The following is a 115,343-nucleotide window of genomic DNA, read 5'->3' as shown; positions in this document are numbered from 1 at the left end:
GACGCCACCCGGCAGGCGACCGCCTTCCCGCCGGCCGTCCGCCCGGCGTTGGCCACCTCGCCCGAGGTGCTGGTCAAGCGCATCGAGTGGCTGCGCGACCAGGAGGCCGCACTCCGCGAGCAGGCACCGCCGAAGACGGCTCGGCCGGAGCGGATCCGCACCCGGATCAAGAAGGCGGTCCCCGGCTCGGTGCGCCGCATGCTCAACCGTTAACCCGAAGCCGCTCGGCTGTTCAAAAACTCCACCACCGCCGGCCACGTCGGGTTCCAGGGCCGTCCATCCGGGCGGCCGATGGTTGCCGCGTGGTCATTGCGCCGACGCACGCGCCGCTGTTGAGCATCGTGGTACCCGTCTACGGCGTCGAGGCGTACCTGCAACAGTGCCTCGACTCGATCCGCGGCGACGTCCCGGCCGACCGGGCCGCCGAGGTGGAGCTGGTCGCGGTGGACGACGCCTCGCCGGACGGGTGCGGTGAGCTGCTGCGCGCGTACGCGGCCGAGCACCCGGGCGTACGCGTGCGGCACCTGGAGACCAACGTCGGCCTCGGCCCGGCGCGCAACGCCGGGCTGGACGTGGCCACCGGCCGGTACGTGTGGTTCGTCGACAGCGACGACTGGCTGCCGCCGGGCACGATCCCGGTGGTGCTGGACCGGCTGCGGGCCGACCGCCCCGACGTGATGATGATCGACCATCTGCGGGTGCACGACTGCGGTCGCCAGGAGGAGGACCCCAGCAGCCGGTTGCTGCGGGACACTCCCGGCGTGCTGCGGCTGGCCGACCGGCCCCGGCTGCTGCGGGTGCAGCACACCGCCTGGAACAAGGTGGTGCGCCGGGCGTTCCTGGCCGAGCTGGGCTTGCGTTTCCACCCCGGCTGGTACGAGGACATCCCGTTCAGCCACCCGCTGCTGATCGGTGCGGAGCGCATCTCGGTGCTGGACCGGGTCTGCTACCTGTACCGCCAGGGGCGGCAGGGCGCCATCACCTCGACCCGCAGCGGCCGACACTTCGACGCCTTCGACCAGTACGACCGCCTCTTCGCCTGGCGGCACGAGCGGTACCCGGACGGGCGCTGGCACAGCGAACTGTTCGACCTGATGGTGAACCATTTCCTGGTGGTGGTGGGCAACGACGACCGACTGCACCCGCACCTGCGGCGCGACTTCTTCCGGCGGGTCGCCGAGCACTACCACCGGTACCTGCCGGAGCGCGGGTATCCCCGGCCCGGCGGGGTGGCCGGGTTCAAGCACCGCCTCGTCAGCCGGGACAGCTACCTGGCGTACGCCGCGCTGCGCCGGGCCCACCGAATGGCCACCCGGTTGCGTGCTGCGACGCCCGCCGCCCCGTCCGCGTCCGCCGCATCGACCTCGACCGCCGCGGCGTCCGCCGCGTCCCCGGCCCCGCCCGACGGCACGCCGGACCCCACGTCGCCCCGCCCGTTGGTGCGGACTCGCCAGAACGGATCACGATGACCACCTTGAAGATCGGCCCGCACCTGGTCGGCGCCGGGGAGCGCCCCTTCGTGGTGGCCGAGATGTCCGGCAACCACGACGGTGACCTGGGCCGGGCGTTGTCCATCGTGGACGCCGTCGCGGCGGCCGGCGCACACGCGCTCAAGCTCCAGACGTACCGACCCGACACGATCACCATCGACGTCGACACCCCGGCGTTCCGCATCTCCGGCGGGCACGAGCTGTGGGGCGGACAGAACCTCTACCGGCTCTACGAGCGGGCACACACCCCGTACGAGTGGCACCGGCCGATCTTCGCACGGGCCCGCGAGCACGGCCTGACGGTCTTCTCCTCCCCGTTCGATGCCTCGGCCGTGGAGCTGCTGGAGGAGTTGGACGCGCCCGCGTACAAGATCGCCTCGTCAGAGCTGGTCGACCTGCCGCTGATCCGGCTCGTCGCGGCCACCGGCAAGCCGATGGTCATCTCCACCGGGATGGCCACGCTGGCCGAGATCGACGCCGCGGTCCGCACCGCGCGCGACGGCGGTGCCGGCGGGATCGTGCTGCTGGCCTGCACCGCCTCGTACCCGGCGCCGCCCGCCGACAGCAACCTGCGCCGCATCCCGGTGCTCGCCGAGGCGTTCGGGGTACCCGTCGGCCTCTCCGACCACACGCCCGGCATCGGCGTGCCGGTCGCGTCGGTGGCCCTCGGGGCGTGTTTCATCGAGAAGCACGTCACGCTGGACCGCGCCGACGGCGGCGTGGACTCCGACTTCTCGCTGGACCCGTCCGAGCTGGCCGCGCTGGTGGTCGAGTCGGCGCGGGCGTACGCGGCGCTCGGCGGCACCGCCGTCGGCCCCACCCCCGCCGAGCGGGAGGGCCTGCGTTTCCGCCGTTCGCTCTATGTGGTGGCGGACGTGCGGGCCGGGGACGAGGTCACCGCCGCCACCGTACGCTCGATCCGGCCCGCCGGCGGGCTGCACCCGGCGGAGATCGACCGGGTCCTCGGCCGTCGCTTCACCACCGACGTCGCCCGGGGTACCCCGCTGAGCTGGGACCTGATCTGACCGTTGGGCCTGGCGTCTCCCACAGCGGCCTGGCCGCCGACCCGCCGACGTCCTCGCCGAGGGCTACCGCCCGGCGCTCTTGCCGCGACCGTCCGGCATCGGGGTCGACCGCGCGGTGCTCGTCGGCGGTGGCACGGTGCTCGTCGACCGCGCGGTGCTCGTCGGCGGTGGCGTGGTGCTGGCCGCCAGCTATCGGGCCAAGGCCCGGGGTGTCCGCTGAGGGACTTCCGACAGCGCCCGAAGCCCGGTGGGTAGATCTGTTGTCGCTGGGGCGACAACAGATCTACCCACCCCCGGAACGGCAGTCGACAACATCCCGCAACTCGGCAGCCCGCCCTGACCTCGATCAGGTGGGGCGAGGCGGTCGGTGACACGACGGCACAGACGGTTCAGCTCGAAAGGCCCCGACCGGGAGGTCCGAGGCGCGGGGCGGGAGCGGCAAGGCCCGGGGCGAAGGCGACGGTGACCACCAGGTCGGAGAGCCCGGCCGGGTCCACCGGGCCGACCTCTCCCGCACGGCCCGAAGGGCTGAGGATCAGGGTGCGCCACAGCCGGACGGTGCCGGTCGGCGCACTCAGGCCGTGCTGTCGCCACAGGGCGACCATCGGCACGTCGGCGAGCTTGGCCACGCACTCGGTCCGGGTCCACCGGGCCCAGAAGTTCGCGGTGCCGAAGCGGTGTGCCAGCATCGGCGGCACCGGGGCACCGGCGTACTCGGCGTCGATCGCGACTCGCCAGCCCGGGATCGACGGCGCGTACCACCCGATGCAGCGTCCGTCGGCCAGGTGGCTGCGCGTGACGGCGTCGCCCGACTCGGTGGCCGACGCGACGCGCAGGTGTCGCGGCGCGGCGGCGAGGAGCGCGGCCACCGACGGTCCTGGCGTGCCGACGGCGACGCGGGAGGACACGGTGCCCGGGTCAGATCGAGGCCGCACCGTCGACCACGATGACCTGGCCGTTGATGTTGGTCTGGTCGCGGAGCAGCATCCGCACCACCGGCACCACCTCGTGCGGCTCGGTCAGGTGGCCGGTCGGGGTGCGGCGCACGATCTGGTCCAGTTGGGTCGGCCCGAGCACCGCCGACATCTCCGAGGCGAAGAAGCCCGGCGCGACGGCGTTGACCAGGACCCGGCCGCCCAGCTCCCGGGCCAGCGAGCGGGTGGCGGCGTCCATCCCGCCCTTGGTGGCGGAGTACGCGACCAGCCCGGGGAAGCCGCGCTGGGCGCAGATCGAGGTGACGTTGACGATCCGCCCGCGCCGTCCCTGCGCCAGCATCCGTCGCACGGTGAGCCGGGTGAGCTGCAACGGCGCGGTCAGGTTGGTCTCGACGATCCGGGCGATGTCGGCGTCGGCGGTGTGTACGTGCAGCGAGTCCTGCCCGACCGCCGCGTTGTTCACCACACCGTCGACCGGACCGAGCCGGTCCTCCACCGCCCGCACGAACGCCTGCGTGGCGGCCCGATCGGTGACGTCGACCGAGTCGACGTGAACCCGGTCCGGATGGGTCTCGGCGAGCTTCGCCAACTCCGGGGTGACGGTACGCGCGAAGGCGGCCACCTTCAGCCCCGCGTCGAGCAGGTCGGTGACGATGGCCAGCCCCAACCCCCGGGAGCCGCCGGAGACGAGCACCACGGTGGACGGTGGGACGGGAACGGGCGTGTCAGACATCGCTCTTCAACGTCTCCTTGACGGGGATCTCGGCGTGCAGCCGGATCCGACGGGGCACGGCGTACTCGGGCAGCCGATCGGTGCACCAGCGCACCAACGCCGCCTCGTCCAGGTCCGGGCCGGTCGCGCCGGACACCGGAGGGGCGGGTACGACCTCGGCGACGACCATGTGACCGAGCAGCGGAGCGCGTCGGCCGTTCACCCGGGCCCAGGCCACCCGAGGGTGGGCGGTGAGCACGTCACGGACCAGACCGGCGGAGACCTTGCTGCCGCCCACGTTGATCTCGTCGGTGTCGAGCCGGCCGGTGATCAGCACCCGACCGTCGACGATCCGTGCCCGGTCCCCGGTGCGGACCGGGCCGGCCAGACCGACCCCGTGGTACGGCGAGGTGACCACGAGTTCGGAGTCCCGCAGGCCGATCGTGGGGCGTCCGGGGACGGTGCGGTCCAGCCACTCGACCGGGAACCCGGCCCGCCCGTCGTGCACCACGATCGCCGCGCCGACCTCGGAGGAGGCGTAGATCCAGGAGATCCGGGCGGCCGGGAAGACCTCCCGCAGCCGGTCCAGGACCGCCTGGTCGACCGGCTCACCGCCGAGGGTGAGCTGCCGCAGCGGCACCCGCGCCAACGCCTCCGGATCGCGATGCAGCGCCCGACGCCAGAAGGTGGGCGTACCGGAGGCGGCGTCGACACCGTGTGCGGCGGCCAGCACCGGCCAGTCGTCGAGCTGCTCCGGCTCCACCACCACGAGGTGCTGCCCCGGCTGGGTCAACGCCAGCGTCACCACCTGCCACCAGGCGTACGTGCCGGGGGCGTACGGGCAGAGCCAGGTGCGGCCCGGCTGCGCGCCCCGAACGGTGGTCAGCGACTCCAGCGTGTGCCCGACGCGCTTCGGACGTCCGGTGGTGCCGGAGGTCAACAACCAGAGTCGACCGGGCTCGGCCGGTCGGGGCCGGGTCGGAGCGAGGGCGACGGCCCCGTCGCCCAGCACGGTCGGGTCGGCGGCGGTCAGGGTGAAGCCGGCGGCCCGCAGCTCGTCCCGCAGCCCGGCGTCGACCCGGGCGGCGCCGGCGAGCAGCAACTCGGTGCCGTGCACGGCGTGGTGCCGGGCGGCGGCGAGCGCGTCGCGGGCGGAGTACGCGAGCACCGCCACCGGGTCCGGCAGGGCCGACTCGGGCAGATCCCGCCAGGTCAGCGCGCTGCCGCCGACCACGACGCGGTTGTCCACACCGGCCGGGTACGCCCCGAGGCGCGCGGTGGTCCGCACGCTCACTGCCGCTGGAGGTCGGCGAGGAAGTCGAGGACGTCGCCGACGGTGGCGATACGCCGCAACCCGGGGGCGTCGAAGTTCAACTCCTCACCCGTGACGTCCTCGACCCGCAGGGCCAGCTCGGAGAAGTCCAGTGACCGGAAACCGATCTCCCGCAGATCCGCCGCGTCGTCGTCCGGCAGCGCCTTGCCCTGGTTGGCCAGCACCTGCCCCATGAGGTCGCGAATCTGCGCGCGACTCAATTCCGTCATGCTGCGGAGTGTACAGCCACAGGAATCGTGATTAGGGTGCCCGAAGACCCTGGAAATACGAACAGAAAGTGAGCGGTACGTGCTGCGAGACGCCACCGGGGACGACGTTAACCTGATGTTGTCCTGGCGTAATCAGGACGTCAATCGACAGGTCAGCAAGACCAGTCACCTGATCGGCCCGGAGGAGCACCGACGGTGGTGGGACGCGGTCCGCACCGACCCCACCCGTCGGGTGCTGACCTACCTGCACGACGGGGTGCCCTGCGGCGCGGTCACCTTCTTCGACCTGCGGTTCGACGGTCCGCGTACCGGGTCGTGGGGGTTCTATCTGGACGCCGAGGGGCTGGCCGCGCGGGGTGAGACGCTGCCTGTCTGGCTGGCCGTGATGCGGGCGGCGGTCGGGTACGCCTTCGACGTGCTGACGCTGGACCGCCTCGACGGCGAGGTGCTCGCCGACAACACCGTGGTACGTCAGATGAACCGTCGTTTCCGGTTCGTCGAGGGCGTCGGTCGTACCGAGGTCCACGACGGCCGGGAAATCACCGTCGTCCCCATTTCGCTGGAGCGCGACAATCGTCGTCGACACTGATGGGGAGAGCCGTCCACGTCGCGTTCACGAAACGTTCGGAAATTGTTTCCGGCACCGCCGGAATCGTGCCCGACGGTGCCGGTCATTCACGGCCCCAGCGGCCCGGGTTAACCGCAGGGCGTCGGCGCGTTAACCCACCGCCCTTAGCGTTCCCACCCGGCCGGCTGTGGCGTCGCCGGCTCACCGACGACCACGGGAGCACCACATTGAGCGAGCTGAACGGATCGTCCATCCTCGTCACCGGGGGCACGGGTTCCTTCGGCCGGACCTTCCTCCGGCACCTCCTGCGCGAGGTCGACCCGGCCCGGGTGGTGGTCTTCTCCCGTGACGAGCTGAAGCAGTACGAGCTGCGCCAGCAACTCGGCGACGACCCGCGACTGCGCTGGTTCATCGGCGACATCCGGGACCGGCACCGGCTGACCCGGGCCATGCACGGGGTGGACCACGTGGTGCACGCCGCCGCGCTCAAGCAGGTCGACACCGCCGAGTACAACCCGTCGGAGTTCATCGCCACCAACATCACCGGGTCGCAGCACGTCGTCGACGCGGCGATCGAGGCCGGCGTACGCAAGGTCATCGCGCTCTCCACCGACAAGGCGTCCAGCCCGATCAACCTGTACGGCGCGACCAAGCTGGTCGGCGACAAGCTCTTCGTCTCCGCCAACCACTACGCCGCCCAGCACCCCACCCGCTTCTCGGTGGTGCGCTACGGCAACGTGGTCGGCAGCCGGGGCTCGGTGGTGCCGCTGTTCCGCCGCCTCGCCGCCGAGGGACGCAGCCTGCCGATCACCGACAAGCGGATGACCCGGTTCTGGATCACGCTGGACCAGGCGGTGCAGTTCGTCCTGGACTCGTTCGACCAGATGCAGGGCGGCGAGCTGTTCGTGCCACGGATCCCCAGCATGCGCATCCTCGACCTGGTCGAGGCCGTCGCACCGGACGCCACCACGCACGAGATCGGCATCCGTCCGGGCGAGAAGCTGCACGAGGAGATGATCGCGCCGGACGACAGCCGCCGGACGCTGATCGCCAAGGACCGCTTCATCGTGCAGCCGACCATCGCCACCTGGGGCTACCAGCCGCCGGTCGACTGCGAGCCGGTGTCGGACGGCTTCGCGTACCAGTCGGACACCAACAACGAGTGGCTCACCGTCCCGCAGTTGCGCGCCATGCTCGGCCTCACCGCCCTCGCCGCATGAGCATGCTGCCGTACGGCCGGCAGTCGGTGACCGAGGAGGACGTGGCCGCCGTGGTCGCCGCGCTGCGCAGCGACTGGCTCACCACCGGTCCCGAGGTCGCCGCGTTCGAGGCGGAGCTGTCCCGGTGGGCCGGTGACGCCGGGGTGGCGACGGTCTCCAACGGCACGGCGGCGCTGCACGTGGCGTTCGCGGCGGCCGGTGTCGGTCCCGGTGACGAGGTGATCGTGCCGCCGACGACGTTCGTGGCGACCGCGAGCAGCGCGCTGGCGCTGGGCGCGCGGATCGTCTTCGCCGACGTCGAGGAGGAGACGTACACGCTGGACCCGGCCGCGGTGGCCGCCGCCGTCACCGAGCGGACGAAGGTCGTCGCCGCCGTGGACTACGCCGGACACCCGGCCGACTACGACGCGCTGCGCGCCGCGATCGACGGTACGGGCGTCACGCTGCTCGCCGACGCGGCGCACTCGATCGGTGCCACCTACCGGGGTCGGCCGGTCGGCACGCTCGCCGACCTGACCACGTTCTCGTTCTTCCCCACCAAGAACATGACCACCGCCGAGGGCGGCGCGGTCGTCACCGGCGATCCGGAGCTGCTCACCCGGGTCCGTCGGTTCCGCAACATCGGGCTGGTCCGGGAACGCGACGAGCAGCGGTGGCCGGACGAGGGCGGCTGGCACCAGGAGGTCCACTCGTACGGGCTGAACTACCGGCTGCCCGACGTGCTCTGCGCGCTCGGCCGCAGCCAACTGCGCCGCCTCGACGCGTTCCTGGCCCGCCGGGCCGAGTTGGTCGCCCGCTACGACGAGGCCCTGGCCGACCTGCCCGGCGTGCTGACCCCGGGTCGGCGGGACTGGGCCGCACCGGCCTGGCACCTGTACCCGATCCGGGTGCGCGACGGCCGCCGTCGACAGGTGTACGAGCGGATGCGCGCCGCCGGCATCGGCGTGCAGGTCAACTACATCCCGGTGCACTGGCACCCGCTCTTCGCCGACCTCGGCCACCGGCGCGGCGCCCACCCGGTGGCGGAGGCGTTCTACGCCCAGCAACTGTCGCTGCCGCTCTATCCCGGCCTGCGCGACGTCGACCAGGACCGGGTCGTGGAGGCGCTCGCCACGGCACTGCGCGGCACGCGGGTCCGGTCGGCCGCCTGAGAGGACCCGATGCACCACGCGAACCACTTCTACGGGCACGCGCACGTGCTGGCCCGCTACGCCGGGCTGGGCGACGGGCATCCGCCCCGGATCGACGGGTACGTCCAGCACGGCTGGAACATCGGCGACGGGCTGGCGCCCGGCCACCCGTACGCGGACCGCGCTCCCAGCCTGCTCTGGTCGGAGCAGACCCGGCGACGGGCCTGGTCGGTGGGACGGCGCAACGTCACCGTGATCGGGGCGCCCTTCGCGTACCTGCTGGCGATGCGGGCCGCCGAGCCCGCGCCCGAACGGGAGGGCACCATCTGGTACCCGTTCCACGGGTGGGAGGGGCAGCACGTCACCGGTGACCACCGGGAGCTGATCGCCCGGATCCGGGACACCGAGCCCGGCCCGGTCACGGTCTGCCTCTACTGGCACGAGCACCGGATGCGTCGGGTCCGCCGGCTCTACGAGAACGCCGGGTTCCGGGTCGTCTGCCACGGCTACCGGGGGCACTGGTGGAAAGACACCGACCCGCTGTTCCTGGACCGGCAGCTCGACGAGCTGCGCCGCCACCGGCGCGTGGCGTCGAACCGGCTGACCAGCGCCATCTTCTACGGCATCGCGGCCGGATGCGAACCGGCCGTGTACGGCGACCCGATGACGCTGGCCGACGAGGACCCCACCTTCGGCGGCACCGCCCGGATCCGCCGCCAGTGGCCGGAGTTGCACGGCGAACGGGTGCACCTGGCCACCGCTGTAGAGATCACCCGCGCCGAGCTGGGCACCGACCACCGCTACCCGCCCGCCGCCCTCCGCGAACTGCTGGGCTGGGCGAACCCGGACGAGGAGACGACGTGACGACCGAGACGGCCGTGACGCTGCCCGGCGGCGAGATGCCGGCCTGGTCCGACGGGGCGGCCGACGCCGGCCCGCTCGCCACGCTGGTGGCCCGGCTCGTGCCCGACGGCGCCCGGGTGCTGCTGGCCGGGCCGCACGACCCGGCGGTACGGAAGGCGTTGACGCACACCCGGATCACCGCGCTGCTGCGCGGCTACCCCGACGCGGCGGCGCTCGCCGGTCAGGTCGACCGGGTGGTGGTGGCCGGTGTGGCGGGGCTGCCCGCCGACGAGGAGTACGACCTGGTGCTCGCCGCCGCCGGGCTGGACGCGATCGAGTCGGTCGAGGGCCCCCGGCTCGGGTGGGACGCCCGGCTGCGACGGCTGGCGGCGGCCGTACGCCCCGGCGGGACGCTGCTGCTGCGGCTGGACAACCCGCTCGGCGTCCACCGGTTAGTGGCCGACTCCCCCTGGTACGCCGACCGCGCCGACGCGGCGTGGAGCGTCGGCGGGGCGCTCGACGCGGACCGACCGGCCAGTCTGGACCAGCTCCACGTCCGGCTGACCGACGCCGGGCTGCGGGCGGGCGGCTGCTATGCCGGATATCCCCGGCCGGACCTGACCACCGCGCTGCTGGCGACCGACCGGCTCACCCGGCACACCGACTCGGGACTGTTCGACGCGCTGGTGCAACACAGCTGCGCCGAGGGATTCGACGGCCGGTTCGTGCTGGCCGATCCGGCCCGGCTGGCCGTGGACGCGCTGCACGCCGGCAAGGCGGCCGAGCTGGCCCCGTGCTGGCTGGTGCTCGCCCAGCGGGGCACCGACACACCCGGCCCGGTTGTCGACGGGCTGCCGGTGGCGCTGGTCCGCTCCGGCGGCACCGACGGTCCGGTCCTGGAGGTGGTCGACGGTCCGCAGGGCTGGCGGTGGCGCGGCACGGCGCCGACCGGACCGACCACGCCCGCCACCGCACCGTACGCGAGCCGACAGGCCGCCCACCGCGACCCGGCGGCACCGGACTGGCCGGTCCCGGCGGGTCGGCTGCTGCGGACCCTGCTGCTCGACGGTTGTCTGCGCCGCGACACCGCCCTGCTGCGCCGCCTGCTGCGCGGGTACGCCGACTGGCTCTCCGGGCAGGCCGAGCAGGGTCGGCTCGGCGGGGCGGCGGCGCTGGCCGGGGCGGAGAACCTGGTCGTCGCCGGTGACCGCTTCGCGGTGCTCGATCCGAGCTGGCGGGCCGGCGACCCGTTGCCGGTCGACGTGGTGCTCGCCCGGACGCTGTGGCGCTTCGCCACCGACCTGGTCACCGGCGGGTACGCCCACCCGTGGACGTCCACGTTGGACGTGGCGGGGCTGACCGTGGTGCTCGGTGGGGTGGCCGGGCGGGACTTCGACCGCGCGGTGGTGGACGCGGCGGTGGAGACCGAGGCCGCCGTCGGCGCCGCGCAACGGGGGCTGGACGCCGCCGGACGCGCCGACCTCGACGCCCACCTGCGCGCGGTCACCCCGACCGACCCGCCGTCCGGCCCGCGCAGCTATCAGCAGCTCCACGAGGCGTGGCGACGCCAACGCGAGGAGAACACCCGGATGGCGGCGCTGCTGACCTGGACCGAGGAACTGCTCACCTCGCGGGAACGCGCGCTGCGCCGGGCCGAGGCGACGATCAACCTGCTCAGCGGCTCGCTCAGCTACAAGGTCGGTCGGCTCGCCGTCACCCCGGCCCGGCTGGCCCGCCGGGGCGCACGGGCCGCCAAGCGCCGGGCCCGCGCCGCGCTCACGCCCAGACAGCCGGACCCGAAGCGGACGGAGCGGTCGTGACCGAACGGATCGTGGGTGTGGTGCAGGCCCGGATGGGCTCCTCGCGGCTGCCCGGCAAGGTGCTGCGCCCACTGGCCGGACGCAGCGTGCTGGGCCGGGTGGTCCGCGCCGCGCAGGACAGCGGCGTCCTCACCGACCTGGTGGTGGCCACCAGCACCGACCCCGGCGACGACGCGGTGGTCGCCGAGTGCCGGCGGCTCGGGGTGGCCTGGCACCGGGGACCGGTCGACGACGTGCTGACCCGATTCGTCGGCGCGCTCGACGCCCACCCGGGCGACGCCGTGATGCGGTTCACCGCCGACTGCCCGCTGCTGGACCCGGAGATCGTCGCGCTGGTCGCCTCGGTGTACCGGGCGGTGCCCGGGCTGGACTACGCCAGCACGTCGATCACCCGTACACTGCCGCGCGGCCTGGACGTGGAGATCATCCGCGCCGAGGCGCTGCGGACCGTGGACAAGCTCGCCACCGGCCACGACCGGGTGCACGTCACCTCGTACGCGTACGCTCACCCGGAGCGCTTCCGGGTGCTCGGGGTCACTCTCACGCCGGACCGGTCCCGGCTGCGGCTCACCCTCGACACCGAGCCGGACTGGCAGCTGGTCGACGCCGTGGCCGCACACTTCGGCGATGTCGCCGTGCCGCTGGCCACGCTCGCCGACTGGCTCGACGGGCGACCGGAGGTGCGGGCGCTCAACGCCGACGTGCGGCAGAAGCGGTTGGAGGAATGCTGAGCACGGTACGGGTCGGTCTGCGCTGCGACGCGGACCCGCAACGCGGCGTCGGGCACCTGGTGCGTTGTCTCGCCCTCGGCGAGGAGTTGCTCTCCCGGGGCGCCACCGTCGAGGTGCTCGGCACGGTGACCGGCGTCGACTGGGCGGTCGGTCACCTCACCGCCCGGGGCATTCCGCTGCGCCCCGGCCCGGACACCCCGGACGGGCTGGTCCGCGCGGCCCGCCAGCACGACCTGGACGTGCTGGTGCTCGACTCGTACGACCTCGATCCGGCCGGTGCCGGCGCGCTGCGGGAGGCCGGGGTGCTGACCCTGGCCGTCGTCGACGGCGACACCCGGGGACAGGACGCCGACCTGTTCCTGGACCAGAACTTCGGCGCCGACATGGTGACCTCCGGCCGGTTGCTGGCCGGCAGCGCGTACGCCCTGCTGCGCGACTCGGTGCTGGCCGCCCGGCCGGCGACGCCGCGCCCGGTGGCGCAGGTGGACCGGCCTTCGGTGCTGGCCTTCTTCGGCGGCACCGACGCGGCCGGAGCGGCACCGGTGCTGGCCGAACTGCTGCTGGCCACCGGGCGGCCGATGACGCTCACCGTCGTCGTGGGTCGGCCCGGGGCCGCCGGGCGACTCACCGCGCTGACCACCGGACCGGGCCAGTCGCTGCGGCCGGTGCCGCCCACCGGCGCCCTGCCGGAGATGATCGCCGCCGCCGACCTGGTGGTCAGCGCGGCCGGCACCTCAACCTGGGAACTCTGCTGCCTGGGTGCGCCGTCGGCGCTGGTCTGCGTGGTGGACAACCAACGCGAGTCGTACCGCCGGGTGGCCGCCGCCGGGCTGGCCGCCGGACTCGGCGAGCTGCCGGACCTCATCGCCGACGACACCGCCCGGACCGCCGCCGTCCGGCTCCTGGACGAGCTGCTCGAAAGCGGCGTACGCCGGGCCGCCCTCTCCACCCGGGCGCACGCGGCGGTGGACGGACGCGGGCGGGGCCGGGTGGTCGACGCGATACTCGACGCCCTCGACCACCAATGGATCGCACAGGCGTACTAATGCCCTGCTAGGGTGGCCTCATGTCGCAGGCCGCGTACCAACCGTCGATGCTCGACGTCACCGACGCGCCCCCGACACTCGGGCCACTGGCCGGCCAGATGCGCCGGCACCCGCTGAGCCACGGCGCCTGGGTCGACCACCAGCCCGGCTGGGTGCACGGCTCCGACCAGGTCCTCGACGTGCTCCTGCGGGACGTGCCGTGGCGGGCCGAACGCCGCACCATGTACGACACCGAGGTCGACGTGCCCCGCCTGCTCTGCTGGTACGCCGCCGGCCGGGCACTGCCGCACCCGGTGCTGACCACCGCCCGGGAGACGCTGACCCGGCACTACGCCGACGAACTGGGCGAGCCCTTCGTCACCGCCGGCATGTGCCTCTACCGCGACGGCCGCGACAGCGTGGCCTGGCACGGCGACACCCTGGGCCGCTCCGCGCACACCGACACCCTGGTCGCCATCGTCTCGTTCGGCTCGCCCCGCCAACTCCTGCTGCGCCCACGCGGCGGCGGCACGGCCCTGCGCTTCCCACTCGGGCACGGTGACCTGGTGGTGATGGGCGGCTCCTGCCAACGCACCTGGGAACACGCCGTGCCGAAGACCGCCCGCCCGGTCGGCCCCCGGGTCAGCGTCCAGTTCCGCCCGGCCGGCGTCGCCTGAGCGACACCCGGCCGGGCCGGAGCCACGTCAGTCGCGGTCGATCTGGTGACCGACCACCGTCGGGCCGAGCATCACGGCGAAACCGGAGCCGTCCCGGCGCGGATCGGCGGCCGGCAACTCGACCGGCTCACCGTTCGCGGTGGAGCCCACCGGACGCGGACCGATCCAGGCGACGACCACGTCGGTCTCCCCCTTGAGGAACCGCTGCGCCCGCACCCCGCCGGTCGCCCGCCCCTTCACCGGGTACGCCGCGAACGGCGTCACCTTCACCGTCCCCCCGGTGGAGGTGACCACCATCGGCTCGCCGTGCTCCGGATCGTCGGTGCGCACCGCACCGAAGTACACCACCTGCGCGTCACCCGGCAGCGCGATCCCCGCCATGCCGCCACCCTTGAGCCCCTGCGGACGCACCGTGCCCGCCGGGAAGCGCAACAACGACGCCGCGCTGGTCAGGAACGCCAACGTCTCGGCACCGTCGGTCAGCCAGGTCGCCCCGACCACCTCGTCACCCGCACGCAGCCCGATCACCTCGAACTCGTCGGAACGCACCGGCCAGTCGGGGGCACAGACCTTGACCACACCCTGCCGGGTGCCCAACGCCAGACCGGGCGAGCCCTCGGCGGTCGCACCGAGCGGCGCCAGCCCCACCACCGTCTCCCCCGGCTCCAGCGGCACCAGCTCGGCCGCGGACATCCCGCCGCGCAACGACACGGTGCCCGCCTGCTCCGGCAACACCGGCAACGGCAGCACGTCGACCTTGAACGCCCGTCCCGCGCTGGTCACCAGCAGCACCCGGCCCCGGGCGGTGGAGTGCACCACCGCGCGTACCGCGTCGTGCTTGACCCGGCCGTGCCGACGCCGCCCCTCGGCGGCCTCCTCCGACTCCGCGGCGGTCCGCGCCACCAAGCCGGTGGCGGAGAGGATCACCTGACACGGGTCGTCGGCCACCTCCAGCGGCCCGGCCGGCACGGACGCCGCCAGCACCTCCTTGAGGTCACCGTCGACCAGGGTCGTCCGACGCGGCGCGGCGAACTGCTTCACCACCGCCGCCAGCTCGTCGGAGACGACCTTCTTGAGCACGTTCTCGTCGTCCAGGATGGTGGACAGCTCGGCGATCTCGCTGCGCAGCTTCTCCTGCTCGGCCTCCAGTTCCAGCCGGTCGTACTTGGTCAACCGGCGCAGCGGAGTGTCCAGGATGTAGGTCGCCTGGATCTCGGAGAGCTTGAACTGCCGCATCAGGCCGCTCTTGGCCGCCGGGGCGTCCTCACTGGCCCGGATCAGCTTGACCACCTTGTCGATGTCGAGCAGCGCGATCAGCAGGCCGTCGACCAGGTGCAGCCGCTCCTCCCGCTTGCGCTTGCGGTAGGCGCTGCGCCGGGTCACCACCTCGTAGCGGTGCGCCAGGAACACCTCCAGCAGTTCCTTGAGCCCCAGGGTGCGCGGCTGGCCGTCGACCAGCACCAGGTTGTTCACGCCGAAGGACTGCTCCAGCGGGGTGAGGCGGTAGAGGTCGGCGAGCAGCGCCTGCGGGTTGACCCCGACCTTGCACTCCACCACCAGGCGGGTGCCGCTCTCCCGGTCGGTCAGGTCCTTGACGTCGGCGATGCCGGTCAGCCGCTTGGTCTTGTTCACCTCGTTGGTGATCGCCGCGATGACCTTCTCGGCACCGACGCCGTACGGCAGCTCGACCACGGTGATCGCCTGCCGTCCCCGGCTGCCCTCCAGCGGGCCGATCTCCACCTTGCCGCGCATCCGCACCACGCCCCGCCCGGTCTCGTACGCCCGGCGCACCTCGTCGAGGCCGAGCAGCAGACCACCGGTGGGCAGGTCGGGACCGGGCACGAACTCCATCAGCTTGTCGAGGGTGGCGTTCGGGTGCCGGATCAGCCAGCGGGCCGCCGAGACGACCTCGCCGAGGTTGTGCGGGATCATGTTCGTCGCCATCCCGACCGCGATCCCGGAGGCGCCGTTGACCAGCAGGTTCGGGAAGGCGGCCGGCAACACGGTGGGCTGGGTCAGCGAGCCGTCGTAGTTGGGCTCGACGTCGACGGTGTCCTCACCCAGCTCGCCGACGAGCAGCATCGCCTCCCGCGACATCCGAGCCTCGGTATAACGCGCCGCTGCCGGTCCATCGTCTGGGCTCCCAAAGTTTCCATGCCCGTCGATGAGTGGCGTGTTCAGCGAGAAGTCCTGCGCCAACCGCACCATCGCGTCGTAGATGGCACTGTCGCCGTGCGGATGGTATTTACCCATCGTGTCACCGACGATGCGGGCCGACTTCACGTGCGCCCGGTCCGGCCGGTAGCCCTGCTCGTACATCGACCAGAGGATGCGTCGGTGCACCGGCTTGAGGCCGTCCCGCGCGTCCGGCAGGGCGCGCGAGTGGATGACCGAGAAGGCGTACTCCAGGTAGGAGTCGGAGACCTCGGTGACCAGCGGGTTGTCGACGATCCGCGCGCCGGCCCGGTCGAACGCGGAGTGGTCGACCTTGGTGTCCTTGCGGCGTGCCATGGCTCAGCTTTCCTTCCAGAACCCGGTGGTCAGGCGTCGATGGCGTCGCGGTCGACGCGGTCGGCGGAGTCGATCAACCAGTTGCGGCGCGGCTCGACCTTCTCCCCCATCAGCAGGTCGAGGATCCGCTCGGCGGCGTCGACGTCGTCGATGGTGATCCGGCGTACCGATCGGGTGGCCGGGTTCATCGTGGTCTCCCACAACTCGTCGGCGTCCATCTCACCGAGACCCTTGAAGCGCGGCACCGGGGTGACGATCTGCTTGCCGGCCGAGGCGAGCTTGCGGACCGTCGCCTCCATCTCCGCCTGGGTGTAGGTGTAGATGGTCTCGGGGTTGCGCCCCTTCGTGGTGATCTTGTGCAGGGGCGGCATCGCGGCGTAGAGCCGCCCTGACTCGATCAGCGGTCGCATGTAGCGGGCGAAGAGGGTGATCAGCAGCGTCCGGATGTGCGCGCCGTCGACGTCCGCGTCGGCCATGATGAGCACCCGGCCATAGCGCAGCGAGGACAGGTCGAAGGTACGCCCCGACCCCGCGCCGAGGACCTGCACGATCGCCGCGCACTCGGCGTTGTCCAGCACCTGCTGGAGGTTGGCCTTCTGCACGTTCAGGATCTTGCCCCGGATCGGCAGAAGCGCCTGATACTCCGCAGAGCGGGCAAGTCGCCCGGTGCCCAATGCGCTGTCGCCTTCTACAATGAAAAGCTCACTTCTGTCAATACCTGCGGCGCGGCAGTCGACCAGTTTGGGCGGCATGGACGCGCCCTCCAGGGCGGTCTTGCGCCGGGCGGCGTCCTTCTGCTGCTTCTGGGTCAGCCGCACCCGGGCCGCGTCGACGATCTTCTGCAGGACCGTCCGGGCCTCGGTCTTGGTCTTACGGTCGTCCAGCCAGGACTTGACGTGCTGCTCGATCAGGCCCTGCACCACCTTGACCACACCGGCGGTGGAGAGCTCGTCCTTGGTCTGCGAGGTGAACTGCGGCTCGGGCACCCGCACGTGCACCACCGCGGTCATGCCCTCCAGGACGTCGTCCAGCGTGGGCGCGTCCTCCTTGGCCTTGAGCAGGCCCCGGGTGTTGCGGACGGCGTCGGCGAGCGTACGCGCCAGCGCCCGCTCGAAGCCCTTACGGTGCGTGCCGCCGTGCGCGTTGCGGATGGTGTTGGTGAAGCACTCGACGGTGCGCTCGTATCCGGTGCCCCAGCGGAAGGCCACCTCGATCTCGGCGCGCCGCTGCACGTTGGACTGCATCACGCCGTTGGCGTCGGCGGCGTTCTCCCGATAGGTCCCCTCGCCGTTGACCAGCAGGGTGCCGGAGACCGGCCGGTCACCGGCCGGGGCGAGGAACTCCACCATGTCGGTGAGCCCGTTCGGGTAGTGGAACCGCTCCTCGGTCGACTGCTCGCCGGTGTGGTCGCGCAGGGTGTAGCTGACTCCGGGGACCAGGAACGCGGTGTGGCGCAGCTTGGCCCGGACCGCGTCGTGGTCGAGGGCGGCGCCGGTCTCGAAGTAGCGCGGGTCGTACCAGTAGCGGATCGAGGTGCCGGTGCGCTGGCCGCGCTTGACCGCGCCGGCGACCTGGAGCCCCGGGCCGGGGGTGAAGGAGGCGTCCGGGCCGTCGCCGTCGAAGATGCCCGGCACGCCGTGCCGGAACGACATGGTGTGCACCTTGCCGCCCCGGCGGACGGTGACGTCGAAGCGGCGGGACAGCGCGTTGACCGCCGAGGCGCCGACGCCGTGCAGACCGCCGGAGGTCTTGTAGCCGGAGCCGCCGAACTTGCCGCCGGCGTGCAGCCGGGTGAGGACCAGTTCGACGCCGGAGATGCCGGAGCGGGCGTGCACGTCGGTGGGGATGCCGCGCCCGTCGTCGTCGACCTGCACCGAGCCGTCGGCGTGCAGGATCACCTCGATCTTCGTGGCGTGACCGGCCACGCCCTCGTCGGTGGAGTTGTCGAGGATCTCGTTGACGAGGTGGCCCACGCCACGGCTGTCGGTGGACCCGATGTACATGCCGGGACGCTTGCGGACGGCGTCCAGCCCCTCGAGGTGGGTGAGGTCGTCGGCCCCGTACAGGGTCTCAGGCTCTGCGGTCAACTGGTCGTACTCCCCGGTCTCGGCGATGTGCTGCACCGCACCGTCGGCGGTCGGCCCGGCGCGGGCACGCCGCAGCGAGCGTAGCCGCACGCCCCGACAAGCCGAGCGGACACCCACGCGGCACGCCGCGTGGCGGCGCTGCTGGTGGACCTTGCCGCGGTCAACGTCCGGGTCTCCGGTGTTATGCCCGGGCCGCCGGTGCGGGTGGTCCGGGGGTACGCCCACGCCGTCCCTGGCGTCCCGGTGCCACTCATGTTTCCCATGGTTGACGTGCGTCACACCCGCGTGATGTCATCACCGCTCTAGAGGATCTTTCATATTTCCATGAACGGATGGGGAAGCCATGTCCGGGTTGCGTCGTACCGCCGCGTTGGCCCTGGCCATCGCCACAGCGGCCGTCACCACCTCCGTCGCCGCGTCTGCCCCCGCCGCGGCGGCTCTACCCACTGCGGCGGTCGCCCTCGGCGACAGCTTCATCAGCGGCGAAGGCGCCGGGGCCTACCAGCCGGTGGTCGACTCGACCGGCGTCGCGCGGGGCTTCCCGGGGTGGACAGCGTCGAACAGTGACGCCTTCTTCTGCCACCGGTCCGGCAACGCCTCGCTGCATCAGGCGTCGCTGCCCGGCATCCAGGCCCGGTTCAACCTGGCCTGCTCCGGCGGCCAGCCGCACGACATCGCCGCCGCCTCGTCGGCCCGCGCCAACGGGCGTCAGGTCGCCGCGCAGCTCGACCAGCTCCGCACGGTCGCCCAGACCCACGACATCGACCTGGTGCTGATCGGCCTCGGCTCCAACAACAGCTCCTTCACCTTCGGCGGGGTCGCCGAGAAGTGCGCCAACCGGTTCATCGCGGACGCGTGGACGGGCTGGTGGGAGTTCTGGGCGTACCTGAACGGGCCGGTGGAGCAGAAGCCGTGCACCGACGCCGACCTGGCGACCCCGGCGCAGATCAGCGCCGCCACGGCGGAGACCACGGCGGCCGTGCGGCAGATCCTGACCACGCTGCGCGAGGTGGACGCCGACGGCCAGCACCGGGTGGTGTTGCAGGACTACACCAATCCGCTTCCGCTGGAGTTGGAGGCTGGATACCACTCCGAGGACAGCCGGGACGACACCCGGGACAAGTTCCGCGCCCTGGGTGCCGAGCGGTACGCGGCCGGCTGCCCGATCCACCGCGCCAGCCTGGCTCCCGGGCACCGGTTCTCGCAGGGCCTCGGCACCATCGTCAGCTCCACCCGGAGCACGCTGGCCGCCGAGTTCCCCGGCGCGGACCTGGTCTACCTCAACGTGCAGCGGGCCTTCGACGGCGCCCGGCTCTGCGAGCGGACCAACAGTCCGACCGGCACTCTGGCCACTCCGATCCGGTTGCAGGACAACCCGCCCAACGGCACCTTCGTCACCAGCCTCTCCGGCAAGGACAAGATCGCCATCCAGCGGATCGCCAACACCTGCGTGACCTACTTCCAGACCTGCCAGGAGTCGTGGCACCCGAACGCCGCTGGACACCAGGTGCTCGGCCAGTGCCTGACCGGTGCGGCCGCCACCGCCGTCCGCTCGGTGGCCTGCGTACGCGCCTCGAACGGCACGATCAGCGTCTCCTGAGTCACCACCAGGGCCGTCCCGACGCGACCACCCGCGCGTCGGGGCGGCCCCGCCCCGTTGGCTACTCGCCGGTAGCCTGGCGTGGTGAGCGCGACGGTGGAATACCTCCAGGAGTACGTCCAGGTCGACGGGGCCCGCCTCGGCATCCAGGTCTATCCGGAGCCGGTGGGCGTGACCGGCGCACCGGTGGTGCTGATCGCCCCGGCGATGGGCGTCCGGGCCCGGTACTACCGGCCGTTCGCCGCCGCGCTGCGCGACGCCGGGCTGGCCGTCGTCGTGGCCGACCTGCGCGGCACCGGCGAGAGCACGCCCCGACCGAGTCGCGCCTGCCGCTACGGCTACCCCGAGCTGGCCGCCGACATCGGCGCGGTGCGGGACGCGCTCAAGGAACGGCTGGACGGGCGGCGCACGCTGCTGCTCGGGCACTCCCTGGGTGGCCAGGCCGCCGTGCTGCATCTGGCCCTGCACGGCGAGCAGGAGGTGGACGGGCTGGCGCTGGTGGCCGTCGGCATCCCGTACTGGCGGGACTTCGCCGGGCCGCGTCGCTACGGGGTGCTGCCGTACACCCAGGGCATCGGCGTCACCGCCCGGCTGCTCGGCGTCTGGCCCGGCTGGGGGTTCGGCGGCCGGCAGGCCCGGGGCGTGATCCGGGACTGGGCGCACACCGCCCGCACCGGCCGGTTCCCCGACCTCGACGGGGTGGACACCGAGGCGGCCGTGGGCCTGATCCGCACGCCGGTGCTGGCGGTCAGCGTCGAGGGTGACCAGTACACCCCGCACCCGACCGTGGACCGTCTCTGCGCCAAGCTCACCGCGGCGCCGGTGACCCGCGAGCGCTACCGGGTGCCGGACGCCCGCCTGGACCACTTCACCTGGGTACGCGCCGCCGGGCCACTGGCCACGCGGATGGCCGACTTCGCCGCCACTCTGCCGCCCCGCCGCTGACCGCCCCCGCCCTGCCGCACCACTCTGCCGACCGGCCGCACCGCCACTGACCGTCGGTGGCCGGGCGGGGTCGGGTCTGCGGCGATTAGCCGGTGCGGACCGGGGTAAGCCGCTGCGCCCGACACGGCGGAGGGGGACCTGATGTCTGACAGCCACACCGCACTGCGTTCGATGCACGACCTGGGCCTGGCGGCCTGGTTCGGCGGCTCCCTGATGGGAGCGTTCGGCGTCAACGGCGCCGCGGCCCGCATCGACGACTCGACCAAACGACTTCCGACGGCCTCGACCGGCTGGACCCGGTGGACGCCGGTCAACGCGGCCGCGATCGGCGCGCACCTGGCCGGCGCGGTCGGTGAGTTGGTCACCGAGAGCCCGCGGATGGCCGCCCAGCGGGGCGTCGGCCGGGCCAGCACGGTGAAGACCGCGCTGACCGTCGGCGCGCTCGCGGTGACCGGCTACAGCCGGCTGCTCGGCATGCGTCTGGCCAAGGCCGGCACGCCGTCGGTGCAGGGCGTGACCGAGCCCAACGGGCAGACCCCGGCGCACGTGGCCGCCAGCCAGCGCCAGTTGAAGATGCTCCAGTGGGCCATTCCGGCGCTGACCGGGGCGCTGATCGTGGTCACCGCGTACATGGGTGAGCAGCAGAAGCCCGGGCAGGTGCTGCGCGGGATCCTCGGCCGGGCGAACGGTCTGGCCCACACGCCGGGTCGGATGGGCAAGGGTGCCGGCGGGATGGCGGCGATGCACGCGGTCCGGCGGCACATGGCCATGAACGGCCGCTGACCGCCGACCGGCACGACGCGCACCGACCGCGACCGCCGGGCGTACCGACAGGCGAGGTGGCCATGAGCGACAGGGACAGGCAGGACCGGGGACCGGGGAGCGTCGCACCCTGGGGCACCACGGACGGCTTCGACGCCGATCCGCCGTGGGGTGCCGGCGAGCACTCGCCGATGGACGAGGGCAGCGAGGAGACCGCGGTGCCCGAGGGACGGCGGGGCGAACGGCGGGCGGCGGACGGGTCACGGCAGTGGCCCGACGGCCGGCACGGGTTCGGGTCGGTGGAGCCGACCCGTACGCCCGAGGCCGGACCGGGCGCACCACCGGACCCGGCGCCGCCGGGACGACCGTTCCCGGACGACGTGGCCGGCGAGGACCTGCCGGACAACGCGCTGGAAGAGGCGACCGGCATGCACACCGAAGGGTCCTGGCACGGCTGAGGCCCGCCGGCGACCGCATCCCGGTGCCCGCCGCCGACGCGGCGGGCACCGGAGCGTCCGGTCAGGACGGCACGGACCGGGCCGCCGGTACGCCGAGCAGCCCGGCCATCCGTTCCGCGTCGCGCTGGGCCTGGCCGGCACAGCAGTTGTTGAACAGCACATGCAGTTCGTCGGCCTGGTCGGCGAGGTCGACCAGCACCTCGGACCAGCGGCGCAGCTCCTCGTCGCCGTAGGCGTAGCGGAAGCGTTCCTCCTTGTCGCCGCCGTCCCAGGCGGTGCTGTGCCCGTGGAACCGGATCATCGCCAGTCCGGCGGTGGCCAGCGGGATCGGCGGCACCGAGCTGGGATGGCCCTGCGGCATGTCGACGGCGCAGTGGGTCAGGTCGTGCTCGCGGAGGAAGGCCAGCGTCTCCAGCGCCGCCGTACCGTCGAACCAGGACCCGTGCCGGAGTTCGACGGCGACCCGCCAGGGTCGGCACCGGGACGCCAGCTCGGCGATCCGGCGGCGGGCCGCGTCGCCCCGGGTCAGCCACGGCGGGAACTGCAACAGCACGGCACCGAGCCGGTCGGCCGCCACGAGCGGTGTCAGCGCCGTGCGGAACCGGCGCCACAGCTCGTCGTACGCCTCGGCCGGCAGGTCGCGTCGACGGACCCGGGCCGGTCCGCCCACCGGGCGCAGGTCGGCCGGGAGGGTGGCGACCGGGGTCGGGTGGCCGGTGAAGAGGCTGAACGCCTTGACGTCGAAGGTGAAGCCGTCGGGGGTGGCGTCGACCCAGCCGTGCACGGTCTCCGGCGCCGGGATGGCGTAGTACGACGTGTCCACCTCGACCAGTGCGAACCGCTCGGCGTAGTGACCCAGCCGGCCGGCGGGGGTGTTCACCTCGCGCGGGTACCACCCGGAGCGCACCAGCGTCCGGTCGGCCCAGGAGGACGTGCCCACCTTGATGACACTCATGTAGTTCAGTGCACCGCCGCCGGGGCGGATCGGCAACCGGTGGGCGGGACGGTCCGGTCGGGTTTGTCCCGGCATCCGGCGGGGAGGCAGCCGGTGGACGAAGGAGGCGACACATGCGCGCGCTACGACTGCCCGCCTGGAAGAGCGACCCGGAGCTGGTCGAGATCGACGAGCCGACGCCCGGCCCCGGTCAGGTGGTGGTGAAGATCGGTGGTGCCGGGGCCTGCCACTCCGACCTGCACCTGATGCACGACTTCGACTCGGACACCCTGCCGTGGGGGCCGCCGTTCGTGCTGGGGCACGAGAACGCCGGCTGGGTGCACGCCCTCGGTGCCGGGGTGAGCGGGTTGGAGGTGGGCCAACCGGTCGCCGTCTACGGGCCGTGGGGCTGCGGCGTGTGTGCCCGCTGCCGGGTCGGCGCCGACAACTACTGCGAGAACCCGGCCGCCGCGCCGGTGCCCGGAGGCGGCGGTGGTCTGGGCCTGGACGGCGGCATGGCCGAGTACGAGCTGGTGCCGGCCGCCCGGCACGTGGTGCCGCTGCCGGACGGGCTGGACCCGGTGCAGGCGGCGCCGCTGACCGACGCGGGGCTGACGCCGTACCACGCGATCCGCCGGTCCTGGCCGAAGCTGGTGCCGGGCAGTACGGCGGTGGTGATCGGCGTCGGTGGTCTGGGGCACGTGGGGGTGCAGATCCTCAAGGCCACCACCGCCACCCGGGTCGTCGCGGTGGACACCCGGGACGAGGCGTTGCGGCTGGCACAGGAGTGCGGCGCGGACCTGACGCTGCGGTCCGGCGCGGGAACCGCCGACGAGATCCGGACGCTCACCGGCGGCCGGGGCGCCGACGTGGTGCTCGACTTCGTCGGCGCGGACCCCACCCTGAAGCTCGCCGTCTCGGTGGTGCGGACGGTCGGCGACCTGACCATCGTGGGAATCGGCGGCGGCTCGCTGACGATGAGCTACTTCACCGTCCCCTACGAGGCCAGCGTGCAGACCACGTACTGGGGCAGCCGGCCGGAACTGATCGAGGTGCTCGACCTGGGGGCACGGGGGCTGGTCCGCCCGAAGATCACCACGTTCGGCCTGGACGACGCGATGGACGCGTACCGCCGAATGCAGGACGGCACGCTGGAGGGCCGGGCGGTCATCGTGCCGTGAGGGGCGACCCGCCTACAGTGATCATGTGGTCGCCGCGCTGGAACTCTATCTGGACACCGTCGCCACCCGCCGGATCCGGGTGCTCTGGGACGCCCTGGAGGCCGAGGGGGTGCAGAGCCTGCGGTCCCTGCTGGAGCAGCGGCACCGACCGCACGTCTCGCTGGCGGTCGCGCCGCGCCTCGATCCGGAGCAGGTGGCGGCGGCGCTGGCCGGCACCACCGTGGCGGCACCGCTGCGGCTGACGTTCCAGCACGCCGGCCAGTTCGTCGGCCGGGTGCTCTGGCTGGGCCCGGCACCCACCACCGAGCTGCTGACGCACCACCGACTGGTCCACGACCGGCTCACCGCCGCCGGGATCGAGCTGGTCGAGCACTACCGACCGGGCCACTGGGTGCCGCACTGCACGCTGTCCATGCGGGTGCCGAACACGCTGATGGCGATCGCGGTCCGCCGCTGCCTGGAGATCCTGCCGCTGGAGGCCACCGTGGTCGGTGCGGCGCTGACCGACCACGCCCGCGGCATCTCGCACCCGCTGCCCTGACCGTCGCGCGGCCAAGGGCTCAGCTCGAAGGGTCGGCGCGGCCGTGCCGCCAGTAGCCCATGAAGGCCACCGCCCGCCGGTCCAGGCCGCACTCGACGACCAGGTGCCGGCGCAGGGTACGGATGACACCCGCCTCCCCCGCCAGCCACGCGTACAGCGGCGCGGACGGCAGGGCGTCGGGCACCTCCCAGAGGATCGCGCGGTCCACGTCCACGTCGTCGACGAACTGACCGCCCGACGCGTACGCCCCCGACACACCCGCCCCGACCGGCAACGCCCGGGCCAGCAGTTCCTCGGCGGCGGCGGCCACGGCGGGGACCAGCCGGGCACCGTGCGACGCACCGTCGCGCGACAGCCAGGTCACCTCGACACCGGGCGGCGCCACCAACGGCAGCACGTCCGCCGCCGACGGCACCTCCAGCAGCACCCGGCCCCGGGCGTCGGACGGCAGCCGCTCGCAGATCCCGCCGATCGCCGGCACCGCCGTCTCGTCCCCGGCGAGCAGCAGACGACCCGTCGACGGCGGCCGGAACTCCCGTCCACCCTGGTCGCCGTCGAATCCGGCGTCCGGGCCGGCGATGGCGATCTCGTCGCCGGGGCGTACCCGCCGCGCCCACCGGGTCGCCGGGCCGGAGTCGCCGTGCAGCACCAGGTCGACGTCCACCTCGTTGAGGTGGGGCCGGACCGCCCGCGCGGTGTAGGTGCGGATCGGGTTGCGCAGGTGCTCCGGCAGAGCCCGCCACTGCGCGTACCAGTCCGGTCCCTGCGGCAGGTCCGCCCCACACTGGCCGGGCAGCGGCAACGCCAGCTTGATCCGCTGGTCGTAGCCGTTGTCGGCGAAGCGGTCCAGGTCCGGGCCGGTGAAGGTGACCCGGACGAAGGAGGGGCTGAGCCGGCGTACCGCCCGGACTTCGACGGCGAACAGCCGCCAGGGCGTGATCGGCAGGGTGTTGGTCATGGTGCCTCTCTGGTGCGGACCGGTGGCGCGGCGACGCGTCACCGGGATCGGGGCGCGGCGGCGCGGGAACGCCACAGCAGCCAGACGAAGTACGGGGTACCGATCATGGCGGTGACCAGGCCGGCGGGGATCTGCGCCGGGGCGATCACGGTGCGGCCGAGGGTGTCGGCGAGGCTGACCAGAGCCGCGCCGAGCAGCGCGGCGACCGGGAGCACCCGGCTGTGCCGGCCGCCGACGAGCGCGCGGGCCGCGTGCGGGGCGACCAGGCCGACGAAGCCGATCACACCGACGGCCGAGACGGCGGTCGAGGTGAGCAGCGCCGCCGCGCCGAGCGCGATCAGCCGGGTGCGTTCCAGCCGGACGCCGAGCACCCGGGGGGTGTCGTCGTCCAACGTCATCAGGTCCAGCTCGCGCCGGGCGGCGACCACCGCCGGGGTGAGCACCAGCAGCGCGATCACCACCGGCAGCACTTGCGTGGCGGTACGCCCGTAGGTGGAGCCGGAGAGCCAGGTGAGCGCCTTGCCGGTGTTCCACGGGTCGAAGGCCACGATCATGAAGGTGATCAGCGCCATGCCGCCCTGCCAGGCCCCGAATCCGATCAGGACCAGCCGGTCGGAGCTGAGCCCCCCGCGCCACGCCGCACCGTAGACCAGGGCGAAGGCGAGCATCGCGCCCAGCCCGGCCACCCCGGAGACGGCCCACACCCCGGCCAGCGGCACGAAGGTGAGCAGCGAGACCGCGCCCAGCCCGGCGCCGGCGGTGATGCCGAGGATGCCGGGCTCGGCCAGCGGGTTGCGACAGACCGCCTGCACGGTGGTGCCGGCCACGGCCAGTGCCGCACCGGCCAGCATCGCCGCGGCGACCCGGGGCCAGCGCTGGTCCAACACGAACGTGTACCCCGGACCGGTGTTGCCGTTGATCCAGTTGACGATGTCGCCGAACAGCACCCAGGTGTCCCCGGCGAGCATGCCGAGCAGCACCGCGGCAGCGGTGACGGTGGCCGCCACGACGACCACCGTGCGGTGGAAGCCGGCGGAGCGTACGGCCGCGTGACCGCCCGGCGGGCGACGGGTCGGGCCGGCGTCGCGGTGCCGTCGGGCCAGCCAGATCAGCACGGCCGCGCCGAGCAGGGTGGTCACCACGCCGGTGGGGATGTCCACCCCGGCCTGACCGCCCATGACGGCCCGCAGCAGCACGTCGGAGCCGAGCACGATGATCACTCCGGCGATGCCGGAGAGCGGCAGCAGCACCCGGTGCCGGTGCACGCCGGGCACCACCGAGCCGAGCAGCCGGACGATCACCGGCGCGCAGAGTCCGACGAAGCCGACCGGCCCGGTGAGGGTCACCGCCGAGGCGGCGAGCAGGACGGCCAGCACCGTGACGATCAGTCGGGTACGGCGTACGTCGAGGCCGAGCACGGTGGCGGTGTCGTCGCCGAGGGCGAGGATGTCGAGACGGTGCCCGAGCAGCATCAGTGCCACGACGGCGATGCCGAGCACCGGGGCGAGTTGGGTGAGCGCGTTCAGGTCGCTCTGCACCAGGGAGCCGTTGCCCCAGGCGAACAGACCGATGGTGGCCTGCTCGAAGAGCAGGAGCAGCAGCATGGTCACCGAGCTGAGCGCCATGGCGGTGGCCGAACCGGCGAGGATCAGCCGGGTGGTGCCGGCCTGCCCACCGGAGGACATCGCCATCACCAGGCCGGCGGCGGCGAGCCCGCCGCAGAAGGCGAGGCCACCGGCGGGAAGGGCGGGCAGCGCGATGCCGAACGCGGAGACCGAGACGATGGCCAGGTGGGCGCCCGCGTTGACGGCGAGCGTGTCGGGCGAGGCCAGCGGGTTGCGGGCGATCGACTGGAGGGCCGCACCGGCGAAGCCGAGGGCGACACCGATGGCCAGCCCGGCGAGCAGCCGGGGCACCCGGGAGGCGACGAGCACCCGGGCCGTCTCGTCGTCGCCGCCGGTGAGTAGCCGCAGCAGGTCGAGCGCGCCGACGGCGGAGGTGCCCTGGGTGAGGTGGACACCGGCGACCACCAGCAACAGCGCGATGGCGGCGACGAAGGCCCCGACGACGCGGGGGGCCGAGACGCGCCCGGCCGGAGCCGGCCCGAGGGCCGGCTCCGAACGCGGGGGTGCGGACAGGGTGGTCACACCGCGTAGGTGTTGACGAACTGGTCGATGTACTGCTTGCCGGAGAGCGGCCCGCCGAAGGTCCAGATGCCGTCCGGCATCCGGTGCAGGTTGCCCTGCGCGACGAAGGGCAGCGCCTTCCAGATGGCGTTGTCGGCGAGGCCGTCGGCGAAGACGTCGTCGCCGTCCGAGGCGTTGTAGAAGAAGTGCAGGTCCGGGCTCTTGAGCACGGTCATGCCCTCGACGTCGGTCTGGCCCAGGCCCCACGCCTCGTCGACCTCGCCCTGCCAGGCGTTGGTGAGGCCGAGCTGGATGCCGATCTGGGAGACGAGCGCGCCCTGACCGAACATCCGGATGCTGACCGTGCTGCCTTCCTTCCAGCCGTCGGCGATGGCGAACGGCTTGCCGGCGGCTCCGGCGTCGGCGATCTTCTTCTTGCCGTCGGCGATCGCGGTGTCGAAGTCGGCGAGCAGCTTCTCCGCCTCGGCGGTCTTGCCGACCGCTGCGGCGATCATGTTCAGGTCGGCGCGCATCCGGCCGATGTTGTCCGTGGCGTCGCTGCCCTTGGTGACGACGACCGGGACGTACTTCTCCAGCTGCGCGATCGTGCCGGCGCCGCGGTCGTCCGTCATCACCACGAGGTCCGGCTCCAGCGCGACGATGGAGTCGACGCTCGGTTCGCCCCGGGTGCCGACGTCCTTGACGTCTCCGTCGAGCTTGGCGGCGGTGACCCAGGTGGCGTAGCCCTTGGGGTCGGCGACACCGACCGGCATGACACCGAGGCTGACGAGCATCTCGACCTCGCCCCACTCCAGGCCGACGACCTTGGTGGCGGGCTTGTCGAGCGTGATCTCCTTGCCCCGGCTGTCGGTCAGGGTGACCGGTCCGCCGGCGGCGGAGGGGGTGGAGTCGGGTGCGGAGGTGTTCTCGGTGGTGCCGCAGGCGGCCAGCACCAGAGCGGTGGCGGCGGCGACCAGGGCCGTGACACGGGTACGGGACATGATGTTCTTTCTCGGGATGGGTGGTCCGGGCCGGTCCGGGATCAGACCGGGATGCGGGTGAGGTGGCGGCCCACCGGGCGGGTGGTGACCAGACCGCTGAGCGGATCGACGACGACCTCGATCCGGATCCCGTAGGTCTCGGTCAGGTCGTGCTCGGTGAAGACCTCGGCCGGGGTGCCGGTGGCCCGGACCCGGCCGCTGTGCAGCAGCACCACCTCGTCGGCCACCGCGGCGGCCTGGTTGAGGTCGTGCAGCACCACGCCGACCGCGACACCGTGGTCGTCGGCGAGGTCACGCATCAGGTCGAGGATCTCGACCTGGTAGCGCAGATCGAGGAAGGTGGTCGGCTCGTCGAGCAGCAGCACCGGGGTGTCCTGGGCCAGGCAGGTGGCCAGCCAGACCCGCTGCAACTCGCCGCCGGACAGCTCGTCGACCGGCCGGTCGGCCATCGCGGTGACCCCGGTGACCTCCATCGCACGGCCGATCGCGGCGGGGCCGTCCGGGTCGTCGGCGCGCCAGCGCCCCCGGTACGGGTGCCGACCGTAGCCGACTACGTCACGGACAGTGACCCCATTGGGGACCGGCCGGCTCTGCGCGAGCAGGGTCACCCGGCGGGCGTACTCCTTGGCGGGCAGGCCGGCGGCGGCACAACCGTCGGCGAAGAGCACCGTGCCACTGTCGATCGGGTGCAGTCGGGCCAGCGCCCGCAACAGGGTGGACTTACCACTGCCGTTCGGCCCGACCAGGGCCGTGACCGCGCCGGGGCGGAGCGTGATCCCGGCACCGTGCACCACCGGCGTGCCGTGGTAGCCCAGGTGGAGGTCGGCTCCACGCAGGCTCTGCTCGACGCCGTCCGACGCCAGTACGCTCGACATGCGGTTAGGCTAACCTAACCTAACTCGCTGTCAAGATGGGGTCCCCGACATCGGTCGACGCTAGGAACCAAGTCGACGCGACTCGATGGAACGCTGGTGGGGTACCGCCGGAACAGGCCACTCGGACGCCCCGTCGACCGCCCGCGCGGGCGGGCACCGTGGTCACCCCGTCAGCCGGTGCGGAATCGGTACCGGGGTGGGAGGACAGACGAACGCGAGCAGCGGTAGCGTTGCGCGTCATCGCAGCCGGGCGGCCGGTGTGGCGCTCGCGATCGTACGGAGGATGGGGCATGTCCATCGGCGAGGAACCGTTCGCAGCCCGCGACGACCTGGCCTCGCGGCCGAACTTCGAGGTCACCCTGCGGGGGTACGACAAACGGCAGGTCGACCGCTACGTCGAACAGGCCGACGCCCGCATCGCCGCAGTCGCCGCCGACCGGGACCGGGCCACGTCGCACGTGCGGGACCTGACCGGCAAGCTCCAGGCGTTCCAGGTCGAGGTGACCGAGCTGCGCCAGCGGCCGACCCAGATGGACCGGGCGTCCTTCCGTGAGCTGGGTCCGATGGTCGACCAGATCCTGGACCTGGCCGAGAAGCAGGCGACGGCCATCGTGGACACCCACACCCAGCGGGCCACCAAGCTTCAGGCGGAGGCCGAGAAGACGCTCGCCAACGCGCGCGAACGGACCGTCAAGGCGCTGGCCGACCTCGACGAGGAGCTGGCCGGCCGACGGGCCGAGCACGAGAAGACGTACGAGGAGAAGCGCACCACCGCCGAGGCGGAGCTGGCCGAGATCCGCGAACGCGCCGAGAAGCTGCGGGCCGAGGGTGAGGCCGCACACGAGCGCGCCCAGCAGGAGGCGCAGCGCATCGGCGAGCAGTGCCGCCAGCAGGTCGAGCAGACCCGCGCGGCGGCCGAGGCGCTGACCACGTCCGCGCGTACCCAGATCCACCAGGAGATCCAGGCGGCCCGGACCAAGAGCCAGCAGGAACTGGCCCAGTGGCGGACCACGGTGGAGGAGGAGCTCGCAGAGCGGCGGTCCAACGCCGAGGAGGACCTGGCCGAGCAGCGGGCGTCGGTCGAGCGCGAGTTGGCCGCCCAGCGTTCCACCGCCGAGCAGCGGGTCAGCTCGATGATCGCGGACGCGCAGCAGTACTCCGCCGAGATCCGCAAGCGCGCCGACGAGCAGGCGGCCGAGACCCGCAAGTTCAGCGACGAGCAGGCCGCCGCCGCCGAGGAGCAGTTGCACACCGTCCAGCTCCAGGTCGGTGAGCAGCAGGAGGCGCTGGCCCGGTTGCAGGAGGAGTTGGACGGCGCCCGCCGGCAGCTCGACGAGACCCGGCGGGACAAGGACGCCACCGACGCCGAGCTGACCCGGCTGCGCCGGCAGTTGGAGGAGACCGGCCGCGACCTCGCGGCGGAGAGTCAGCGGCTGGACGAGGTGCGCCGGGCCGTCGAGGCGGCCGAGCGGCACGCCAAGGAGACCCGGGCCCGGGTGCAGCGGGAGGCCAAGCGGGTCGCCGACCTGGCGGCGGCGGCGGTGATGGCCGCGGCGGCCGGCGGCACCGAGACCGCCGAGTACCCGATGGTGGGCGCACGCCCGGCCGCCCGGGTCAACGGCGAGCCGACCCCGACGACCGGCCCGCACCAGCCCACGGCCGACGGCGACGCGCGCGCCGAGGTGGCCGGTGCCGAGCGCGGCGGTCCGCAGCGGTCGGTGGTCAACGGCGCCGCATCGAGCCCGGACGCTCTCCGTTCCGGACCGGGTTCGGACGGTGCCCGTGCCGAGAACGGCGCGGCGGGCACCGCCTCCGGCGACGCGGAGGGCAGCGGTGGCGCGACGGGCACCTCCCGTGGCCCGGACGGCGCTGTTTCCCCGGCGGGCTCCGGGGGCGTCGCCTCCGGGGGTGGTCCGGATGCCGGCCGCTCCGGCCACGGGCCGGCACAGTCCGCTTCGGCGGCGTTGACCGACCCGGCGTCGCTGACGGACCCGGTGGCGCGGGCGGCGGCGGTCGTCGCGGCCGGCGGGAAGGCCGGCATCGACTGGTTCGCCGGCCCGCCGGCCACCGAGGACGAAGCCGGGCACCCGGTCGCCGCGGCCAACGGCACCGCGCCCGAGCCCACCGCGCGCTGAGAGACCCGGTCGAGCCGGTGCGGGAATGTCCCCGCACCGGTGACCGGACTCAGAACGGCCGGCGCGGCAACCAGCCGAGAAACCGGTTCCGGGCGTGGGCCAGCGGTAACCCGGGCAGATCCCGGGTGGCGGCGAGCAGACACGACCCCAGATAGACCGCGAGCGCGGCCCGCGCTGTCCCAAACTCCGCCAGCAACTGGCTCTGCTTGACCGCGCACGGCCATTCCTGACCGCATCCGGTGCAGGTCCAGGCCGGCGGCGAGGGCAGGTGCTCCGGCGGTTTCGTCGAGCGGTAGCGGGCGCTCGCGCTGTTGCCGCGCCCGGTGTGCGGACGGACCACCCGGGCCGGATCGTCCGGCTCCGGACGGCGGGGGGCGAACAGTTCCCGCCGCGCCAACCCCAGCGCGCCGCCGGTGCGTACCAGTGCGTCCGGGCCGGGCCGGTGCCCGACCAGCGCCCCCAGCAGATGGTGTCCCAGCAGGTCGAACGCGTCGGGCCCGAGGTCGAGTTCCCGACACAGCCCGATCAGTCGCCGCGGCGCCGCCACCCGCTGCGTCACCAACGCCGCGCGCAGTACGTCCCGTAGGCCGTCCCCCAGTGCCCCCAGTCGGCTGCCCACGATGCTGGCCAGGATCGCCTCCCCGGCGATCCGCCGAAGCGCTTCAGCCGTCGCCCGGCGGACGATGTCAGTCGGATCCCTACCCTCCAACACCCCACCCCCGTCTTCGGCAACGATCGACCACCGGCCGACGCGACGCATACACGAGGAAGAATCTGCGGGATTTCTTCCTATGTGGATTTCGAAGGCGGGATTCCTGCCCTTCGGAAGTGCCGTCCACGTCGGTACCACGCCGCCTACCGCGCAGCCCCGAGCCGGCCGCTGCACGCCTGAGCGCGTTCCGGCCGACCGACCACCACGGCGCGCCGACCGCCTGATGCCCATCGACTCCGGCCGGTGCCAGAATCGCCACATGCCGCGTTCGCTCGTCGGCCGGGACGCCCTGTTCGACCTGGCCTGGCGCGCGCTGGGCGAGCCCGGCCCGGTGCTGTTGGAAGGCCCGGCCGGGATCGGCAAGACGACCCTGCTCCGGGCCCTCGTCGCCGAGGCGACCCGGGCCGGCTGGTCGGTACTCGCCTGCGCGCCGACCGAGTGCGAGACCGACCTGCCGTTCGCCGCTCTCGCCGACCTGCTCCGCCCGCTGGCGGACCTGGTGGTGGACCTGCCGCGTCCCCAGCGGGTCGCCGCCGAGGTGGTGCTGCTCACCGGCGACAGCGACGAGACGTTCGACGAACGGGTGGTCGGCGCCGCGACCCGGACACTGCTGGAGGCGGCGCTCGCCGCCGGCCGGCCGCTGCTGGTCGCGGTCGACGACGCGCCCTGGTTGGACCGGCCGAGCGAACGGGCGCTGCGGTTCGCGCTGCGCCGCCTCGACCCGGTGCCGGCCACGCTGGTGAGCTGCCGCACCCCGGCCGGGCCGGCGCCGTGCCCGGCGCCGCTCGGGCTCGACAGCGGTCCCCACCGGTTGACCCGGCTGACCCTGACCCCGCTCGACGTGGCCGCGCTGCACCACGTGCTGCGGGACCGGATCGGAACCCCGTTGAGCCGCCCGCTGCTCGCCCGGATCGCCCGCGAGGCCGCCGGAAACCCGCTGGTCGCCATCGAGGTGGCCCGCGCGGTCCAGCGCCTGCCGCAGCCTCCGGAGCCGGGGCAGGACCTGCCGGTGACCGCCTCCATGCACCACCTCCTCGACGAGGTCCTGGCCGGGCTGCCGCCGCGCTGCCGGGACGCGGTGCGGTTGGCCGCCCTGCTCGGCGTACCGCTGCTCGGGGATCTGGCCGCGACCGGGGTCGGTCCCGGCGTGTTCGACGCCGCCGAGGAGGCGGGGCTGCTGGTGGTGACGCCGCAGCGGGTCGAGTTCAGCCACCCGGTGTACGCGGCGGCGGTCCGCGCCGGCATCCCGCCCGGCGTACGGCGTGCCCTGCACCGCCGGCTGGCCGAGGTGGTGACCGACCCGGACGAGCGGGTCCGGCACCTGGCGCTGTGTTCCACGACGGCCGATCCGGTGGTGGCCGACGCCCTGGCGGCGGCTGCGGCGCGGCAGCACGCGCGCGGGGCGCCGGAGGCCGCCGCGACCCTCTACGAGTCCTCCGCGCGGCTCACCCCGGCGGGCGACCCGGACAGCCAGGGCCGACGGCGACTCGCGGCGGCCCGGTGCCGGTTCGACTGCGGCGACCATCCGGGCGCCCGGCTCGCCGCGGAGGCGGTGGCCGACAGGTTCACCGGCGACGTGCGTGCCGAGGCGCTGCTGCTGCGGGCCGTGGTGGCGTGGAGCGCCGACGAGCCGGGCGGCACCGCCGTCGAGGCCGCCGCGCGGGCGCTGACCGCGACCCGACCCGACACTCCCCTGGCCGGCCGGATCCACGCCCACCTGGCGCTCTTCGTCGACCTGCCCGATCCGGCCCGGACGCACGCCGAGGCGGCGGTCGGGCTGCTCACCGGGCCCGGCGGCGACCCCGCGCTGCTGGCCGCCGCACTGATGAACCTCTTCTTCAACGAGGTACGCGCCGGAGCGCCGCCCCGCACCGACCTGCTCGACCGGGCGCTGGCCATGGAGGGCGCCCAGCCGTCCTGGCTGGCCGGCACGATCCCGGCGGTCTGGTGGAAGGGCATCGACGACCTGGACCGTGCCCGGGAGCGCCTGACCGGACTGCTGGACCGGGCCACCGCACGCGGCGACGAGCCGTCCCAGCACGAGTTGCTCAAGCACCTCGGCGAGACCGAACTGCTGGCCGGTCGCTGGGCGGCGGCCGAGCGGCACATCGCGGCGGCCCGTGAGCTCGGCGAGTTGCTGGGCACCGAACTCACCGCCGAGACCTGGCTGGCCGCGCTGCTCGACGCGCTGCGCGGCCGGCTCGACGCGGCGGCCCGGACGGCGCAGGCGGGTACCCGGCTGGGCGATGAACTCGACGACGACTGGTGCCGCCGGATCCACCTGCACCTGGACGCGTTCGTCGCGCTCAGCGCCGGACGGATGTCCGACGCCGCCGCCGGTTACCGGCGGCTCGCCGCGATGTTCGACCGGATGGGCCTGGCCGAGCCGCTGGCCCAACGCTTCGAGCCGGACTGGATCGAGGCGTGCGTCGGGGTCGGTGACCTGGTCACCGCGCGGGCGACACTGGCGCGGCTGGCGCAGCGGCACCAGCGGCTGCCGCGCCCCTGGACGCTGCTCGGGTTGGCGCGCAGCCGGGCCCTGGTGGACAGTGCCGACGGAGTCGACCCGTCGGCCGCGCTGGCGGAGATCGACGCCGCGCGGGTCGCGGTGCCGCCCGACGTCCTGCCGCTGGACCGCGCCCGGTGTCTGCTGGTCGCCGGGATGGTGCACCGTCGGTCGCGCCGCAAGCGGCAGGCCCGGGAGGCGTTGCAGGCAGCGGCGGCCGAGTTCGACGCGCTCGGGGCGGCGGCGTTCGCGGAGCGGGCCCGGGCCGAGGCCGCCCGGCTCGGTGGCCGCCCGCCCGCACCGTCGGACCTCACCGCGACCGAGGAACGCGTGGCCCGGCTCGCCGCCTCGGGGCGGACCAGCCGGGCCATCGCCGACGAGCTGTTCGTCAGCCCCAAGACGGTCGAGACGAACCTCTCCCGGGTCTATCGCAAGCTGGGCATCTCCCGCCGCGCCGAGCTCGGCGCCGCACTCGCGCGGACCACGACCGGCACCCCGGGGATCGGCGGCGGGCGTCGATAGCTAGGGAAACACCGGATTCCTTCCCGGCCCGCCGACCGTAGCGTCGAGACGTCACCCGGCGATCGGCCGACGAAGGGAGCAGGACACGTGCGGCGAAAGATCCTGCCGGCGCTCTGCGTGGCGGTGCTCGCATTCACCGGATGCAGCGGCGGCGGCACCGAGGCTCCACCGGCGCCGGACACGGGGGCCGGCGCGGACGTGGACACCGACCTCGACCTGCCCGTCGACGAGACCGACACGGTACGCCCGCCCTGCCCGTTCGACGCGGCGCAGATCTCCGAGTTCGTCGGTGAGCCCATGGTGGACCAGGGCACCTGCAGCTTCGGCGACGGCAAGGGGGTCGCCCAGCTCACCGTGACCACCGCCTCCCGGTTGGCCGGGGAGAGCACCTACGACTACCAACGCCAGCAGGCCGGGCAGATCTACACCACGGTGACGGAGATCGGCGACGGCGCGAAGGGCTACCTGGCGGTGAAGGACATCGGCGCCGAGGCGGTGATGGTCGGCGACGGAGGCAGTTACACCGTGACGCTGAGCAGCTTCGCCCGCCTCGGTGCCCGGCCCGACGGATACGAGCAGGCGCTGCGTCGGCTGCTCGACGCCCTGCCCCGATGACGCGGAGGGAGACGACGATGAGGCACCTGTCCACCGCCGCCCGGCTCACCGTGACGGCGGTCGTGACGGCCGTGCTCGCCGCGTGCGGCGGGGCCGTCGAGCCGGCCGCGGCACCGCCACCACCGGCGCCGACCGGGGCACCGGAGCCGACCGGGGCACCGGAGCCGGAGCCGCCGAGCGAGACGCCCGCGCCGCCGGACGCGCCCGAGGTCGACGCCTGCGCGCTGGTGACCAAGGCGGAGGCCGAGACGTTGGCCGGTACGCCGTTGGAGGACCCGGCGCCGGTGCGGGACACCTGCACGTACACCGGGCCGGTCTCGGGGCCGTTGGCCCAGGTGGAGGTCTTCGTCGGTGACGGGGCGAAGAAGATCCTCGACGTCGACCGGAACCTCGATCACGAGTTCGAGACGCTCACCGGGATCGGGGACGAGGCGTACCTGGAGGAGGGTGCGGTCTTCGTCAGCGTCTCCGGGACCTGGGTGGCCGTCCGGCTGGTCCGGCTGGACGACCCGGCCGGGTACGCCCCGCGCCTCACCGACGTGGCCCGGACGGTGGCCGGGCGGCTGTGACGCGCGCGGGCCGGTCAGGCGCGATCGGGCTGCGCGTCGGGCGGCCGGGGGCCCTCCTCCTGTCGCCGCCCGAATCGCTGCCGGACCGACTCGCTGGCCTGCGCCTCCGGGCAGCCGAGGGTCCGCAGCAGGTCGGTGGCGACGGTCCGGATCTGCGCCACCACCACGCTCCCGGAGAAGCCGACCCCCTCGTGGTACGCGTCGCCGGCCCGGTCCACCGCTTTGAGGATCAGCCCTTCGGTGCGGCCGGTATGCTGCCCGCTCTCCGCCGTGATCTGCATGAGCGCGAGGGCGTCGCCGAAGTAGTGCACCGCCGCGGGCAGACCGGCCGGCACCGGTTCGTCGTCCCGGACCGCCGTGGCGGCCCGGCGCAGCAGTTCCTGACACCCCCGCACGGCCAGGTCGAGGTAACGGACGCCGCGTTCGTAGTGCTCGAAGTCGGTCCGGCGGTGCCACCGGGCCGGTGAGATCGCCACTGCCTCCTGGGCTCCGGCCACGGCGTCTTTGATGAGTTTGACCTGCGGATCGAGGGCGGTGAGGGCGTCCCGGGCGCGGGCCACCGCCTCGGCGTCGCCGGCCGACATGCCGTCGGCGCCCTTGTGCAGTTGCTCCATCAGCACCGTGAACAGCGGACGGGCCGCCCGCTGGACGAGCCGGACCGGGTTCACCGGCAGCACCGCCACCACCAGCACGGCGGCCAGTCCACCGATCGTGGCGTCGATGATCCTGGGCACCTCCAGCCCGCGTTGCACCGGCGCGAGCGTGGCGATCAGGACAGCCGTACCCCCGGCCTGGGTCACCACCTGACCGCCCCGGCTCAGCGTGAGGGCGAGCAGGATGGCCAGCGTGACGACGGTGCCGATCTGCCAGGGCCCGGTGCCGATGACCCAGATCAGCGCGTCGCCGACCACGATCCCGGCCAGGACGCCGATCAGCAGTTCCACGGTGCGTCGGGTCCGCCGACCGATCGCGGCGGCGATCGTGCCGACCGCCGCGCTGGGCGCGAAGACCGGTGACGGATGTCCGAGCACCTGGTGCGCCACCGTCCAGGCGACGGCGGCGGCCACTCCGGCCTGCACCGCGAGGATGGCGTACAACTCCAGCGTCCGGCGCCGTTCCCGCCAGCCGATCCGTGCGCTGATCCCGCCGACCGCGCGGGCGACCACCCCGACCGCACTCCCGACGGCGCCCCGCAGCCATCCGCTGTCCCGTTCGTCCGTCGCCGTCACGCCGCCGACTACCCGCCCGGGCTCAGCTCATTCGCCGGTACGCATCCATCCACCCCGCGCGGTACGACCGTCTGAGGCGAACCCACCCTGACACAACGCCCCTAGCTGCACAGAAGCAGCCAATATCAGTCTCGGTCGATTGACAAAGTTGTTGATCCCAACTTATGGTGCGAGCCGGCCGGACGTTTCCGGTGGTCCCGGCGGCGCTCGGCCAGCACCCGTCGACACCATCACCACACCGAGGAGCGTCATGGCCGGGCTGAGAGGCACACTACGCAGGACACGATGGCGGTTCGGCCTGGTCACCAGCGGGATAGCGGTGTTACTGGCCGGCGTCGGCCTGGTCAACGCGGGCGCCGCGCACGCCGCCGCCGGCTGCCGGGTGGTCTACTCCGCCCCCAGCCAGTGGCCCGGCGGCTTCACCGCCAACGTCGACCTGACCAACCTCGGCGACCCGGTCAACGGCTGGCGGCTGACCTGGACGTTCCCCTCCGGCCAGCGGGTGACGCAGGCGTGGAACGCGACCGTCACCTCCGCCGGCAACGACGTGACGGCGACCAACGTCGGCTACAACGCCGCGCTCGGCACCAACCAGAGCGTCTCCTTCGGCTTCAACGGCACCTACACCGGCACCAGCAACACCGCGCCGACCTCGTTCGCGCTCAACGGGGTCACCTGCACCGGGAGCGTCGGCCCGACCACCCCGCCGCCGACCACCCCGCCCCCCACCACGCCGCCCCCCACCACGCCGCCGCCGACCACGCCGCCGCCGGCCGGTGACGCGATGGCGTACGTGGACGCGATGCAGCCGGGCTGGAACCTCGGCAACACCTTCGACTCGGTCGGCGCCGACGAGACCGCGTGGGGCAACCCCCGGGTCACCCCGGCGCAGCTCGACGCCATCCGGGCCCAGGGCTTCAACAGCATCCGCATCCCGGTGACCTGGAGCAACCGGCACGGTGCCGCGCCCTCGTACACGATCGACGCCGCCTGGCTGAACCGGATCAAGGAGGTCGTCGGCTGGGCCCTGGACGACGGCTTCTACGTGATGATTAACATTCACCACGACTCGTGGCAGTGGATCCACGAGATGCCCACCAACCGCACCACCGTCCTCAACCGTTACAACGCGCTCTGGACCCAGATCGCCGCCGCGTTCCGGGACGCCTCGCCGAAACTGCACTTCGAGAGCGTCAACGAGCCGCAGTTCGCCAACAGCTCCGGCGACGCCCAGAACGCCCAGCTCCTGCACGAGCTGAACACCTCGTTCCACCGGATCGTGCGCGCCTCCGGCGGCAACAACGCCACCCGGATGCTGGTGCTGCCGACCCTGCACACCTCCTCCGACCAGCCCCGCATCGACGAGCTGGTGAGCACCTTCACCCAACTGAACGACCGCAACCTGATCGCCACCGTGCACTTCTACGGCTACTGGCCGTTCAGCGTGAACGTCGCCGGCGGCACCCGGTTCGACGCGGTCACCCAGCAGGACCTCGTCGACCGGTTCGACCGGGTGCACAACGCCTTCGTCACCCGGAACATCCCGGTCGTCATCGGCGAGTACGGGCTGCTCGGCTTCGACCGGCACACCGGCACCGTGCAGCAGGGCGAGAAGCTCAAGTTCTTCGAGTTCCTCGGGCACTACGCCCGCACCAAGCGACTCACCACCCAGCTCTGGGACAACGGCCAGCACTTCGACCGGGTCGCCTTCCGGTGGAAGGACGCCGAGCTGTTCGCCCAGATCAAGTCGAGCTGGACGACCCGCTCCGGCACCGCCTCCGCCGACCAGGTGTACGTGCCGCGTACCGGCTCGGTCACCGCCAAGTCGCTGACGTTGAACCTGAACGGCACCACCTTCTCCGGCCTGCGGCAGGGCACCACCAACCTGACGCAGGGCACCGACTACACCGTCTCCGGCAACCAGCTCACGCTGACCGCGAGCGCGCTGACCCGGCTGGTCGGCAGCCGGGCGTACGGCGTCAACGCCACGCTGCACGCCCGGTTCTCCACCGGCGTGCCCTGGCGGATCGACATCGTCACGTACGACCCGCCGGTGCTGTCGAACGCCACCGGGACGACCAGCGCGTTCACCATCCCCACCCAGTTCCGCGGCGACCAGCTCGCGACCATGGAGGCGAAGTACGCCGACGGCAGCAACGCCGGCCCGCACGACTGGACGTCGTACAAGGAGTTCGACGTCGCCTTCGCGCCCGACTACGCCGCCAACCGGATCGCGCTGACCTCCACCTTCTTCGGTGACGTCCGCGACGGCGCCCCGGTCACCCTCACCTTCCACTTCTGGAGCGGTGCCCGGGCGACCTACCGCGTCACCAAGTCCGGCACGGCGGTGACCGGCGTCATCGGCTGAGCAACGGTGCCACCGGCCGCCCTTCGCGGCCGGTGGCACCCACCGGTCATGATGGGATCATGATCCGATTCGTGCTGAACGTGTTGTGGCTCATCTTCGGCGGCGGGATCGTGCTGGCGATCGGATACGGCATCGCGGCCCTGATCTGCTTCGTGCTCGTCGTCACCATCCCGTTCGGCGTCGCGTCGCTGCGATTGGCGTCGTACTCGCTGTGGCCGTTCGGCCGGACCCTGGTGCCCAAGCCGGGTGTCGGGGTGGCCTCCGGCGTCGCCAACGTGATCTGGGTCGTCCTGGCCGGCTGGTGGCTCGCGCTGTCGCACATCGTCGCCGGGGTGAGCCTCTGCCTGACCATCATCGGGATCCCCTTCGGGGTGGCCAACTTCAAGCTGGTGCCGGCGGCGATCTGGCCGCTCGGGCAGGAGGTCGTCCCCGCGCCGTAACGATTCCCTGCTCGACGCCGATGCAGGACGGCCACAATCAAGGCGTGGAACGGGTGCTGACGGTGATCACCGCGCTTCCCCCGGTGCTCGTCCTGGTCCTGGTGTTCGTCCTGCCCGCGTTGGAGTCCTCGACGCTGCTCGGACTGGTGGTGCCGGGTGAGACCGCCGTGCTGGTCGGCGGGGTGGTCGCGCACGAGGGTGGCCTGCCGCTGTGGGCGGTGGTCGCCGCCGCCGCGGCCGGTGCCTGCCTCGGCGACCAGGTCGGCTACCTGCTGGGTCGGCGATACGGGCCGACGGTGCTCACCCACGCGCCCGCCGTGGCGCGGCGTCACCTCGACCTGGAGCGGGCACGTCGTCTGGTGGCCGGCCGTGGTGCGGTGGCGGTGGTGATCGGTCGGTGGGTGGCGGTGCTGCGGGTGGTGGTGCCACTGGCGGCCGGGGCCAGCGGCATGCGCCGTACGACGTTCGGGTGGGCCAACGTGACCGGCGGGCTGCTCTGGGCGGCGGCGGTGTCCGTGCTGGGGTACCTCGGCGCGGCGTCCTACCGCTATCTGGAACGGGAACTGGGCATCGGCACCTACGCGCTGCTGGGCGTGGTCGTGATCGGTGGGCTGTTCGCGATGTGGCGCAGGCGGCGTCAGAGCAGGGTCGACCAGTAGTCCCAGAAGCGGACCAGCACCGCCAGCAGGATCACCGTGTACCAGGCGACCAGGATGAAGCTGTGATAGCCGGCGAGTCCGGCCAGCCGGGCCGGCGGCGACGACGGCGGCACCCGGCGCAGGTTGTGCAGCGTGGTATAGACGAATATCGCGATCATCACCACCCAGACCACCATGCAGTACGGGCAGAGCGCGCCGATGACGTACAGGCTCTGATAGATCAGCCAGTGCACGAAGATCACGCCGAAGGTGGCCCCGGCCTGGAGACCGGCCCAGATCCAGCCGGGCAGCCGCACCCCGGCGAGCAGCACGACGCCGAGGGTGGTGACCACCGCGAAGCCGGCGATGCCGAGCAGCGGGTTCGGGAAGCCGAAGGCAGCGGCCTGCGGGGTGGTCATCACCGAGCCGCAGGACAGGATCGGGTTGATGCTGCACGTCGGCACGTAGTCCGGATCGCTCAGCAGGTTGATCTTCTCGACGGTGAGGGTGGCCGCCGCGAGCAGGCCGACGGCGCCGCCGACGGTGAGCACCCACGCGGTGACCCGGGCGAGGAAGCCCGCCTCCGGTCCGTCGGGGTCCGCCGGCCGGCGGGCCGGGTCGGCGCTCATCCGGCGAGCGCGGCGTCGATGGCGGCGATCATGTCCGACTGGGTACGCACGTTCGTCAACTGCCGGCCGTTGAGGAAGAACGTCGGAGTGCCCTGCACCCCGGCGGTCTCGCCGTCGGCCCGGTCCCGGGCCACCCGCTCGGCGGTGGCCGGGTCGTCGAGGTCACGCTGGAAGCGGTCGACGTCCAGACCGAGGGTGCGCGCGTACCCGACGAACGCCTCGGTCTGCGGGGTCCGCTGGTGCCCCCACGTCTCCTGGTTCTCGAACAGCACGGTGTACATCTCGGCGAACCGACCCTGGTTGGCTGCGGACTGGGCAGCCCGGGCGGCCAACTCGGCGTTGGGGTGGCTGGGGATCGGGAAGTACCGCACCACGAAGGTGATCCGGTCCTGGTAGGTGTCCAGGAGTTCGCTGACCGCCGGGTAGACCGCGCCGCACGCCTCGCACTCGAAGTCGAGGAACTCGACCAGGGTGACCTTGCCGTCGGTGGCGGTGGAGAGCCGGTGGCTGTCGTCGCGTACCAGCACGGCCGGGTCGACCGGTTCGCCGCTGGCCCGCGAGCCGGCGTTCCGGTTGATCGCGGTCAGACCGATCATGACGAGGATCACCACCAGGATCATCGCCAACGTCAGTCGCAGGTTCCTCGTCATGCGGGCGTCAACCTTCTCTGTGGGAGCAGCCCATGCTGCATCGGTCGGCTGGCAGGTTGCTGAGAGCAGGCTGGACGGAAACTCATCGACGTACCCGGCGGTCGCGTTCGGCCAGCTCGGCGAGCATCCGGTTGTAGGCGGCGAGCTCCGGGTCCTCGCGTCCCTCGGCCTCGGCGCGGTCGGCGGCCCGGTCGCGGCGACGGGCCTCGCGCCGGTCGGCCTGGATCCACTGGAACATCAGCGCCCCCATCACGATCACGGTGGGCAGCTCACCGAAGGACCAGGCGATGCCCCCGGCGGCCTGCTGGTCGGCCAGTGGGGTCGGCCCCCATGGCCGGTCCAGCGCGATCCACCAGTCGGCGGCCAGCACGGTCGTCGACTGCATGAGCGCGACGCCGAGGAAGGCGTGCAGCACCATGCTGATCAGGACCAGGACCATCTTCAGCGGGTACGGCACCCGGCGGGGTGCCGGGTCGACGCCGATGACCGCCCAGAAGAAGAGATACCCGACGGCGAGGAAGTGCCCGACCATCGCCAGGTGGGCGGCGTGCGAGCGGACCGCCAGTTCGTACAGGCCGGTGAAGTAGAGCACGTAGAGGCTGGCCACGTAGACGACGAGCGCCACCACCGGGTGGGTCAGCACCCGGGAGGCCCGGGAGTGCAGGCCCGCCTGGAGCCACTCCCGGGGACCCGGCCAACGTGGGTCGGTGGCCGGTCGCAGCGCCCGTAGGGCGAGGGTGACCGGTCCGGCCAGGACCAGCAGGATCGGCGCGACCATCATCAGCAGCAGGTGCTGCACCATGTGCACGGCGAACAGCACCGGGCCGTACCGGGCCAGGCCGCTGGAGGTGGCGACGACGATCACCACGCAGCCGAGCAGCCAGAACGCGGTACGGGCGGCGGGCCAGGCGTCGCCGCGCCGCCGCAGCCGCCACACCCCCGCGAGGTAGAGCCCGGCCGCGCCCAGGACGGCGGCGATGACCAGGGGTTCCGGCAGCCAGAGCCGGGCCACCGTGGCCACGCTCAACGGCGGCGGCATCGGGAAGCCGAGCAGGGCGGTCGCCACGTCCTCGTCGGCGCCGACGGCCGGCACGGGGGTACGCGACAGCGCCACGGCAGCCCCGACGGCGGCCCCGAACAGCAGCGTCTCCACGACGGCGACCCGCACGAACGGGCGTCGCCGGCCGGTGGCCAGGGCCGGCATCGTGGACCGCCGGTGCCACTGCCCGAGCACCGCGATCACGGCCAGCAGAGCGGTCTTGACCAGCAGCAGCCACCCGTACCCGGTGCCGGTCAGGTCGGCCGGGCCGGTGAGTCGTACGCTCGCCGACAGCAATCCGGACACACCGACCGCGACCAGACAGACCAGCGCCAGCGGGGAGAACCGGCGCACCGCGACCGCGAGGTCGGCGGCGGTGCCCCGGGCGGTGATCGCCAGGGCGAGCAGGCCACCGGCCCAGACGGTGACCGGCACCACGTGCAGCAGCAGGCCCGAGACGGCCACCTGGTGGTTGCTGGCCGACGCGGCGTGCCCGGTGAAGACCGGCGGCACCACCGCGGCCAGGGCGGCGAGCAGCGCCACCACCGCCCCGGACGGACGCAGGCTGCGGGCCGCGACGACGGCCACGACCAGCGCCAGCGCTCCGCTGAGCGCCAGGGACTGGCCCAGCGACACGCTGCGGACGAAGTTCAGCACCGCGCGGACCGACAACACCTGCGCGGCGGGCAGCCCGAACAGGTCGACGAGCGTGTAACAGACCGCGACACCGGCGGACACCGCCCAGGCGGCGGCGGTCCACGCCGCGGCGCGCAGCCGCCGGTAGCCCAGCGCGGAGAGTCGACCGCCGTCGTCGCGCGGGGACAGCACGGTGACCGCCACCAGCAGTCCCACGGTGGCCACCGCGCCGATCTGCATGCCGAGCCGGGCGGCCGGCAACAGCCAGGCCGCGGTCGGGTCCGGGTCGGGCAGCCCCGGCGGAGTCGGCGGTACGCTGCCGCCGCCCCACCACAGCAGCACGGCCGCGACACCGGCGGCGACCAGGACCATGACGGCGGGCACCAGGACCGGACGGCGCAGGATGAGGGGCGGGACGAGCTGGTGCGGGCGGTTCAACGACGGCTCCTGGTGCGGGTGGTTTCCCAGGTAGTCGGCGCGGCGGGGCTTCGGGTTCCCGGCCGTCACCAGTGGGCGCCGTGGCAGACGCCCTCGGCGTCCTCGGGCTCCACCTGCAACGTGGCGTGCTCGATCTCGAAGCGGTCGTGCAGGAGCCGGCGTGCGGCGGCCAGCACCCGGGCCAGGTCCGCCCCACCGGCCAGGGTCAGGTGCGCCGAGGCCACCTCCATGCCCGAGGTGAGCGTCCAGACGTGCAGGTCGTGCACGTCGGCCACGCCCTCGACGTCGCGCAGCGCGTCGCGGACCTCGGCGACGTCCAAGTGCGGCGGCGCGGCCTGGACGAGGACCCGCAGCGCGGCCCGCCCCAGCCGGTAGGTGCGGGGCAGGATGAAGAAGCCGACCGCCACGGCCACGATCGGGTCGGCGTACCACCAGCCGGTCAACGCGATCACCCCGGCCGCGACGATCACCCCGATCGAGGCGAGCAGGTCGCCGAACACCTCCAGGTAGGCGCCCCGCACGTTGAGGCTCTCCTTGGCGCCGGAGCGCAGCAGCAGGAACGCCACGATGTTGGCGAGCAGCCCGGCCACCGCCACCGCCAGCATCGGCCCGGCCATCACCTCCGGCGGTTCGCCGAGCCGGCGTACCGCCTCGACCAGCACGAAGAGCGCCACCCCGAAGAGCAGCACCGCGTTGGCCAGCGCCGCCAGGACCTCCATCCGATAGAGCCCGAAGGTGCGCTGCCCGTCCCGGGAGGCCCTGCTCGCCGCCGTGATCGCGGCCAGCGCCATGCCGATGCCCAGCACGTCGGTGAACATGTGCCCGGCGTCCGACAGCAGCGCCAGCGAACCGGTCACCCAGGCACCGATCGCCTCCACCACCATGAAGACGGCCAGCAGGGCGAAAGCCACCCAGAGCCGCCCCCGGTGCTTCTCCCCCGCGCGCAGGACCTGCTGCCCGTGATCGTGCCCGGCACCCATCCGGCACTCCTTCCACTCGCCACGAGCAACATATGCGGACATTGCAATAAGTGCAAGTGTGGTGCCGGAGTCGCCGAATCAGACAGGAGCGACGAAATTTCGCCTTAGGTCAGCGCGCCCGCCAGTTCGCCCACAGCGCGCCCAGCACCATGCCGGGTCGGGCCAGCGCGCGGGGGTGCTCGCGCATCGAGACGACGTCGTTGAAGCGGCGGGCCGTGGCCACGTCGGTCATGGTCGCCCGGACGATCTGGCCGCTCACCCAGCTCGTGAGCCGGTACCCGCGCGGGTAGGGACCGTCGACGTGCGGCAGCGCCAGGTCGGCGGAGGTCGACATCGACCAGGCGGCGTCGACCACGACCCGTTGCAACTCGAAGAACCGGCGGGCCGGGAAGCGGAGGTCCGGCCCGGAGCGCAGGTACGCCGACAGACAGGCCGCGTGCAGCGCGGCGGCCGTGATCCCCTGGCCGTAGACCGGGTTGAACGAGGCGACCGCGTCACCGACGCTGACCAGACCGCCCGGGAGCCGCCGCAGCGCGTGGTAGTCCCGCCGCCGGCTGTCGGCATGGCGGTAGGTCTGCACCTCGCCGAGCATCTCGCTCTCGGCGACCTCGGTGAACTCGGGCGGGAACTGCTCGCGCAGCCGACGTACGAAGTCCTCGGCGGTGCGGCCGGGGCGGTTGTCGCCGTAGCCGGCCATCATCGCCATCCACCGACCGTCCTCGATGGCGAAGTACGCCGCCCCGGCGACGTCCGAGGAGGACGTGACGCTGTTCAGGGCCATCACCACGGTGTGCTCCGGGTGCGCCTCGCGGCGACGGAACAGGGCCGTGGCGTAGTTGAGGTGCACCGGCATGCGCCGCAGGGCGGGTCGCTCCCAGCCGGCCTCCGCCAGCCAGTCGGAGAGGCGGCTGGACCGGCCCATGGCGTCGACCACCAGATCGGCGTTCTCCACGCCGGGCGTGGCGTTGACGTCGCACCGGACCCCGGCCACCGACGAGCCGTCGAGCACCAGGCCGGTGGCGCGGGCCGTCACCGTCTTGACGTTGGGCAGCCGCAGGACCTGCTGGCGGATCAGCCCCTCCAGCAGCGGCCGACTTCCGGCCAGGCTATCCGCGTCGTCGGGCACCACCACCTTGGGGCGGCCGTCGAGGTAGTTGCGCCGGGCGGCCGGTGGCGCCTCGACCGCCCCCTGGGCCAGGGCCTGCTCACGGAACCCGGGGAAGAGACGCTCCAATTGCAGGAAACCGCCGGGCAGCAGCGCGTGCAACTGTGTCCCCTGTGGCACACCCGGCCGTCCGCCCGGCACGTGCAGGTCGTCGCGGTCGATCACGACGACGCTCGCGGCGTGGTCGGACAGCACCCGGGCGGCCAGCAGGCCGGCGACGCTGCCGCCGACCACCACGGCCGTACCGAGCACCGGAGACGGCTGGTCGGGCGGTCGCACCGCGTTCAGCGCGGCGAAGACCTGAGCCGGAGAGAAGGACATCGTGCTCTCCAAGGGGTACGAGGTGTGGCGCCGTTCCGCCGGGCCCGGCCGGTGACCGAGGCACAGGCAGGCCGGCGGGACCGGGCGGTCGGCATGACGCTCAACGATCGTTGCACAACCAGGGAACGCGACGGCAGATCCGACGGTCGATGCGGCCCCACACGTGGACGGTGCCGGCACGACCATCGGTGATCCGCGCGTCGCGGCTGCTCACCACCCCTTTTTCTCAGGTCGTCGTGGCGCTGTCGTGGGTGCCGGGCGGACCCGCGTCGACGCGGTTGACCAGGTAACCGAAAGCCGCTGCGGTAAAGAACATGACAATGCCGTAGACGGCGGCCGGAATCGCCATCTGCGTGTTGTTCAACAGCGCCGGGCTGAGCGCGATCGTGATGGCCAGGGTGCTGTTGTGGATGCCGATCTCGAAACCGGCCGCCTTCGCGGCGGGTGGCGCGATCCCGGCCAGCCGGGGCACCCCGTACCCGACCGCGAGGCTGAGCAGGTTGAACGCCAGGACCGCCAGACCGACCGCGACGAAGTAGTCGGCGATGTTCTCCCGCTCACCGAGCACCGCGCCGAGGATGACCGCGACCAGCACCACCACGGACATGATCCGGACCGGCCGGTCGAGCCGGTCGGCCACGTCCGGCACCCGGGCCCGGACCAGCATGCCGATCGCGACCGGGACGAGCACGATGGCGAACACCTGCACCACCTTGTCGAACTGCAGCCCGATGCTCGTCGCGTCGCTCAGGAAGTAGCCCGCCGACAGGTTGACCACGATCGGCAGGGTGAGCACGGCGAGCACCGAGTTGATCGCGGTCAGGGTGATGTTCAGCGCCACGTGCCCGCCGAACAGGTGGCTGTAGAGGTTGGCCGTGGTGCCGCCGGGCGACGCTGCGAGCAGCATCATCCCGACGGCCAGTTCCGGCGGCAGGTCGAAGGCGAGCACCAGGCCGAAGCAGAGCGCCGGCAGCAACAACACCTGGCAGGCCAGCGCGATGACGGCGGCCTTGGGGTGCTGGGCCACCCGCCGGAAGTCCGCGACGGTCAGGCCGAGACCCAGACCGAGCATGATGATGCCGAGGGCGACGGGCAGTCCGATCAAGGTCAGGGCAGAGTCCATGACACGACATCGTTACCACCCGGTAACGCACTCACAATCCTCCATGCGGCCGGGGTCCGCCGCCCGGCTCAGCGACCACAGGCGAGCGTGAAGCCCTCCGGCACCGAGGTGGTCGTGGCCAGCAGGCCGAACGTCGTCGTCCCGCCCGGGGCGAGCAGGGCGTTCCAGCCGGCGTCGCGGACGGTCACCGCGCTGCCCGCCTCGGTCGGCGTTCCGTTCCACAGCGACTGGATCCGCTGGTCACCGGGCCAGGTCCACCAGACCTGCCAGCCGTCGAGCGCCTCGGTCCCGGTGTTGCGCACGGTGACCGTGGCGACGAAGCCACTCCCCCAGCCACTGCCGATCGTCGCCGTCGCGGCACACACCGGCACCGCCTGCGTACGCGCCGGGCCGCCCATGACGTACGGGTCCCGCCGACCCTTGGCATCGCTGAACCGGAACCAGTACTCGGTGTCCGGGGTGAGCCCCTCGACCACCACCAGGCCGTAGCTCTCCAGCCCGGTGTCCGCCGAGGCCACCGGGTTGTGCCACATCTCGGCGTCCTCCCGGGTGGCGAAGAGGTGCACCGTGATGGGGAGGTCGTACCCGCACGGCGGGCGGAACGTCAGCGAGTAACGGATGGTGACGGTCGTGGTGGTGGTGCCGGCCACCATGCCGGCCAACGGCAGCGCGGGCGGACACACCGTCACCGTCGGCGTCGGCGACTGCGAGGTGGTGAGCGGAACAGGCGGGGACGTGGCGGCGCCCGCGCTGCTCGCCATGCCGGCCGCGCCCACCAGGGCCAGCGTCGCGGCGGCGATCGTCGCCAGGGCGTACTTCTTCGACATGCGGTGTCTCCTCCGGGGGTGGTGTGAGCACCGGGCGCAGCACGGCGGCCGGTGCCTGGGAAACGGGCTGCCCTGCGCGGGTGGCATCCCCGCACGCCCTGACGATGGTTCGCACGCCGGCCCCGGACGCGACTACGCAGAGTGTTTCATTCGAGAACCATCGATACAACGGACGACCAGTCGATCCATCCGGGGCCGGACGGGCACCCGGCCACCCGGGCCGAACCGGTCGCACCGGGGGAGAATGGGGCGATGCCCGTGGTTGAGGCGGTGGCCGTCGTCCCCGTACCCCCGAATGTCGCGTTCGCGATCTCGCAGACCACCATGCCGGTCCGGCGGCGGTGGGATCCGTTCGTCCGTAGCCAGCACTTCGTGGACGGCGCCACCCGGCCGGACAAGGGCGTCCGCACGTTCACGCGGTCCCGACACGGCCTCTCGATGGTCAGCGAGTACGTCTCCTACGCGCCGCCGACCAACGTCGGCATGAAGATGGTGCGCGGCCCGTGGTTCTTCGAGATGTTCGCCGGAGGCTGGCGGTTCGTGCCGGCGGACGAGCCCGGCCACACCGTCGCCACCTGGCGGTACCACTTCCGCTGCCGTCCGGCGCTGCTGCGACCGGTCGCCGACCGGATCGGCACCTGGCTGCTGGACCGGGACATCCGCCGCCGGATCGCCGGCTACGCGGCCGGATGCGCCGATCCGGTCGTGGTCGCCGCCGCCGAACGGGACCTGCGCGAGCGCAACGACGGGAACCGGACCGAGTCTTGACCGGAAACGGTGATCAGCTTACGTTCGTCAATCAGACAGGTGTCTTTACTGATCGCCGTCCCGCCCGGGAGTGCCGATGCGACCGTTCCGTCCCCGCCGCCTCACCGCCCTCGTGGCGCTGACCACGTTGCTGGTGACCGCCGCACCACCGGTCGCCGCGCACGCGGCACCGCAGCGCGGCACCGGATACCACCGGGTCGGCTACTTCACCCAGTGGGGGATCTACGGCCGGGCGTTCCCGGTGCAGAAGCTGGACACCTCCGGGGCGGCGAGTCGGCTGACCCACGTCAACTACGCCTTCGGCAACGTCAGCGAGGACGGTCGCTGCTTCGTCGACGGTGGGCCGGGTGAGGGCGACGCCTGGGCCGACTACCAGCGCCCGGTCCCGGCGCAGGAGAGCGTCGACGGGGTCGCCGACACCTGGGGCGAGCCGCTCAACGGCAACTTCGGCCAGTTGGCGAAGCTCAAGGCCAAGCACCCCCACCTGAAGGTGATGATCTCGCTCGGCGGCTGGAGCTGGTCGACGTACTTCTCCAACGCGGCCCGCACCGACGCCTCCCGCAAGGCGTTCGTCGCCTCCTGCATCGACCTCTATCTCAAGGGCAACCTGCCTATCCTGGACGGCGGCAGCGGCGGGCCGGGCTCGGCCGCCGGGGTCTTCGACGGCATCGACCTGGACTGGGAGTGGCCGGGCTCGCCGGGTGAGCCGGGCAACGTGATCCGCCCGGAGGACCGGAAGAACTTCACCAAGCTGCTCGCCGAGTTCCGCCGGCAGCTCGACGCGTACGGCCGGACCACCCGCACGCACCACCCGCTGACCGCCTTCCTGCCGGCCAACCCGGCCGCGATGGACGCCGGCTTCGAGGGCCGCAAGATCTTCAAGTACCTGGACTTCGCGACCGTGCAGGGGTACGACTTCCACGGCAGTTGGGACGCGGTGACCAACCAGCAGTCGGCACTGCGCGTGCCCAAGGGCGCGCCGGACGACCCCGACTTCTCCGTGCAGGTGGCGATCGACGGCTGGATCGCCCGGGGCGCGCCGCGCGGCAAGCTGGTGCTGGGCATCCCGTACTACGGCCAGGGCTGGACCGGCGTCACCGGCGGCGGCACCGGCCTGTTCCGGCCGGCGACCGGACCGGCACCGGCCACCCACGCGGCCGGCTACGAGGACTACAAGCAGCTCAAGACGTTGCCGGGCAAAGGCTTCACGGTGCATCGCGACCTGCGCGCCGGGCACGCCTGGCTGTTCGACGGCACCACCCTGTGGACGTACGACGACCCGGCGGTGGTGCTCCAGAAGACGCTCTACATCCGGGCCGCCGGACTCGGCGGGGCGATGATCTGGTCGCTTGACGGCGACGACGACAACGCCACGCTGACCAAGACGATCAGCCTCGGCCTCACCACCAGGTAGGGCAGCCGGGCCCGACGCACGGGCCGCAGGCTCAGCGGCCTCAGCGCACGGGCAGCGTCGACTCGCGCATCACCAGGCGGCTGGCGAACTCCTCCGAGTGGGTCACCGCACCGTCGATGGCCGCGAAGAGGCGCTGACCGGCCACCGCGCCGAGGTGCTGGAGGTTCATGTCCACACTGGTCAGTCGGGGGCGGGAGTCGGCGGAGATGGCCTCCCAGTTGTCGAAGCCGATCACCGAGATCGCCCCCGGCACGTCCCGGCCGAGATCACGCAGCGCGTCCAGGACGCCCCGGGCGATCTGGTCGCTGCCGCAGAAGATCGCGTCCACCTCGGGCCGCTGCTCGACGATCATGTGCGCGGCAGCCCGCCCCCAGGACTCGTCCCACGACCCGTAGTAGGGCCGGTCGCCGACCATGCCCAGGCCCGCCGCCGCGAGGGCCGCCGCCGCGCCCTCGGCCCGGTCGCGGGCCGCCTGGAAACCCGGCTCGCCGGTGATGTGGGCGATGTTGCGCCGACCGCAGGCCAGCAGGTGCTCGATGGCGAGACGCCCGCCCCCAACGTTGTCGACCGTGATGGAGATGTCGGCCGGGTCCGAGGAGGGGGCGTACACGTAGACCACCGGCACCGGGATGTTGCCGGCCAGCGGCGGCCGGGGGTCGGTCCGCGAGCCGACCACGATCAGCCCGTCCACCCGGCGCGACAGCAGCGCGCGGACGTGGTGCTTCTCCCGGATCGCGTCACCGCGTGCGTCGCACAGGAACACCGACACCTGGCCCGCCCCGAAGGCGTCCTCGGCGCCCATCAGGATCGGGATCGAGAACCGCCCCTCCAGGTCGCTGGTGAGCAGGCCGACGGTCCCGGTCCGGCCGCTGAGCAGCCCTCGGGCCAGGGCGTTCGGCGCGAAGGAGAGCAACTCCGCGGCCTCCAGCACGCGTACCCGGGTGGTCGCCCGCACCTCGCCACGTCCGTTGATGGCCTTGGAGGCGGTGGCGACCGAGACGCCGGCCAGCTTGGCGACGTCGGTGAGCGTGGGCGTGCGGTTGGCGGGGACCTCGGGCTCGGTCGTCATGCGGTGCTCCCTCCCAGCGACCGGCACGGATGCGGTGCGCGGCGACAGGTTGCCTCGGGAGCCCGTGCAAGCACTCCCGACGGAAGTGACCTTGTAAAGGTTTTCGGCGTTGTTTCGGTGTCGTTGCCCGGCTCGCTGTGTCGCTCGTACCTGCGCGGAAACGATACACCTAAGTGTGCCGCCGACTCGGTTCAGGAAGGCCCGTCGGTGCCCCCTTCCCGAAAACTCCCCCGAAACGTTCGCTGGCCGCACACGTAGTGATGAAAGGAGGGGTCCCCTGCTATACACGAGGCGTTAGTAGGGGACCCTTCCTTTCATCCGAGGGGGCGAGGTGGCGGTCGCGTTCGGCCTGTCGGAGTTGTGGGACCCGGTCGTGCGCCGGAACCCGCACGAGTTCTACGACCGGGTACGCGACAGCGGCGGCCCGGTGCTCCAGGTCGACCCCGCCGGCAACCGGCTGTGGGTGGTCGCCGGTCACGCCGACGTGCTGCACGGACTGCGGCACCCGATGATCGGGCACGAGGTGCACCGGCACCGCCCGGACGGCCCGGCTCCCGCCCCGTACGAGATGACCGAGGTGGCGAGAATCGAGTCCCGGCAGCTCATCAGCCTCGACCCGCCCGATCACACCCGCCTGCGCGGGCTGGTCAGCGGCGGATTCACGGCACGGGCGGTGGCCCGGTTGGAGCCGTGGATCGCTGACCTCGCCGACCGGCTGGTAGACCGGGCACGTCGGCAGGGCCGCGTGGACGCGGTGGCCGACCTCGCCGATCCGGTACCGGTCAACGTCATCGCCGAGCTGGTGGGCGTACCAGAACCGGATCGGGCGCGGTTCCGGGCCTGGTCGGCGGCGATCGTGTCGGCCGGGTACGACGGCCCGGCGGCGACCCTGGAGTTCGCGGCGTACCTCGACGACCTGGCGGCGCGACGCCGTGCCGAACCCGCCGACGACCTGATCTCCGAGCTGGTGGCGGTGGAGGACCGCGCGGACCGGCTGGACCGCGACGAGTTGGTGGCGCTGGTGCAGTTGCTGCTCATCGCCGGGCAGGAGACCACCGTCGACCTGATCGTCAACGGCATCCGCCTGCTGCTCACCCATCCGGTGCAGTGGGAGGCGCTGCGCGACGATCCCACGCTGGCCGAGGCGGTGGTGGAGGAGACGCTGCGGTTCCGGGGGCCGGTGGAGATCGTGCCGCCCCGGTTCGCCTTCGCGGACGTCGAGCTGGCCGGTGGGCGGATCCCCGCCTTCGACCGCGTGGGGCTGTCGATCTGGGGGGCCAACCGGGACCCGGCGGTCTTCCACCGGCCGCACGAGTTCGACATCGCCCGCAGCGACGTCCGTCGGCACATCGCCTTCGGGTACGGCATCCACTTCTGCCTCGGCGCGCACCTGGCGCGGCTGGAGAGCCGGATCCTGTTCGACCGCGTGGCACGGCACCTGCCCGGACTGCGGCTGGCGGTCGACGCCACCGACCTGGACGCGTTCCGCCTGCACCACGACGGACTGCCGCTACTTGTGTGACGCCCCGCGTCCCGCCCGCCGGACGGCCCCGCACGGCGGACCGACCCGCACGTCAGGCCGCACCGCACGCTGGACGGCCCCGCAGGCCGGGCGACCGACACGACGGGGAACGGGTCACGCCGAGGTCCGGGCCTCCTGGCGGCCTTCGTCACGGGCCCGCGCGAGAAGCCGCGCGAGTCGGCGGCGGCGCCCGCGCACCACGGCACGCCAGGCGAGTACGAGCGCCACGATCACGAGTAGCAGGGCCACCTGTGGCCAGGGCATCGACCAGACCACGACGGTGGCGGTGGTCGGCCGGATCTCGGAGTCGGCCGGGTCGCCGACCAGGATGTCCGGGGTCAGCGTGACGGTGGCGGTCAGCCGTCCCCAGCCCCACACCCCACGCACGTACGCCTCGGCCGGGCGGTCGCCGCCGGGCAGCAGTTCCTCGACCTCGGCCGGGCCCTCGGTGTCGCGCAGCCCGAACAGGTCGCCGACGGTGGCCCGACCGGCACCGGTGACGGCCACGTTCCCGTCGTTGACGGCCGTGTACCGGATCCGCACGCTGCCCGGCGAGAAGGGGTTCCACGACCGGTGGTGGGTGGCGGTGAGGTCGTCGACGCGGATCGCGGCGACGGCGGTGCCGCTGGCCCGCAGCATCACCCGGAACCCGACCCGGCTCTCCACCGCCACCGTGCCGCCGGTGCTGGTGACGGTCGCCGCGATGCCGGCGGGGTGGTCGCCGGGGCTGGCGTCGGTCGGTGCCTCGATGGTGAACGGCACCACCCGCGTCGACTTCGCCCCGACGCTCACCGTGTCGCGCACCGTGATCCAGGTGCCACCGTCCACCGAGGACTGGTGCGACGGCAGCATGTTGAACCGCCCCTTGTCGGTGAGGTAACCGTCGGCGGCCTGGAGCGAGAACACCACCGGGGCGTCGCTGAAGTTGCGTACCGCCAGGTGCTCGGTGACCACCTCACCCGGGTCGAGCGTGCGCTCCACCCAGCGGCGGCCGTCGGGACCGAGCGGGCTCGCCGGCTGGACCGCCCAGGTGACGGTGGGCGCGGTCGGCTCCGCCCACGCGGGGACCGCTCCGGCCAGGCCGGTCGCCGCCAGCACGGCCAGCGTCGCCAGCACGGCGGACGTCCGCGCCACCATCCGCCGCCGCCACGGGACCTTCGGCACGCTCATGACCAGCCCTTCGAACCGCAGGGGTACGGGTGGGGGCCGCCGAAGCAGGCGGCCCCCACCCGCGTGGATCACTCGAACAGGGACAGGGTCAACGTCGAGGTGTACTCACCCGCGGCCACGTCGGCCGGGGTCCGCAGGAACAGGTCCGCGTCGACCGAGTACGCCCCACCCGCGACCGCACCCGAGTCGAACGTCGAGACCAGCAACTCCTGGTCGACCAGACCCACGTTGTTGCCCGGCTGCGTCGGCTCGTCCAACACCGTCACGACCTCTTCACCCTCGCTGACCAGACCGGTGTCCCCACCGTCGACCAACCGCGGCTTCCAGCCCAGGTGACCGGCACCGATCGGCTCCTGACCTGCACCACCGGTGAAGTCCGTCGCGCTGCCCAGCACCGCCCACGCGGCACCCTCCGGCACCTCGTCGGCCGTACGCGTGTCGGTCACCGTCACCGTCGGCAGACCGCCGACGAACTGACGCACCAGCAACGTCGACCCGTCCTCGGTCAACGCCACCGAGTCACCCGCGATCGACATCGCCAGCACACCCGGCTCCACGAGCTCCTCGATGTCGACGGTGACGGTGACGTCACCGGTGTCACCCGGGTCGGCCGACACCGGCGCGGCCATCGCCACCGACCCGACCAGCAAGGCCCCAGCGGCACCCGCCGCCAGCAACCGCTTCCGATTCCCTGTGTTCATGCGATTCTCCGTTGTCTCTCGTGGTTACTGGGCTTGACGAGGGTCTGCGGCACAGTCGGCGCCGGGATGGTCGGCGGTGACGACGGTCGTCACGTCCGTGCCGTCGAGCGAGCCGGTGACCCGCACGGTGGCGGTGCCGGACGGGACCGACGCGGCACGGGTCGTGAACTGCTGGAACGCGCTCGCACCCGACGCCACGGCCGACACCGACCGCTGCCCGTACGCACTCTCCAACACCACGTCCACCGGACCGTCGTGATCGTTACGCGCCTGCACCGCCACGTACGCCTTCCCGGCCACACACCGCGCCTGCACGGTGACCGTCACCGGCACCTCGGGCCGGACGCCCGGGTCGTCGGCGAACACCCGCCATTCGGTGACGGCGACCGCCGAGTAGGTGGTGCCGTTGCCGTTGGCCCGGATGGTGGCCCGCAGCCTCGACGTGGTCACCGGGTCGAAGGAGACGGTGTTGAACGCGGTGGTGCTGGTGCCGTACGGCGCGGCGCCGGTCACGTCACGCCAGGCCGAGGCGGTGGCGTCCCAGTACTGCACCACCCACCCGTCGGGCTGGGCGACACCGTCTCCGGTGCCCTGGTTGGAGTCCCGCCAGAACTTCAGCTCGGTGCCGGTGATCCGCACCGGGCGGCTCCAGTCGTACTGGATCCACTGGCTGGCCGGGCGGCTGCCCGACCAGGTCCCCCAGATCTGCGCCTGGCTCGGGTTGGTCGGGTCGGCACCGTCGTTGAGCGCGGTGACGCTGTTCCAGCCCGCCGTGAACGAGGCGGTCGGGGTGCCGATCGGCCCGATGTTGCCGGTGAGCGGCCCCGACAGGTCGGCCGGGATGACGACCGTCTTGGCGGTCTCCAGGTTGCCGGCCACGTCGATCGCCCGGTACGACACCGTGCGCCGGTTCGCGTCGGGTGCCGGGATCGCGCCGTCGTACGTGGTCCAGGCGCCGGTGCCGAGGGTGTACTCGATCCGGGCGACGCCGGAGGTGGCGTCGGTCGCGGCGAGCGTGACCGCCCGCGTGGTGCTGTTCACCGTGGCGGTGCTGACCGGGGCCGTGGCGTCGACGCGTACCTCCAGGGAGGCCGGGTCGGAGACGTTGCCGGCCCGGTCGGTGGCGGTCGCGGTGACGGTGTGCCGGCCGTCCCCGGTGACGGTGACGTCGACCGACCGTACGTCGGTGGCCTCGACCGGCGTGCCCGAGCCGACCCGCGCGGAGATGGTCATCCGGCCACCCCGGTCGTCGACACCGGCGGCCCGCACCCGCACCGTGGACCGGAACCAGCCGTCACTGCCGGCGCTGCCGCTGGGCGTGAGCGTCACCGTCGGCGGCGTCACGTCTCCCTCGGTGTCGTCCGGCGAGATGACGGTGACCTGCGCGGAGACCCGGTCGGCGGCGTAGCCGAGCACGGTCCCGCCGATGGTGAACGTCCGGGGCTCGGCGACGTCCGCGGGCCGCACCTCGTCCCAGTAGACCGGCACCCGCAGCGTCTGCGCGCCGAACGACACCGGCAGCGTGTCCGGCAGGTCGGTCTCGCCGACCTCCACGGTCATCGCCGGGGCGGTGACCGACTCCGGCTGCGCGGCGAGGACCTTCCACTCCTCGACCGCCACCCCGGAGTACGTGCTGCCGTTGGTCGACGCGTCGAACACGGCGCGCACCTGCGTGGTGGTCACCGGGTCGAAGGTGGTGTTCTGGAAGCCCTGCGTCGCGGTCGGGAATCCGCTCGGGTTGGGCACGTCGGCCCACTGCCCGGTGTCCAGGTTCCAGTACTGCATGCGCCAGCGGGCCGGCGCGGCGACACCGACCCCGGTGCCCTGGGGCTGGTCGTTCCAGAAGTCGATCTGCGAACCGGAGATCCGCATCGGCTGGTCCCAGGTGTACTGCACCCACTGCTGCGGCGGGTTGTTGCCGGTCCAGGTGCCCCACATGTCCGGCGGCAACGGGTTCGACCGGACGATCTCGTCGTTGAGCGCCTTCACCCAGTACTGCACCGGTACCGGCTCGTTGGAGACGGTGACCCGGGCCTCCTGGGCGATGTTCGGCCGGGGGGTGAGGTCACGTCCCTTGGCCGGGGTGGGCGTGACGAGCTTCATCCGGGGCGGGGTCAGCGAGTCGTCCCACTCGACCGGGTCGATCGCCACCGAGCGCCGGAAGTGACCGCCGCCCACGGCGTCCGCGGTGTGGTACGCCAGGTACCACGTGCCGTTGAACTCCAGGACGCCCGGATGGCTCGTGGTCGAGGAGACCGGACGCAGGAAGGTCCCCCGGTAGGTCCACGGTCCCTCCGGGGACGCGGCCGTGCCGTAGGCGAGGCAGGCGTGGTAGTTCGCCGGGGTGCACTGCGAGGTCGGGCCGGCGTTGTTGCCGGCGTACGCCATGTAGTAGGTGCCGTTGCGCTTGAAGGCCCAGGCGCCCTCGAAGAAGCCGGTCAGGCCGGTGACGGTGCGCGGGGCGCCGATCGGGGTCTTCATGTCCTGCTGGAGTTCGAGCATCCGCAGTTGGCTGAAGGAGCCCCACCAGATGTAGACGCGCTGGTTCGGGGCCTCGCCGTCGACCAGGATCGTCGGGTCGATGTTGTGGATGGTGTTCGGTGTGGGCACCCGCTGGGAGATGATCGGGCCACCCGCGTGGTCGGTCCACGGGCCGGTCGGGCTCTCCGACACGGCCACCCCGATCGCGAACCGGTCCGACGCGGTGCTGTTGCGTTCGTGGATCGGGACGTACCAGTAGTAGCGTCCGTCGACGCCCTGGATCACCTGGCCGGCGTACGCGCGGCCGGGGGTGGCCCAGGCGAAGGCGGCCTCCGGGCGCATCAGCGACGGGTAGTGGGTCCACTCCCCCGCCTCGACGTCGGTGGTCCGGAAGGCGCCCCACTCGTTCATGATGAAGTCGTTGGTGGACGGCCCGGCCTGGTCGTGGCCGGTGTAGACGTAGAGCTGGTCGGCGTCGGTGTCATTGCCGGGGGCACCGGCGCGGACGACCATCGGGGCCGGGTCGGCGGAGTAGTAGCTGCCGTCGCCGAGGATCGGGTTGACCGTGTTGGTGAAGGTGTACGACTGGGGTTCGGCGGCGTGCGCCGGACCCGCGACGCCGGCCAGGCCGGTGGCGACGAGCCCGACGGACGCGGCCACGGCGATCGCCCGGCGCCATCGGCGCGACGGCCGGGTGGACGGTGGGGCCGCGCCGCGTCCCACGGTGGTGTTCACGGTGTCGATCTCCTCACTCGTGCGCGGGGGTGGTGGCGGCGCCCAGGCCGGGCGCCGCCACCACGAAGGGGTCAGCCGCAGGTGAGCGCGCCGAACGGCGCCTCGAACTCGACGGTCACCGGCTCGCCGTCGACGGTTCCGGTGGCCTTCACCGTCGCGGTCCCGGCCTGCACCGACTTGGCGCGGGTGTTGAACGCCTGGAAGGCGGACTTCCCGGGTGCCACCTCGGCGACCGTCCGCGAGCCGTACGGCGTGACCAGCTCGATGCGCAGCGGCACGTCCTCGGCGTTGCGGGCGTTGACGGAGACGTAGACGTTGCTACCGGTGCAGCGCGTGCTGGCCTGCACCTCGACGTCCCAGACCGGAGTCTGGGGCGGGTCGCCCACGGTGAGGGTCAGCGTGGTCCGGGTGGCCCCGGCCTGGCTGACGTACGGAGGCAGGATCAGGTCACCGATGATGGTGTAACGGCCGGGGGTGTTGACGATGTTCTCGTCGAAGTCCCAGTCGACACCGATGGCCTGGTTGTCCCGCGAACCGTCGTTGTAGGAGACCTCCACCTTGTCCGGCAGGAACGGCAGCTCGCCCACCTCCACGGACTGTTCGAAGGTCTCGGCGCCCTGGATCGAGATACCGCCGGTGGACATCTCCGGCCGTACGTAGATCCGCGCCTCGGCGATCAGCCCGTACGCGTCGTTCGTGCCGTAGACCACGAACGGGTCGACGTTCGGCTCGGCGACCTGCTCGGGCGTGATCTCCTGCCAGTTGAACGCGACCTGGCCGCGCTCGCCGCTGGCGTAGACGGCGTCCAGCGTGCTCGGCAGCGTCGGCACGTCACCGACACCGGTGCGGATGAGCACCGGCGAGCGCACCGAGTCGACCGTCTCGCCGTTGGCCCGCCAACGCAGCACACCGGTTCCGGCGCCGCTGCCCTGCACGCCCCAGATGCGGATGCGCAGGTAGCTGGTGGTGACCGGCTCGAACTCGAAGCTGTTGAACCGGTTGGTCGCCAGCCCACCGGCGTACGTGGTGCCCTCGGCCAGCGTCACCGGAGTCCAGGTGGTGCCGTTCGTCGAGGTCTCGATGGCGTACGTGCCGGCGTTCGGGCGACGGGTGCCGCCGTTGTCGTCGTACCAGTAGATGTCGGTCGAGGAGAGTCGCACCGGCGCGCTCCACCGGTACTGGATCCACGCCTCCCGGGCGGTGCTGGTGCCGTTCTGCGGCTGACCCCAGTTGCCCCAGCCACTGCCGGCACCCGGGTTGGAGTTGTTCGGGGTGGTGGGCTCGTTGACCCGCGAGTGGTTCTCCCACGACGCCGTGCCGCTGGTGCTGATCGTGGCCGAGGCGCCGAACTCCGCGGTGACCTCCCGCTCGGCGAGCGTGACCGACACGTTCACCGTCGACCGCTTCTCGCCGTCGTCGGCCCAGAACCGGAACACGTAGTCACCGGCGACGGTGCCGGTGACCCGGGTGCTCAGCGCCCGCGCGTCGGCGAAGATGACGCCGGCGCCCTGCGGCGCGGAGACTGTCTCCCAGCCGAAGGTCAGGTCACTGTCGTACGGGATGCCGTCGTCGGCGGCCGTGGCGACGAGCCGGGTGGACAGGTTGCCGTCCGCCGAGCCGTCCCGGGTGGCGGTGACCACCGGCGCCTGGTTGGTCACGTCCGGCACGTCCCGCCCGGACTCGAACACCTGGATCTCGCTGATCGCGGTGAAGTGGGTCGGGTTGTTGGTGAAGGTGACCCGGAGCTTGTCGGTGGTGACGGTGTCGAACAGCGCCTCGTTGAACTTGGCCGACGGTACGACCGGGTTCTTGAACTGGTCCGGCACCTCCTTCCAGCCGCCGTTGCCGTCGGGCACCTGCACCCACCAGCGCGCCGGCTCGCGGTAGCCACCGGCCTGCCGGTCACTGACGAAGAAGACCTTGACGTTGTCGAGGCTCTTGGCCGAGCCCAGGTCCAGCTCGATGTAGCCGTTGCGCTCGGTGGTGCCGTAGTTGCCCCAGTACGGCTCGTTGGCGGTGATCCCGTCGGTGACGGCCGCCAGCGACACCGGACGCTCGGTCTCCGAGATGGCGCCGGGCGTGTAGTTCATCGAGGTGGTGCTCCAGCCGGGCGTGTGGAACTGCCGCCACGGCGTGGGCCGCACACCCTGCTGGGTGTACGAGGAGCTGAGCTCGGCGCCCTGCGCCAGGTTCGGCGCCTCCTCGGTCAGGTCGATGCCGGCCGTCTTGAGGTAGCTGACGACGCGGTCGTCGGAGATCGGGGTGTCCACCGCGCTCGGGAAGTCGGCCCCGGTGGTGGCGGTGAAGGTGACGGTCACACCCTCCTCGGCCTGCGCCTGGTTGGTGTTCGGGTCGTAGGTGACCTTGCCGAGCTTGTCGGTGGTGACCTTCTTCTCGCCGTTGAGGAAGAGGCTGTAGCCGGCGCCCAGGCCGTACTTGCTGCCGTCCGGGTCCCAGACGATGGTGACGTCCTGACCGTGGTACCGCAGGTTGTTGACCATGAAGTGCTCGTAGCCGAACTGGATCGGCCACAACTCGATCTTGTCATCGGAACGCGGCTGGATGCCGCCCATGTCCTCGATGAAGATGTAGTTCATGTTGCCGAGCATGATGTGGTTCTGGTTGTTGCGGTTGTAGGAGCGCGTCGTCGGGTTCCAGTTGGAGTAGTACTCGGCCTGGTTCGCGACCCGCATGTCCGCGTTCGGGTAGATGCTCCACGCCATCCAGTCCAGCAGCCGCTTGGCGTACTCCGGAGTGATGTACTTCTGCTCCGGGTCGTAGTGGCGCAGCGCCGAGCGGACACCGCGGTACTGCACGGTGAAGTTGATGTTCGAGAAGTTGTTCGAGCCGCCGATCCCGTACACCGACCGGTCGTACTGGTTGGCGGTGTAGAACGGGAAGATCGGGAAGTTGTCGCCGTAGGTCAGGAACCGGAACCCGTCGACGTACTTCTCCCACTGATCGGTCGGGATCAGGTTCTCGGCGTAGATGTCGTAGAGGTTCGTCTCCTTGGCCGGGATCAGGTTCCGGGCCGAGGCGGGCAGCGGGTTGGCCCGCCCGTTCGCGGTCGCCGCGCTGCTCGCGCCGTGCGACGTGCCGGCCAGGAACATCCGCATGTCCGGGCTCCACAGCCGGGTCAGGATCGCGTCCCGGATCTCGTCGGCGCTGGTCCCCATCGCGTCGATCTTGGCCTGGTCGGCGTCGGAGATCTGGTAGAGCTGGCGGGCCGCGTCGAAGGCGCCCCACACGTACGCCGACTCCGGCCGCTCGATCGTCCGCGCGCCCGGTGCTCCGGCGTTCACCTTCGGGAAGCCGAACGTGATCGCGTCGGCGTCGTTGCCCGGCATGTAGTTGGTGTCGTACGCGATCAGCTTGTCGTCGTTGCCGTCGTAGTGCTCCAACTGACCGACGCCGTCACCCTCGAAGTACTGGGCGAACTTGCGGGCGACCTGCTTGCCGCCGCCGTGCACCTGGTACGCCTCGAGTCCGGCCGTGCCGAGGTACTGCGAGTAGTGGTTGTTCCAGCTCGTGTGCCCCGGGCTGTCCAGGAAGGCCGAGGAGCCGGAGAGCTCACCGATGTTGAGGATCTGGCCGTAGCCCAGGTAGGGCGTGCGCAGCCACTTGGTGTCCTGCAGGTGCATCGGCTGGGTCAGCGCGACCGAGTTCTGATAGAGGTTCACCCCCTCGATCGTCGTGGGGTACTGGTAGACGTGGCCGGAGGCGTTGGCGTCGAGCGAGTTGTAGCGCTCGCCCCACCAGCGGTACACGATGGCCTTCTCCATCGCCGCGTCCGGGACGTTGATGTACGGCACGTCCTGGGCCCACTGGCGGTGGAAGGCGGTGATGCCGGTCCGTACGGCCACGCTCGGCGACAGGTCGGCGTACTCCTGGTAGCTCTCCACCGTCTCGGGCAGCGTGGCCGAGGAGACCGCGCCGACCACCGACAGCGACAGCGAGCCGCCGGCCGGCACGGTGATCTCCCGGTCCAGGTTGCTGCCGGTACGCGTGAAGCCGGAGCCGGTGAGGTCCACCCGGACGGCGTCCCAGGGGGTGTCGACGAGCCCGTTGTTGGAGCCGCTGGTGATGGTGCGGGTGCCGGTGAGCGCGCCGTCGCCCGCAGCCTGGGTGGCCAGCGGCGACGCGGCCCGGACGGTGAAGGTGGCCGCCGAGTCGCCGGGGTTGGTGAACTCGAGGGCGGTGACCGCCACGTTGTCGTACGTGATGAACTTCGTCATATCGGCGGTGACGCCGGTGCTGCCGATGGTGTACCGGCTCTTGGCGTGGCTCGGTGCGTTGAACCGGTTGGCGTTCACCTCGGACACGGTCTGGCCGGGCACCGTGACGGTGTAGAGGTTGCCGAGGTTGTTGGGGCCACCGACGAACGTGTTGCCGGCGAAGCCCATCACGGTGAAGTTGTTGTTGGTCGCGCCGCGCATGTAGAGGGTGCGCCCTCGGGTCATCAGCACCGCTGACCCGAGCGTGCCGCTCACACCGAGGATGCGGTCGAGGTAGTAGTCCGTGCCGCCGGCGGCGAGGTCGGCGTCGAAGATGGTCTGGTGCATGCTGCCGGCGGTGAACGGTACGCCCGGCCGGAGCTGGTCGGCGACGTTGCCGACGTTGCTGTAGACCGGGTCGCCGATGTCCATGACGTGGTTCTGACCATTGGTGTAGACCCCGACGTCGCCCTCGTTGCCGGGCAGGACGGGGCCGGCCGCGTGGGCCGGGGACGATACGGCGACCGTCCCCGACACCACGAGCGCGGCAAGGGCACCCCAGAGGGGTATCCTCCGCACGCGTCTGCGGATCATCTTCTTCCTCCTTGATATCGGCGCGGGTGGGCGGGTGAGGCGGTCCCCCACGTCGCACCTCGGTGGTGATTCGAGCGGCTCCTGGTAGTGCTGCCGGCACGGGCCGGACGTGTCGGTGTGAGCGTTAACATCAGCTCCGCCCCTGGCCCTGCTCCGGCAGGTCACCGTCGACGGGGATCCAGACCCGCATGGTCGAGGGGCCACGGTTGGCCCAGGCGTGGTACGGCACCAGCGTCACGTCGTCGAACACCTCGACGGGCGCGGGCGACGACTCGGCGGCGTCGGCCCGGTAGGGCCATTCGTGGTCGTGCGGGCGCACCCGGCGGCACCGCACCACCACCCGGCCGTCGACCAGCCGGGGCGGTTGGCTGGTGTCGACGCGCAGCTCGTCGACGGCCGCCACCTCCGGCACGTCCACCGACTCCAGCGCGAACACCAGCGGACCGCGCTCCACCGCGACACAGCCCCGCACCGCGTCGATGCGGCTGTCCGGATGGGTGAACCGGGGGGCCATCGGCAGGGCCAGGACGACCTCGTCGCCGCGCCGCCAGGTGCGCTGCTCGGTGATCATGCCGGGGGCGACCGGCCGGGTGGCTCCGGCCACGGTGACGGTGGCGCCCTCGACGGCCCAGTCCGGCACCCGCAGCGACAGCGACCACGGGCGGTCGTCGTCGCTGTCGACGCGTACCCGGATCTCGCCGTCGTGCGGGTAGTCGGTGCTGATCACCAGGCAGCGCTCCCGCCCGTCGGGAAGTCGGTGCGCGATGGTGCCGGGCAGGTACTGGTGCAGTTGCAGGCCCTCGTCGTCGCAGGTGGCGGCGTACGCGCCGAGGCTGGCCACGGTGCGGGCCACGTTGGTCGGGCAGCAGGAGACCTCGAACCACGGCGCCCGCAGCGAGGCCGCCGCGCGCAGGCTGGGCCGGTCGGCGTCGGGCACCGTGCCGAGTTCCCGGCGGTGCAGGGTGTTGGTGTAGAAGAAGCTGCGCCCGTCGGTCGACGGCGAGGTCGACACCACGTTGAACAGGGTCCGCTCGATGAGGTCGGCGTAGCGGGACTCGCCGTCAGCGAGCAGCAGCCGCCAGGCCAGCATCACCGAGCCGATGCCCGCGCAGGTCTCCGAGTACGCCCGGTCCGGCGGCAGCATCCAGTCCTCGCCGAACGCCTCGTCCTGGTGCCGGGAGCCCTGCCCGCCGGTGACGTAGGTGCGGCGGGTGACCGTGTGGTGCCACTGGCCGCGTACCGCGTCCAGCAGGCTGGCGTCCTTCAGCTCGACCGCGACGTCGACGGCGCCGGCGGCCAGGTAGTTCGCCCGCACCGCGTGCCCGCGCAGCACGGTGGCCTGCCGGATCGGGGTCTCGTCCTGGAAGTACTCCCGACCGAACTCGATGTCGGCGAGCCGACCGTGTCCGCGCCGGTCGACGAAGATCGCGGCCTGGGTCAGGTAGCGGTCCTGGCCGGTGGTGCGGGCCAGTTCCACCAGGGCGGTCTCGATCACCGGATGGCCGCAGACGCTGTCGATGCCGTCCGCGCCGAACGTCTCGCAGACGTGGTCGGCGGCCCGGCAGGCGATCTGGAGCAGGCCGTCGTCGGCGCCCGGCCGGGTCCGGGCCCGGGCCACGGCGGCCTGGACGAGGTGCCCGATGCAGTAGAGCTCGTGCCCCCACTCCAGGTCCGACCAGCGCGGTTCCTGTCCGGGACGGCCGAACTTGGTGTTCAGGTAACCGTCCGGCTCCTGCGCCGCGCCGACCCGCCGCACCAGGGCGCGGAACCGCGATTCGAGATCGGGGTCGGCGGTCCGGCCGATCTCCCACGCCATCGCTTCCAGGAACTTGTAGATCTCCGAGTCGGAGAACTCGCGTCCGCGCCGCTCGCCGGAAAGGTCGCCGTCCACCGCCAGGTCGAAGTTGCGGACCCAGCCCTCCCGTTCGAGCCAGTACGCGATGTGGTCGAGGGTCACGCCGCCGTTGACCGACTGGCGCTCGGCCCAGAATCCGCCCGCGATCCGGACTTCCCGCAGGTCGAGGGGGCGCAGGCGACCCCGGACCGGCAGGACGGGTGCGGCCGGATGTGCGTTGCCGCTCATGGTCATCCTTTCAGCGCGCCGGACATGAAGCCGCGCACGTAGTGTCGTTGCAGCAGGAGGAACAAGACGATGCACGGCAGGGCGAGTACGACGACGCCCGCTTCGGTCGCCCCGTAGTCGACGACACCCTGGACCTGGCCGCGCAGGTTGGACACGGCCAGCGGCAGCGTCATCTTCTCGGTGTCGTTGATCAGGATCAGCGGGGCCATGAAGTCGTTCCACGCGGCGAGGAAACCGAAGAGACCGACGGTGATCAGACCGGGTTTCACGGCGGGCAGCAGCACCCGCCACAGCGCGCTGAACGACGAGCACCCGTCGACCATCGCGGCCTCGTCGAGTTCGCGGGGCACCGCCTCGAACGAGATGCGCATCAGGAAGGTGGAGAACGGCAACTGGAACATGGTCAGCACGAGCGCGACGCCGACCAGCGAGTTCTGCAACCCCACCTGGTTGAGCAGGACGTAGAGCGGGATCAGCAGCGTCGCGTACGGGACCATCAGGATGGCCAGGGTGAGCAGGAACAGGATGTTCTTGCCCGGGAAGCGGAACCGCGCGAAGGCGTACCCGCCGAGGAACGAGATCAGCAGCGTCAGCGCGACGGTGAGCAGCGAGACGAACGCTGAGTTGCCGAGGTACCGCCAGACGCCGGCCTGGTAGGCGGCCAACGTCTGGTAGTTGCCGATCCCCCAGCCGTCCACCTGGTTGGTGCCCGGTTGCGGGGACACGGAGGCGACCGCGGTCCAGGCCAGCGGCGCCAGGAAGATCAGTGCGACCGAACCGGTGAACACCCAGTACGGCGTACGCAGCGCGATCCCGGCGATGGTGGTCCCGGTCGGCTTCTTCGGCCTCGACGGCTCCGGCGCGGACGGCGGTGTGCCGTCGGCGACGGTCGGAGGGGTGCGGGAGTCGACGGTCATCGGATCAGTTCTCCTCGGACCGGAAGGCGCGCATCTGCAACGCGTTGATCAGGATCAGGGCGACCAGCACGATGACGGAGATGGCCGCCGCCACCCCGAGGTCGTTCTGGCCCTGGAACGCCACCATGTAGATGAGCTGCACGACGGTGATCGTGCTGTTGTCCGGGCCGCCCTTGGTCAGGATGTAGAACTGCTCGAAGGCGAGCAGGGAGCCGGTCACGCAGAGCACGGTCGTCAGCGCCAGCGTGGGGCGCAGCAGCGGCAGCGTGACCTTGCGGAAGGTCTGCCAGCGGGTCGCCCCGTCGGTACGCGCCGCCTCGTACACGTCGGCCGGAATTCCTTGCAGGCCGACCAGCATGAGCACCATGTAGAAGCCGGCGTACCGCCACACGATCAGGAAGGTCGTCGAGAACAGCGCCGCGTTGGGGGAGCCGAGGAACGTGATGCCCAGGCGGTCCATCAGCGGGGCCAGCGGGCTCGCGTACGGCGAGTAGATCACATAGAACAGCAGCGACGCCGAGGCCAGGCCGAGCGCGCTGGGGATCAGGAACGAGGCCCGCAGCAGGTTGTTCCACCGGCTCGACTCCTGCACCAGCAGGGCCAGCCCGAGAGCGAGCGTCAGCAGCAGCACGGTCGCGAGCGCGGTGTACTTGAGGGTGAACACCACCGAGTCGGTGAAGAACCGGTGCTCGACCGCCTTCACGAAGTTGTCGGGCGCGTTGAACCCCTGGTCACCGGTGAGCAGCGGCCACCGCGACAGCGACATCTTGACGACCAGCAGCAGCGGCACGGCGAACAGCAGTGCCACGAAGACCGCGGTCGGCATCGCATAGAGCCAGCCGAGCAGTGCCTGACGACCTCGGGGACGGGCGCGGCGCCGTGTCGCCGCACTGGGCGGGCGAGACGGAGCGGTGACGCTCATGGGAACCTCTCGTTTCCTTCGCTGACAGGCGGACCGTGGGCGCGACGTGGGCGTGTGCCGACCGGTAGGGACTCCTCGGGCGGCACACACCCACGCCGGGTACCTACTGCTTCAGGACGGCGCTGACTTCGCCGTTGTCCTTCTGCAGGTCGCCGTTGCTGTTGAGCACCTGGTTGCGGACGAGGGTCAGCCACGGGCTGTTCGGCGCGTTGAACGCCTGCTGGAAGTTGAGCGCGACCGGGGTGTCACCCTGGCCGGCCACCTCGTTGATGGTCACCAGGCGCGGGTCCTCGGCGGCGTACTTGTTGTTGGCCAGGTCGGCGCGGGAGACCACGTCCTTGTTCTTGGCCAGTACCTCGACCTGGGCCTCCTCGGACATCATCCAGCTCAGGAAGTTCCAGGCCTGGGCGGCCTTCTTGGAGTCCTTCGAGATGCCGATGCCGTCGCCACCGACGAAGGTGGAGGCGCCGCCGTTGGGGCCGGGGATGCCGGCGACACCGACGTCGAACGGCGTCGAGGAGAGCAGCGTCGCCGGGTAGAACATCAGGCCGACCTTGCCCTCGGTGAAGGCGGCGGTCCAGGTCGGACCGGTCTCCCCCGCCGAGGCGGGCAGCACGGCACCGGAACGCCACAGGTCCTGCCAGGTGCTGAAGACCTTCTGCGCGGTCTCGTCGGCCAGCTTGGACTCGGTGCCGTCCTCGCTGAGCACCTGGCCGCCGTCGGCCCAGATGGACGGGAACCAGGTGAAGACCAGGCAGCCGCCGCAGTTCAGGCCGGCGGCCGTACCGTAGACGCCGTCCTTGCCCGAGGCCTGCACCGCCTTGGCGGCGGCGGCGTACTCGGCGAGCGACGCCGGCGCCTTCTCCGGGTCGAGCCCGGCGTCCCGGAACAACTGCTTGTTCCAGAACATCATCGACAGGTCCAGCACGAACGGCAGGACGTGGGCCTTGTTATCGACGGTGCCCGCCGAGAGGTGCCCCTTGTTGATCTGGTCCTTGAAGTCCAGACCGTCGATGTTGGAGCTGAGGTCCTGGAACAGGCCCTGGTTGACCCAGTTCGGCACGTAGACGATGTCCGCGGCGAACAGGTCCGGAAGGCCGCCGGAGCCGGCCGCCGCGCCGACCTTGGCGACGTAGTCGTCGTTCGGTACGACGGTGAGCTTGACCTGGTTCTGGTGCTTGGCGTTGTACGCGTCCACCAGCAGCTTCGCCTGCTTCTCCAGTGGCGCGCGGGTCCACAGGGTCAGCTCGCTGCCGTCGTCGACGCCGGTCGGGCCGGCCTCGGCCGCGCTCGGGCCGCTCGGCTCGTCGCTGCCGCAGGCCGCCACGGCGAGGACCATCGTCGCCGCCATGGCTCCGGCCAGCGAACGCAGGGCAGTACGCCTGCCCAGGGTTTTCCTCATGATTCCTCTCCTAGTCTGCATCGATGCTCGCCGGGGAGCCGCGTAGCGGTTCCCGTGAGCCGGGTAGCGGGGTTCCGCTCTTTTCGGGTGGGACCGGAGCCGCCGCACCGGCCGTCGACCGTGGCGCCCCCCGTGGACGTGATCGGCGAAGCCGGATGATCAGGTACGGCCGGCGGGTGGCCGGCCGGGCAGGGTCAGGGTGTGGACAACAGATCGCCGACGGGATTCCGCCGAACCGAGGTGTCGTGTGGACGGCCCGAGACGGCACCGTCACACCGCTGCGTCGCGCGGGCCCGTTGCACCGGTGACGACGACGCGGCCCGCACCGTCTTCGTGCGCGATGCCTCGTCCGTCCTCATCGGTGTCGCCTCCCGCCGGGTCCGACGGGATCGGCACGGCAAGCCGCACCGCCGCCGAGGTGGTCGGTATCACTTTCCGCCGCTAGCGTGTCCCACGAAAACGGTTTCGGCAAGATGTCGGACGGGTAAAACCTGAACCTGTTTCGGTACGGGCTTCACCTTCCCCTGCATGCACTCTGCGCTCTACGCTTGCCCCGGATACGGGGGCGGCGACCACCTGCCGGCCGTCCTGAAAACTTTGCGAAAGGCTTTCGGTGGGTCGACGACGATCACAGTCAGTGACACTGAGTGACGTGGCCAGCCGGGCCGGCGTCTCGGTCGCGACCGCGTCCAAGGCACTCAACGGACGCGCCGAGGTGGCCCAGGCCACCCGGGAACGCGTGCTGCGCGCGGCCGGCGAACTCTCCTTCCAGCCCAACGCGCTGGCCTCCGGGCTGATCAACGGCCGCACCCGCACCGTGGGCCTGCTCACCGACGAGTTGGGCGGCAGGTTCGCCATGTCCATCCTGCTCGGTGCCGAGAACGCCCTCGGCAACGAGCAGATGTCGGTGCTGCTCTGCGACGCCCGGGGCGACGCCATCCGGCGTCAGCACTACATCCGTACGCTGCTGGCGCGGCAGGTCGACGGGTTCATCGTGGTCGGCGACAGCAACGAGGTCGGACCCTCGCTGACGCAGGACATCCCGGTCCCGGTGGTCTACGCCTACGCCGAGTCGACCGACCCCCGGGACCTGTCGGTGATCGCCGACGACGAGGGCGGTGCCCGACTCGCCGCCGAGCACCTGGTGCTGCACGGGCGACGGCGGATCGGGCACATCACCGGCCCGGACAGCTACCGCTCGGCCCGGGACCGGGCGGCCGGGCTGCGGACGGTGCTCACCGAGGCGGGCCTCGACCCCGCCGGGGACCCGCTGTTCGGCGAGTGGTCCCAACGGTGGGGCCGGCACGCCGCCCGCCTGCTGCTGGCCGCCCGCCCGGACGTGGACGCGATCTTCTGCGGCAACGACCAGTTGGCCGCCGGGGCCGCCGACACACTGCGTGACCTCGGCCGGCGCATCCCGGACGACGTGGCGATCGTCGGCTACGACAACTGGGAGTTCTTCGCCGCCGACTGCCGACCACCGCTGACCACCGTGGACCTCAACCTGGAGCGGCTCGGCGCGACCGCGGTCAAGCACCTCTACGCCGCCCTCGACGGCAACCCCGGCAGCGGCGTGATCCGGCAACCCGGCCGCCTCGTCGTCCGCGAGTCGACCGGACCGGCGGTGCACCGCTGAACCACGCACCGGGGCGCTGTCGACACTGATGGTCGAGGAGGTCGACGGGGACTTCCAGGAGCGATGCCGACGTCCGCAGCCGGCCTGCGGCGGACGCCGACCGGGCCCAGGGCCGGTGTCGAAGTCCCTGGCCGAGGACTTCGACACCGGCCCTAACCGATCAGGCTGGCCGGTCGCAGCGCGCGCAGCGGTCGACCGGCGCCGCACGGGGTCGCCGCGCTGCGCCGGCTGATCAGCTCCGGCACCAGCAGGTCGCGCCGTCGCACCGGCGGCTGCTCCGCCGGGTCGAGTTGCGCCAACAGCAGTCCCAGGCTGCGCCGGCCGAGTTCGGCGAAGTCCTGCCGCACCGATGTCAGCGGCGGCAGGAAGTGCGCACCGTCCGGCGTACCGTCGAAGCCGACCACGCTGACGTCCTCCGGCACCCGCCGACCCGCCTCGTGCAGCGCCCGCAGCACGCCGAGGGCGAGTTGGTCGCTGGCGCAGAAGACGGCGGTGACGTCGGGGTCGGCGGCCAGCCGCTCCCCCTGCTGGTAGCCGGTGCTGGCGCTCCAGTCCCCGGGGAGGACGGCGGGCACCGGCGCACCTGCGGCCCGCAGGGCCTCCCGCCACCCACGGATCCGCTCCTCCGCCTCCGGCCAGTCGTCCGGGCCGGACACGTGGTGCACGGTGGTGTGCCCGAGGTCGAGCAGGTGCCGGGTGGCGAGGCGGGCGCCCGCGACGTTGTCGATCTGCGCGCTGGCGATCTCGTCGCTGCACCCGCCACCCACCGTCACCGCCGCCAGTTCACCCGCCGCCTCGGCCAGTGCGCCGGCCATGGCGGGCTTGGGCGCGATGGCGATGAGCCCCTCGACCGACTGCCGGCGCAGCCAGTCCGCCGCGTCGAGCACCGACCGCCGGTCCAGGTGCCGCACGCTGGCGACGCTGACGAAGTAGCCGGCGGAGCGGGCCGCGCCCTCGATGGCGTAGAGCATCGAGGTCGGCCCGTAGAGCGGGCTCTCGTACCCGATGATCCCGAGCGTGCCGGAGCGCCGGGTGACCAGGGCGCGGGCCGCAGGGTTGCGTTGGTAGTCCAGCTCCCGCATCGCCGCCAGCACCCGTTGGCGGGTGTCGTCGGCGACGTACGGGTGACCGTTGAGGACCCGGGAGACCGTCTGGGAGGACACCCCCGCCCGTGCCGCGACGTCACGCATGATCGATCGACCGGTGGACCGTCCGGTGCCGGCCCCGCGGTTCGCCGCGCGTGCCCGTGCCCCGCCGCTCTTCTCGATCATCGTCTGCTCTCCTCGCCCAGAGGTCCCCGATGCGTCGCCCGTGCCGCCGGGACCGATGGTCGGAGCACGCTCGAAAGACCCCGGTGGTCTGATCTCCGACAATGAACCTCGAAAACCGTTTCGGCAATCCCTCTCAGGAGATCTCTGGTGAAAACCGACCCTGTAGATCACTGGATTTCGGTGCCGACGGCCCGCCGCGAAGCCCGCACTGGAGGGCAAGTGGGCCAGACTCGCCCACGAAAACCTTTTCGGCAAGCCCTTGAGACCGAATACGGCAGGGTTTGCGAACACTTGGCCACTCGGCCAACTCGCCCACCTGCCACCATTTAGTTTACATCGACGCCAATCTATCACCGTCGGTGTGTCCACCGACGGCGTTTCCGACACCGGGAGGACCACCCATGAGATCACCCCGAACAGGACTACGGCTCGGCGTGGCGGTCGTCGCCACACTGGCCTTCACCGGCGGGGCCACCCTGGCGGTGACCGGCGCACAGGCCGCTGCCCCGGGCTGCCGGGTCGACTACCGGGTGACCAACCAGTGGTCCGGCGGGTTCGGGGCCGAGGTGACCGTCACCAACCTCGGCGACCCGCTCAACGGCTGGACCGTGACCTGGACGTACGGCGTCGGGCAGAGCGTCACCCAGGCATGGAACGCCACCGTGACACAGAGCGGCAGCCGGGTCAGCGCGACCAACGTCGCCCACAACAGCGCCCTGGGTACCGGAGCCGCCACCTCGTTCGGCTTCAACGGGTCGTGGAACGGCAGCAACCCGGCACCGACCACGTTCGCGCTCAACGGCGTCACCTGCACCGGTGCGCCCGGCACCCCGGCACCGACCACGCCGGCACCGACACCGAGCCCGACCACGCCGCCGCCGACCAGCGGCTGGAACCCGCCCGCGCACCTGGTGAACCCGCTCAACCAGGTGTGGCAGCACGTGGAGCAGACCTACAACAACGGCAACCTGTACGGGTTCCGCAACTACGGCTGGGACCAGGTGATGACCAACCGTGGCTACCTCAACTTCTGCGTCCGTTGGGACTCCAGCGCCACCGTCACCGCCGCCCAGCGCGACCAGATCCACGCCACCCTCGCCCGGCAGTACAAGAAGTGGATGGACGTGATGGTCGGGCACAACGCCTGGCCGTACCAGCAGGTGCCGATCAAGGTGGTCGGCTGGGCGGTCCGCAACCGCAGCCAGCTCCAGTGGACCGACACCAGCGTCGACGTCTACGTCAACAACATCCGCGAGAACGCCCCGCAGTGCGCCCCCGAGTGCGGTCGCTTCTTCAACCAGGGCGGTCAGTACCCGAACTGCCCCGGCGGGGTGGCCCGCCACTACGACCAGTCGCTCTGGCTGACCGACGGGTTCGGCGGCGGCGCCGGCGGCGACTGGGGTCAACGCATGGGTCGCGAGTACTACATGAACAACCTCAACGCCGAGAACATGCACATCCTGCTGCACGAGATAGGCCACACCTTCGGCCTCGACGACTTCTACGACTGGACGCCCAGCGGAGTCGGCGGGTTCCTGATGCGGGCCGGCAGCGCCAGCTCGATCACCGAGTTCGACGCCTGGATGTTCCGGGACTGGTGGCGGCACCTCAAGAGCCGCTACGGATACTGACCTCCAGCCCCGCGCTCGGGCACTCCTGACCGCGACACCCTGCGGGGCCCGACCATCCGGTCGGGCCCCGCGAGGCTCACTCCTCGACCCATTCGAGCAGGTCACCGGGCTGGCATTCGAGCACCCGGCACATGGCCTCCAGGGTGCTGAACCGGACGGCCTTGGCCCGGCCGTTCTTGAGCACCGCCACGTTCGCCGGCGTGAGCCCGACCCGATCGGCGAACTCACCGACGCTCATCTTGCGCTTGGCGAGCTGGACGTCGATGCGTACCACGATGGGCATCAGATCACCGCTTCCATGTCGGTCCGCAGCGTGGTGGCCTGTCGCAGCAGCGCGCGCAGCACCACCATCAGCAGCCCCAGCACGGCGACGCCGGTCGAGAGCAGGAGCAGCAGGAACGGGACTCCAGGGTCGTCGGCCCTGAATCCTACGTAGAGGAAGACCGCCACCAGCACCACCCAGGCGGCGGCGACGGCCCACACGATCACGTCCACCCAGACCAGCGAGGCCGGGCTGAAGATTCGGTCGTTCTTGACCAGGGTGAGCAACTTCCAGGTGGCGATGACCACCACCTGGACGCAGAGCACCCAGAAGACCGTGACCGCGGTCAACGGCCACCGCAGGTACGCCTGTTCCGGTGACTCCTGCGCCATGTGGGCGAACTGCCCCGGCAGCGAGAGGGTCTGGAACACGACCAGGATCCCGAACAGCACCACGAGGAAGACTCTGAGGGCGGCCACCGCCCAACGTGTCACCAGCATTTATCGACTATCACTCGCTACCTATCGAGAGTCAATAGGTTTCGGCTGTTCCCACCCGATCGGTCACCCCACCAGCTCGCCCAGCGCGTCACCGAAGACCTCGTGGTGTCGGCGTACGTCCTCGACCGTGGTCTGCGGACACATCAGCGCCATGTTGTGGAACGGGGTCATCAGGACCCCCCGGTTGAGCAGGTAGACGTGCAGGTAGTCCTCCAGGTCGGCATCGGCGCACCGGGCCGACTCGGTGCCGGTACGCGGAGCCGGGTCGACGAATCGGTACTCCACCCGCGCGCCGAGCCGGCTCACCGACCACGGCAACGCGTACTCGGCGAACAGCGCGCCCACCCCCTCGGCGAAGCCGGTCGCCACCTCGGCCATGCCGGCGAACGCCTCGTCGGTGAGCACCTCCCGCAGGGTGGCCAGGGTCGCCGCGATCGACACCGGGTTACCGGCCAGGGTGCCGCCCACCCCGCCCATGTCGACCAGGTCGAGGTCGGTCCGGCCGGTCAGCGCAGCGGCCAGTTCGGCGGAGAGGCCGTACGCGCCGACCGGGATGCCGCCGCCGATGGCCTTGCCGATGGTGACTACGTCCGGCGTCAGATCCCAGGCGGCCGTCGCGCCGCCCGGCCCGGCGGAGAACGTGTGCGTCTCGTCGTTGACCAGGTAGGTCCCGTGCTGCCGGGTGAGCGCGCGTACGCCGTCGAGGTAGCCGGGCTCGGGCAGCACGATGCCGATGTTGGTCAGCGCCGGCTCCATCAGCACCGCGGCCACGTCACCGTGGGCGAGTTCGCGGGCCAGCCCGTCCAGGTCGTTGAACTCGGCGACCCGGCTGGTGGCGGTCACGTCGCAGGGAGCGCCGACGTTGCCCGCCCGGCTGGCGGGCCGCCCGTCCGTCCCGACCACGATCAGCGACTCGTCCACCGATCCGTGGTAGCAGTAGCTGTTGACCAGGATGCGTGGGCGGCCGGTGACGGCGCGCAGCAGCCGGATCGCCCACCGGTTGGCGTCGGTGGCGGTCAGCGTGAAGCTCCAGGCGGGCAGCCCGAAGCGGCGGGTCAGCTCGGCACCGACCGCCGCCGCCTCCTCGGTGGGCAGCATGGTGGCCGCCCCACCGAGGTCGGCGAGGCGTCGGGTGACCGCCTCGACCACCGGCGCCGGAGAGTGTCCGGCCATCGCCCCGGTGTCCCCGAGACAGAAGTCGACGTACTCGTTGCCGTCGACGTCGGTGACCCGGGCCCCGCGCGCCCGGTCCAGATAGACCGGGAAGCCGGCCGCGTTCTTGTTCATCCAGGTCATCGGGACCTTGCCGAACAGGTGCCGGGCGTCGGCGTACGCGGCGACCGAGCGGGGGTGGCGGTCCACGAACGTGGACCGCTCCCGCGCGAGCAGCCGGCCCAGACGGGCGCGGTCGACGCCCTCAGCTTCGAAATCCGTCGGCATCGGGCGACAGTACCAACGAGATAGCCTGCCAGCTAGATGAAGGACGACTGATTACTGCCGCTGACCCGGTCAGGGCTTACGACCGACCGCGCAGTACTGGTCGATCTCATCGGGCAGCTCGGCCGGGTCGCCGTCGGGACGCCAACGGGTCACCGAGACCACGCCCGGCTCGACGAGTTCCAGACCCTCGAACAGTCCGGCGATCCGTTCCGGGCTGCGCAGGTGGTATCGGGGGTTGGCGGAGAGGTTCCAGATCCGGACCGCCTCGGTGACCGCCTCGCTGGTGTCGCTGCCGTCGTACATCGCGAGGTAGCTGCCGGAGGGCAGCCGACCGACCAGGCCGTCGATGATCGACTTCGCCTCCTCGTCGGACTCGACGTGCCCCAGGATGCCCATCAGCATCACGGCGACCGGCTGGTCCAGGTCCAGCGTCCGGGAGGCCGCGCGCAGGATCCGGTCCGGGTCGCGCAGGTCCGCGTCCACGTAGTCGGTGGCACCCTCGGGCGTACCGACCAGCAGGGCGCGGGCGTGTGCCAGCACGAGCGGATCGTTGTCGACGTACACGATGCGCGCGTCCGGGGCGACGGACTGCGCCACCTCGTGGGTGTTGTCGGCGGTGGGCAGGCCGGTGCCCACGTCCAGGAACTGCCGGACGCCCGCCGTACCGGCCAGGTGGCGCACCGCCCGGGCCAGGTACGCCCGGGACAGCCGGGCGTTCTGCGCGAGTTGCGGCAGGTTGGCGATGATCTGGTCGCCGACCTCGCGATCGGCGGCGAAGTTGTCCTTGCCGCCGAGCAGGTAGTTCCAGATCCGCGCGGTCTGCGGCACCCCGGTGTCCAGAGTGGGCCTGTCCTGTTCGCCGCCGTTCACCGCCGTGCCGTCCACCACGTTCGCACCCTCAGTCTCATTAGGACCAATGTCGTCTTCCGGGCGTCAGCCTAGACCGCCGGATCGACCATCGCCGCCCCCGCCGCCCGTGCGTACGCCTCCCGACCGGCGGGCCGACACGGCGTGACCGGCGCACCGGCCTGCACTATGTTGCAGGCGTCGCGCCCTCGCCGGTGCCGGACCACCCGCTCGACCGCCAGGAGACCGAGATGACCTCCACCGCATCCGCCGGACCGACCGGGTTCGACGTCGCCGCGCTCCGCGCCCACTTCCCGTCGCTGGCCTCGGGCATCGCACACTTCGACGGCCCGGGTGGCACGCAGACACCCCGGCCGGTCGCCGACGCGGTCGCCGCCACCATGACCGCGCCGATCTCCAACCGGGGCACCGGCGCGCTCTCGGAGACCAACGCGGACGCCGCCGTCGGCGCGTTCCGGCTCGCCTACGCCGACCTGCTGGGCGTACCCGCCGCCGGGATCGTGCACGGCCGCAGCGCCACCCAGTTGACCTTCGACTTCTCCCGGACCCTGGCCCGCGACTGGGGTCCCGGTGACGAGGTGGTGGTGACCCGGCTCGACCACGACGCCAACGTCCGGCCGTGGGTGCTGGCCGCCGAACGGGCCGGTGCGCAGGTGCGCTGGATCGACTTCGACCCGACCACCGCCGAACTCGACCCGGCCTCGGTGGCCGCCGCCGTCACCGAGCGGACCCGGCTGGTCGCCGTCACCGGCGCGTCGAACCTGCTCGGCACCCGACCCGACGTCCGGGCGATCGCCGACGCCGCGCACGCGGTCGGCGCACTGCTCTTCGTCGACGGCGTACACCACGCGGCACACCAGTTCGTCGACGTGCCGGCGCTCGGCGCCGACTTCTACGTCTGCTCCCCGTACAAGTTCCTCGGACCGCACTGCGGGGTGCTCGCCGCCGACCCGGGCCTGCTGGAGACGCTGCGACCGGACAAGCTGATCCCGGCCACCGACGTGGTGCCCGAGCGCTTCGAACTCGGCACCCTGCCGTACGAGATGCTGGACGGCGCCACCGCCGCCGTCGACTTCCTCGCCGACATCGCCCCCGGCGACGACCCGGCGAACACGTCCCGGCGGGAGCGGCTGCGTGCCTCGCTGCACGCCGTCGACGCGCACGAGACCCGCCTGCGGCAGCGGATCGAGGAGGGACTGGCGGACCTGGGGCCCGATGTGGTCGTCCACTCCCGGGCCGCCGACCGCACCCCGACGCTGCTGCTCACCCTGCCCGGCCGCAAGACCCGCGACGCCTACCGGTTCCTGCTCGGCCACGACGTCCTGGCTCCGGCGGGTTCCTTCTACGCGTACGAGCCGTTCCGTCGCCTCGGCCTGGACGACGAGCACGCGCTGCGGCTCGGCCTGGCCCCGTACAACGACGACAGCGACGTCACCCGCGTCCTGGACGGCCTGGCCGCCTTCCTCACCCGCGTGTAAGGAAGGGTCCCCTGCTAACGCCTCGTGCATAGCAGGGGACCCTTCCTAACATCCCCGGTCGCCGGGGAGGCGCGGGTCGAGGCCCACCGGGATCGTCACCGTGTCGCCGGTACGCCGGTATCCCATCGGGGTGCTGAAGGTGCGTCCCGAGCGGCGTCCGGTGTAGGTGACGACGGTCAGATGCCGACTGACCAGGCGACCCCATCGGTGCGAGGAGCGCAGGCTCAGGGCACAGGCGTTCACCCGCGCGACGGCCCTGACGGGCAGGGAGAACCGGTGACTCACAGGCCCTCCAAGGATCTTGGTGCCCGCCCACCTAACAGGTTAAGCGGAGAGCGCCATCCGCTTACGCTAAAGTGAGAAGGATGAGTGGGACCGCCTCTCGGATGCCGGCCGTGGACGGGCTGCGCGCCGACGCGCGACAGAACCGCGACCGGATCGTCGAGGTCGCCGGCGCGCTGTTCGCCGAACGCGGGCTCGACGTGCCGATGGCGGCGATCGCCCGCCGCGCCGGGGTCGGCGTCGCGACGCTCTACCGCCGGTTCCCCACCAAGGAGTCGCTGGTCGCCGAGGTCTTCGCCGATCAGTTCGCGGCCTGCGTGTCGGTGGTCGACGAGGCCTTGGCCGACCCCGACCCGTGGCGCGGCTTCTGCACCCTGGTCGAGAAGGTGTGCGCCATGCAGGCCGTCGACCGGGGTTTCAGCGCGGCCGTCGTGGCGTCGCTGCCCCATGCCATCGACCTCGACCGGGAACGCGAACGCGGCCTGCGGGGGTTCGCCGAACTGGTGCGACGGGCCAAGGCCACCGGGCGGCTGCGCGCCGACTTCAGCGAGGACGATCTCGTCCTGCTACTGATGGCCAACGGCGGCATCGTCGCCCACTCCGCCGACACGGCGCTGGCCGCCTCCCGACGGCTCGTCGCGTACCTGTTGACGTCCTTTGCCGGCGGTGGTCCCCTGCCGCCGCCCGTCGCGCTCAGCCTGCGCGACGTCCCGCATCTGGCTACGAGCCGGACCTGACCCGCCGCCCCGGCGGTGACCACCCACTTCTCACGGAGGAGAGCCATGGACGGCATCGACCCCTCGGCCCCACCCAGCGGCCCGGGATGTGCCGAGTGTGAGGCCGCCGACCCGCCGGGCTGGTGGGTCCACCTGCGGCGCTGCGCCCGGTGTGGGCAGGTCGGCTGCTGCGACTCGTCGCCCAGCCAGCACGCGAGCGCCCACGCCGCCGCGACCGGCCACCACGTCGTCCGCAGCTACGAGCCGGGCGAGGAATGGTTCTGGGACTACACCGAACAGACGATGTACGAGCAGGGTCCGGAACTTGCCGCCCCCGCCCACCGCCCCCTCGACCAGGGCGTACCCGGCCCCACCGACCGGGTCCCCCGCGACTGGCGGCGACACCTGAACCGCTGACGGATGTTAGGAGGGGTCCCCTGCTATGCACGAGGCGTTAGCAGGGGACCCTTCCTTACCTCCAGCCGAACATCCAGCCGACTCAGAAGAGCCAGGTCGGCAGCTTCGGCTCGCTGCGCAGCGGCACCAGCGGCGGCGCCTCGTCGGCGGCCGGGCCAGCCGAGCGGCCCCGAGCCTCGTCGGACTCCGTGCCGGGCGGCGGCGCTGCCGCGCACCGCGTGCCGTCCGCCGGCACCACCAGGTCGATCAGGTACGCCTCGATCGCCTCGTCGGCGCAGGCCACCCGGCCGTAGACGATGTGTCCCCAACCCTCGTAGGTCAGCAGCTCGGCGTGGTCACCGAACTGTGCGGCGGCACCGAGCGCCCAGTTGTAGCCGGTCGCCGGGTCGTGCAACGAGTTGACGAACAGCAGCTTGGCCTGGTTGGTCGGGGTGATCGGCCGCTGCGGGTTGTCCGCCGTGCTGGGCCAGCCGAGGCAGATGGCGCCGATGGCCGCCCGGGGCAGGTCCGGCAGGTCCGGCGAGGCGAGTTGGGCCGCGTCCACGATCGTCCGCCACTGCCCGATGTTCTGCGCCCCGAGGTTCCAGTCCTCGCAGAGCACCGCCTGGTACGCGAAGGGCACCACGGTCGGCGGCTGCTCCTCGGTCGACTGACGGGCCGCCGGTACGCCCCACGGACGGCCGGCGTCGACCCGCTCCAGCTCGGCGGCGATGTCGAGCCAGTACGGCTGGTAGTTCACGTTGCCCAGCACGAAGTTGACCAGATCCCGCTTGGTGATCTTGTAGCTGTGGTTGTCCGGGTCCGGCAACTCGCCCCGGCCGGCGCGGTCGAGCAGCCGCTGCCAGAACCCGCGGATGTCCCGCCCGTGCAGCGCGCACTGCGGCAGCCGGGCGCAGCCGGCCACGAACTCGTTGAACGAGTCCTGCCCGGCGGCCGCCTGGGTGACGGCGAAACCCTGGGCGTCCAGGCTGTGGTCCATGCTGCTGTCGGCCACGATGGCGCGTACCCGGGTCGGGAACAGTTCCGCGTACTGCTGGGCCATCAGCGTGCCGTACGACATTCCGAGGAAACTCAACTGCGTGTCGCCGACGGCGGCCCGGATCGCGTCGATGTCCCGGATCACCTGGAGGGTGTTCACGTGGTCGAATACCGGCCCACTCCGGGAGCGGCAGTCGTCGGCCAGCGCCCGACTCGCGGTGACCATTTGGGTGAAGTCGGCAGCCGTCTTGATAGCGCCGGCCGGCAGGGCCGACAACTTGTCGACCGCGCACATGATAGGCGCGCTGCGAGCGACTCCACGCGGGTCGAAACCGATAATGTCAAAATGACGACGCAATTCGTCACCGTACGTGGCCCACAGGGCGGAGTCCACGCCCGACCCACCCGGGCCGCCCGGGTTCACCAACAGCGATCCGCGCCGCACCTCGGGATCGGTCGCGGGCCGCTTGGCCAGCGCCAACTCGATCGTCGGGCCGAACGGATCGGCCCAGTCGACCGGCACTTCGAGGGTGCCGCACAGGGCACTGTCATCCTGCTCACAGGGCTCCCAGTGCACCTGTGACACGGGTGCCGCCGAGGCCGGCGACACCACGACCGGCACCAGCGCCGCCCCCACCGCGATACCGGCGAGTAATTGCCGGATCAATTTCTTGCGCATGTGCCCTCTCCCCGATGACTTTCCCGGCCCCCTGCCGGGCGACGCTCAAGTTAGCGAATCCGCCGAGGCTCGGGGTTACCGGAAAGTGTCAGCGGCGATACCGTTCGGAAAGCCCCGGCCAACAATGATCCGGAACCGCTTGTGATCTGATTCCGGGACACTGACGTGAATAGCGAGGTCACCGCCGTCGCGGAGGCGGCGAAAGTGGCGTGAATGAACGACCGCCGAGGACTGTCAACATGGTGGACGTCACAGGGTGGCGCATTCTTGGAATTCACCTACCCGGCACTTTCCCGCAACGCCCGTCAAAACTGCGTGACGGATTCGAAACGTCGCCGCGCCACGGTGGGCCCGGGCGGCCGACACCGTACGACGCACCGTTCGCGGTAGGTTGCCGAGTCATGGCCACCACTGCCGCCGACGTCCGGCACGACCTCGCCCAGCTCGCCGACCCGGCCCGCGCCACCGGGGTGAGTCGGTACCTCAAGATGTTCCCCGGCGGGTACGGCGAGGGCGACCGGGCCATCGGCGTCACCGTGCCGCAGCAGCGCCGGGTCGCCGGCCGACACTGGCGCGGCCTCGACCTGGCCGAGACGGCGACGCTGCTGACCAGCGAGGTGCACGAGGAACGGCTGACGGCGATCTTCATCCTGGTGCGCAAGTTCGGCAAGGCCGACGAGCCGGAACGCGGCCGGATCGTCGAGCTGGTGCTGACGCACAGCGGTCACCTGAACAACTGGGACCTGGTGGACTCCTGGGCGCCGTACGTCCTCGGACCCTGGCTGCTCGACAAGGACCGCGACGTCCTGGACCGACTGGCCGGATCGGACCTGGTCTGGGACCGGCGGATCGCGGTGATGGCCACTCTCGCGTTCATCAAGGCCGACGACTACGCGTGGACGTTCCGGCTCGCCGAGCGGCTGCTGCGCGACCCGCACGACCTCGTGCACAAGGCCGTCGGCTGGATGCTGCGCGAGGTCGGCAACCGGGACCTGGCGGCGGAGGAGGAGTTCCTGGTGCGGCACTACCGGGTGATGCCGAGAGTCATGCTGCGGTACGCGATCGAGAAGTTCCCGCCGCAGCGACGGAAGGACTACCTGTCCGGGACGGCCTGAGGCCGCCCCGGACGGCTCGGGCGGCTGTCGTCACATGACGTAGGTCAGGCTGACCCAGAAGACGAGGACGGAGGCGGCCAGCGTCCCGACAGCATGAGCAGGAAACTCGCGACGACAGACGGTCGGCACGGCGCGGGTCAGGGCCGGGTCGCGCGCAGATAGAGCGTCACGACGTCCGCCGCGTCCAGGTCCACGAGCAGGCGTCGGTACGTGCCGCCGGGCCCCGGCGCCTCTTCGGCCAGTCCGGAGACGCGGGCCGCGCGCTCGGGGTGCCAGGTGTCCCCGCTGCCCACGTCGTCCTCCCGCGTGACGGCGCGGAGCCCGGGGGTCAGCTCCGCGCCGAAGCCCCCGTCGGTGACGAAGGTGTCGAGGGCGGCGCGGGGAATCCGGAACTTCGCCGACAGGTGGGTCTCCAGCCCGTTGCTGCTGACGGCCGAGAGGAACACCGTGCCGGGCGGGAACGTGACGTGGGCGACGGCCTCCACCTCCGACGCGGTCGCCGGTCGCGGCGGTGACTGGAGCGCGTCGTCGGTGTCGCCGAGCTGCGCCACCGCCACCACGCCGCAGGAGATCACCGACAGCACGAGACTCAGCCCGGCCAGGACGAGGGCGTACGTGGAGGCGCGGCGGGGCTTCCGCGTCGGCTGGTCGGACACGGGCAGGACCCTACGCGACGGGTGCCATCAGGCCGGAGTCCACGCCGACAAAACATCGATGGTCTTGCATGTGTTGCCGCGGCTCGTGTATGAAGACTGAGCAATCGTTAAGGTTCCGGTCTCCTGGGAGGAGCGACGATGACACACGCCCCGCGCCGTCTGCGCACGCTGGCGGTCATGCTCAGCGCCTGCACACTCGGGCTGAGCCTGCTGTCGGCACCAGCCGAGGCGTACTCGGCGCCACCTCTCGCGCCGCAGTCCGAGCGCGCCCCCGAGTCGGAGCAGTTCGTGGCCGAGGGCGTGACGACCGTCGGCGAGCTGCGCACCGTCGACGGCGCGTTGTCGTACGCCCGCGACGGTCGGACGCAGGTCATCCACCACCCCGGCGCCACCTACGTCAAGGTTCACTTCGCCTCTCTGCGGCTCGGCCCCGGCGAGTACGTCACCGTCGCCAGCCCGGACGGCCGGGAGAGCCACCGGTACGACCGTCACCTGAACCGGGCCACCGGCTCGGACTACACCACCGACGGGCGGGCGGGCTTCTGGGCCATGTCCGTCGAGGGCGACACCGCCGTGGTGACGCTGCACAGCAACCGCGCCAGCCGGGGCAGCGCCGCCACCATCGACCGGTTCTGGCGCGGCTACGACCGCACCGAGATCGCCGCGCACAACTTCTCCACCCAGTCGGTGTGCAGCACCGACGCCCGCCGGGACGTGGTCTGCTACCAGAGCAGCCACCCGACCGAGTTCGCCCGGGGCAACGCGGTGGCCCGCCTGCTGATCAGCGGTGGCGGCATGTGCACCACCTGGCGGGTCGGCAACACCAACCGGATGTTGACCAACAAGCACTGCTTCTCGACGCAGGCGGCGGTCAGCGGCAGCGAGATGCAGTTCAACTACCAGTGCGCCACCTGCGGCGGTGCCAACCCCGGCCCCGGCACCAAGGTCAGCGGCGCCACGCTCTATCGGGTCAGCAGCGGCGGCTCCAACCAGCTCGACTACGCCCTGTTCTCGGTGAACAACTTCGCGGCCATCCAGGGCTTCGGCACGCTCTATCTGGCGACGACCGCCACCACCACCGGCACCCAGATGTACATTCCCGGCCACGGTGACGGCAGCCCGAAGCGCCTCTCCATCTTCGAGGACACCCAGAACGGCGCGCGCTGCACCGTCCGGAACGCGAACTACAACACCTGGAACATCAGCTACAGCTGCGACACCTCCGGCGGCAACTCCGGTTCACCGGTGCTGAACAGCAGCCACCGGGTGATCGCCCTGCACCACCTCGGCGGATGCCCGTCCAACCAGGGCGCGAAGGCGCACCTGATCTACAACGAGATCGCCAGCCTGATCGACAACGGCTGACCCGAGCAGCACCGCAGTCACCACCGGCAGGCCGCCGCCGACACCGGCGGCGGCCAGCCGCCGGGCTCACCGCCGCCTCGGCGACGAACATCGAGGTCAGGGTTGCGACCAGGGCATACGATCCGGCGTATGAAGGCTTACCGCGCCTTGCCCCTGGCCCTCCTGCTCCCGCTCCTGGCCGCGTGTGTGGTCAGCCCGGTCGAGGAGGTCGCGGCGTCGACGCTCACCTACTCCTGTTGTGAGACCGCCGACGTCGAGAAGTCGTACCAGCCGGGGCAGACCTTCACCCTGAACTGGCTCGTGGAGTCACCCGACGAGCCGCCCGTGACGCCGACGCCCGGGCCCGACGTCGAGCTGACCGCCCACCTGATCGGCCCGTTCGAGTCGGTCGAGCAGCTCACCGCGCACGCGATGGGCACGCTCACCGTCCCCGGGCTGGTCACCTACCCGGCCGAGCCGGTGCGCCCCGCCGACGCGCCCGACCGACGTCCGGTCAGCACCATCGTCATCGCCCCGGACGCCGAACCCGGCTACTACAACCTGATCAGCTCGATGGCCGACCAGGGGAACGCGCTCGGTGGCGAGAGCATCATCCAGGTCGTACCCGCGAGCTGAGGTCCCCGCTCAGCACGCCTTACGGACGTACGTGCGGGAGCCCGGCGCCGAGACGGCGAGGTCGCGCAGCACGACCGAGAGGCTGCTGCCGTGCGACCCGCACGCCTTGTTGAAGCCGCTCTCCGTGTACTCGATGACGATCACATTGGCGCCGTAGGTGCGGGTGTACGCGTCACACTCGTTCCAGGTGCCGCACTCCTCGGCGACGGCGAAGTCGAACCCGGCCTTGCGGGCGTTTGAGGTGCTCAGCTCCGCGAGGTTCTTCTGCGCCACGGCCAACCCCTTGCCGTGCGCGTACGCGCTCAGCGACGCCGCGTACGCGACCGCCTGTGACTCGGTCAGCAGGCCCTTGGACCGGGTGAACGAATCCAGGTTGTCCGGCTCGATCGCCTTGAACCCCTTGCTGGCGCACCGGTCGATCCACCCGCCCACGATCGTGGTCAACGCCGTCCGCTTGGCGGCGGTCGAGAAGTCCAGCATCAGCTCGTTCCAGTCCTCGTCGACCACGAGGTTGCCCTGCGCGTCCCGCAACAGCAGGTCCGGGTGGTTGGTCTTCCACCACGACTCCGCGCCCGGCTGCGCCTGGAAGGCGTTGACGTAGCAGATGTTGTACAGCCCGGCGGCCGGTGACGCCTCCAGGTCACGGCTGACCACGGTGACGCCGGACGGCGGCGCGTACACCCCGCCGATCTGGTAGTCGAACCCGGCGTTCGCGGGCGGCGGCGCCCACGTCGGAGCGCTCGTGCGGTTCCCGGTCGGCGGGGTCGTCGCCGAGGCCGACGCGGCGGGGCTGCCGGAGGCCGACGGGGTCCGCGAGGGCGGCGGCGTGGTCGCGGGCGCGGTCGGGGACGTACTCGCCGACGGCGCCGCCGTGGTCGGCCCGGCGCTCACCGGCGCGCCCAGGGCCGACGGCGCGTCGGAGGTCGGGGCGTCGCGCGGGGTCGCGCTCGGCGTGGGCGTGGGCGTGGCCTGCTGCCCGAGGCCCCACCAGGGCTGCCGGCCGCTCGCGCCGGCGGCGCCGATGCCGACACCGAGTACGACGACAGCCACCGCCGCCGCCGTCAGCCCCACCCGGGCCCGCCTGCGCTTCGATCCCATCGAGCCCAACTCCTCCAGGTACGTGTGAGCGCACCCTACGAGACCTGGTCGGGACCGGGACACCCCCCGCTTCGAGGGGTGCGGACACCCCCTTCGACACGGTGGTCGTCCACCACCGACGGATCGCTGTCGACCGTCCCCGTCGTCCGGCGAAGCGCCACCCGACGCCCGAGGCCGACCGCGTCGCACGGACGCCCCCTGACCGAGAGGCGCAGGGGGCGCCCTGCCGCAGGGTCTACTCGCAACCGATCCCGTCACCGTCCCGGTCGAGGTGGCGGCCGTAGCCGGGTTCACCACGACGGATCGGTGCCTTACCTGCGGCCCGCACTGCGGCACAGTTCTTGTAATACACGTTTCCGCCGCCGCTGTCGTTACCGCTGCTGCCACTACCACCACGGGACGGCTCGCAGGCGATTCCGTCGCCGTCCCGGTCCAGACCCGCCCGGTACCCGGGCTGTCCACGCTTCAACGGCGCCTTACCGGCAGATCTGACGGCGTCGCAGTTGCGGTAGTAGACGTCGGGTTTGGGGGTACGACTGGGCGTCGGTGACGGCCGCCGACTTGCTGTCGCGGACGTTTCGACGGTGGGAGTGGCAATAATCGTCGCCAGGTCAGGCTCCGGCGTCGGTACGTACTGCGGCTGCCTCTCGGCGATGGGTTTCACGCTTGCGGACGCTGCCGCCTGACCGGGGGCGGACGTGGAGTCGTCGTCATCGAAGGCGGCGACAAGGCCGCCACCGCAGCACAGCAGCACAAGAGCAATGGCACCGCTGAGTAGCGGGCTGGGATTCTTGGCAGGCTTGGTTCTCGCATTCGGGAAGAGGCTCACCCGTGGGATTCTGGTGACGACACCCGTTGATCGTTATTGGCTGATTGGTCGGCGCAACTGTCAGGTAGGCGACCGTCAACCCGCTCACTCTCGAAGCGGGAACAGTATTGCGGTGATCCCCTGGATCAGCGAGAACGTATGACGCATCCGCCTTACCCGCACACTCGGGTCCGCTACCGCGACGGGATAGCCGACGTTATCCGATCTCGACGCACACGGTGTGCGACATCGGATCGGGGTCGACATCGATACGATGCCTCGGTGGATCGGGGTAGTTTCGTCGGCCGAACCGGTGAACTCAAGCACCTGCGAGCGGTAGTGGAGGGCATCGGCCGGCGGGGCGTCCTCTTCAGCGGCGACGCCGGTGTCGGCAAGAGCCGGCTGGTCCGCGAGGCCGTGGCGGAGCTTCCCCCGAGCCGCTACGTCGTCTGGCCCATCACCGCAGGTCATCCGAGTACGGCGCTGCCCTTCGGTGGCCTGGCCCAGGTGCTTCCCGTCGCGCAACCGGCAGGTCTCACCCCCGCCGGGGTGCTGCGGTGGGTGGTGGACTCGCTGCACGAGCAGGCCATGGGCCGCGCGATCGTGCTCACCATCGACGACGCCCACCTGCTCGATCCGCCGTCGGCGGCGCTGGTCCACGTGCTCACCAGGCAGGAGGACGTCGTCCTGCTCGGGACGGTGGACGACGGGGAACAGGTGCCGTTGCCGCTGCGACCCCTGTGCGTCGACGATCTGGTCGAACGCGTCGAGCTGACCCCGTTCGGCCGGGACGAGACCACCGAGTTGCTCGCGGCCGTCCTCGGCGGGCCGGCCGAGGCGCGGTCGATCGACCGGATGTTGCGCCTCTCGGCCGGCAATCCGCTGCTCCTCCACGAGCTGCTGCGCAGCACGACGGACAGTGGCGAGTGGGCCCGCTCCGGTGGCGTGTGGCAGTGGACCGGCCACTCGACGCGCCCACTCGACGTGACGGACGTGATCGGTACCCGGATCGACCACCTCGCTCCGGGCGTACGCAAGGTGGTGGAGCTGGTCGCCCTGAGCGAGCAGATCGGCCTGCACCTGCTCACCACGGCGACACACGCCGCCGACGTCAGGCAGGCCGAGGAACACGGCCTGGTCGCGGTCGTCCGGCGTGACCGGCGGGTCGACGTGCAACTGACGCATCCGTTGTACGGAGAGCTGCTGCGCCGCCGCTGCCCGCCGGCCCGGACCCGGCAGTTGCAGGCGGAACTGGCCGAACTGGTGCAGGCCACCGGTGCCCGACGCCCGGGTGACCTGCTGCGGGTCGCCCTGTGGCGGCTCGGCGCGGGCTCCGCACAGGATCCCCGCCTGCTGCTCGCCGGTGCCGCGCAGGCGTTCGCCCGCTACGACGTACCGCTCACGGTCCAACTGGCGCAGGCGGCGCTGGACGCCGGTGGTGGTTACGACGCCGCCGAGCTGCTCGCCACCGTCATGATGCTCTGCGAGCGTCCACACGAGGCACTCCAGGTGCTCGACCAGGTCCGGGACGATCTGGTCGACGAGCGGCGTCGGAGCCGTTGGCTGACGGTGCGGGGCATGGTGACGTACTGGAGCCTCGGTGCGGAGTCCACCGTCGACAGCCTGGCCGAGGCGGCCGGCACGCTCACCGATCCCGGCCACCAGGCACGGGTCTGGGCGTTCGAAGCACTCATGCGGATGCACCGGATGGAGATCGCCGCAGCACTGCGGTTGAGCCAGTCGGTGCTGGCCCGTCCGGCGTCCGGCCCGGGTGCCCGGGGGCTGGCCCGGTGCGTGGTCGCCTACGTCGACGCGACGCGCGGTCTGTTCCGCCGCAACGCCGACGCGATCGCCCAGGTGGAGGCGGACGTGGCCGGTTGGCGGAGAGACATGCCGTACCTCCAGGCGATGGTGGAGTCGACCCGGGCCGCCCGGCTGGCGCTCACCTGCGACCTGCCCGGCATCGACGCGATCGCGGCCGACGAGTTCGCCGACCTGGTCAGCTCTGGCGGCCTGCGGCTCGGCAGCGGCTTCCTGACCGTCCTCCAGTCCTACGCCGCACGGCTCCGAGGGCGCACCGACCAGGCGGTCACCTTCAGCAACACGGCCGGCGCGATGCTGGCCACCAGCCGGCTCTACGGCAGTCTCGCGCACGGCGAGCGGGCGCAGGTGGCGGCCTGGCGCGGGGACGCCGACACGGCTCTCGCGGCGATGACGGCGGCAGACCGTTCGTACTCCCCGTGCATCGCGGTGTTCTACCCCTGGCTGGAACTGGCCCGTGGCGCGACGGTCGCCGCCACGGGCGACCTACCCGCCGCCGTGAGACACCTGGCCGCGTTGGCCGACCGGCTGCGTTCCGACGGGATGACCGGGTACGAGGTGCTGGCCCTGCACGACCTGACCCGACTCGGTCAGGCGGCCGCCCCGATCGGTCCGACCTGCGCCGACGGCGCACGGCGCTCGGTGGCCCAACGCCTCTCCGAGCTGGCCGAGCGTACCGACGGGACCCTGTCGCCGCTGCTGGCCCGGCACGCGCGGGCCTGCGCCGCCGAGGACGGCGCCGGATTGCTGGCGATCGCCGACGCCTTCGCCGCGGCGCAGCTCACCGTCTGGGCGGCCGAGGCCACCGCGACGGCGGTACGCGTGCTGCGCCGAGAGGGCGATCCGTTGGCGGCTGACGCACGTCGCCGTCTCGGCACGCTGCTCGCCACCTGCGACCAGGTCCACACCCCGACGCTGGACGCCGCCCGGGACTCCTGACCTGGCCTGATCGGCGGTCAGGCAGCGCGTAGGTCGGCGGAGAACGAGTTCCGTGCGGGCTGGATGACCGGGAACGTCACGCCGGTGAGGTCTTCGGAGACGGTCCAGAGTCGCTTCTGGACGGCCATCTCGTGCGACCTCGGGCTGGACGTGACCAGTCGAGGGTGGCCCATGATCTCGTTGCGTCCGCCGGGGCCGTAGTACTGGCCGCCGAGCACGGCGGGATCGGTGGCGGCGCGCAGGGTCGGCAGCGCGCCCATGGCCGGCGTCTGGGTGATCACCGGCGCGAGCCAGGTGAGCGGGAGCCGGAGGGCTGCGGGGCTGTTGCGGGCGAGTTCGGTGCTGGACATGCCGGGGTGGGCGGCGACCGCGACGGTGGTGCCGTGCGGGGCGAGGCGGCGCTGCAACTCGTACGTGAACATCAGGTTGGCGAGCTTGGACTGACCATAGGCGGCGGCCCGCCCGTACGACCGCTCCCAGTGCAGGTCGTCGAAGTGGATGTCGGCCCGGATGCGGTGGCCGGTGCTGCTGACCGTCACCACCCGTGAGCCGGGCACCGGCAGCATCAGGTCCAGCAGCAGCCCGGTGAGCGCGAAGTGTCCGAGGTGGTTGGTGCCGAACTGGAGCTCGAAGCCGTCGCTTGTGGTCCGCTTCGGGGTGTACATGACACCGGCGTTGTTGATCAGCAGGTCGATCCAGTCGAGCCGGGACCGCAACTGCTCCGCTGCGGTCCGGACGGAGTCGAGCGAGGTCAGGTCCAGCGCCTGCACGGTGACGTCCCCGGTCATCCGCGCCGCGGCCTGCTCGCCCTTGTCGACGTCGCGTACGGCGAGCACCACGGAGGCCCCGCGCTCGGCGAGCGCCTTGGCCGTCTCGTACCCGAGTCCGGTGTTGGCGCCGGTCACCACGGCGACCCGCCCGCGCTGGTCCGGGATGTTCGCCGTCGTCCACTTCTCGCTCATGCCAGGCTCCCGATCATCTTAAGTACCGGAGGTATCTTGTACGGACGACGCTAAAGTACTTTCGGTACGTTGTCAACGTACCGGAGGTACCTAAGCTAGGCTGGCGGTCGTGACCTTTCAGCGAGCACGCACCGAGGAGCAGCGGGAGATTCGCCGACGGGCGATCCTCGACGTGGCGGCGGCGATGCTCGACGAGATGCCGGTGGCTGCGGTCACCCTGAACGAGTTGAGCCGCCGGGTGGGTCTGGCGAAGCCGAACGTGCTGCGCTACTTCGAGTCCCGCGAGGCGGTGCTGCTGGAACTGCTCGACCGCTACCTCCAGGAGTGGCTGGCAGACCTGGCCGGCGAGCTGGCCGAGGGCGTCGACGACAGCCTGCCCATGGCCGAGCGGGCGACAGCGGTGGCCGAGATCCTCAGCCGTTCACTGGCCAGCCGGGTGGTGCTGTGCGACCTCTACGGCGCACAGGTCGGCGTCCTGGAACACAACGTCTCCGTCGAGGTCGCCATCCGTCACAAGCGCGCCTCCATGGGGCATCTGGCCACCATGACCGCCCTGGTCCAGGAGCGCCTGCCGGAGCTGGGCGAGAACGCCGTGCTGTTCAACCTGCACGCCATGGCCATGGCCGGCGCGCTGTCGGCGTACAGCACGCCGCCGCCCAGCCTGGAGGCGGCCTACCAGGCCGAGCCCGACCTGGCCCACTTCCGCATGGAGCTGAAGGACTCCCTGAAGCTGGCGCTGACCGCGACCCTCCTCGGCGTGCTACCCCGCCACTGACGCCCGGCGTGACGGGATCGGACATGATCGAGGCGTGGGTGACCTTGTGATCAATCTGCTGGCGAGCGTCATCGCCGGTACGGCCGTGTGGCTCTCGGGGTTTCTGTTACGTCGGCGCAAACTGAACCGGGCACGTGCCTTCTTCGGCCTGACCGCCGGAGCGAGCTGCCTCCTGGTGGTCTCCCGGCACGCGTCGTCGCCGCGCGAGTTCAGCGTCCACCGTCGCGACGTCGCCGCGCTGGTGGAGCTGGCGACCATCGCCCGGGAGTGCGGCGCGCACGCGGACCGGGTCGGCGAGGACCAGCCGACCGGGGAGATCGGTCGGCTGACCGAGTTCTGCGTCGGCGGTCCCGGTGGTGCGAGCCCGCGCAGCGTCACGCACCTACGCGCGATCCTGCGCGGAGTGACGTACGCGATCTTCGACGAGGAGAAGCGCCGGAGGGCGTTCACCGTCGGCGGCACCGAGTACGTCTACAGCCCGGAGACCAGCTACGTCCTGCTCGCCCGGTTCTGGGGCCCGGTCGGTGGACGCCCGGTGTTCTTCATCGGCGGCCTGACCGCCGGCAGCAACCTCGCCGCCGCCCGCTACCTGACCACGCACCATCCGGAACTCGCCCGCACCTACGGTGCCGACCGACCGTTCGCGCTGGTGCTGCGCATCACCGAACCGGCCGCGTACGGCACCGACTTCACCGAGTTGGTCGCCGACGTGAGCGACGTGGCGTTCCAGCCGGAGCCGCAGCCGACGCAGCCGACGCAAGGGGCGCAGCCAGCGTAGGCGGCTCCAGACTCGGCAACTCGCGCACATGGATGTAAGGAGGGGTCCCCTGCTATACACCAGGCGTTAGCAGGGGACCCCTCCTTACACATCCACCAACTACGAACCCGATCCCGCCGCCGTTCCCGCCGCCGTCGCGTCGGTGAAGTAGGGCTCGGCCGCCTCCAGCCGGGGCGCCCGTATGCCGAGCCGGCGCGCCTCCGCCAGCGTGTCGCGGCAGACCGCACGCAACTCCTCGGGGTTGGCGTGCGCCGTCGTCACCCTGCGCGCCGGCGGGAATCGGCCCATCATCCAGGCGAGTGCCGGTGCGGCCAGCCAGACGGGTCCGGTGAACGGCAGCAGCGAGGACCGATGCCGCCGCAGGTCGACGCCCCGTGCCTCGACCAGCGGTAGTAGCTCGCGGACGGCGAGGATCGCTTCGCGCATATCGCCCCGCGTCAGCGTGGACAGGGAACCTCGCCGCAGGCTCTGCGTGTGCAGACCCGCGTTCTGGACGAAGTGGATCGCCAGCCAGCCCCGGAAGTCGGAGTTCTCCTGGATCCGGAACCCGGCCCCGCGAAACACCTCGCGGACGGCCCGCTCGCGCTCGGTGGGCGGCCGGCCGAGAGTGCCGAGGAAGACCATGGGCAGCAGCGACGCGCGCAGCACCCCGTCGTCGCCGAAACCACCGCCGGCCCCGGGAAAGCCCCAGGCCACCTGTCCGGTGGGAAGGTGTTCGATGGCGGTCAGCGGCTCGACCCACAGGTTGTTGAAGACGAGCACCGTGGCCCCGCCCACGCGCGGCCCCAGGAAGGCCGCAGCTTCCGCGAAGCCGTAGTGCTGCACGCTCAACACGATCAGGTCGAAGTCATGGTCCGGCTCCAGCGACTCGCGCAAGCGCACCGGCCACTTCTCGACGACACGCTTCCCCCACGGCCGCCGACGCGCGTCGAGCAGATCAACGTCGATCGCATCTCCGTACGCCGCCGCCCGCCCCGGCCGGACGTAGAACTCGACGTGGTGTCCGGCCCGTTCCAGGGCCCACCCGTAGGCTGCACCGATCACGCCCCGCCCGAACATCAAGACCTTCAAGCGCCACCTCGCACCTATAATCGGAGACAGTCTCCACTTTCAAAATATGGAGACAGTCTCCACTTGTCAACACGGGACCCCACATGACCGACGCCAAGCCGCTCCGCGCCGACGCCCGCCGCAACCGCGAAGCCCTCATCGCCAAGGCCCGCGAACTCTTCGCGAAGAACTGCTTCAACCTGCGCTTCGACGACTTCGCCAAGCTGGCCGGCGTGGGCACCGGCACGCTCTACCGCCACTTCCCCACCCGGGAGGCCCTGGCCGAAGCGGTCTACCGCGAGGAACTCGCCGCCCTGTGCGACCGCGCCCGCGAGCTGCACGCCGCCCTTCCCGCCGACGAGGCGCTGGAGTCCTTCCTGCGCGGCTTCGTAGCCCACCTGGACGCCCACGAGGGTCTCGCCCGCACCCTCGCGACGCTCATGGCGACCCGCTCGGACACCCTGGCCGAGGGCGCGCAGGCCCTGCACCAGGTCATCGCCGACCTCCTGACCGACGCCGCCGAGGCCGGAGCCATCCGCGACGACGTGAGCGCCGATGCGGTCATGATCGCCATCAACGGCATCTGCGCGGCCTACGAGCACCCGAGCTTCCGCACCATTGCGGACCAGGTCATCACGCTCGTCCTCGCTGGCCTCCGTCACACCGCACCGACCCACTGAGCGATGCCTGCCCGGGTCCACTTCTCACGTACCGCCCGATCCACCCGCACGCCAGGGGCACCGTGCGAGGAAGCAATGACAGGAGACGGTCTCGCTGGTTGATCGCGGCATCGCTCGTCGGCCTGGGCACCCTTACCGACTGCGGCAGTGATGGCAGCGGCGGGCAGGTGATCGAATCCGGCGGCGTACGGACAGTCGTTGCGCCCGCGTCCGATGGCGGCCGGGATGCTCAGATTGCCGGAGAGTTGATCGCCACCGACGGACGGTGCCTCACCGCACCGGAGTAGGTCATCCACCGACGCACCTATCCACGTTGGCAATATTCTGGCTCGTCGTGCTAATTTTTGGCCATGGTGCCAAATATTGAACCCGGCAGCCAGTCACGCACCTTCATCGAGGAAGCGCGGCGGGCCCAGATCGTGAACGCCGCCGTGGAGACCATTGCGGAGGTCGGCTACCACCGCGCGTCGATGGGCAAGATCGGCACTCGTGCGGGGATCAGCCGAGGACTGATCTCGTACCACTTCGCAGGGAAGTCCGAACTGATCACCCAGGTCGTCACGACCGTCTACACCGACGCGGCAGCATCCATGGCACCGGTGATCGACGCCGAGACCACGCCTGCGGGCCAACTGCGCGCCTACATCAGCTCGAACCTGGAGTACATGCGCGCCCACCCGGCCCGGATGATCGCCCTCGTCGAGATCCTCACCAGCGGTGGCCTGGGTGACCTGCCCGACGCCGACCCGGCCGAGTTCGACCGGCAGATGCTGTTGCCGCTGGAGCACCTGTTCGCGGCAGGACAGGAGTGCGGCGAGTTCCGGGACTTCGACGTCACCGTGATGGCCCGGATCGTGCGCGGCGTGATCGACGCCGTACCCACCGCGCTGTCCCGCGATCCCGCCCTCGACATCGACCGTTACCTGCGGGAGATCACCACCGCCATCGACCACGCCACCCGGCCGGTCCCGGCCGCCACGGAGAAGCCATGAACCCCCTCGACGGCACAGTCGCACTCGTCACCGGCGGCGCCAGCGGAATCGGTGCGGCCATCGCCCGCCGCTTCGCGGCCGGCGGCGCCCGCGTCGTCATCGCCGACGTCGATCCGACCGGGGAGACCGTCGCCCGGGAGGTTGCCGGCGTCTTCGTCCGCACCGACGTCGCCCGGCAGGCCGACAACATCGCCGCCGTCCAGGCCGCGATCACGCACTTCGGCCGCCTCGACGTCGCCGTACTGAACGCCGGAATCGGTGAACAGGGCAGCTTCACCGACGACTTCCGGCCCGAGCACTACCGCGACCTGGTCTCGGTCAACCTCGACGGGGTGGTCTACGGGCTGCACGCCGCCCTGGAGGTGTTCACCGCGCAGGGATCCGGCGCGATCCTGGCCACCTCCAGCCTGGCCGGCTTGAGCGAGAGCCCGATGAACCCGCTCTACGCGGCCACCAAACACGCGGTGATCGGGCTGGTCCGCTCCGTCGCGCCGATCGTGGCCGAACGGGGCGTCACCGTCAACGCGCTGTGCCCCACCTTCGTCGACACCCCGATCCTGGGGGAGGCGGTCCCCTTCATCAGCGACCTGGGCGTGGCCGTCCTGTCGCCCGAACGGGTCGCCGAGGTCGCCGAGCTGGTGCTGACACGCGGCGGGACCGGGCAGGCGTGGCCGGTCGTACCGCACGGTGAGCGGAGCCCCTTCGCCTTCCCCGACCTTCCGTCGATCATGTCCGACCCGCACCGACAGGTCCCGGAGGCCGCCGCATGACCGTCCTCGCCCGCGTACGCGACCTCACCCGTCGCTACCACGACAAGGCCGCGCTGGACGGTGTGTCCCTGGACATCCCGGCCGGGCAGGTACTCGGACTGCTGGGCCCCAACGGTGCTGGAAAATCCACACTGATCAACGTCATGACCGGCCTGCTCCGGCCCAGTTCCGGCAGTGTCGAACTGTGCGGCGGTGACCCGCGCAGCGAGTCGACCCGCCGCGTGATCGGCGTGACGCCGCAGGAGACCGGGCTCCCGGAGACCTGGCGGGTCGCCGAACTGGTCGACTTCGTCTCGGCGCACTTCCCCGATCCGGTGGACCGGGCCGAACTACTCGACCGCTTCGACCTCACCTCGTTGGCCGACCGGCAGGCCGGCGGTCTTTCCGGCGGACAGCAGCGGCGGGTCGCGGTCGCGCTGGCCTTCGCCGGGCGGCCCCGGCTGGTGTTCCTGGACGAACCCACCACCGGTCTCGACGTGGACGCCCGGCGAGCACTGTGGGACGGCATCCGGTCCTTCCACGCCGACGGTGGAGCCGTCCTGCTGACCAGCCACTACATCGAGGAGGTGGAGGCGCTGGCCGACCGGGTGGTGGTGATGGACCGGGGCCGGATCATCGCCGACGGCGGCGTCGCCGAGATCCGCGGCCGGGTACGGCTCAAGCGGGTCACACTGACCGACCCGGTGCTGCCCGCGCTCAGCGGGGTCGCCTCGATCGAGCCAGACGACGACCGCGCCCACCTGCTCACCAACGATGCCGCCGCGCTGGTCCGGGAGCTGGTGACCGCCGGCGCGTCCTTCACCGACATCGAGATCGAATCCGCCTCGCTGGAGGACGCCTTCCTGGCGATCACCGGCGATCGGCGGACCACCTGACCGGAAAGGCCCGTTCGATGTCCTCCTTGACCATGACCTACACCCGGCGGAACCTCGCCGACACCATCCGGACGCCCACCATGTTCCTGACCGTGGCACTGGTTCCGGTCGGAGTCATGGTGTTCTTCGTCGTACCCTTCATCGGCCAGGACGCGGTGGCGATCACCTCGGCCACCGCGACCCTGGTGGTGTTCGGAGTGCTCATGGCCTGCGTCGGCCACTTCAGCGTCGCGATCGCGGCGCAACGGGAATCGGCCTGGGGAAACTACCTGCGCACCCTGCCCGGTGGAATCGTGCCGCAGATGTCCGGCTACCTACTGGTCGGGCTCGCGGTCGTCGCCGCGGCGATCGTCCCGATCCTGCTGGTGGCCGGAGTGTTCACCGCCGCCTCGGCTCCGCCGTCACGGGTGCTGCTGGCGGCGGGGGCGCTGATGGTCGCGGTGGTGACCTTCACCCTGCTGGGGCTGGCGATGGGCTACCTGATGTCGATGCGGGTAGCCGCCATCGCCAACAGCGTCGGCTTCCTGCCGCTGGCGGTGGCCGGCGGGATGTTCTTCGACGACGCGGACACGCCGAAGATCATCGAGCAGATCGCACCCTTCGTACCCACCCGGGGCGCGACCGACCTGGTGCTGGTCGCGCTCACCGGGGAGTCCGTCGGGCCACTGTCACTGGTGATGCTCGCGGTCTGGATCACGGTCCTCGCCGGGCTCACCGTCTGGGGCCACCGTCGCGATCAGGTCCGCCGGTTCACCTGAGTACCCCTCTCCCCACCCTCGGGTGTGGCGTGCCCCTCATTGAGGCAGACCCTGGTAGTCGGCCGGGCCGGCGATCTGCCCGCCGTCGCCCGCCACCTCGCTGCCGGTGACGAACGTCGAGTCGTCGCTGGCGAAGAAGAGGACGATCCGGGCGATGTCGTCCGGCTGCCCGACCCGGCCGAGCGCAACGTTGCTCGTGTCGAACGTGACTCCTTCGGTCATCGGCGTCTGGATCTGGCCAGGGTGCACCGCGTTCACACGGATCCCGTGGACGCCCAACTCCAGCGCGGCGGTCTTGGTCAGGCCCCGTACGCCCCACTTCGACACCACGTAGCCGGACATCCTCGGCACGCCCTGGAGAGCGCCGACGGAGCCGATGTTGACGATCGATCCGCCGCCGGCCCGCTTCATCGCCGGGACGACGGCCTGGATGCCGTTGAAGACACCGATCAGGTTGACGTCCAACGTGCGCTGCAACCGCGCGGCGTCCCACTGCTCCAGCGGAGCCGGGTCGGCGATGCCGGCGTTGTTGACCAGGATGTCGACGGAGCCGAAGCGCTCCTCCGTCCGCCCGACGAGGGCTGACCACTCCTCCGCCGACCGGACGTCGAGTCTCTCCGCGACGGCCTGCGGCCCGAGTTCCGCGGCGAGCGCCTCCGCCACGGTCAGATTGACGTCGGCGATGACCACATTGGCACCCTCCGTCACGAACCGTCGGACGGTTGCCGCTCCCATCCCCATCGCTCCGCCAGTGACCAGAGCGCTCTTTCCCTGGAGCCGTTCCATGGCGAGTTCCTTCCTCCCGCACCAACGGCGCGGGAATCTCATGTCGTAGACGTCGGTGCTCCGGGTGAGGCAGCCCCAGGCGACCTGCCCGGCCTGGGGCTGCCTCGACGTGAGTCAGGCCCCCCAGCGCCAGTTCTCGACGCCGTCGGAGCCCGCGAACTCCACCGTGAGCTGGGCGTGGACCCCGTGGTCGGTCAGGTACAACGGAACCGGCGCACCGTGGAACCCGGTCATGTTGTAGATGCTCATCGAGTCGGTGTCCTGGTGCATGCACCACACCTGTCCGTCGCTGTTCGGCGCGTACGGCTCCAGCACCACCTGCCCACCCGGCACCGGCTCCGTCCCGCCGGGCGACGAGGTCAGGTACTCGTCGCCGAAGAGCAGATGGAAGCAGCGGTCGGCACCCCGCTGGCCGACAAAGATCGGCTCCCAGCCTTCGGTCGCCGTGTCGCTCGGCAGCAGCCGCACCGGTCGATTCTCGACGCCGTCCGGATCGGCGACATCGATCTCGGCGTCCCCTTGCGGCGACGTCGCCACGTGCCGGATCTCCCGCCGCTCCCCGACCTCGGTCTGGGAGGCGAAGAACCAGAGCTGCTCCGCCGAGCCGTCCGCGTCCCGGACACCCAGCAGGAAGTCACCGGGCGTGATGGCGGTGAGCACCTGCCCGTTCACGTAGTTCCGCAGCGTCCACGCGCCGTTGTCGGCGATGATCGGCCGCCACAACTGGTCGAGCCTTCGTGCCGAGCTGAGCGCGGCGCGGGAGTTCGGGGCAGCGCTCTCCAGCCCGATGTACCGGCCGTCCGCCACGTTCTGCAACCGCAGGTGACCGTCGAACTCGGGGTCCCAGTCCAACCGCCACCGCTGATCCCTCCCCTCGTCGTAGGCGGTGTCCGGAACCAGTGGGCCACCGCCCGGCTCGACGTCGGCCACGTTCGTGGTGGCGGCGTTGCGCAGCAACGCCAGACCCGGCAGCGTCGGAGTGGCAAGCGGTGGGTTCTCCGCAGCCGCGCGCAGCGTCAGGCTGTACCGGACGGGGAAGTGATCCGAGGAGACGGTCGTCGTCAGTGTCCTGGCGCTGAGCAGGGTCGGCGCCCCGCCCCCGAAGTCCGTCACCCCGTAGTCATAGCTGTGCGTCGGATTCCGCGTGGGATGCGTGTGTTGAGGCGGATCCATCACTCCGAACTGTTGCGCAGGCAGCGCGGCCCGGAGGTTGGCCGGCTCACGGTTGAAGTCACCGAGCACGATCCATTCGTAGGGACCGTTGGGTCCCGGGTTCTGCTGGATGTGGGTGCGGATGTTCTGCAGCAGCCCTGGCGTGTCGTGGCCGCCGGGCGACCAGCCGTGCACGGTGAAGAACACCGTCTCGCCGAGCCGTACGCCGAGCGCGGGACGGGCGCCGTTCATTCCGGCGGCAACCACGATGACCTCGTCCGCAGCCTCTCGGGTGGCCACTGCCAGGTTGACCCGCCCGAAGTTCGCCATCGACGTGTCGGTGTGCAGCCAGTACACCCGTGCGTCACCGGGGCGTCCCTGGGTGCCCCAGGCGTACTCGCGCACCGGCGTGAACCCCGCGTCGATCGTGCCCGGAGCGTTGCCCCGATCGTAGACCGCCTGTTGGTGCAGGCCCCGAAGGTGCATGCCTTCCGCCCGCTCCCCCGCCTCCTGCATCGCTACGACGTACGCCCTGTTCTGGGTGAGGAAGTTCCGCACCTCCGCGTACTTGTTCTGATAGCTGCCCTCCGCCGCGGAACCTGCTCCCTGCATGTTCCAGGTGATGACCTCCTGGCGGTTCTCGTCCCGGGGTTCGAGCTGGCCGACGTCGCGGAGGAACAGGGAGGGCCACCGCTCGTTGCGGACGACGACGCCCTGGCCGTCGAAGGTCGCGGTCTCCCGCCCGGCCCAGTCCTTGATCGGTACGCCGCCCTGGCTCAACGGAGCGAACGCGCGCGGGTTGTTCGCGTCGGAGCCGAACTGGTAGATCGCGGTGCTGGTGCCGCTGCCCACCGAGTAGGGCTCGTAGGGCAGGAAGGGGCCGCCGGGCGTGGACTGCTTGATCAGGGTGTTCTGGTGGAAGACGTTCTGCGGGCCGGAGGAACCGGACCATTTGATCGCCTTGGCCGCCGCCGCCCACCAGATCGGGAACCAGGTGCCGTCCTCCAGTTCGCCGCCCTCACCGCCGCAGTTGGCGGTGCAGTTGCCCGACCGGTGCTCGTACGGCACGCGCACGGTGTTGCCCTCGAACAGGTTGTACCGTTCCCAGCCGCCGTGCAGGTTCAGGTCGGAGTCGAGGTCGTTGCGGAACGCCACGTTGCCGCTGGCCGACCACTGGAACGTGAAGTGCCGCAGGTTCCGGCTGGTGTTGTAGGCCCAGAGCGAGTCCCACACCCGGCTGCCGCGCAGGTAGCCGTTGCCGCCCTTGCCCTTGTTCCACGCGCCGTCGAAGGTGTTGTGCTCGATCTGCAGGTTACGGGCGACCTCCGTGACGACCGGGTGCGAGCCGGTCATCGTGCCGGTCAGTCCGCGCACCCAACTGTTCGCGGCCCACTTGAAGGCGAGGCCGTGCATGGCGTACTCGGGCGCGAGGTTGCCGTAGTTGTGCACCGCGTCGCCCGGCGGCGTGGTGTAGCGACCGCCGCCGTGCTTCGGCATGTCCAGCAGTTCCTGGCTGAAGGCGAAGTTCTCGAAGCCGACCCCTTCGACCACGCGCAACGGCGTGATCTTGCTGGTGTACGCGGTGCTGCCGATCGGCGCCGAGCCGTCCGACGTCGAGTCGACCGGCACGTCGTACTCCAGCGGCCGGTCGAGGGTCACGGTCTTGCGGGTGCGGTCCACCTGGACCGCCCGGAACATCTGCTGGCGCATGTGCAGGTTCTCGCGGACGCCCGGGTCGTCCGGCGACAGGCCCTGCTGCTCGTAGAAGTTCCGGCTGTTCGCGGCACCGACCCAGACGTAGCCACCGACGACGAACCGGTCCATCTTCGCCGCCGCGTCGATGTGGATCACAGAGCGCCCGGTACGGGCCGAGAAGCCCGGGTCGCCGGAGGCCGAGGCCAGTTTCACGCCCGAGGCCCAGTGCTGGTTGATCGACCCCTCGAACAGGTCCTTGCGGTTGCGCGGTGCGGTGGTCCACTCGTCCAGGTACCGCTCGGCGACCTCGCGGGTCTGCACCTTGAACAGGGCGCGACCGGGCCACATCCAGCCGCCCCTGCCCTCGTCGGGAGCGGTGCCCCAGATCATGGAGTCCTGGTGCCACCGGCTGCCGTCGGCGGTCAGCGTGTCGTACCGGGTGTCGGCGTTCGGCCGGAAGACGACGCGGGTGCCGCCGTCGCCCGCACCCTGACCCCGCAGGATCAGGAAGCTGGCGTCGACGTAGATCTGCTGGGTGATGTCGATCCGCCCGGCGGGCAGGGTGATCAGGGAGAGTCGGCGGTGGTTGCCCGAGGGCGAGCAGGAGTCCTTGATGTGGTCGATCGCGGCCTGAAGGCCGCTGCTGTCGTCGATGCTGTCGTTCGCGCGGACGCCGAACTCGCTGGCGAGCCGAGCCGTACCGATCGTGCAGGCGCCACCGGCCAGGTCACCGTCGGACGGCAACGGCGCGCCACCCAGATATCCCGCGCGGGACCAGTCGGGCATGCCGGCGACGGGCTCGATCCGGTTGGCAGCGGTCAGGTTCGCGGCGGTCGGGTCGGCGGCGGCGACCGTCTGGACCGCCGCCGACGGTGCTGTCGCCTGGGCCGAGGAGGGGGCCAGCACCGCCACCGGTATCAGCAGCAGCGTCGATAGTGCTCGGACGTAGCGCACTGTGGATCTCCCACGTGCGGTGGATCGAATTTCCCGCATACCGATGACGACGAGCCGAGCGGTCGATGGTTCACGTGACCGAGAACACTTCCCCGCCGCAACGAAATCCCCTGACCAAAGTTCAGAAAGATCTTGTGCAGAGGGTCACCGGATCGGAACTTGCGTCGACAACTACCACGCCGATGTAATGACTGGCGCTGCCGTCCACAATGCTCACGAATCAGCGTGAGCGACCGCGGCGAATGTCATCACCTCATCCGGGAGACCGCAAAAATGATCCGCAGCAAGTCCGCCGGGGCGCTGTTCACCATGGTGATCACCCTCCTCGCCAGCCTCATGACGGTGATCGCCGCGCCACCGGCGGCGTCCGCCGCAGCAGCGCCCGTGTACCACCTGCGCAACGTGCAGACCGGGCTCTGCCTGGACAGCAACTCGTCGGGCACCGTCTACACCCTGGCCTGCAACGGCGGAAACAACCAGAAGTGGTACGACCTGCCCGCCGCTCCCATCGTCCACCGATACATCATGGTGAACGTCGCCACGGGCCGGTGCCTCTCCACCAACTACAACGGTGACCTCTACACCGCAGCGTGCGAGAACAGCCACCCGTTCCAATTCTGGTACTTCCTCACGCAGCCGTCGCGAGTGGCGAACGAATTGACCGGCCGGTGTGCGGACAACAATTACAGCGGCTGGGCCTACGCCGAGCCGTGCAACAACGGCAATTACCAGAGGTGGCACAAGAACTGGCTCTGACCGCACCAAAGCAGGGGCTGCGTCGGGGCAGTGGTGCCCCGACGCAGCCCGGTCGGTTTCCGAGGCACTCAGATCAGCAGCAGGGTCTTCCCCACTGCGGTGCGGCTCTCGATCGCCGCGTGGGCCTCGGCGGCACGTTCCAACGGAAAGGTCTGCCCGATGATCGGCCGGACCACTCCCGCCGCCGCCTGGGCGAACATCTGCTCCGCCCACCGCGCCACTTCCGGTCCGAACCCGAACAGCTGCTCGATGCCGATCACCTCCACGCCCCTGCGGCGCGCCTCGGCGGGCTCGATGACCGTGACCTCACCGCTGGAAGCGCCGTGCACCGAGAAACGACCGCCACGGGCCGTCACCTCGAACGCGGCCCGCCCGATCGGGCCGCCGACACCGTCGAACACCACATCCGCTCCCCTGCCGCCGGTCGCTTCGAGGACCCGCTCGGTCCAGCCCGGTTCGCTGTAGTCGACCACCGCGTCGGCGCCCAGGTCCCTGACCACATCGAGCTTCCGCGACCCGCGAGCAGCGCCGACCACCCTCGCGCCCGCCGCACGGGCGAGCTGCACCAACAGGCTGCCCACCCCACCCGCCGCCGCTTCGACGAGAACCCACTCACCAGCGCCGATCGTGGCGTGCTCGACCAGCCCCTGCGCGGTGCTGCCGTCGCTGTACAGCGCGGTGGCCTCCGGAAGACCCAGGCCGTCCGGCACCGGAAACAGGTCCCCGACCAGCGCCACCGCCTGCTCGGCGAAACCGCCGACCTCGCCCGTGCCGGCCAGAACGCGCCGCCCCCGCCACGCCGGATCCACCTGCGCACCGACCGCGCTCACCAGCCCGGCCACCAGACTGCCCGGCACGTACGGCAACTCCGGCCGTTCATGCCACCTGTCGGTGCCACGCCGGATCTGCGTCTCGACGAACGTCATGCCCGCCACCGCCACGCTGACCACGACCTGGTCCGGTCCGGCCACCGGGTCCGGCACCTGAGCCGGCACCAGCACCTCGGGCCCCCCGAAACGAACCGCCTGGACCACACGCATCCCACCCGCTCCCGTCCGTTCGCCGACGCGAACATCGAGAGCATGCAACCTCACCTTAGGTTCAGGTCAACCGCTGATGCCCGGTCTCTCCGCCGCCCGAAGGCTAGCCATGGCAAGGGTCAGACGAGCGAGGGCCAGCATCCTGACGTTCACGATGTCTTGTGTCCCGATGTGCCCAGGACCATGCCCGTCCTCAGCTGCCGCCACGAGCGCCTTTCACACCTCGTCAGGGGATGTCGGGCGAGCGCGCCCGGAGAGTCCTGACAGGCGCCCATGTACAGGTTCGACCAGCCCACCGCAGATTCGACCGAGGCGGTTCGCGCACTAACACCAGCAATCTCACGTTCGCCCAGGTCAATAGCTATCGGTTGGTGATACTGGGATCGGACCAGTGACCACTTCGGTGTGAACTCACGGCAGGCCGGTCGGATCAGGTGTCGTACGAGGTCATCCGGGCTGGTGGCGCTCGTTCCGGTCCGGTGCGGGTGGCACGGTTGCTGTACTTCGCTGCTGTACTTCCGGCGGCTGTCTCGTCCAGCCGATGAATCGGCGGTGCAGGGTGCCGGCTGCTGTCCAGGGCATGTCCTCGGCGGCCTGGACGAGGTAGGCCCCGAGGTAGAGCGCCAGCGACACCGGCGCATCCGCGTACTCCGCGCGCAGTTCCCGCCGCCGCGTCGGACACGGCCACGGGAGGTCACACCCGCCGCAGCTCCAGATCGGCATGACCGGGCCATGGGTGGTCACCGCTGGTCCTCCGTCTGCGGCCAGTGCCCTCGGTTGATCGGTATCCGGTGCCGGGCCCGGCACGGCAGGTCGGCTCCGCAGTTGCAGATGCGCCGCCAGTGCTGCCAGGACCACACCGGCCGATGCCGCCGGGCGAAGGTCAACGCGGTGGCGGAGACGTATTCGTCGTACGAGACGCGCCGCACGTACCCTCCCTCGTCGCTCACGAGGGCGGCTCGGTCGCCCTCTGGCTGAGGGACACGGCGGCCGGGCGTGACTCGCACCGACCACCGCATCCCGTGAGCGAAAAGCTACGGTCGGTGGCCGGGCGGGATGGGTAAGGTTCCTACCCCTGGTTCAGGAGACGAGTCCGACCTTCGTCGCCAGGTCACGGGCGGCAGCCCGGGTGGAACGCGGACCGTCGAGCAGGTCCGTGGTGATCTGACGGGCGTACCCGTTGAACCGGATCGTCTCCGGAGCCGACTCGTACGCCTGCCGCAGCGCCGCCACGGCCGCTTCCTTGTCGTCCTTGCCGTAGTACGCCCGCGCGACCTCGATCAGATGGCGTGCCCGACGCGGCCTCGACGGAATCGCCGCCGCATCATGACGACGGGCCTGCCGCACCGCCTCGCCCGACTGCTGCAACTCCACCGCCACCGTCACCGCATGAGCACCCATGATGACCCGCGAGAACGACGTCTGCGGCTGGTAGAAGCCCTCCGGCAGGCGCTGCGCCACCTGGTCCGCGCGGTCCCAGTACCGCCAGGCACGACCTTCCTCACCAGCACGAGCAGACGTGTACGCGGCCTCGAAGTTCAGCGCACCCCACAACGCCAACAGATTCGCGCCCCCGTCAACCGCCCTCGACTCCAACGCCGACAACACCTCCAGCGTCACCCTCATCGCGGTGTCCCAGTCACCGGCCTCCCGATGCGCCTGACACAGGAACCACCCCGCACGGGCGATCGCCTCCGGATCACCGGACTCCTGCGCCGCCACCATCGCCCGATCCGTCACCCGCCACAACAACTCGGCCGCAGGCTGATAGGCGACGAACATCTGCGCCAGCCCGAGCGTCTCCGCCCACAGGGCCTGCGCCTCCCGCCGCTGGTCACTCTCGTACGCAAGCACAGCCCGCTGCCCGTCGCGCAGCAACCCCGGCAACAACCCGCCCAGCACCGTACGGTGATCCGCCGCCTGATGACGCGCCCGCCACCCCGCGGTAAGCCGCTCCCGCAGACCAGACAACGACTCCGGCGGGGCGTCATCAGGAAGCGCGACCTGATTCAGGGCGGCCCGGACCGTCACCAGCGCCGGATGCTCCGGCCCGTTGACCACAGCAGACCGGTCGCCCAACTCCGCCGCCAACGCAGACACGTCGATCTTCAGTGCTCGCGCGATGCGATCCAGCATGTTAATGCGCGGCGGCAGAATCCGATCCGTCTCGACCGCCTTGACCCACTCAGCGCTGCGGCCCACCAACCCACCCAGCACCGTCCGAGACTTCCCGGACCGCTCCCGGTAGACCTTCAACCGCTGCCCGAACGTCAACTCCGGCAAGGAAACCACCTGGAACCCTCCTCGCGTAGCGCCGGGCGCAGACCGACCCATCGGCCGCCGCCACCGCAAACGCTACCGACCAGCCTGAAGCCTCATAACCCCTCACACGCCAGCAACTCGCACCCTGGCAGGGGCATCCCGACCACTCGCAAGTAAGTTCTGGGCGCTCCGTACGGGTGCGTCCGCGCACGTCCCTGACGTTGGGCGTTGATCCGTTGCCGGCTGACTTCGGCTCGCCCTGTTCGGCCCGTTGCGGTCACCGTTGCTGTCGACAGCAACGGGGCCACCAGCGTTCGGCCTTCGCACGGACCCCCAGCTCGGAAATTGGATAGACCCAAGGCGGGCAATGTACGCCAATAGGAACCATCCAACACGCGGAACATGATCAACTTTACCCAAAGCTAAACGGTCGGTATCGTCGCACGGCTGAATGGCCCGTTAAATAAGGAAACGATCATGAGCCAGCCTGGCGACACCAACACCGTGAACGAACTAGACGGCCTTAGGGAAGAGATCTGGAATCGCGCCCTACACGCTTTCGCGACTGCCTCCGTATTCGAGGCTCGCGCACGCCGACTAAAACGAAGATTGAATTGGCTAAACTTTGTCGCGTTCGCAGTTCCACTGATTGTCGGGGGGTTGGCGCTTGGTTACGGTGCGGGCTTTCCCCATCTTGGGGCCGTCATCGCTGTCGGGGCGGCAGTAGGAATCGTACAGCTTGTTTTCTCTGCCTGGTCCGGAACTTCCGGATGGGTGGAATCCTACGGGTATGCGCTGACTTCCCACGCCGACAACCAGCGTCTGTCTCAAGACTTGAGGGAGCTTGCCGCTAGTCAATCTCGGGATATCGATTCTTCACGCAACCGTTACGAAGTTCTCAAGGCATTGGACAATGCCCGTCAGGCGCAGGACAGCAACCAGCACATCGAAGAACAGGAGAAGCGTATGGGCATGCGAGCAGCCCTCAGGGAGCGCCGACGCCAATGCGCGGGATGCAAAATCGAGCCAACAAGCATGACGCCAACAGATTGTGACGTCTGCGGAAACTTCAAGGTCCGCAAGTTCTGAGTCTAGGAGAAAAAATGGATGCTGCCACCGCTAAGATAATGCGAGGATTCTTGATGCTGAGCCAGTCTCAGCGCAACGATTTTGTCAACGAGGCGAACGAATTTATCAACGGAAGAATAGCTCACTCGACCATACTTCACGAGTCGGAGCGAGTCATCCGGGTCAACACCGGGCCGGTGCTCGGCGTATGTGGCTGCTGCGGTAGATAGATCCTAGCTGGTTGGCTAGCCGGAACCTGGGAGGTTCCGGCTAGCCAACCAGCACGCATGACCCGGAGAAACTAGGTGGCCAGGCCGCGAAGAGGCCTGCTGCACCGATAGGCATCGCGCCACTCGCTGCTGTCGTCCATCCTCGCGACGGCGCTACGCGGCCGACTGATCGCGCACAACCCGTGCGAAGGTGTGGGGTCTGCTGCACCGATAGGTGCCAGTTTCGGTCACGCGGCCTGACTGACCGGTGGGGTCATGGTGGTCTCGTACTCGACGGTCAACCAGGACAGGGATCGTTGTCGTCGGCGGCGGTGGTAGGTCCGTTCGGTCCAGGTCACGATCGCGGTCTGGAGTTGCTGTCGGGTGGTCCAGGTTCGGCGGTCGAGGACGTTGTTCTGGAGCAGGCCGAAGAAGGACTCCATGGCGGCGTTGTCGCCGGCGGCGCCGACTCTGCCCATCGACCCGATCATCTGATGTTGGTGGAGGGCACGGACGAACTTCCTCGATCGAAATTGGGATCCGCGGTCGGTGTGTAGGACACAGCCGGCGACGTCACCGCGTCGGGCGACGGCGTTGTGCAGGGCGGTGACGGCCAGCCTCGATTTCATCCGGGAGTCGATGGAGTAGCCGACGATCCGCCTCGACCAAGCGTGCTTGATCGCGCACAGGTAGAGCTTGCCCTCGGCGGTGTGGTGTTCGGTGATGTCGGCCAGCCACAGCCGGTTCGGGCCGTCGGCGGTGAAGTCTCGTTTCACGAGGTCGTCGTGCACCGGTGGACCGACCTTGCCGCCCTTGCCCCGGCGTTTGCGCTTGCCGAAGGTGCTCCACCAGCCCATGCCGGAGCAGATTCTCCAGGCGGTGCGCTCGACCATCGGCTGCCCGGCAGTACGGGCCTCGTCGGCCAGGAACCGGTAGCCGAACTCCGGATCGTCGCGGTGGGCGTCGAACAACGCGTTGGCCCGATACGCCGCCATTTCCTCGGCGTCGGTGACACGGCGGGCGAGCCACCGGTAGTAGGGCTGACGAGCGATCTTCAACACCGGCACGTCACCGCCACGGAGATCCCGTCGGCGGCCAGCTCGCTCACGAGCGGGTAGAGCCTTTTCCCGGCAGATGCGCCTGCGACAGATACGCAGCGGCCCGACGCAGAACCTCGTTCTCCTGCTCCAGGAGCTTGATCCGCTTACGGGCCTCCCGCAACTCCGCAGACTCAACGCTGGTCGTGCCGGGCGTGGTCCCGGCGTCGATCTCGGCCTGGCGCAGCCACTTGAACAAGGTCATCGGGTGGACTCCGAAGTCCTTGGCGATCTGCTCGACGGTCACGCCTGGCTCGCGGTCACGGGCCACCCGCACGACGTCGTCGCGGAACTCTCGGGGGTAGGGCTTGGGCACAGCGACATCCTTCCAGCTCACCGTCAGGGCAAGCCATCTCAGATGTCACCTATCGGTGCAGCAGACCCCCCGGGATGCTCTCTACAAGCAGGCGTAGAACCTCTGTCCTATCCTCTAACTCAGCATGGTCCACTTATGGTGGCCACTCCTCCTCGTTGACTAGGCATATGGCGGCTTGCAATGAGCTTCAGCGCACAGTTCACGCACTTTCTCGCACCTACAGGGGCGGAAGTAGAAAATGCCCTCAAGTCGGGCATGGTGGTCTTCGACACGAACGTCCTGCTGAACCTCTACCGCTTCGCGCCCGCAGCACGATCCGAGCTTCTATCAGCATTTGAGCGCTTGGGCGAGCGGGTTTTCGTGCCGCATCAGGTGGCTCTTGAGTTTCATCGTAACCGGCTCGACGTGATTGCAGACAACCGGGCAGCGTATCAAGCAGCCCTTGATTCCATCTCCGCCCACGAAGCCAACGTAACCGACGAACTAAAAGAGAAGATTCGTCAACTCTCGAACAAGGTTGCTCTACCTGAATCCGAGAGAGACAAACTCATCGCAGTCGCTTCCACAACCTTCCATCCAGTTAGCGCAGCCCTTGACCAACTGCGCACCAATCACGGAATCGACGACCCCATGGCCGACGATCAGATTCTTGATCGGCTGGAAGTCATCCTCTCCGACAAAGTGGGGGTACCATTCAAATCGGAAAGAGAAGAAAAAGAGTTGGCGGAAGCGGCCCGCCGGAATGAGCAGAAAATTCCTCCCGGCTACAAAGATACGCCCAAGCATGGCGACTATTTCGCATGGAAACAGACGCTGGATGAGGTGAAGCACAGAGGGGTAAAGTTACTTCTCTTTGTTACGGGAGACGTCAAAGAGGATTGGTACCTAAGAGTAAAGGGCAAGACAGTGTGCGCCCGGCCAGAACTTGCCGCCGAAGCTGATCAAGTGGCCAAAACTCGACTCATATTGATGCGGACCGAATCGTTTTTGCGCTACGCTGCAATTCATCTCAACGCGAGCGTGAGTGAAGACACCATTAGACAAGTTAAGGAGCTGGGCGACCGGCAGCAATGGCAACTCTCTCACGCCGTAGCATTCCGCAAGGAGCTAGAAAGTCAGCTTTTGGAAATCGAGGATGCCTTAGCTCACTCTAATCGTGCGATCTCCAACGCGCGGGACGATCTAGCCAAGGCTAGGGCTGCCTATGAGGCGTCGAGCAACGATGATGGCGGAGGCGCGAGCGTCTTGGAATCTATAGCCTCGACAGAGGCCTCCCTCAAGGACGCCACAAGCGCCAGGAACGCTCTCCAGAGTCGGCGGAATAGCCTATTGGGTCATCTTGGCAATATCGAGAACGCCATCATGAGGGAAGACGCTTCCCAGATGGACACCCCTTCCCGTTCGAGCGAAAATGACCCAACTGTACTGCTTACGCGTCGCGAGCTGGTCATTCTGGCCGCTGTGGCAGAGGGCCTCACTAACCGAGAGATCGGCCGACGTTTCGGCCTAAGCGAGCCGACAATATCCCTGCACCTATCTAACATCTTAGATAAGCTAAACGTACGTACCCGAGTACAAGCAACCGCGCTCTATCTACGCAGTAGAGGAACCCTCGAAAGCGACGAAACTCATTAGGCGAGCATGGCAGCTAGCCGAAAGCTAGAAATTCTGTAGCAACTCGGCTACCCCATCGTCCCTCACCACTGAACCTGAAGGGGTTGTGCCATCCCGTCTGCCGTCGACCCGCCCTCTTGGGGAGCGGGGCAACGCCCGGCCCGCCACGTCAAGACGGCCTTGACGCACGGTCGGACGCTGGCGGGTTGGGCGGTGGTCTGCTCGGCTTGCCCGGGTCGTCGGCTGGCGGGATGGCCCGCGCAACCACCCACGGACCGCAACCCGCCGACGGGGTTGCAACCATCTCGGAGCCCGAGCGCCCCCGCCGGAGGCGCAGTAACCGCGACCCCGCCACCCGCCGCCAGCTCGCCGACGCGGCCGGCGTGCGCTCTCCTACGCTGCGCGGGCTCGTGGCCGCGCGGCCCGGCCGGCTGCCGGCCCACCACCACCCAGCCAAACGTCTGTCGTCATGCGGCGGCCCCTTGGGCTACCCGCTTCCGCGCCAGCCGCCGGGCGTGTTGCGTGGCCAGAGTCGGAGCGCCAGCGGAGCGACGGACGCGCGCCCAGGCGGCGGCGCGTGCGGCCCGTTCAGGGCCGCCTTGATAGACGTAAGGAAAGTCCTCACACACAGTCGGCAGCCGGCCAGCTTCCCCAGGCTGCTACTCGGGCTCGGCCAGGTAGCCGACGAACGGTGACCCAGCCGCAGAGCGCACGTTGTAGCCCCAGCGGCGCAACGCCTGCATGATCCTTCCAGCGCCGGCGGGGTTCGCTGAGTGGACGTACACGACGCCGATATCGAATGGGACCTCCTCAAACGCGGCCCGCTCCAACACCTCGACGACCGGCCAGATCGTGTCGTCCTCGCCGAGGTCGTGATCCAGCCACAGCTCGTCCAATCGCTGTCCGCGGTGTCGCTCCAGTGCCTCGATGCCGGCCCTGCTGGTGCGCGCAACGTGTGCCGCCCGACCATCGAGGAACGAGCGCAGGTCGTCAACCAGCACGACGCCCGGCAGCTTCTCGGTAACCACGGCACCATCCTTGAACCAGCACGCCGCCATCGCCACCGTTATAAGGGCTCGCACTTGGCACGAGAATACGACGGGTTGACGAGTCGGTACCCGGTGTTACTCTGGCGGTCGTCGAGCACGCCAGTGCGGCCTTCCTGCCGGATCGCTGGGCTCGACCACGGAGATGCTGAGCGGCCTTCCTGCCGCTAATGCGGGCCAGATCCCGCCGGTTCTCGATCACCTTGGCCGCGATGTCGGCCCCGGAATCCGCTGAGTGGCCCAGCACGGTCTTCCCGCCGTCACGATGGCCCGGATTCGCATTCCCGCGACGGGTGGGGTTCGCCTGCGGCAACCAGCCGGATGCCGACCTCCAGGCACCCCACCCGTCCCGGCCTCATCCAGCACGGCAACCGGAAGAACCACACCTCAACGGCGGTCAGCCACACCCGCCCTCCGGCGTCAGCCGCCCTTCCAGGCGGTGCCAGGAGACACCACGAACACCACCGACGGACAGCGTTCCGGCAACCGGTGGCGATTCGTCGCCCGTCCCTGCCACCCGCCCCGAGGAGAGACCGTGTCCACCCTGCACCGTCCCGACGTCGCCGCCGGTCGTGACGCCCAGGCCCTCCACCGGGCCGCCACCCCCGACTACTTCGGCTGGTTGGAGCACACCCGGACCGCCGGGGGTTGTGCCCGGCCGATCCGGCTGACCGGCACCATGACCGCCGTCGACCGGGACACCGGGCGGGTCCTGGGCGAGCAGCACACCGACGGGCTGCCCGATCGGGTGCTCTACAAGGCGTGCGGCAACCGGCGTGCCGCCCGGTGCCCGGACTGCTCCTGGGTCTACGCCGGTGACGCCTTCCAGGTCGTCCGCTGTGGCCTGACCGGCGGCAAGGCCGTCCCCGCCACGGTGGCTCGGCACCCGGTCGTCTTCGCCACCTTCACCGCGCCGTCGTTCGGCGCGGTCCACCACCGGCACGTACCCCTTCACACCTGTGCCGACCGGCGGCGCTGCGACTGCCGACCGGCCCCCTGCCACGCCCGCCGTGACGCTGCCATCTGTCCGCACGGGCGGCCCTGGGCCTGCTTCGTCCGGCACGACGGTGCCGATCCGCAGCTCGGTCGGCCGCTCTGCCTGGACTGCTACGACCACGATCACCAGGTCGTCTGGAACGTCTTCGCCGGTGAGCTGTGGCGACGCACCAAGCAGGCCGTCGAACGCCAGCTTGCCGCCCTCTGCCGCCGACGCGGTATCCCGAGGGTCGAGGTCGTCACCGACTCGGGCCGGGTTCGGCGGGTGCCGCCGGTGCGGGTGTCGCACGGGAAGGTCGCCGAGATGCAGCGCCGGGGCGCGGTGCACTTCCATGTCCTGCTGCGTCTCGACGGGGTCGACCCCGGTGACCGGCACGCCCTGGTCCCGCCGCCGGTCGGGATCAGCGTGGACGACCTCGACGCCGCCGTGCACGCCGCCGCCCGGCAGATCACCTTCGCTACTCCGCCGCATCCCGACCGGCCGCAGGGTTGGCCGATCGCCTGGGGCGAGCAGGTCGACGTGCGCCGCATCGGCACCGGCGACGGGGACGTGACCGACGCGAGGGTGGCCGCCTACCTGGCCAAGTACGCCACCAAGGCCACCGAGGTCACCGGCCACTGCTCCACCCGGCTCACCCCGGGCACCGTCGACGCCTACGCCGATCCGGAGGGCGACCACCTGGCCCGGCTCATCGACGCCTGCTGGCGACTCGGCCGCCCCACCCGGCACCGCACCAGCGACACCGCCGCCCAAGCCGAGGACCGTCAAGGCGACCTTGACACCACACACCATCCATACGCCGGGCTGCGACGGTGGGCGCACATGCTCGGCTACGGCGGTCACTTCCTCACCAAGGCCCGCCGGTACTCGGTCACCTTCGGGCTGCTCCGTGACACCCGCGCCACCTACCGCCGCGCCGATGACGGCTCCGTCAGCGTCGGCACCCTGGCCTTCGTCGGCTCCGGGTGGCTCACCGACGGGGACGCGCTGCTCGCCAACACCGCCGCCGCCCAGCACCGGGAACGCCGCCGCGTCGGCCGGGAGGAACTCGCCCACGAGCTGTGGTCGGGGGTGGCGGCGTGACCCGACCCCTCACCCCACGCTGGTACTCCCCCGCCGAGGTCGCCGTCCTGCTCGGCTTCGGCATCTCCAAGGTCAAGATGAAGATCGCCACCGGCGAACTGCGCTCCATCAAGGACGGCAAGTACCGCCGCATCCTCCCCGAATGGGTCGACGACTACATCCGCGACCAGATCGACCGGCAGGAGGCCGCCTGATGCCCGCCCGCGCCCGCGCCAACGGCGAAGGCTCCATCTTCCCGTACCGCAACGGCTTCGCCGCGTACGTCTGGGTCACCAAGCCGGACGGGAAACGCACCCGCAAGTACGTCTACGGCAAGACCCGGGACGCCGTCCACGACAAGTGGATCAAACTGCACCAGCAGGCCAAGGCCGGACCGGTGGCGACCAGTGTCCCGACCGTGGGCAGCTTCCTCGCCTACTGGCTGACCGAGATCATCGAGCCGAACCGGGCGCCGCTCACCTACGCCACCTACGAGACGTTCGTCCGCCGTTACCTCTCCCCCGGCCTCGGCACCAAGCGACTCGACCGGCTCCAGGCGCGCGACGTGCAGACCTGGCTGAACCAGGTGGCCCGCGCCTGCCAGTGCTGCGCCCAGGGCAAGGACGCCGCCCGCCGTCAGGAGAAGCGGCGCTGCTGCGCGGTCGGTCGCTGCTGCCAGGCGGTCCCGTCGACGCGCACGGTCAGCGACATCCGGGCCGCACTGCGGGCCGCCCTCACCCACGCCCAGGCCGAAGACCTCATCACCAGGAATCCGGCCGTGCCGGTCACCCTCGCCACCATCCGCCGTCGACGCGGTAAGTCCTGGTCCAGCGACGAAGCACGCCGCTTCCTCGAATCGGCTCGCGCCGACACCGATCCGCTCTACGCCGCGTACGCCCTGGTCCTCGTCACCGGCCTACGCAAAGGCGAAGCCCTCGGCCTCACCTGGGCAGACGTCGACCTCGACGCCGGGGAACTGACCATCGGGCGGCAACTGCAACGCGTACGCGGGAAGCTCCTGCACCGCGACACCAAGACCCAGGCATCCGACGCCACCCTGCCCCTGCCCGACATCTGCCTGGCCGCCCTCCGACTCCGCAAACACCAACGCGACGAGGCACGCGCGACGGCCGGTAAGGCGTGGCACGACAACGACCTGGTCTTCACCACCCGCTACGGCACACCCATCGAACCGCGCAACTTCCAACGCTCCTGGCAGACCCGCTGCGACAAGGCGGCAACGAAGCCGATCACCGTCCACGACGCGCGGCGGACCTGCGCCACCCTCCTGGCCGACCTCGACGTGCACCCGCGAGTCGCTATGCAGATCCTCCGGCACGCCCGCTTCTCCGTGACGATGGAGATCTACACGCAGGTGTCCTCGCAGGCAACGCGGGACGCCCTCAAACGCCTCGGCGAATCCCTGACGCGATGACGAACTGCTGTACTTCGCTGCTGTACGGGCAGCAGAAAGGCCACCTCCCGAAGCCGGGAAGTGGCCTGAGCTGCGTGGGCGATACTGGGATCGAACCAGTGACCTCTTCGGTGTGAATGTTGGTCTCCCTATCCACCGGAGTTCAGCTGATGTCGTCCGGTGTCGCCCCCTGCTGGCAGCCCACCATCGTCGATCAGCCATCGCCAGGTGGCGCGCTCCGTTTTGCTGACTTCCTGCTGACGCAGCACCTGCTGTACGAGCCGGGGCTTGAACCCCTAATACTCCAACGTCACTTCGCCTGTCTGCGCTGGTAGTGGGATCGTCGGGCTTGGGCTTGGGATGTTCGCCGCCAGTATGACCAGTGCAGGGTGTGCTCCGGTGGTAGTGCCATGGTGAGGACGAAGGCGTT

The 115,343-nt window shown here is 71.1% G+C and carries 98 protein-coding genes and 1 pseudogene (1 of these 99 running past the window's edge); 50 read left to right on the top strand and 49 right to left on the bottom strand.

Annotated features, from left to right (window positions below):
- The 4 genes from ACZ31C_RS21980 to ACZ31C_RS21965 all read left to right on the top strand — a co-directional run.
- Positions 1 to 213 carry the end of a polysaccharide pyruvyl transferase family protein gene (locus tag ACZ31C_RS21980; RefSeq protein ID WP_465796864.1) on the top strand. It extends 1,119 nt beyond the left edge of the window, so 213 of the gene's 1,332 nt are visible here — the last part of the coding sequence; the start codon falls outside the window, past its left edge; its stop codon occupies positions 211 to 213.
- 89 nt (positions 214 to 302) lie between these two features.
- The gene (locus ACZ31C_RS21975; protein WP_465796863.1) at positions 303 to 1,469 is read left to right on the top strand and encodes a glycosyltransferase; all 1,167 of its coding nucleotides are present in this window, start codon (positions 303 to 305) and stop codon (positions 1,467 to 1,469) included.
- Positions 1,466 to 2,515 (top strand): pseudaminic acid synthase, encoded by a 1,050-nt coding sequence (pseI, locus tag ACZ31C_RS21970; protein ID WP_465796862.1) that lies wholly within the window; start codon positions 1,466 to 1,468, stop codon positions 2,513 to 2,515. The genes ACZ31C_RS21975 and pseI overlap by 4 nt, the downstream gene beginning before the upstream one ends.
- A 79-nt stretch (positions 2,516 to 2,594) precedes the next feature.
- On the top strand, positions 2,595 to 2,735 hold the full coding sequence (locus tag ACZ31C_RS21965) for a hypothetical protein (protein WP_465796861.1): 141 nt from the start codon (positions 2,595 to 2,597) through the stop codon (positions 2,733 to 2,735).
- A 169-nt stretch (positions 2,736 to 2,904) separates the two neighbouring features.
- Here the strand turns inward: ACZ31C_RS21965 and ACZ31C_RS21960 are convergent, their stop codons facing one another.
- From ACZ31C_RS21960 to ACZ31C_RS21945, 4 genes are read right to left on the bottom strand one after another with little or no spacing between them, the layout of a single operon-like run.
- Positions 2,905 to 3,384, bottom strand: coding sequence for a hypothetical protein (locus tag ACZ31C_RS21960; RefSeq protein WP_465796860.1), 480 nt, complete (start codon positions 3,382 to 3,384; stop codon positions 2,905 to 2,907).
- Between the two features lie 49 nt (positions 3,385 to 3,433).
- Positions 3,434 to 4,183 carry an SDR family NAD(P)-dependent oxidoreductase gene (locus tag ACZ31C_RS21955; RefSeq protein ID WP_465796859.1) on the bottom strand — a complete coding sequence of 250 codons (750 nt, stop codon included), beginning with the start codon at positions 4,181 to 4,183 and terminating at the stop codon, positions 3,434 to 3,436.
- The gene (locus ACZ31C_RS21950) at positions 4,176 to 5,450 is read right to left on the bottom strand and encodes an AMP-binding protein (RefSeq protein ID WP_465796858.1); all 1,275 of its coding nucleotides are present in this window, start codon (positions 5,448 to 5,450) and stop codon (positions 4,176 to 4,178) included. Before ACZ31C_RS21950 ends, ACZ31C_RS21955 begins: the two co-directional genes overlap by 8 nt.
- 2 nt (positions 5,451 to 5,452) lie before the next feature.
- Positions 5,453 to 5,704 carry an acyl carrier protein gene (locus ACZ31C_RS21945; protein ID WP_396746286.1) on the bottom strand — a complete coding sequence of 84 codons (252 nt, stop codon included), beginning with the start codon at positions 5,702 to 5,704 and terminating at the stop codon, positions 5,453 to 5,455.
- Between the two features lie 79 nt (positions 5,705 to 5,783).
- Between ACZ31C_RS21945 and ACZ31C_RS21940 the strand changes: the two genes are divergently transcribed.
- The 8 genes from ACZ31C_RS21940 (at position 5,784) to ACZ31C_RS21905 (ending at position 13,718) form a co-directional block, all read left to right on the top strand.
- Positions 5,784 to 6,293 (top strand): GNAT family N-acetyltransferase, encoded by a 510-nt coding sequence (locus tag ACZ31C_RS21940; protein ID WP_465796857.1) that lies wholly within the window; start codon positions 5,784 to 5,786, stop codon positions 6,291 to 6,293.
- Positions 6,294 to 6,499: 206 nt separating this feature from the next.
- Complete coding sequence (gene pseB, locus ACZ31C_RS21935; protein WP_465796856.1) at positions 6,500 to 7,492, top strand: UDP-N-acetylglucosamine 4,6-dehydratase (inverting); 993 nt, start codon at positions 6,500 to 6,502, stop codon at positions 7,490 to 7,492.
- 2 nt (positions 7,493 to 7,494) lie between these two features.
- Positions 7,495 to 8,643, top strand: coding sequence for a DegT/DnrJ/EryC1/StrS family aminotransferase (locus ACZ31C_RS21930; protein WP_465797013.1), 1,149 nt, complete (start codon positions 7,495 to 7,497; stop codon positions 8,641 to 8,643).
- A gap of 9 nt (positions 8,644 to 8,652) precedes the next feature.
- Positions 8,653 to 9,486: a hypothetical protein gene (locus ACZ31C_RS21925; protein WP_465796855.1), complete on the top strand. Its 834-nt coding sequence runs from the start codon at positions 8,653 to 8,655 to the stop codon at positions 9,484 to 9,486.
- Positions 9,483 to 11,285 carry a class I SAM-dependent methyltransferase gene (locus ACZ31C_RS21920; RefSeq protein WP_465796854.1) on the top strand — a complete coding sequence of 601 codons (1,803 nt, stop codon included), beginning with the start codon at positions 9,483 to 9,485 and terminating at the stop codon, positions 11,283 to 11,285. The genes ACZ31C_RS21925 and ACZ31C_RS21920 overlap by 4 nt, the downstream gene beginning before the upstream one ends.
- The gene (locus ACZ31C_RS21915; protein ID WP_465796853.1) at positions 11,282 to 12,016 is read left to right on the top strand and encodes a cytidylyltransferase domain-containing protein; all 735 of its coding nucleotides are present in this window, start codon (positions 11,282 to 11,284) and stop codon (positions 12,014 to 12,016) included. Before ACZ31C_RS21920 ends, ACZ31C_RS21915 begins: the two co-directional genes overlap by 4 nt.
- Positions 12,013 to 13,062 carry a PseG/SpsG family protein gene (locus tag ACZ31C_RS21910; RefSeq protein ID WP_465797012.1) on the top strand — a complete coding sequence of 350 codons (1,050 nt, stop codon included), beginning with the start codon at positions 12,013 to 12,015 and terminating at the stop codon, positions 13,060 to 13,062. The genes ACZ31C_RS21915 and ACZ31C_RS21910 overlap by 4 nt, the downstream gene beginning before the upstream one ends.
- 20 nt (positions 13,063 to 13,082) lie before the next feature.
- A complete protein-coding gene (locus ACZ31C_RS21905) occupies positions 13,083 to 13,718 on the top strand; it encodes an alpha-ketoglutarate-dependent dioxygenase AlkB (protein WP_465796852.1) in 636 nt (211 codons plus the stop codon).
- A gap of 27 nt (positions 13,719 to 13,745) precedes the next feature.
- Here ACZ31C_RS21905 and ACZ31C_RS21900 read toward each other — a convergent pair whose 3' ends face one another.
- Together ACZ31C_RS21900 and ACZ31C_RS21895 are read right to left on the bottom strand one after the other, a co-directional pair.
- Positions 13,746 to 16,229, bottom strand: a complete 2,484-nt coding sequence (locus ACZ31C_RS21900; RefSeq protein ID WP_465796851.1) for a DNA gyrase/topoisomerase IV subunit A — start codon at positions 16,227 to 16,229, stop codon at positions 13,746 to 13,748.
- 29 nt (positions 16,230 to 16,258) lie between these two features.
- On the bottom strand, positions 16,259 to 18,316 hold the full coding sequence (locus tag ACZ31C_RS21895; protein WP_465797011.1) for a DNA gyrase/topoisomerase IV subunit B: 2,058 nt from the start codon (positions 18,314 to 18,316) through the stop codon (positions 16,259 to 16,261).
- 343 nt (positions 18,317 to 18,659) lie between these two features.
- Between ACZ31C_RS21895 and ACZ31C_RS21890 the strand changes: the two genes are divergently transcribed.
- The 4 genes from ACZ31C_RS21890 to ACZ31C_RS21875 all read left to right on the top strand — a co-directional run bounded on the left by ACZ31C_RS21890 (position 18,660) and on the right by ACZ31C_RS21875 (position 22,081).
- Positions 18,660 to 19,916 carry an SGNH/GDSL hydrolase family protein gene (locus ACZ31C_RS21890; RefSeq protein WP_465796850.1) on the top strand — a complete coding sequence of 419 codons (1,257 nt, stop codon included), beginning with the start codon at positions 18,660 to 18,662 and terminating at the stop codon, positions 19,914 to 19,916.
- A gap of 96 nt (positions 19,917 to 20,012) precedes the next feature.
- On the top strand, positions 20,013 to 20,861 hold the full coding sequence (locus ACZ31C_RS21885; protein ID WP_465797010.1) for an alpha/beta hydrolase family protein: 849 nt from the start codon (positions 20,013 to 20,015) through the stop codon (positions 20,859 to 20,861).
- 141 nt (positions 20,862 to 21,002) lie between these two features.
- Complete coding sequence (locus ACZ31C_RS21880; RefSeq protein ID WP_465796849.1) at positions 21,003 to 21,644, top strand: hypothetical protein; 642 nt, start codon at positions 21,003 to 21,005, stop codon at positions 21,642 to 21,644.
- A gap of 62 nt (positions 21,645 to 21,706) precedes the next feature.
- Positions 21,707 to 22,081, top strand: coding sequence for a hypothetical protein (locus ACZ31C_RS21875; protein WP_465796848.1), 375 nt, complete (start codon positions 21,707 to 21,709; stop codon positions 22,079 to 22,081).
- A 61-nt stretch (positions 22,082 to 22,142) separates the two neighbouring features.
- Here ACZ31C_RS21875 and ACZ31C_RS21870 read toward each other — a convergent pair whose 3' ends face one another.
- Positions 22,143 to 23,036 (bottom strand): DUF72 domain-containing protein, encoded by an 894-nt coding sequence (locus tag ACZ31C_RS21870; RefSeq protein WP_465796847.1) that lies wholly within the window; start codon positions 23,034 to 23,036, stop codon positions 22,143 to 22,145.
- Between the two features lie 113 nt (positions 23,037 to 23,149).
- Between ACZ31C_RS21870 and ACZ31C_RS21865 the strand changes: the two genes are divergently transcribed.
- Positions 23,150 to 24,196, top strand: coding sequence for an NAD(P)-dependent alcohol dehydrogenase (locus ACZ31C_RS21865; RefSeq protein ID WP_465796846.1), 1,047 nt, complete (start codon positions 23,150 to 23,152; stop codon positions 24,194 to 24,196).
- 25 nt (positions 24,197 to 24,221) lie between these two features.
- Positions 24,222 to 24,737, top strand: a complete 516-nt coding sequence (locus ACZ31C_RS21860; RefSeq protein ID WP_350695352.1) for a 2'-5' RNA ligase family protein — start codon at positions 24,222 to 24,224, stop codon at positions 24,735 to 24,737.
- 19 nt (positions 24,738 to 24,756) lie between these two features.
- On the opposite strand, the gene ACZ31C_RS21855 is transcribed toward ACZ31C_RS21860, so the two are convergent.
- From ACZ31C_RS21855 to ACZ31C_RS21840, 4 genes are read right to left on the bottom strand one after another with little or no spacing between them, the layout of a single operon-like run.
- Entirely contained in the window at positions 24,757 to 25,695 is a 939-nt protein-coding gene (locus tag ACZ31C_RS21855; protein ID WP_465796845.1) for a siderophore-interacting protein, read from the bottom strand.
- 38 nt (positions 25,696 to 25,733) lie between these two features.
- On the bottom strand, positions 25,734 to 27,842 hold the full coding sequence (locus ACZ31C_RS21850; protein ID WP_465796844.1) for an iron ABC transporter permease: 2,109 nt from the start codon (positions 27,840 to 27,842) through the stop codon (positions 25,734 to 25,736).
- Complete coding sequence (locus ACZ31C_RS21845) at positions 27,839 to 28,822, bottom strand: ABC transporter substrate-binding protein (protein ID WP_465796843.1); 984 nt, start codon at positions 28,820 to 28,822, stop codon at positions 27,839 to 27,841. The genes ACZ31C_RS21850 and ACZ31C_RS21845 overlap by 4 nt, the downstream gene beginning before the upstream one ends.
- Before the next feature lie 41 nt (positions 28,823 to 28,863).
- Positions 28,864 to 29,697 (bottom strand): ABC transporter ATP-binding protein, encoded by an 834-nt coding sequence (locus ACZ31C_RS21840; protein ID WP_465796842.1) that lies wholly within the window; start codon positions 29,695 to 29,697, stop codon positions 28,864 to 28,866.
- A 290-nt stretch (positions 29,698 to 29,987) separates the two neighbouring features.
- Here ACZ31C_RS21840 and ACZ31C_RS21835 point away from each other — a divergent pair, with 290 nt between their 5' ends.
- Entirely contained in the window at positions 29,988 to 31,832 is a 1,845-nt protein-coding gene (locus ACZ31C_RS21835) for a hypothetical protein (protein ID WP_465796841.1), read from the top strand.
- Between the two features lie 49 nt (positions 31,833 to 31,881).
- Here the strand turns inward: ACZ31C_RS21835 and ACZ31C_RS21830 are convergent, their stop codons facing one another.
- Entirely contained in the window at positions 31,882 to 32,544 is a 663-nt protein-coding gene (locus ACZ31C_RS21830) for a hypothetical protein (RefSeq protein WP_465796840.1), read from the bottom strand.
- 259 nt (positions 32,545 to 32,803) lie between these two features.
- Here ACZ31C_RS21830 and ACZ31C_RS21825 point away from each other — a divergent pair, with 259 nt between their 5' ends.
- From ACZ31C_RS21825 to ACZ31C_RS21815, 3 genes are all read left to right on the top strand, one after another.
- Positions 32,804 to 35,572: a helix-turn-helix transcriptional regulator gene (locus ACZ31C_RS21825; RefSeq protein ID WP_465796839.1), complete on the top strand. Its 2,769-nt coding sequence runs from the start codon at positions 32,804 to 32,806 to the stop codon at positions 35,570 to 35,572.
- Between the two features lie 87 nt (positions 35,573 to 35,659).
- Positions 35,660 to 36,187 carry a hypothetical protein gene (locus tag ACZ31C_RS21820; protein WP_465796838.1) on the top strand — a complete coding sequence of 176 codons (528 nt, stop codon included), beginning with the start codon at positions 35,660 to 35,662 and terminating at the stop codon, positions 36,185 to 36,187.
- A gap of 17 nt (positions 36,188 to 36,204) precedes the next feature.
- Entirely contained in the window at positions 36,205 to 36,756 is a 552-nt protein-coding gene (locus tag ACZ31C_RS21815) for a DUF3558 family protein (RefSeq protein ID WP_465796837.1), read from the top strand.
- Between the two features lie 14 nt (positions 36,757 to 36,770).
- On the opposite strand, the gene ACZ31C_RS21810 is transcribed toward ACZ31C_RS21815, so the two are convergent.
- Entirely contained in the window at positions 36,771 to 37,985 is a 1,215-nt protein-coding gene (locus ACZ31C_RS21810; RefSeq protein ID WP_465796836.1) for an FUSC family protein, read from the bottom strand.
- Between the two features lie 250 nt (positions 37,986 to 38,235).
- Here ACZ31C_RS21810 and ACZ31C_RS21805 point away from each other — a divergent pair, with 250 nt between their 5' ends.
- The 3 genes from ACZ31C_RS21805 to ACZ31C_RS21795 are packed head-to-tail and all read left to right on the top strand — an operon-like array spanning position 38,236 to position 41,452.
- Positions 38,236 to 40,353, top strand: a complete 2,118-nt coding sequence (locus ACZ31C_RS21805) for a cellulase family glycosylhydrolase (protein ID WP_465796835.1) — start codon at positions 38,236 to 38,238, stop codon at positions 40,351 to 40,353.
- Positions 40,354 to 40,412: 59 nt separating this feature from the next.
- Entirely contained in the window at positions 40,413 to 40,793 is a 381-nt protein-coding gene (locus ACZ31C_RS21800; protein WP_350695369.1) for a YccF domain-containing protein, read from the top strand.
- A gap of 44 nt (positions 40,794 to 40,837) precedes the next feature.
- Entirely contained in the window at positions 40,838 to 41,452 is a 615-nt protein-coding gene (locus ACZ31C_RS21795) for a DedA family protein (protein ID WP_465796834.1), read from the top strand.
- On the opposite strand, the gene ACZ31C_RS21790 is transcribed toward ACZ31C_RS21795, so the two are convergent.
- The 7 genes from ACZ31C_RS21790 to ACZ31C_RS21760 form a co-directional block, all read right to left on the bottom strand.
- Positions 41,431 to 42,060: a vitamin K epoxide reductase family protein gene (locus tag ACZ31C_RS21790; RefSeq protein WP_465796833.1), complete on the bottom strand. Its 630-nt coding sequence runs from the start codon at positions 42,058 to 42,060 to the stop codon at positions 41,431 to 41,433. The two genes, ACZ31C_RS21795 and ACZ31C_RS21790, sit on opposite strands and share 22 nt — an antisense overlap.
- A complete protein-coding gene (locus tag ACZ31C_RS21785) occupies positions 42,057 to 42,710 on the bottom strand; it encodes a DsbA family protein (protein ID WP_465796832.1) in 654 nt (217 codons plus the stop codon). Before ACZ31C_RS21785 ends, ACZ31C_RS21790 begins: the two co-directional genes overlap by 4 nt.
- Before the next feature lie 82 nt (positions 42,711 to 42,792).
- Entirely contained in the window at positions 42,793 to 44,757 is a 1,965-nt protein-coding gene (locus ACZ31C_RS21780; protein ID WP_465797009.1) for a bifunctional copper resistance protein CopD/cytochrome c oxidase assembly protein, read from the bottom strand.
- Between the two features lie 131 nt (positions 44,758 to 44,888).
- Positions 44,889 to 45,803: a cation diffusion facilitator family transporter gene (locus ACZ31C_RS21775; RefSeq protein WP_396746203.1), complete on the bottom strand. Its 915-nt coding sequence runs from the start codon at positions 45,801 to 45,803 to the stop codon at positions 44,889 to 44,891.
- A 109-nt stretch (positions 45,804 to 45,912) separates the two neighbouring features.
- Complete coding sequence (locus ACZ31C_RS21770; RefSeq protein ID WP_465796831.1) at positions 45,913 to 47,289, bottom strand: FAD-dependent oxidoreductase; 1,377 nt, start codon at positions 47,287 to 47,289, stop codon at positions 45,913 to 45,915.
- 226 nt (positions 47,290 to 47,515) lie between these two features.
- The gene (locus ACZ31C_RS21765; protein ID WP_465796830.1) at positions 47,516 to 48,412 is read right to left on the bottom strand and encodes a bile acid:sodium symporter family protein; all 897 of its coding nucleotides are present in this window, start codon (positions 48,410 to 48,412) and stop codon (positions 47,516 to 47,518) included.
- A 68-nt stretch (positions 48,413 to 48,480) separates the two neighbouring features.
- Complete coding sequence (locus ACZ31C_RS21760) at positions 48,481 to 49,239, bottom strand: cellulose binding domain-containing protein (protein WP_465796829.1); 759 nt, start codon at positions 49,237 to 49,239, stop codon at positions 48,481 to 48,483.
- A gap of 252 nt (positions 49,240 to 49,491) precedes the next feature.
- Between ACZ31C_RS21760 and ACZ31C_RS21755 the strand changes: the two genes are divergently transcribed.
- Both ACZ31C_RS21755 and ACZ31C_RS21750 read left to right on the top strand, forming a co-directional pair.
- Positions 49,492 to 50,007, top strand: a complete 516-nt coding sequence (locus ACZ31C_RS21755) for an SRPBCC family protein (RefSeq protein WP_465796828.1) — start codon at positions 49,492 to 49,494, stop codon at positions 50,005 to 50,007.
- Positions 50,008 to 50,083: 76 nt separating this feature from the next.
- Positions 50,084 to 51,421, top strand: a complete 1,338-nt coding sequence (locus ACZ31C_RS21750) for a glycoside hydrolase family 18 protein (RefSeq protein ID WP_465796827.1) — start codon at positions 50,084 to 50,086, stop codon at positions 51,419 to 51,421.
- Positions 51,422 to 51,461: 40 nt separating this feature from the next.
- Here ACZ31C_RS21750 and ACZ31C_RS21745 read toward each other — a convergent pair whose 3' ends face one another.
- On the bottom strand, positions 51,462 to 52,490 hold the full coding sequence (locus ACZ31C_RS21745; RefSeq protein WP_350695379.1) for a LacI family DNA-binding transcriptional regulator: 1,029 nt from the start codon (positions 52,488 to 52,490) through the stop codon (positions 51,462 to 51,464).
- A 331-nt stretch (positions 52,491 to 52,821) separates the two neighbouring features.
- On the opposite strand from ACZ31C_RS21745, the gene ACZ31C_RS21740 reads away from it, so the two are divergent.
- Positions 52,822 to 54,012: a cytochrome P450 family protein gene (locus ACZ31C_RS21740; protein ID WP_465796826.1), complete on the top strand. Its 1,191-nt coding sequence runs from the start codon at positions 52,822 to 52,824 to the stop codon at positions 54,010 to 54,012.
- A 114-nt stretch (positions 54,013 to 54,126) separates the two neighbouring features.
- Here ACZ31C_RS21740 and ACZ31C_RS21735 read toward each other — a convergent pair whose 3' ends face one another.
- The 8 genes from ACZ31C_RS21735 to ACZ31C_RS21700 all read right to left on the bottom strand — a co-directional run bounded on the left by ACZ31C_RS21735 (position 54,127) and on the right by ACZ31C_RS21700 (position 69,231).
- The gene (locus ACZ31C_RS21735; RefSeq protein ID WP_465796825.1) at positions 54,127 to 55,182 is read right to left on the bottom strand and encodes a hypothetical protein; all 1,056 of its coding nucleotides are present in this window, start codon (positions 55,180 to 55,182) and stop codon (positions 54,127 to 54,129) included.
- Positions 55,183 to 55,250: 68 nt separating this feature from the next.
- Positions 55,251 to 55,883 carry a hypothetical protein gene (locus ACZ31C_RS21730; RefSeq protein ID WP_465796824.1) on the bottom strand — a complete coding sequence of 211 codons (633 nt, stop codon included), beginning with the start codon at positions 55,881 to 55,883 and terminating at the stop codon, positions 55,251 to 55,253.
- Between the two features lie 24 nt (positions 55,884 to 55,907).
- Positions 55,908 to 59,108 carry a family 43 glycosylhydrolase gene (locus tag ACZ31C_RS21725; RefSeq protein ID WP_465797008.1) on the bottom strand — a complete coding sequence of 1,067 codons (3,201 nt, stop codon included), beginning with the start codon at positions 59,106 to 59,108 and terminating at the stop codon, positions 55,908 to 55,910.
- A 62-nt stretch (positions 59,109 to 59,170) separates the two neighbouring features.
- Positions 59,171 to 63,907: an Ig-like domain-containing protein gene (locus ACZ31C_RS21720; protein ID WP_465796823.1), complete on the bottom strand. Its 4,737-nt coding sequence runs from the start codon at positions 63,905 to 63,907 to the stop codon at positions 59,171 to 59,173.
- Between the two features lie 130 nt (positions 63,908 to 64,037).
- A complete protein-coding gene (locus ACZ31C_RS21715) occupies positions 64,038 to 65,990 on the bottom strand; it encodes a glycoside hydrolase family 127 protein (protein ID WP_465796822.1) in 1,953 nt (650 codons plus the stop codon).
- Positions 65,991 to 65,992: 2 nt separating this feature from the next.
- Positions 65,993 to 66,907 carry a carbohydrate ABC transporter permease gene (locus tag ACZ31C_RS21710; protein WP_396746171.1) on the bottom strand — a complete coding sequence of 305 codons (915 nt, stop codon included), beginning with the start codon at positions 66,905 to 66,907 and terminating at the stop codon, positions 65,993 to 65,995.
- A 4-nt stretch (positions 66,908 to 66,911) separates the two neighbouring features.
- Complete coding sequence (locus tag ACZ31C_RS21705) at positions 66,912 to 67,829, bottom strand: carbohydrate ABC transporter permease (RefSeq protein ID WP_465796821.1); 918 nt, start codon at positions 67,827 to 67,829, stop codon at positions 66,912 to 66,914.
- Between the two features lie 103 nt (positions 67,830 to 67,932).
- On the bottom strand, positions 67,933 to 69,231 hold the full coding sequence (locus ACZ31C_RS21700) for an ABC transporter substrate-binding protein (protein ID WP_465796820.1): 1,299 nt from the start codon (positions 69,229 to 69,231) through the stop codon (positions 67,933 to 67,935).
- 613 nt (positions 69,232 to 69,844) lie between these two features.
- Here ACZ31C_RS21700 and ACZ31C_RS21695 point away from each other — a divergent pair.
- Positions 69,845 to 70,867 carry a LacI family DNA-binding transcriptional regulator gene (locus tag ACZ31C_RS21695; RefSeq protein WP_465796819.1) on the top strand — a complete coding sequence of 341 codons (1,023 nt, stop codon included), beginning with the start codon at positions 69,845 to 69,847 and terminating at the stop codon, positions 70,865 to 70,867.
- A 152-nt stretch (positions 70,868 to 71,019) separates the two neighbouring features.
- Here the strand turns inward: ACZ31C_RS21695 and ACZ31C_RS21690 are convergent, their stop codons facing one another.
- Positions 71,020 to 72,138: a LacI family DNA-binding transcriptional regulator gene (locus tag ACZ31C_RS21690; RefSeq protein WP_465796818.1), complete on the bottom strand. Its 1,119-nt coding sequence runs from the start codon at positions 72,136 to 72,138 to the stop codon at positions 71,020 to 71,022.
- A gap of 401 nt (positions 72,139 to 72,539) precedes the next feature.
- Between ACZ31C_RS21690 and ACZ31C_RS21685 the strand changes: the two genes are divergently transcribed.
- The gene (locus ACZ31C_RS21685) at positions 72,540 to 73,769 is read left to right on the top strand and encodes a cellulose-binding domain-containing protein (RefSeq protein ID WP_465796817.1); all 1,230 of its coding nucleotides are present in this window, start codon (positions 72,540 to 72,542) and stop codon (positions 73,767 to 73,769) included.
- Between the two features lie 76 nt (positions 73,770 to 73,845).
- Here ACZ31C_RS21685 and ACZ31C_RS21680 read toward each other — a convergent pair whose 3' ends face one another.
- The 4 genes from ACZ31C_RS21680 to ACZ31C_RS21665 all read right to left on the bottom strand — a co-directional run bounded on the left by ACZ31C_RS21680 (position 73,846) and on the right by ACZ31C_RS21665 (position 76,859).
- A complete protein-coding gene (locus ACZ31C_RS21680; RefSeq protein WP_350695398.1) occupies positions 73,846 to 74,052 on the bottom strand; it encodes a helix-turn-helix domain-containing protein in 207 nt (68 codons plus the stop codon).
- Positions 74,052 to 74,531 (bottom strand): DUF2975 domain-containing protein, encoded by a 480-nt coding sequence (locus ACZ31C_RS21675; protein WP_465796816.1) that lies wholly within the window; start codon positions 74,529 to 74,531, stop codon positions 74,052 to 74,054. The genes ACZ31C_RS21680 and ACZ31C_RS21675 overlap by 1 nt, the downstream gene beginning before the upstream one ends.
- Before the next feature lie 63 nt (positions 74,532 to 74,594).
- On the bottom strand, positions 74,595 to 75,971 hold the full coding sequence (locus tag ACZ31C_RS21670; RefSeq protein WP_465796815.1) for a transaminase: 1,377 nt from the start codon (positions 75,969 to 75,971) through the stop codon (positions 74,595 to 74,597).
- A gap of 69 nt (positions 75,972 to 76,040) precedes the next feature.
- On the bottom strand, positions 76,041 to 76,859 hold the full coding sequence (locus ACZ31C_RS21665) for an SAM-dependent methyltransferase (RefSeq protein ID WP_465796814.1): 819 nt from the start codon (positions 76,857 to 76,859) through the stop codon (positions 76,041 to 76,043).
- A gap of 209 nt (positions 76,860 to 77,068) precedes the next feature.
- Between ACZ31C_RS21665 and ACZ31C_RS21660 the strand changes: the two genes are divergently transcribed.
- Positions 77,069 to 78,316 (top strand): cysteine desulfurase-like protein, encoded by a 1,248-nt coding sequence (locus ACZ31C_RS21660; RefSeq protein WP_465796813.1) that lies wholly within the window; start codon positions 77,069 to 77,071, stop codon positions 78,314 to 78,316.
- A 45-nt stretch (positions 78,317 to 78,361) separates the two neighbouring features.
- On the opposite strand, the gene ACZ31C_RS21655 is transcribed toward ACZ31C_RS21660, so the two are convergent.
- Positions 78,362 to 78,601 (bottom strand): PNPOx family protein, encoded by a 240-nt coding sequence (locus tag ACZ31C_RS21655; RefSeq protein WP_465796812.1) that lies wholly within the window; start codon positions 78,599 to 78,601, stop codon positions 78,362 to 78,364.
- Between the two features lie 80 nt (positions 78,602 to 78,681).
- Between ACZ31C_RS21655 and ACZ31C_RS21650 the strand changes: the two genes are divergently transcribed.
- Both ACZ31C_RS21650 and ACZ31C_RS21645 read left to right on the top strand, forming a co-directional pair.
- A complete protein-coding gene (locus ACZ31C_RS21650) occupies positions 78,682 to 79,335 on the top strand; it encodes a TetR/AcrR family transcriptional regulator (RefSeq protein WP_465796811.1) in 654 nt (217 codons plus the stop codon).
- Positions 79,336 to 79,380: 45 nt separating this feature from the next.
- The gene (locus ACZ31C_RS21645; RefSeq protein ID WP_465796810.1) at positions 79,381 to 79,731 is read left to right on the top strand and encodes a UBP-type zinc finger domain-containing protein; all 351 of its coding nucleotides are present in this window, start codon (positions 79,381 to 79,383) and stop codon (positions 79,729 to 79,731) included.
- A gap of 82 nt (positions 79,732 to 79,813) precedes the next feature.
- On the opposite strand, the gene ACZ31C_RS21640 is transcribed toward ACZ31C_RS21645, so the two are convergent.
- Positions 79,814 to 81,388: an alpha/beta hydrolase gene (locus tag ACZ31C_RS21640; protein ID WP_465796809.1), complete on the bottom strand. Its 1,575-nt coding sequence runs from the start codon at positions 81,386 to 81,388 to the stop codon at positions 79,814 to 79,816.
- A gap of 401 nt (positions 81,389 to 81,789) precedes the next feature.
- On the opposite strand from ACZ31C_RS21640, the gene ACZ31C_RS21635 reads away from it, so the two are divergent.
- A complete protein-coding gene (locus ACZ31C_RS21635; RefSeq protein WP_465796808.1) occupies positions 81,790 to 82,503 on the top strand; it encodes a DNA alkylation repair protein in 714 nt (237 codons plus the stop codon).
- Between the two features lie 137 nt (positions 82,504 to 82,640).
- Here the strand turns inward: ACZ31C_RS21635 and ACZ31C_RS21630 are convergent, their stop codons facing one another.
- Positions 82,641 to 83,159 carry a hypothetical protein gene (locus ACZ31C_RS21630; protein ID WP_465796807.1) on the bottom strand — a complete coding sequence of 173 codons (519 nt, stop codon included), beginning with the start codon at positions 83,157 to 83,159 and terminating at the stop codon, positions 82,641 to 82,643.
- Positions 83,160 to 83,297: 138 nt separating this feature from the next.
- On the opposite strand from ACZ31C_RS21630, the gene ACZ31C_RS21625 reads away from it, so the two are divergent.
- Both ACZ31C_RS21625 and ACZ31C_RS21620 read left to right on the top strand, forming a co-directional pair.
- Positions 83,298 to 84,524: a trypsin-like serine peptidase gene (locus tag ACZ31C_RS21625; RefSeq protein ID WP_465796806.1), complete on the top strand. Its 1,227-nt coding sequence runs from the start codon at positions 83,298 to 83,300 to the stop codon at positions 84,522 to 84,524.
- Between the two features lie 129 nt (positions 84,525 to 84,653).
- Entirely contained in the window at positions 84,654 to 85,139 is a 486-nt protein-coding gene (locus tag ACZ31C_RS21620; RefSeq protein WP_465796805.1) for a hypothetical protein, read from the top strand.
- Between the two features lie 9 nt (positions 85,140 to 85,148).
- Here ACZ31C_RS21620 and ACZ31C_RS21615 read toward each other — a convergent pair whose 3' ends face one another.
- Both ACZ31C_RS21615 and ACZ31C_RS21610 read right to left on the bottom strand, forming a co-directional pair.
- Entirely contained in the window at positions 85,149 to 86,237 is a 1,089-nt protein-coding gene (locus ACZ31C_RS21615; RefSeq protein WP_465796804.1) for an endo alpha-1,4 polygalactosaminidase, read from the bottom strand.
- Between the two features lie 235 nt (positions 86,238 to 86,472).
- Positions 86,473 to 87,066: an excalibur calcium-binding domain-containing protein gene (locus tag ACZ31C_RS21610; RefSeq protein WP_465796803.1), complete on the bottom strand. Its 594-nt coding sequence runs from the start codon at positions 87,064 to 87,066 to the stop codon at positions 86,473 to 86,475.
- A gap of 261 nt (positions 87,067 to 87,327) precedes the next feature.
- Between ACZ31C_RS21610 and ACZ31C_RS21605 the strand changes: the two genes are divergently transcribed.
- Entirely contained in the window at positions 87,328 to 89,805 is a 2,478-nt protein-coding gene (locus ACZ31C_RS21605) for an AAA family ATPase (RefSeq protein ID WP_465796802.1), read from the top strand.
- Between the two features lie 17 nt (positions 89,806 to 89,822).
- On the opposite strand, the gene ACZ31C_RS21600 is transcribed toward ACZ31C_RS21605, so the two are convergent.
- Positions 89,823 to 90,767, bottom strand: a complete 945-nt coding sequence (locus ACZ31C_RS21600) for an SDR family NAD(P)-dependent oxidoreductase (protein ID WP_465796801.1) — start codon at positions 90,765 to 90,767, stop codon at positions 89,823 to 89,825.
- Positions 90,768 to 90,876: 109 nt separating this feature from the next.
- Here ACZ31C_RS21600 and ACZ31C_RS21595 point away from each other — a divergent pair, with 109 nt between their 5' ends.
- Complete coding sequence (locus ACZ31C_RS21595) at positions 90,877 to 91,542, top strand: TetR/AcrR family transcriptional regulator (protein ID WP_465796800.1); 666 nt, start codon at positions 90,877 to 90,879, stop codon at positions 91,540 to 91,542.
- Positions 91,543 to 91,576: 34 nt separating this feature from the next.
- Positions 91,577 to 92,320, top strand: a complete 744-nt coding sequence (locus ACZ31C_RS21590; RefSeq protein ID WP_465796799.1) for a hypothetical protein — start codon at positions 91,577 to 91,579, stop codon at positions 92,318 to 92,320.
- 99 nt (positions 92,321 to 92,419) lie between these two features.
- Here the strand turns inward: ACZ31C_RS21590 and ACZ31C_RS21585 are convergent, their stop codons facing one another.
- A complete protein-coding gene (locus ACZ31C_RS21585) occupies positions 92,420 to 93,391 on the bottom strand; it encodes a ketopantoate reductase family protein (RefSeq protein ID WP_465796798.1) in 972 nt (323 codons plus the stop codon).
- An 83-nt stretch (positions 93,392 to 93,474) separates the two neighbouring features.
- Here ACZ31C_RS21585 and ACZ31C_RS21580 point away from each other — a divergent pair, with 83 nt between their 5' ends.
- The 5 genes from ACZ31C_RS21580 (at position 93,475) to ACZ31C_RS21560 (ending at position 97,445) form a co-directional block, all read left to right on the top strand.
- Entirely contained in the window at positions 93,475 to 94,050 is a 576-nt protein-coding gene (locus tag ACZ31C_RS21580) for a TetR/AcrR family transcriptional regulator (RefSeq protein ID WP_465796797.1), read from the top strand.
- A 350-nt stretch (positions 94,051 to 94,400) separates the two neighbouring features.
- Complete coding sequence (locus ACZ31C_RS21575) at positions 94,401 to 95,042, top strand: TetR/AcrR family transcriptional regulator (RefSeq protein WP_465796796.1); 642 nt, start codon at positions 94,401 to 94,403, stop codon at positions 95,040 to 95,042.
- Positions 95,039 to 95,812 (top strand): SDR family NAD(P)-dependent oxidoreductase, encoded by a 774-nt coding sequence (locus ACZ31C_RS21570; protein WP_465796795.1) that lies wholly within the window; start codon positions 95,039 to 95,041, stop codon positions 95,810 to 95,812. The genes ACZ31C_RS21575 and ACZ31C_RS21570 overlap by 4 nt, the downstream gene beginning before the upstream one ends.
- Positions 95,809 to 96,687: an ABC transporter ATP-binding protein gene (locus tag ACZ31C_RS21565; RefSeq protein ID WP_465796794.1), complete on the top strand. Its 879-nt coding sequence runs from the start codon at positions 95,809 to 95,811 to the stop codon at positions 96,685 to 96,687. Before ACZ31C_RS21570 ends, ACZ31C_RS21565 begins: the two co-directional genes overlap by 4 nt.
- Positions 96,688 to 96,704: 17 nt before the next feature.
- Entirely contained in the window at positions 96,705 to 97,445 is a 741-nt protein-coding gene (locus ACZ31C_RS21560) for an ABC transporter permease (RefSeq protein ID WP_465796793.1), read from the top strand.
- A 36-nt stretch (positions 97,446 to 97,481) separates the two neighbouring features.
- Here the strand turns inward: ACZ31C_RS21560 and ACZ31C_RS21555 are convergent, their stop codons facing one another.
- Together ACZ31C_RS21555 and ACZ31C_RS21550 are read right to left on the bottom strand one after the other, a co-directional pair.
- A complete protein-coding gene (locus tag ACZ31C_RS21555) occupies positions 97,482 to 98,231 on the bottom strand; it encodes an SDR family NAD(P)-dependent oxidoreductase (RefSeq protein WP_465796792.1) in 750 nt (249 codons plus the stop codon).
- Between the two features lie 114 nt (positions 98,232 to 98,345).
- Positions 98,346 to 102,032, bottom strand: a complete 3,687-nt coding sequence (locus ACZ31C_RS21550) for an RICIN domain-containing protein (protein ID WP_465796791.1) — start codon at positions 102,030 to 102,032, stop codon at positions 98,346 to 98,348.
- Between the two features lie 273 nt (positions 102,033 to 102,305).
- On the opposite strand from ACZ31C_RS21550, the gene ACZ31C_RS21545 reads away from it, so the two are divergent.
- Positions 102,306 to 102,788: an RICIN domain-containing protein gene (locus tag ACZ31C_RS21545; protein WP_465796790.1), complete on the top strand. Its 483-nt coding sequence runs from the start codon at positions 102,306 to 102,308 to the stop codon at positions 102,786 to 102,788.
- Positions 102,789 to 102,856: 68 nt separating this feature from the next.
- Here the strand turns inward: ACZ31C_RS21545 and ACZ31C_RS21540 are convergent, their stop codons facing one another.
- From ACZ31C_RS21540 to ACZ31C_RS21525, 4 genes are all read right to left on the bottom strand, one after another.
- A complete protein-coding gene (locus ACZ31C_RS21540; protein ID WP_465796789.1) occupies positions 102,857 to 103,828 on the bottom strand; it encodes a zinc-binding dehydrogenase in 972 nt (323 codons plus the stop codon).
- Between the two features lie 447 nt (positions 103,829 to 104,275).
- Positions 104,276 to 104,572 carry a hypothetical protein gene (locus tag ACZ31C_RS21535; RefSeq protein WP_465796788.1) on the bottom strand — a complete coding sequence of 99 codons (297 nt, stop codon included), beginning with the start codon at positions 104,570 to 104,572 and terminating at the stop codon, positions 104,276 to 104,278.
- On the bottom strand, positions 104,569 to 104,778 hold the full coding sequence (locus ACZ31C_RS21530; RefSeq protein WP_091287304.1) for a hypothetical protein: 210 nt from the start codon (positions 104,776 to 104,778) through the stop codon (positions 104,569 to 104,571). Before ACZ31C_RS21530 ends, ACZ31C_RS21535 begins: the two co-directional genes overlap by 4 nt.
- Before the next feature lie 130 nt (positions 104,779 to 104,908).
- Complete coding sequence (locus ACZ31C_RS21525; protein ID WP_465796787.1) at positions 104,909 to 106,120, bottom strand: helix-turn-helix domain-containing protein; 1,212 nt, start codon at positions 106,118 to 106,120, stop codon at positions 104,909 to 104,911.
- A 447-nt stretch (positions 106,121 to 106,567) separates the two neighbouring features.
- Here ACZ31C_RS21525 and ACZ31C_RS21520 point away from each other — a divergent pair, with 447 nt between their 5' ends.
- Positions 106,568 to 107,179, top strand: a complete 612-nt coding sequence (locus ACZ31C_RS21520) for a mobilome CxxCx(11)CxxC protein (protein WP_465796786.1) — start codon at positions 106,568 to 106,570, stop codon at positions 107,177 to 107,179.
- A gap of 436 nt (positions 107,180 to 107,615) precedes the next feature.
- Here the strand turns inward: ACZ31C_RS21520 and ACZ31C_RS21515 are convergent.
- A pseudogene (locus ACZ31C_RS21515) lies at positions 107,616 to 108,780 on the bottom strand (IS3 family transposase).
- Positions 108,781 to 108,960: 180 nt separating this feature from the next.
- Between ACZ31C_RS21515 and ACZ31C_RS21510 the strand changes: the two are divergent.
- Positions 108,961 to 110,415 carry a PIN-like domain-containing protein gene (locus ACZ31C_RS21510; RefSeq protein WP_465796785.1) on the top strand — a complete coding sequence of 485 codons (1,455 nt, stop codon included), beginning with the start codon at positions 108,961 to 108,963 and terminating at the stop codon, positions 110,413 to 110,415.
- A 638-nt stretch (positions 110,416 to 111,053) separates the two neighbouring features.
- Here ACZ31C_RS21510 and ACZ31C_RS21505 read toward each other — a convergent pair.
- Positions 111,054 to 111,422, bottom strand: coding sequence for a cyclic-phosphate processing receiver domain-containing protein (locus ACZ31C_RS21505; protein WP_465796784.1), 369 nt, complete (start codon positions 111,420 to 111,422; stop codon positions 111,054 to 111,056).
- 553 nt (positions 111,423 to 111,975) lie between these two features.
- Here ACZ31C_RS21505 and ACZ31C_RS21500 point away from each other — a divergent pair.
- Genes ACZ31C_RS21500 through ACZ31C_RS21490 form a run of 3 tightly spaced genes read left to right on the top strand, consistent with a single transcriptional unit; the run spans position 111,976 to position 114,934 of the window.
- Positions 111,976 to 113,520, top strand: a complete 1,545-nt coding sequence (locus tag ACZ31C_RS21500; protein ID WP_465796783.1) for a replication initiator — start codon at positions 111,976 to 111,978, stop codon at positions 113,518 to 113,520.
- Positions 113,517 to 113,714, top strand: a complete 198-nt coding sequence (locus ACZ31C_RS21495; protein WP_233220221.1) for an excisionase family DNA-binding protein — start codon at positions 113,517 to 113,519, stop codon at positions 113,712 to 113,714. The genes ACZ31C_RS21500 and ACZ31C_RS21495 overlap by 4 nt, the downstream gene beginning before the upstream one ends.
- Positions 113,714 to 114,934, top strand: a complete 1,221-nt coding sequence (locus ACZ31C_RS21490) for a tyrosine-type recombinase/integrase (RefSeq protein ID WP_465796782.1) — start codon at positions 113,714 to 113,716, stop codon at positions 114,932 to 114,934. The genes ACZ31C_RS21495 and ACZ31C_RS21490 overlap by 1 nt, the downstream gene beginning before the upstream one ends.
- Positions 114,935 to 115,343 lie beyond the last annotated feature (409 nt).

This window comes from Micromonospora sp. NPDC023869 (assembly GCF_055559695.1).
This window is presented reverse-complemented; position numbering and strand designations above follow the sequence as displayed.

Bases quoted from the DNA above. Each gene is read 5' to 3' on its own strand.
- ACZ31C_RS21815 (WP_465796837.1), top strand. From the start codon at position 36,205: ATGAGGCACCTGTCCACCGCCGCCCGGCTCACCGTGACGGCGGTCGTG.
- ACZ31C_RS21790 (WP_465796833.1), bottom strand. From the start codon at position 42,060: ATGAGCGCCGACCCGGCCCGCCGGCCGGCGGACCCCGACGGACCGGAG.
- ACZ31C_RS21840 (WP_465796842.1), bottom strand. From the start codon at position 29,697: ATGTCGAGCGTACTGGCGTCGGACGGCGTCGAGCAGAGCCTGCGTGGA.
- ACZ31C_RS21925 (WP_465796855.1), top strand. From the start codon at position 8,653: ATGCACCACGCGAACCACTTCTACGGGCACGCGCACGTGCTGGCCCGC.
- ACZ31C_RS21900 (WP_465796851.1), bottom strand. From the start codon at position 16,229: ATGGCACGCCGCAAGGACACCAAGGTCGACCACTCCGCGTTCGACCGG.
- ACZ31C_RS21615 (WP_465796804.1), bottom strand. From the start codon at position 86,237: ATGGGATCGAAGCGCAGGCGGGCCCGGGTGGGGCTGACGGCGGCGGCG.
- ACZ31C_RS21510 (WP_465796785.1), top strand. From the start codon at position 108,961: ATGAGCTTCAGCGCACAGTTCACGCACTTTCTCGCACCTACAGGGGCG.
- ACZ31C_RS21650 (WP_465796811.1), top strand. From the start codon at position 78,682: ATGAGTGGGACCGCCTCTCGGATGCCGGCCGTGGACGGGCTGCGCGCC.
- ACZ31C_RS21545 (WP_465796790.1), top strand. From the start codon at position 102,306: ATGATCCGCAGCAAGTCCGCCGGGGCGCTGTTCACCATGGTGATCACC.
- ACZ31C_RS21710 (WP_396746171.1), bottom strand. From the start codon at position 66,907: ATGACCGTCGACTCCCGCACCCCTCCGACCGTCGCCGACGGCACACCG.
- ACZ31C_RS21955 (WP_465796859.1), bottom strand. From the start codon at position 4,183: ATGTCTGACACGCCCGTTCCCGTCCCACCGTCCACCGTGGTGCTCGTC.
- ACZ31C_RS21775 (WP_396746203.1), bottom strand. From the start codon at position 45,803: ATGGGTGCCGGGCACGATCACGGGCAGCAGGTCCTGCGCGCGGGGGAG.
- ACZ31C_RS21715 (WP_465796822.1), bottom strand. From the start codon at position 65,990: ATGAGCGGCAACGCACATCCGGCCGCACCCGTCCTGCCGGTCCGGGGT.
- ACZ31C_RS21560 (WP_465796793.1), top strand. From the start codon at position 96,705: ATGTCCTCCTTGACCATGACCTACACCCGGCGGAACCTCGCCGACACC.
- ACZ31C_RS21540 (WP_465796789.1), bottom strand. From the start codon at position 103,828: ATGCGTGTGGTCCAGGCGGTTCGTTTCGGGGGGCCCGAGGTGCTGGTG.
- ACZ31C_RS21690 (WP_465796818.1), bottom strand. From the start codon at position 72,138: ATGATCGAGAAGAGCGGCGGGGCACGGGCACGCGCGGCGAACCGCGGG.
- ACZ31C_RS21600 (WP_465796801.1), bottom strand. From the start codon at position 90,767: ATGAGCGAGAAGTGGACGACGGCGAACATCCCGGACCAGCGCGGGCGG.
- ACZ31C_RS21905 (WP_465796852.1), top strand. From the start codon at position 13,083: ATGTCGCAGGCCGCGTACCAACCGTCGATGCTCGACGTCACCGACGCG.
- ACZ31C_RS21705 (WP_465796821.1), bottom strand. From the start codon at position 67,829: ATGAGCGTCACCGCTCCGTCTCGCCCGCCCAGTGCGGCGACACGGCGC.
- ACZ31C_RS21785 (WP_465796832.1), bottom strand. From the start codon at position 42,710: ATGACGAGGAACCTGCGACTGACGTTGGCGATGATCCTGGTGGTGATC.
- ACZ31C_RS21520 (WP_465796786.1), top strand. From the start codon at position 106,568: ATGAGCCAGCCTGGCGACACCAACACCGTGAACGAACTAGACGGCCTT.
- ACZ31C_RS21680 (WP_350695398.1), bottom strand. From the start codon at position 74,052: ATGCCCATCGTGGTACGCATCGACGTCCAGCTCGCCAAGCGCAAGATG.
- ACZ31C_RS21700 (WP_465796820.1), bottom strand. From the start codon at position 69,231: ATGAGGAAAACCCTGGGCAGGCGTACTGCCCTGCGTTCGCTGGCCGGA.
- ACZ31C_RS21800 (WP_350695369.1), top strand. From the start codon at position 40,413: ATGATCCGATTCGTGCTGAACGTGTTGTGGCTCATCTTCGGCGGCGGG.
- ACZ31C_RS21675 (WP_465796816.1), bottom strand. From the start codon at position 74,531: ATGCTGGTGACACGTTGGGCGGTGGCCGCCCTCAGAGTCTTCCTCGTG.
- ACZ31C_RS21945 (WP_396746286.1), bottom strand. From the start codon at position 5,704: ATGACGGAATTGAGTCGCGCGCAGATTCGCGACCTCATGGGGCAGGTG.
- ACZ31C_RS21735 (WP_465796825.1), bottom strand. From the start codon at position 55,182: ATGAGCGTGCCGAAGGTCCCGTGGCGGCGGCGGATGGTGGCGCGGACG.
- ACZ31C_RS21565 (WP_465796794.1), top strand. From the start codon at position 95,809: ATGACCGTCCTCGCCCGCGTACGCGACCTCACCCGTCGCTACCACGAC.
- ACZ31C_RS21555 (WP_465796792.1), bottom strand. From the start codon at position 98,231: ATGGAACGGCTCCAGGGAAAGAGCGCTCTGGTCACTGGCGGAGCGATG.
- ACZ31C_RS21855 (WP_465796845.1), bottom strand. From the start codon at position 25,695: ATGACCAACACCCTGCCGATCACGCCCTGGCGGCTGTTCGCCGTCGAA.
- ACZ31C_RS21835 (WP_465796841.1), top strand. From the start codon at position 29,988: ATGTCCATCGGCGAGGAACCGTTCGCAGCCCGCGACGACCTGGCCTCG.
- ACZ31C_RS21580 (WP_465796797.1), top strand. From the start codon at position 93,475: ATGACCGACGCCAAGCCGCTCCGCGCCGACGCCCGCCGCAACCGCGAA.
- ACZ31C_RS21875 (WP_465796848.1), top strand. From the start codon at position 21,707: ATGAGCGACAGGGACAGGCAGGACCGGGGACCGGGGAGCGTCGCACCC.
- ACZ31C_RS21670 (WP_465796815.1), bottom strand. From the start codon at position 75,971: ATGCCGACGGATTTCGAAGCTGAGGGCGTCGACCGCGCCCGTCTGGGC.
- ACZ31C_RS21770 (WP_465796831.1), bottom strand. From the start codon at position 47,289: ATGTCCTTCTCTCCGGCTCAGGTCTTCGCCGCGCTGAACGCGGTGCGA.
- ACZ31C_RS21635 (WP_465796808.1), top strand. From the start codon at position 81,790: ATGGCCACCACTGCCGCCGACGTCCGGCACGACCTCGCCCAGCTCGCC.
- ACZ31C_RS21490 (WP_465796782.1), top strand. From the start codon at position 113,714: ATGCCCGCCCGCGCCCGCGCCAACGGCGAAGGCTCCATCTTCCCGTAC.
- ACZ31C_RS21645 (WP_465796810.1), top strand. From the start codon at position 79,381: ATGGACGGCATCGACCCCTCGGCCCCACCCAGCGGCCCGGGATGTGCC.
- ACZ31C_RS21720 (WP_465796823.1), bottom strand. From the start codon at position 63,907: ATGATCCGCAGACGCGTGCGGAGGATACCCCTCTGGGGTGCCCTTGCC.
- ACZ31C_RS21760 (WP_465796829.1), bottom strand. From the start codon at position 49,239: ATGTCGAAGAAGTACGCCCTGGCGACGATCGCCGCCGCGACGCTGGCC.
- ACZ31C_RS21730 (WP_465796824.1), bottom strand. From the start codon at position 55,883: ATGAACACAGGGAATCGGAAGCGGTTGCTGGCGGCGGGTGCCGCTGGG.
- pseI (WP_465796862.1), top strand. From the start codon at position 1,466: ATGACCACCTTGAAGATCGGCCCGCACCTGGTCGGCGCCGGGGAGCGC.
- ACZ31C_RS21750 (WP_465796827.1), top strand. From the start codon at position 50,084: ATGCGACCGTTCCGTCCCCGCCGCCTCACCGCCCTCGTGGCGCTGACC.
- ACZ31C_RS21625 (WP_465796806.1), top strand. From the start codon at position 83,298: ATGACACACGCCCCGCGCCGTCTGCGCACGCTGGCGGTCATGCTCAGC.
- ACZ31C_RS21575 (WP_465796796.1), top strand. From the start codon at position 94,401: ATGGTGCCAAATATTGAACCCGGCAGCCAGTCACGCACCTTCATCGAG.
- ACZ31C_RS21660 (WP_465796813.1), top strand. From the start codon at position 77,069: ATGACCTCCACCGCATCCGCCGGACCGACCGGGTTCGACGTCGCCGCG.
- ACZ31C_RS21765 (WP_465796830.1), bottom strand. From the start codon at position 48,412: ATGGACTCTGCCCTGACCTTGATCGGACTGCCCGTCGCCCTCGGCATC.
- ACZ31C_RS21755 (WP_465796828.1), top strand. From the start codon at position 49,492: ATGCCCGTGGTTGAGGCGGTGGCCGTCGTCCCCGTACCCCCGAATGTC.
- ACZ31C_RS21570 (WP_465796795.1), top strand. From the start codon at position 95,039: ATGAACCCCCTCGACGGCACAGTCGCACTCGTCACCGGCGGCGCCAGC.
- ACZ31C_RS21845 (WP_465796843.1), bottom strand. From the start codon at position 28,822: ATGTCCCGTACCCGTGTCACGGCCCTGGTCGCCGCCGCCACCGCTCTG.
- ACZ31C_RS21930 (WP_465797013.1), top strand. From the start codon at position 7,495: ATGCTGCCGTACGGCCGGCAGTCGGTGACCGAGGAGGACGTGGCCGCC.
- ACZ31C_RS21685 (WP_465796817.1), top strand. From the start codon at position 72,540: ATGAGATCACCCCGAACAGGACTACGGCTCGGCGTGGCGGTCGTCGCC.
- ACZ31C_RS21620 (WP_465796805.1), top strand. From the start codon at position 84,654: ATGAAGGCTTACCGCGCCTTGCCCCTGGCCCTCCTGCTCCCGCTCCTG.
- ACZ31C_RS21825 (WP_465796839.1), top strand. From the start codon at position 32,804: ATGCCGCGTTCGCTCGTCGGCCGGGACGCCCTGTTCGACCTGGCCTGG.
- ACZ31C_RS21865 (WP_465796846.1), top strand. From the start codon at position 23,150: ATGCGCGCGCTACGACTGCCCGCCTGGAAGAGCGACCCGGAGCTGGTC.
- ACZ31C_RS21890 (WP_465796850.1), top strand. From the start codon at position 18,660: ATGTCCGGGTTGCGTCGTACCGCCGCGTTGGCCCTGGCCATCGCCACA.
- ACZ31C_RS21745 (WP_350695379.1), bottom strand. From the start codon at position 52,490: ATGACGACCGAGCCCGAGGTCCCCGCCAACCGCACGCCCACGCTCACC.
- ACZ31C_RS21805 (WP_465796835.1), top strand. From the start codon at position 38,236: ATGGCCGGGCTGAGAGGCACACTACGCAGGACACGATGGCGGTTCGGC.
- ACZ31C_RS21880 (WP_465796849.1), top strand. From the start codon at position 21,003: ATGTCTGACAGCCACACCGCACTGCGTTCGATGCACGACCTGGGCCTG.
- ACZ31C_RS21640 (WP_465796809.1), bottom strand. From the start codon at position 81,388: ATGCGCAAGAAATTGATCCGGCAATTACTCGCCGGTATCGCGGTGGGG.
- ACZ31C_RS21780 (WP_465797009.1), bottom strand. From the start codon at position 44,757: ATGGTCCTGGTCGCCGCCGGTGTCGCGGCCGTGCTGCTGTGGTGGGGC.
- ACZ31C_RS21870 (WP_465796847.1), bottom strand. From the start codon at position 23,036: ATGAGTGTCATCAAGGTGGGCACGTCCTCCTGGGCCGACCGGACGCTG.